The organism is Zobellia russellii (genome assembly GCF_044597075.1).
In the GTDB taxonomy this organism is placed as follows: Bacteria; Bacteroidota; Bacteroidia; order Flavobacteriales; family Flavobacteriaceae; genus Zobellia; species Zobellia russellii.
In genome coordinates, this window is sequence record NZ_CP139000.1 from 3,044,388 (window position 1) to 3,159,730 (window position 115,343).

At 39.9% G+C, this 115,343-nt stretch carries 98 protein-coding genes and 1 tRNA gene (2 of these 99 cut by a window edge); 43 read left to right on the plus strand and 56 right to left on the minus strand.

Features of this window, described 5'->3' with window-relative positions; all coding sequences use genetic code 11:
* Positions 1-458: the 5' portion of a CYTH domain-containing protein gene (locus SJY45_RS12355; RefSeq protein ID WP_215437163.1), read on the minus strand. Its footprint begins 22 nt before the window's first position; 458 of the gene's 480 nt are visible here — the first part of the coding sequence; it begins with the start codon at positions 456-458; its stop codon lies beyond the left edge, outside the window.
* A complete protein-coding gene (locus tag SJY45_RS12360; protein WP_400071052.1) occupies positions 451-1,125 on the minus strand; it encodes an NAD(P)H-binding protein in 675 nt (224 codons plus the stop codon). The genes SJY45_RS12355 and SJY45_RS12360 overlap by 8 nt, the downstream gene beginning before the upstream one ends.
* Positions 1,126-1,153: 28 nt before the next feature.
* Here SJY45_RS12360 and dinB point away from each other — a divergent pair, with 28 nt between their 5' ends.
* From dinB to SJY45_RS12375, 3 genes are all read left to right on the plus strand, one after another.
* A complete protein-coding gene (gene dinB / locus SJY45_RS12365) occupies positions 1,154-2,254 on the plus strand; it encodes a DNA polymerase IV (protein ID WP_215437157.1) in 1,101 nt (366 codons plus the stop codon).
* Between the two features lie 226 nt (positions 2,255-2,480).
* Positions 2,481-3,302 carry a helix-turn-helix domain-containing protein gene (locus tag SJY45_RS12370; protein ID WP_246560221.1) on the plus strand — a complete coding sequence of 274 codons (822 nt, stop codon included), beginning with the start codon at positions 2,481-2,483 and terminating at the stop codon, positions 3,300-3,302.
* A 75-nt stretch (positions 3,303-3,377) separates the two neighbouring features.
* Entirely contained in the window at positions 3,378-5,852 is a 2,475-nt protein-coding gene (locus SJY45_RS12375; protein ID WP_400071054.1) for a TonB-dependent receptor domain-containing protein, read from the plus strand.
* Between the two features lie 62 nt (positions 5,853-5,914).
* Here the strand turns inward: SJY45_RS12375 and arfB are convergent, their stop codons facing one another.
* From arfB to SJY45_RS12410, 7 genes are all read right to left on the minus strand, one after another.
* Positions 5,915-6,319, minus strand: a complete 405-nt coding sequence (arfB, locus tag SJY45_RS12380) for an alternative ribosome rescue aminoacyl-tRNA hydrolase ArfB (protein ID WP_400071056.1) — start codon at positions 6,317-6,319, stop codon at positions 5,915-5,917.
* A gap of 3 nt (positions 6,320-6,322) precedes the next feature.
* Complete coding sequence (locus SJY45_RS12385; protein ID WP_215437149.1) at positions 6,323-7,303, minus strand: ABC transporter ATP-binding protein; 981 nt, start codon at positions 7,301-7,303, stop codon at positions 6,323-6,325.
* A gap of 77 nt (positions 7,304-7,380) precedes the next feature.
* Complete coding sequence (locus SJY45_RS12390) at positions 7,381-9,513, minus strand: prolyl oligopeptidase family protein (RefSeq protein WP_400071058.1); 2,133 nt, start codon at positions 9,511-9,513, stop codon at positions 7,381-7,383.
* Positions 9,514-9,611: 98 nt separating this feature from the next.
* On the minus strand, positions 9,612-10,601 hold the full coding sequence (locus SJY45_RS12395) for an aspartate-semialdehyde dehydrogenase (protein ID WP_400071060.1): 990 nt from the start codon (positions 10,599-10,601) through the stop codon (positions 9,612-9,614).
* 206 nt (positions 10,602-10,807) lie between these two features.
* Positions 10,808-11,212 (minus strand): large conductance mechanosensitive channel protein MscL, encoded by a 405-nt coding sequence (gene mscL, locus SJY45_RS12400; RefSeq protein ID WP_215437142.1) that lies wholly within the window; start codon positions 11,210-11,212, stop codon positions 10,808-10,810.
* A 95-nt stretch (positions 11,213-11,307) separates the two neighbouring features.
* On the minus strand, positions 11,308-12,417 hold the full coding sequence (gene alr, locus SJY45_RS12405; protein WP_400071062.1) for an alanine racemase: 1,110 nt from the start codon (positions 12,415-12,417) through the stop codon (positions 11,308-11,310).
* Entirely contained in the window at positions 12,401-13,060 is a 660-nt protein-coding gene (locus SJY45_RS12410; protein WP_215437138.1) for a thymidine kinase, read from the minus strand. Before SJY45_RS12410 ends, alr begins: the two co-directional genes overlap by 17 nt.
* A 170-nt stretch (positions 13,061-13,230) precedes the next feature.
* Here SJY45_RS12410 and SJY45_RS12415 point away from each other — a divergent pair, with 170 nt between their 5' ends.
* From SJY45_RS12415 to SJY45_RS12435, 5 genes are all read left to right on the plus strand, one after another.
* Positions 13,231-13,941 (plus strand): hypothetical protein, encoded by a 711-nt coding sequence (locus tag SJY45_RS12415; protein ID WP_215437136.1) that lies wholly within the window; start codon positions 13,231-13,233, stop codon positions 13,939-13,941.
* Between the two features lie 118 nt (positions 13,942-14,059).
* On the plus strand, positions 14,060-14,416 hold the full coding sequence (locus SJY45_RS12420) for a DoxX family protein (protein WP_215437133.1): 357 nt from the start codon (positions 14,060-14,062) through the stop codon (positions 14,414-14,416).
* A gap of 5 nt (positions 14,417-14,421) precedes the next feature.
* Complete coding sequence (rsmI, locus tag SJY45_RS12425; RefSeq protein ID WP_400071065.1) at positions 14,422-15,093, plus strand: 16S rRNA (cytidine(1402)-2'-O)-methyltransferase; 672 nt, start codon at positions 14,422-14,424, stop codon at positions 15,091-15,093.
* 5 nt (positions 15,094-15,098) lie between these two features.
* Positions 15,099-15,443 carry a HopJ type III effector protein gene (locus SJY45_RS12430; RefSeq protein WP_400071067.1) on the plus strand — a complete coding sequence of 115 codons (345 nt, stop codon included), beginning with the start codon at positions 15,099-15,101 and terminating at the stop codon, positions 15,441-15,443.
* A 4-nt stretch (positions 15,444-15,447) separates the two neighbouring features.
* A complete protein-coding gene (locus SJY45_RS12435) occupies positions 15,448-16,023 on the plus strand; it encodes a uracil-DNA glycosylase family protein (RefSeq protein ID WP_215437128.1) in 576 nt (191 codons plus the stop codon).
* Here SJY45_RS12435 and SJY45_RS12440 read toward each other — a convergent pair.
* Positions 16,020-16,871, minus strand: a complete 852-nt coding sequence (locus tag SJY45_RS12440; protein ID WP_400071069.1) for a class I SAM-dependent methyltransferase — start codon at positions 16,869-16,871, stop codon at positions 16,020-16,022. The genes SJY45_RS12435 and SJY45_RS12440 overlap by 4 nt on opposite strands.
* A gap of 203 nt (positions 16,872-17,074) precedes the next feature.
* Between SJY45_RS12440 and SJY45_RS12445 the strand changes: the two genes are divergently transcribed.
* From SJY45_RS12445 to SJY45_RS12460, 4 genes are all read left to right on the plus strand, one after another.
* Positions 17,075-17,503 carry an OsmC family protein gene (locus SJY45_RS12445; protein ID WP_215437125.1) on the plus strand — a complete coding sequence of 143 codons (429 nt, stop codon included), beginning with the start codon at positions 17,075-17,077 and terminating at the stop codon, positions 17,501-17,503.
* A gap of 41 nt (positions 17,504-17,544) precedes the next feature.
* The gene (gene recJ, locus SJY45_RS12450) at positions 17,545-19,233 is read left to right on the plus strand and encodes a single-stranded-DNA-specific exonuclease RecJ (RefSeq protein WP_400071072.1); all 1,689 of its coding nucleotides are present in this window, start codon (positions 17,545-17,547) and stop codon (positions 19,231-19,233) included.
* On the plus strand, positions 19,230-19,616 hold the full coding sequence (locus SJY45_RS12455) for a VOC family protein (RefSeq protein WP_215913577.1): 387 nt from the start codon (positions 19,230-19,232) through the stop codon (positions 19,614-19,616). The genes recJ and SJY45_RS12455 overlap by 4 nt, the downstream gene beginning before the upstream one ends.
* Positions 19,617-19,946: 330 nt before the next feature.
* Entirely contained in the window at positions 19,947-21,206 is a 1,260-nt protein-coding gene (locus SJY45_RS12460) for an MFS transporter (RefSeq protein WP_400071074.1), read from the plus strand.
* On the opposite strand, the gene SJY45_RS12465 is transcribed toward SJY45_RS12460, so the two are convergent.
* Together SJY45_RS12465 and SJY45_RS12470 are read right to left on the minus strand one after the other, a co-directional pair.
* The gene (locus SJY45_RS12465; protein WP_400071076.1) at positions 21,196-21,969 is read right to left on the minus strand and encodes a UDP-2,3-diacylglucosamine diphosphatase; all 774 of its coding nucleotides are present in this window, start codon (positions 21,967-21,969) and stop codon (positions 21,196-21,198) included. The genes SJY45_RS12460 and SJY45_RS12465 overlap by 11 nt on opposite strands.
* A 39-nt stretch (positions 21,970-22,008) precedes the next feature.
* On the minus strand, positions 22,009-22,461 hold the full coding sequence (locus SJY45_RS12470; protein ID WP_215437113.1) for a 6-carboxytetrahydropterin synthase: 453 nt from the start codon (positions 22,459-22,461) through the stop codon (positions 22,009-22,011).
* 87 nt (positions 22,462-22,548) lie between these two features.
* Here SJY45_RS12470 and SJY45_RS12475 point away from each other — a divergent pair, with 87 nt between their 5' ends.
* On the plus strand, positions 22,549-23,190 hold the full coding sequence (locus SJY45_RS12475; RefSeq protein ID WP_400071078.1) for a 2OG-Fe(II) oxygenase: 642 nt from the start codon (positions 22,549-22,551) through the stop codon (positions 23,188-23,190).
* A gap of 181 nt (positions 23,191-23,371) precedes the next feature.
* On the opposite strand, the gene SJY45_RS12480 is transcribed toward SJY45_RS12475, so the two are convergent.
* The 3 genes from SJY45_RS12480 to SJY45_RS12490 are packed head-to-tail and all read right to left on the minus strand — an operon-like array spanning position 23,372 to position 26,024.
* Complete coding sequence (locus tag SJY45_RS12480) at positions 23,372-24,139, minus strand: enoyl-CoA hydratase/isomerase family protein (protein ID WP_400071080.1); 768 nt, start codon at positions 24,137-24,139, stop codon at positions 23,372-23,374.
* A 39-nt stretch (positions 24,140-24,178) separates the two neighbouring features.
* Positions 24,179-25,513, minus strand: a complete 1,335-nt coding sequence (locus SJY45_RS12485; protein ID WP_400071082.1) for an MATE family efflux transporter — start codon at positions 25,511-25,513, stop codon at positions 24,179-24,181.
* Positions 25,514-25,523: 10 nt separating this feature from the next.
* Positions 25,524-26,024 (minus strand): GNAT family N-acetyltransferase, encoded by a 501-nt coding sequence (locus SJY45_RS12490; RefSeq protein WP_400071084.1) that lies wholly within the window; start codon positions 26,022-26,024, stop codon positions 25,524-25,526.
* Positions 26,025-26,074: 50 nt separating this feature from the next.
* Here SJY45_RS12490 and SJY45_RS12495 point away from each other — a divergent pair, with 50 nt between their 5' ends.
* Both SJY45_RS12495 and SJY45_RS12500 read left to right on the plus strand, forming a co-directional pair.
* Positions 26,075-26,875 (plus strand): universal stress protein, encoded by an 801-nt coding sequence (locus SJY45_RS12495; RefSeq protein ID WP_400071086.1) that lies wholly within the window; start codon positions 26,075-26,077, stop codon positions 26,873-26,875.
* 74 nt (positions 26,876-26,949) lie between these two features.
* Positions 26,950-27,026, plus strand: a tRNA-Ala gene (locus SJY45_RS12500).
* A 22-nt stretch (positions 27,027-27,048) separates the two neighbouring features.
* On the opposite strand, the gene SJY45_RS12505 is transcribed toward SJY45_RS12500, so the two are convergent.
* Both SJY45_RS12505 and SJY45_RS12510 read right to left on the minus strand, forming a co-directional pair.
* Positions 27,049-28,284: an ATP-binding protein gene (locus SJY45_RS12505; RefSeq protein ID WP_400071088.1), complete on the minus strand. Its 1,236-nt coding sequence runs from the start codon at positions 28,282-28,284 to the stop codon at positions 27,049-27,051.
* A gap of 251 nt (positions 28,285-28,535) precedes the next feature.
* Positions 28,536-29,882 carry an exopolysaccharide biosynthesis polyprenyl glycosylphosphotransferase gene (locus tag SJY45_RS12510; protein WP_289037539.1) on the minus strand — a complete coding sequence of 449 codons (1,347 nt, stop codon included), beginning with the start codon at positions 29,880-29,882 and terminating at the stop codon, positions 28,536-28,538.
* A 624-nt stretch (positions 29,883-30,506) separates the two neighbouring features.
* On the opposite strand from SJY45_RS12510, the gene SJY45_RS12515 reads away from it, so the two are divergent.
* The 4 genes from SJY45_RS12515 to SJY45_RS12530 all read left to right on the plus strand — a co-directional run bounded on the left by SJY45_RS12515 (position 30,507) and on the right by SJY45_RS12530 (position 36,455).
* Positions 30,507-32,942, plus strand: a complete 2,436-nt coding sequence (locus tag SJY45_RS12515) for a TonB-dependent receptor domain-containing protein (RefSeq protein ID WP_400071091.1) — start codon at positions 30,507-30,509, stop codon at positions 32,940-32,942.
* Between the two features lie 387 nt (positions 32,943-33,329).
* Positions 33,330-34,619, plus strand: coding sequence for a DUF5690 family protein (locus tag SJY45_RS12520; protein ID WP_400071093.1), 1,290 nt, complete (start codon positions 33,330-33,332; stop codon positions 34,617-34,619).
* Positions 34,620-34,621: 2 nt separating this feature from the next.
* Positions 34,622-35,785 (plus strand): TIGR03364 family FAD-dependent oxidoreductase, encoded by a 1,164-nt coding sequence (locus tag SJY45_RS12525; protein WP_400071095.1) that lies wholly within the window; start codon positions 34,622-34,624, stop codon positions 35,783-35,785.
* Entirely contained in the window at positions 35,778-36,455 is a 678-nt protein-coding gene (locus SJY45_RS12530; RefSeq protein ID WP_400071097.1) for a phosphonatase-like hydrolase, read from the plus strand. The genes SJY45_RS12525 and SJY45_RS12530 overlap by 8 nt, the downstream gene beginning before the upstream one ends.
* Before the next feature lie 85 nt (positions 36,456-36,540).
* On the opposite strand, the gene SJY45_RS12535 is transcribed toward SJY45_RS12530, so the two are convergent.
* Positions 36,541-37,107 (minus strand): helix-turn-helix domain-containing protein, encoded by a 567-nt coding sequence (locus SJY45_RS12535; RefSeq protein ID WP_400071098.1) that lies wholly within the window; start codon positions 37,105-37,107, stop codon positions 36,541-36,543.
* 272 nt (positions 37,108-37,379) lie between these two features.
* On the opposite strand from SJY45_RS12535, the gene SJY45_RS12540 reads away from it, so the two are divergent.
* From SJY45_RS12540 to SJY45_RS12580, 9 genes are all read left to right on the plus strand, one after another.
* On the plus strand, positions 37,380-40,598 hold the full coding sequence (locus SJY45_RS12540) for a SusC/RagA family TonB-linked outer membrane protein (RefSeq protein WP_400071100.1): 3,219 nt from the start codon (positions 37,380-37,382) through the stop codon (positions 40,596-40,598).
* A gap of 31 nt (positions 40,599-40,629) precedes the next feature.
* Positions 40,630-42,075, plus strand: coding sequence for a SusD/RagB family nutrient-binding outer membrane lipoprotein (locus SJY45_RS12545; RefSeq protein WP_400071102.1), 1,446 nt, complete (start codon positions 40,630-40,632; stop codon positions 42,073-42,075).
* A gap of 77 nt (positions 42,076-42,152) precedes the next feature.
* The gene (locus SJY45_RS12550; RefSeq protein WP_400071104.1) at positions 42,153-43,799 is read left to right on the plus strand and encodes an alkaline phosphatase family protein; all 1,647 of its coding nucleotides are present in this window, start codon (positions 42,153-42,155) and stop codon (positions 43,797-43,799) included.
* Positions 43,800-43,902: 103 nt separating this feature from the next.
* Complete coding sequence (locus SJY45_RS12555; RefSeq protein ID WP_400071106.1) at positions 43,903-45,270, plus strand: aspartate aminotransferase family protein; 1,368 nt, start codon at positions 43,903-43,905, stop codon at positions 45,268-45,270.
* Positions 45,271-45,272: 2 nt separating this feature from the next.
* Complete coding sequence (locus SJY45_RS12560; RefSeq protein WP_400071108.1) at positions 45,273-46,868, plus strand: fibronectin type III domain-containing protein; 1,596 nt, start codon at positions 45,273-45,275, stop codon at positions 46,866-46,868.
* The gene (locus tag SJY45_RS12565; RefSeq protein WP_400071110.1) at positions 46,865-47,950 is read left to right on the plus strand and encodes a sulfatase-like hydrolase/transferase; all 1,086 of its coding nucleotides are present in this window, start codon (positions 46,865-46,867) and stop codon (positions 47,948-47,950) included. The genes SJY45_RS12560 and SJY45_RS12565 overlap by 4 nt, the downstream gene beginning before the upstream one ends.
* Before the next feature lie 380 nt (positions 47,951-48,330).
* Positions 48,331-49,194 carry a UDP-2,3-diacylglucosamine diphosphatase gene (locus tag SJY45_RS12570; protein ID WP_215437059.1) on the plus strand — a complete coding sequence of 288 codons (864 nt, stop codon included), beginning with the start codon at positions 48,331-48,333 and terminating at the stop codon, positions 49,192-49,194.
* Between the two features lie 23 nt (positions 49,195-49,217).
* Positions 49,218-50,225 (plus strand): glycosyltransferase family protein, encoded by a 1,008-nt coding sequence (locus SJY45_RS12575; RefSeq protein WP_400071113.1) that lies wholly within the window; start codon positions 49,218-49,220, stop codon positions 50,223-50,225.
* Between the two features lie 6 nt (positions 50,226-50,231).
* Entirely contained in the window at positions 50,232-51,647 is a 1,416-nt protein-coding gene (locus tag SJY45_RS12580; RefSeq protein ID WP_400071115.1) for a GH1 family beta-glucosidase, read from the plus strand.
* Between the two features lie 228 nt (positions 51,648-51,875).
* Here the strand turns inward: SJY45_RS12580 and SJY45_RS12585 are convergent, their stop codons facing one another.
* From SJY45_RS12585 to uxaC, 4 genes are read right to left on the minus strand one after another with little or no spacing between them, the layout of a single operon-like run.
* Positions 51,876-53,171 carry a TRAP transporter large permease gene (locus SJY45_RS12585; RefSeq protein WP_215437051.1) on the minus strand — a complete coding sequence of 432 codons (1,296 nt, stop codon included), beginning with the start codon at positions 53,169-53,171 and terminating at the stop codon, positions 51,876-51,878.
* Between the two features lie 5 nt (positions 53,172-53,176).
* Entirely contained in the window at positions 53,177-53,635 is a 459-nt protein-coding gene (locus SJY45_RS12590; RefSeq protein WP_289037568.1) for a TRAP transporter small permease, read from the minus strand.
* A 1-nt stretch (position 53,636) separates the two neighbouring features.
* Positions 53,637-54,617 carry a TRAP transporter substrate-binding protein gene (locus SJY45_RS12595; protein ID WP_400071117.1) on the minus strand — a complete coding sequence of 327 codons (981 nt, stop codon included), beginning with the start codon at positions 54,615-54,617 and terminating at the stop codon, positions 53,637-53,639.
* A gap of 12 nt (positions 54,618-54,629) precedes the next feature.
* Entirely contained in the window at positions 54,630-56,027 is a 1,398-nt protein-coding gene (gene uxaC / locus SJY45_RS12600) for a glucuronate isomerase (RefSeq protein ID WP_400071119.1), read from the minus strand.
* 312 nt (positions 56,028-56,339) lie between these two features.
* On the opposite strand from uxaC, the gene SJY45_RS12605 reads away from it, so the two are divergent.
* Positions 56,340-57,050: an SDR family oxidoreductase gene (locus tag SJY45_RS12605; protein ID WP_400071121.1), complete on the plus strand. Its 711-nt coding sequence runs from the start codon at positions 56,340-56,342 to the stop codon at positions 57,048-57,050.
* Between the two features lie 21 nt (positions 57,051-57,071).
* On the opposite strand, the gene SJY45_RS12610 is transcribed toward SJY45_RS12605, so the two are convergent.
* From SJY45_RS12610 to SJY45_RS12630, 4 genes are all read right to left on the minus strand, one after another.
* On the minus strand, positions 57,072-59,825 hold the full coding sequence (locus SJY45_RS12610; protein WP_400071123.1) for a PD-(D/E)XK nuclease family protein: 2,754 nt from the start codon (positions 59,823-59,825) through the stop codon (positions 57,072-57,074).
* A gap of 62 nt (positions 59,826-59,887) precedes the next feature.
* Positions 59,888-61,246, minus strand: a complete 1,359-nt coding sequence (locus SJY45_RS19155; protein ID WP_215437037.1) for an OmpA family protein — start codon at positions 61,244-61,246, stop codon at positions 59,888-59,890.
* Between the two features lie 113 nt (positions 61,247-61,359).
* A complete protein-coding gene (gene kbl, locus SJY45_RS12625; protein WP_400071129.1) occupies positions 61,360-62,553 on the minus strand; it encodes a glycine C-acetyltransferase in 1,194 nt (397 codons plus the stop codon).
* Between the two features lie 4 nt (positions 62,554-62,557).
* A complete protein-coding gene (locus SJY45_RS12630) occupies positions 62,558-65,665 on the minus strand; it encodes a UvrD-helicase domain-containing protein (RefSeq protein ID WP_400071131.1) in 3,108 nt (1,035 codons plus the stop codon).
* A 119-nt stretch (positions 65,666-65,784) separates the two neighbouring features.
* Here SJY45_RS12630 and SJY45_RS12635 point away from each other — a divergent pair, with 119 nt between their 5' ends.
* Positions 65,785-66,393: a superoxide dismutase gene (locus tag SJY45_RS12635; protein ID WP_215437030.1), complete on the plus strand. Its 609-nt coding sequence runs from the start codon at positions 65,785-65,787 to the stop codon at positions 66,391-66,393.
* A 959-nt stretch (positions 66,394-67,352) separates the two neighbouring features.
* Here SJY45_RS12635 and SJY45_RS12640 read toward each other — a convergent pair.
* The 4 genes from SJY45_RS12640 to SJY45_RS12655 form a co-directional block, all read right to left on the minus strand.
* Complete coding sequence (locus SJY45_RS12640) at positions 67,353-69,251, minus strand: amidophosphoribosyltransferase (RefSeq protein WP_215913537.1); 1,899 nt, start codon at positions 69,249-69,251, stop codon at positions 67,353-67,355.
* A 45-nt stretch (positions 69,252-69,296) separates the two neighbouring features.
* A complete protein-coding gene (locus SJY45_RS12645) occupies positions 69,297-70,223 on the minus strand; it encodes a PfkB family carbohydrate kinase (protein WP_400071133.1) in 927 nt (308 codons plus the stop codon).
* Between the two features lie 202 nt (positions 70,224-70,425).
* On the minus strand, positions 70,426-71,061 hold the full coding sequence (locus SJY45_RS12650; protein ID WP_215913536.1) for a viroplasmin family protein: 636 nt from the start codon (positions 71,059-71,061) through the stop codon (positions 70,426-70,428).
* Positions 71,061-71,630, minus strand: coding sequence for a phosphoribosylglycinamide formyltransferase (locus tag SJY45_RS12655; RefSeq protein WP_400071135.1), 570 nt, complete (start codon positions 71,628-71,630; stop codon positions 71,061-71,063). The genes SJY45_RS12650 and SJY45_RS12655 overlap by 1 nt, the downstream gene beginning before the upstream one ends.
* A gap of 159 nt (positions 71,631-71,789) precedes the next feature.
* Here SJY45_RS12655 and SJY45_RS12660 point away from each other — a divergent pair, with 159 nt between their 5' ends.
* The 5 genes from SJY45_RS12660 to pyk all read left to right on the plus strand — a co-directional run bounded on the left by SJY45_RS12660 (position 71,790) and on the right by pyk (position 76,148).
* Complete coding sequence (locus tag SJY45_RS12660; protein WP_008269813.1) at positions 71,790-72,023, plus strand: acyl carrier protein; 234 nt, start codon at positions 71,790-71,792, stop codon at positions 72,021-72,023.
* A gap of 112 nt (positions 72,024-72,135) precedes the next feature.
* Entirely contained in the window at positions 72,136-73,389 is a 1,254-nt protein-coding gene (fabF, locus tag SJY45_RS12665; RefSeq protein ID WP_400071137.1) for a beta-ketoacyl-ACP synthase II, read from the plus strand.
* Between the two features lie 6 nt (positions 73,390-73,395).
* Positions 73,396-74,133: a ribonuclease III gene (gene rnc / locus SJY45_RS12670; protein ID WP_400071139.1), complete on the plus strand. Its 738-nt coding sequence runs from the start codon at positions 73,396-73,398 to the stop codon at positions 74,131-74,133.
* A gap of 110 nt (positions 74,134-74,243) precedes the next feature.
* Positions 74,244-74,708: an IPExxxVDY family protein gene (locus SJY45_RS12675; protein ID WP_215437014.1), complete on the plus strand. Its 465-nt coding sequence runs from the start codon at positions 74,244-74,246 to the stop codon at positions 74,706-74,708.
* Between the two features lie 3 nt (positions 74,709-74,711).
* Entirely contained in the window at positions 74,712-76,148 is a 1,437-nt protein-coding gene (pyk, locus tag SJY45_RS12680) for a pyruvate kinase (protein ID WP_400071141.1), read from the plus strand.
* Between the two features lie 28 nt (positions 76,149-76,176).
* On the opposite strand, the gene SJY45_RS12685 is transcribed toward pyk, so the two are convergent.
* Complete coding sequence (locus tag SJY45_RS12685; RefSeq protein WP_400071143.1) at positions 76,177-76,686, minus strand: PAS domain-containing protein; 510 nt, start codon at positions 76,684-76,686, stop codon at positions 76,177-76,179.
* Between the two features lie 176 nt (positions 76,687-76,862).
* Between SJY45_RS12685 and SJY45_RS12690 the strand changes: the two genes are divergently transcribed.
* The 3 genes from SJY45_RS12690 to SJY45_RS12700 all read left to right on the plus strand — a co-directional run bounded on the left by SJY45_RS12690 (position 76,863) and on the right by SJY45_RS12700 (position 79,076).
* Positions 76,863-77,711, plus strand: a complete 849-nt coding sequence (locus SJY45_RS12690; RefSeq protein WP_400071145.1) for a helix-turn-helix domain-containing protein — start codon at positions 76,863-76,865, stop codon at positions 77,709-77,711.
* A gap of 324 nt (positions 77,712-78,035) precedes the next feature.
* The gene (locus tag SJY45_RS12695) at positions 78,036-78,584 is read left to right on the plus strand and encodes a carboxymuconolactone decarboxylase family protein (RefSeq protein WP_400071147.1); all 549 of its coding nucleotides are present in this window, start codon (positions 78,036-78,038) and stop codon (positions 78,582-78,584) included.
* A gap of 105 nt (positions 78,585-78,689) precedes the next feature.
* Entirely contained in the window at positions 78,690-79,076 is a 387-nt protein-coding gene (locus tag SJY45_RS12700; protein WP_215913528.1) for a cupredoxin domain-containing protein, read from the plus strand.
* An 87-nt stretch (positions 79,077-79,163) separates the two neighbouring features.
* On the opposite strand, the gene SJY45_RS12705 is transcribed toward SJY45_RS12700, so the two are convergent.
* Positions 79,164-79,325 (minus strand): hypothetical protein, encoded by a 162-nt coding sequence (locus SJY45_RS12705; protein WP_194529266.1) that lies wholly within the window; start codon positions 79,323-79,325, stop codon positions 79,164-79,166.
* A 198-nt stretch (positions 79,326-79,523) separates the two neighbouring features.
* On the opposite strand from SJY45_RS12705, the gene SJY45_RS12710 reads away from it, so the two are divergent.
* Positions 79,524-79,982: a small multi-drug export protein gene (locus SJY45_RS12710; RefSeq protein WP_215436996.1), complete on the plus strand. Its 459-nt coding sequence runs from the start codon at positions 79,524-79,526 to the stop codon at positions 79,980-79,982.
* A 20-nt stretch (positions 79,983-80,002) separates the two neighbouring features.
* Here SJY45_RS12710 and SJY45_RS12715 read toward each other — a convergent pair whose 3' ends face one another.
* From SJY45_RS12715 to pdxA, 9 genes are all read right to left on the minus strand, one after another.
* Positions 80,003-80,452, minus strand: coding sequence for a 3-oxoacyl-ACP synthase (locus tag SJY45_RS12715; RefSeq protein WP_400071149.1), 450 nt, complete (start codon positions 80,450-80,452; stop codon positions 80,003-80,005).
* A gap of 6 nt (positions 80,453-80,458) precedes the next feature.
* Entirely contained in the window at positions 80,459-82,180 is a 1,722-nt protein-coding gene (locus SJY45_RS12720; protein ID WP_400071151.1) for an IlvD/Edd family dehydratase, read from the minus strand.
* A 104-nt stretch (positions 82,181-82,284) separates the two neighbouring features.
* Positions 82,285-83,400: an NAD(P)/FAD-dependent oxidoreductase gene (locus SJY45_RS12725; protein WP_400071153.1), complete on the minus strand. Its 1,116-nt coding sequence runs from the start codon at positions 83,398-83,400 to the stop codon at positions 82,285-82,287.
* Positions 83,401-83,444: 44 nt separating this feature from the next.
* On the minus strand, positions 83,445-84,797 hold the full coding sequence (accC, locus tag SJY45_RS12730) for an acetyl-CoA carboxylase biotin carboxylase subunit (protein ID WP_215913523.1): 1,353 nt from the start codon (positions 84,795-84,797) through the stop codon (positions 83,445-83,447).
* Between the two features lie 84 nt (positions 84,798-84,881).
* Positions 84,882-85,373, minus strand: coding sequence for an acetyl-CoA carboxylase biotin carboxyl carrier protein (accB, locus tag SJY45_RS12735; RefSeq protein ID WP_215436982.1), 492 nt, complete (start codon positions 85,371-85,373; stop codon positions 84,882-84,884).
* 33 nt (positions 85,374-85,406) lie between these two features.
* The gene (locus tag SJY45_RS12740; protein ID WP_215436980.1) at positions 85,407-86,399 is read right to left on the minus strand and encodes a beta-ketoacyl-ACP synthase III; all 993 of its coding nucleotides are present in this window, start codon (positions 86,397-86,399) and stop codon (positions 85,407-85,409) included.
* A gap of 179 nt (positions 86,400-86,578) precedes the next feature.
* Positions 86,579-86,776 carry a 50S ribosomal protein L32 gene (gene rpmF, locus SJY45_RS12745; RefSeq protein ID WP_215436978.1) on the minus strand — a complete coding sequence of 66 codons (198 nt, stop codon included), beginning with the start codon at positions 86,774-86,776 and terminating at the stop codon, positions 86,579-86,581.
* Between the two features lie 7 nt (positions 86,777-86,783).
* The gene (locus SJY45_RS12750; protein ID WP_215438200.1) at positions 86,784-87,305 is read right to left on the minus strand and encodes a DUF177 domain-containing protein; all 522 of its coding nucleotides are present in this window, start codon (positions 87,303-87,305) and stop codon (positions 86,784-86,786) included.
* A gap of 163 nt (positions 87,306-87,468) precedes the next feature.
* Positions 87,469-88,515, minus strand: a complete 1,047-nt coding sequence (gene pdxA, locus SJY45_RS12755) for a 4-hydroxythreonine-4-phosphate dehydrogenase PdxA (protein ID WP_215436976.1) — start codon at positions 88,513-88,515, stop codon at positions 87,469-87,471.
* A gap of 59 nt (positions 88,516-88,574) precedes the next feature.
* Between pdxA and SJY45_RS12760 the strand changes: the two genes are divergently transcribed.
* Positions 88,575-89,171 (plus strand): riboflavin synthase, encoded by a 597-nt coding sequence (locus tag SJY45_RS12760; protein WP_400071156.1) that lies wholly within the window; start codon positions 88,575-88,577, stop codon positions 89,169-89,171.
* A gap of 1 nt (position 89,172) precedes the next feature.
* On the opposite strand, the gene SJY45_RS12765 is transcribed toward SJY45_RS12760, so the two are convergent.
* Complete coding sequence (locus tag SJY45_RS12765) at positions 89,173-92,973, minus strand: transglutaminase domain-containing protein (RefSeq protein WP_400071158.1); 3,801 nt, start codon at positions 92,971-92,973, stop codon at positions 89,173-89,175.
* A 239-nt stretch (positions 92,974-93,212) separates the two neighbouring features.
* Between SJY45_RS12765 and SJY45_RS12770 the strand changes: the two genes are divergently transcribed.
* Positions 93,213-93,629 (plus strand): hypothetical protein, encoded by a 417-nt coding sequence (locus tag SJY45_RS12770; protein ID WP_400071160.1) that lies wholly within the window; start codon positions 93,213-93,215, stop codon positions 93,627-93,629.
* 29 nt (positions 93,630-93,658) lie between these two features.
* On the opposite strand, the gene SJY45_RS12775 is transcribed toward SJY45_RS12770, so the two are convergent.
* A complete protein-coding gene (locus SJY45_RS12775) occupies positions 93,659-95,470 on the minus strand; it encodes a sodium:solute symporter family protein (RefSeq protein WP_303404638.1) in 1,812 nt (603 codons plus the stop codon).
* Positions 95,471-95,552: 82 nt separating this feature from the next.
* On the opposite strand from SJY45_RS12775, the gene SJY45_RS12780 reads away from it, so the two are divergent.
* Positions 95,553-96,308: a sulfite exporter TauE/SafE family protein gene (locus tag SJY45_RS12780; RefSeq protein ID WP_215436962.1), complete on the plus strand. Its 756-nt coding sequence runs from the start codon at positions 95,553-95,555 to the stop codon at positions 96,306-96,308.
* 329 nt (positions 96,309-96,637) lie between these two features.
* Positions 96,638-99,202, plus strand: a complete 2,565-nt coding sequence (locus SJY45_RS12785) for a zinc-dependent metalloprotease (RefSeq protein WP_215436961.1) — start codon at positions 96,638-96,640, stop codon at positions 99,200-99,202.
* A 4-nt stretch (positions 99,203-99,206) separates the two neighbouring features.
* Here the strand turns inward: SJY45_RS12785 and SJY45_RS12790 are convergent, their stop codons facing one another.
* From SJY45_RS12790 to SJY45_RS12850, 13 genes are all read right to left on the minus strand, one after another.
* Positions 99,207-100,268: a mandelate racemase/muconate lactonizing enzyme family protein gene (locus SJY45_RS12790; protein ID WP_400071163.1), complete on the minus strand. Its 1,062-nt coding sequence runs from the start codon at positions 100,266-100,268 to the stop codon at positions 99,207-99,209.
* Positions 100,265-101,338, minus strand: coding sequence for a DUF1611 domain-containing protein (locus SJY45_RS12795; RefSeq protein WP_400071165.1), 1,074 nt, complete (start codon positions 101,336-101,338; stop codon positions 100,265-100,267). The genes SJY45_RS12790 and SJY45_RS12795 overlap by 4 nt, the downstream gene beginning before the upstream one ends.
* Before the next feature lie 11 nt (positions 101,339-101,349).
* Positions 101,350-102,411, minus strand: coding sequence for a pyridoxal-phosphate dependent enzyme (locus SJY45_RS12800; RefSeq protein WP_215436951.1), 1,062 nt, complete (start codon positions 102,409-102,411; stop codon positions 101,350-101,352).
* 92 nt (positions 102,412-102,503) lie between these two features.
* Positions 102,504-103,544, minus strand: a complete 1,041-nt coding sequence (locus tag SJY45_RS12805; RefSeq protein ID WP_400071167.1) for a Kelch repeat-containing protein — start codon at positions 103,542-103,544, stop codon at positions 102,504-102,506.
* 38 nt (positions 103,545-103,582) lie between these two features.
* Entirely contained in the window at positions 103,583-105,022 is a 1,440-nt protein-coding gene (locus tag SJY45_RS12810; RefSeq protein ID WP_400071169.1) for a rubredoxin, read from the minus strand.
* A gap of 13 nt (positions 105,023-105,035) precedes the next feature.
* Entirely contained in the window at positions 105,036-108,566 is a 3,531-nt protein-coding gene (locus SJY45_RS12815; RefSeq protein WP_400071170.1) for a molybdopterin-dependent oxidoreductase, read from the minus strand.
* Positions 108,567-108,707: 141 nt separating this feature from the next.
* The gene (locus SJY45_RS12820) at positions 108,708-110,051 is read right to left on the minus strand and encodes an alpha-amylase family glycosyl hydrolase (protein ID WP_400071172.1); all 1,344 of its coding nucleotides are present in this window, start codon (positions 110,049-110,051) and stop codon (positions 108,708-108,710) included.
* A 39-nt stretch (positions 110,052-110,090) separates the two neighbouring features.
* On the minus strand, positions 110,091-110,762 hold the full coding sequence (locus SJY45_RS12825) for a response regulator (RefSeq protein ID WP_400071174.1): 672 nt from the start codon (positions 110,760-110,762) through the stop codon (positions 110,091-110,093).
* Positions 110,763-110,912: 150 nt separating this feature from the next.
* A complete protein-coding gene (locus tag SJY45_RS12830; RefSeq protein WP_215436934.1) occupies positions 110,913-112,214 on the minus strand; it encodes an alginate export family protein in 1,302 nt (433 codons plus the stop codon).
* A gap of 42 nt (positions 112,215-112,256) precedes the next feature.
* Positions 112,257-113,084, minus strand: coding sequence for an ABC transporter ATP-binding protein (locus tag SJY45_RS12835; protein ID WP_155601150.1), 828 nt, complete (start codon positions 113,082-113,084; stop codon positions 112,257-112,259).
* 10 nt (positions 113,085-113,094) lie between these two features.
* Entirely contained in the window at positions 113,095-113,934 is an 840-nt protein-coding gene (locus tag SJY45_RS12840; RefSeq protein WP_400071176.1) for an ABC transporter ATP-binding protein, read from the minus strand.
* Between the two features lie 18 nt (positions 113,935-113,952).
* Entirely contained in the window at positions 113,953-115,053 is a 1,101-nt protein-coding gene (locus tag SJY45_RS12845; RefSeq protein ID WP_400071178.1) for an ABC transporter permease, read from the minus strand.
* A gap of 38 nt (positions 115,054-115,091) precedes the next feature.
* Positions 115,092-115,343, minus strand: partial view of a CmpA/NrtA family ABC transporter substrate-binding protein gene (locus SJY45_RS12850; RefSeq protein WP_400071180.1) — the end only. It continues 1,131 nt past the right edge of the window; 252 of the gene's 1,383 nt are visible here — the last part of the coding sequence; the start codon falls outside the window, past its right edge; the stop codon is at positions 115,092-115,094.

Below are 115,343 nucleotides of genomic sequence, written 5' to 3' on the forward strand. Positions count from 1 at the left end.
TTAAAAGGGTGTTTACTCAACTGGGAATTATAATATTTGGTAACACCGGAGACTTCTTCACCCAACCATTCCGGGGTTTCAAAGTTTTCATTTTCGGAGGATAGTTCTACCTCAGCTACCGTAAGTCCTTCATTATCCCCGTAAAACTCATCTACTTCAAAAATATGTGTCCCAATTTTTACTTCATACCTAATTTTATCTATGCTACCGGGTTCGGCCAGTTTTAATAGGGCTTCGGCCTCAACAACCTCAATTTCTTTTTCCCATTCAAAGCGGGAAACACCTGTATCGTTGCCCTTTCCCTTTACGGTTATAAAACCTTCATCTCCCATAATCCGCACCCGTACGGTACGCTCGGGGTCCGTATTCAAAAACCCTTGAAAAATTCGTTTTTTAGATATAGCCTGACTTTGGTACGCCGTAGACGTAACCAAAAATTTACGCTCAATTTCAATCACTTTCTGTTGCTATTTTTTTAATCTTATCAGATTCTATTATACGCTCCTCATATCCTGAATTTGCCACAGTCAACATAGCTTCCGCAATGGCTTCCGGCTTAATGGAGCGGTATTTCTCCAATGGACCCGCCAACACAAGGTTCACTACCTTCATAAGCTGCTTAAACAAAAATTCTCCCATTCGCTTTTCTTCTCGTTTGCCACCAATTAAGGAAGGTCTAAAGATATAAGTGTTCATAATTTCCTCGGCCAAAACGGCATCTTCCATTTCACCCTTTACCCGATTATAAAAAATGCTACTTTTTGCATTCGCCCCCATTGCGGAAACTACTAGAAAAGTGGGGATTCCATTGGAACGGCAAAGTTTTACGGCGGTTGTAGGAATTCCGTAATCAATATCCTTATACACCGTTTTATTGGGTGTCTTGGATTTGGTAGTACCAATGCAACAGAAAACCTCATCTCCAGTAAAATGCGATTTAAACTGCTCCAGTTGCATTAAATCGCCCAAGTGCTCTTCCAATTTATCATGGGAAACGCCCACGGTGGAACGGGAAAACAGTTTTACCTTTTCGTAACGGTCATCTGCTAATAAAAGCTGAAGCAAAATGCCTCCGGTAAGACCGGTTGCCCCTAGTACTATTGCTGTTTTTCTTTGTGTTTCCATCCAACTAAATATAACTTAATTTTGCAGTATGCCAAACGATTTTCCATTGCGAAAAATTATTCATGTAGACATGGATGCCTTTTATGCCTCCGTGGAGCAATTGGACAATCCAGACCTGCGCGGAAAGCCCATTGCCGTTGGCGGCAGCTCTAAAAGGGGTGTGGTTGCAGCTGCTAGCTATGAAGCCAGAAAATTTGGGGTTCGTAGTGCCATGAGCAGTGTAGTGGCCCAGCGTAATTGCCCTGAACTTATATTTGTAAAGGCCCGTTTTGATAGGTACAAAGAAATATCAAAAATAATACGTGGCATTTTTCATGAGTATACAGATTTGGTAGAACCGCTTTCCTTGGATGAAGCCTATCTTGATGTTACAGTGAACAAAAAAGGGAATCCGTCGGCAACAATGATGGCCAAGGAAATCCGGCAACGAATTTTTGAGACTACCGGCCTCAATGCTTCCGCAGGAATTTCCATCAATAAATTCATTGCCAAGGTTGCCAGTGATATTAATAAACCCAACGGACAAAAAACGGTTAACCCAGAAGAAGTATTGGAGTTTTTGGAAGAACTAGAAATCCGAAAATTCTATGGTGTAGGAAAGGTTACGGCCGAAAAAATGTATAAACTCGGCATTTTTACCGGTAAAGACCTGAAACAAAAACCAATAGAATTTTTAGAAGACAATTTTGGAAAAAGCGGAAGTTACTACTACAACGTGGTGCGTGGTATTCATACAAGCGAGGTTAAACCCCACCGTATTCCAAAATCTGTTGGTGCGGAGCGTACTTTTAACGAAAACCTAAGTAGCGAAGTGTTCATGCTTGAACGTTTGGAGCATATTGCAGAAGAACTGGAAAAACGCTTAAAGAAGGCCAACATTGCGGGAAAGACCGTGACCTTAAAAATCAAATACAGCGATTTTACACTAAACACACGAAGCAAGACCCTGAGCTATTTTATCTCCGCCAAAAGCCTTATCCTAGAAACGGCAAAGGAACTTTTATATCAGGAGAAATTGCAAAATTCCGTACGACTGCTGGGTATTTCTCTAGCCAACCTCAACACAGAAAAAGAAAAAAAGAATTCTGAAAAGGAGTCCGTGTCCGTACAACTTAAATTTGAATTTTAAGAAACACATCTTTTAAGTCTAAATATTTTAACATCACATTAAATATTTACACCAAAGTGCTACAAATTAAACACTTTGTGTTAGAATTTACGATCATCCCAAGGCAGTGAATACCTGTTTTATCTATTATCTTTATACTTAGCTTGAACAACAAGACCTGTACTCCTGATCTTTGTGTAGGTTACACAGATCATGAGCAAAAACGTCTTGTTAAAAATCAGTCCATTTGATACGTACCAAAATTAAAACCTATACCAAAATCTCTGCTTTGGCAGATATTAAGATCGAGCCCTTTGATGTTAATAAGCGCTACACCAAACCGCACCGCCACAATAAGTATATGGAGTTGGTTTATTTTAGTGCAGGTAGTGGAATGCATTATATGGACGAGACCGGGTACGCCATAGAGCCGCCAGTAATATTTATCATTAAAAAGGATGAAGTACACCACTGGGAAATAGATACCGTTCCTGAAGGCTTTGTAATTATTATTAAGGAAGGGTTTTTAGAAAAGACATTGGACAAGCATATTAATCTACAACTAAAACAGCTGGGTAACAAAAGGGTAATCAACCCATCTTATGATGCCAGTATTCAATCACTTTTTGAAATCGCATCCAAAGAAATCAAGGAAAATTGTGCCAGCAGAGATATTCTGGTAGAAGGGGTTCTCAAAGCTCTATTCTCTAAAATATTGACGTATGTAGAACTAGATGAAACTGTATCTACCAACAATCTGGAAGAACGTTTTGATGAGTTGCTGCAAACCAAACTCAAAAACGATGTGGCCTACTATGCCCAGAAGCTGAACACCACGGCACAAAACCTAAATGCCCTCTGCAAAAGAAAGCATGAGAAGACCGCTTCTGCCGTAATTGCAGACCATATTTTAAAAGAAACCAAGCGCTTGTTGCTTTACACCGATCTCTCAGTTACTGAAATTGCCTATGCGTTTGACTTTACGGATGTTTCCCACTTTGTAAAATACTTTAAACGACATGATGGACAAACACCACTACAGTTTAAAAAAGTAGCGATCGTACCTTAACTTTTTCAAACAGACCATAATTCAATAGGGGTTAAGCGTAATTTCGACACCTAATTAATACCAAACCTATTGAACATGAAGTCTTTTCATCTATTTGTATTTCTAATCACTATAATTCCGCTTTCGGTATCGGCGCAAATAACCGGTAAAATTACGGACGGGGATAATGATTATCCGTTAGAATACGCCACCGCTGCCGTCTTTAACCAGGATAACGGAGAATTGGTTACCGGAGTCATTACGGACCTAAACGGTTTCTTTTCTATAGACAATATTAAAAACGGAACTTACTACCTAGAAGCTTCTTTTATTGGTTTTGAAACCAAGACCATAAAGGATATTTCCGTACAGAACCGAAAAGGTGTTGACCTAGGAACCATAACCTTAAGTATTGGTGGCACCCAACTAGAAGAAGTGGTCGTTAAAGGCGAACGAGCAACCGTTATCAACAAAATAGACCGACAGGTTTTTGACACCAAAAAGTTCCAGAACAGCCTTGGAGGAAGTGCCACGGATGTGGTTAGGAATATCCCCTCGGTAAGTGTGGACGGACAGGGTGAAATAAGTGTTCGTGGGAGTACCGGATTTGTAGTATTGCTCAACGGAAACCCCGTGCAAGGAAATGCTTCCAATTTATTGAACCAACTTCCGGCCAATGCCATTGAGCGGGTTGAAGTAATTACCGCCCCCTCGGCCAAATATGATCCTGAGGGTAAAGCGGGTATTATGAACATCATCACCAAAAAAGGTGCTGCAGACGGCACTTTTGCCCAGATCAATATTAAAGGTGGTCTCCCCTCTATTGAAACGTATGGCAATGATAAGGTACACCAACGTTACGGCGCAGATGCCACGTATAACATTCGTAAAGGCGATTGGAATATCTCTATGGGTGCCAGCTACCAACGTAATGATCTTGGCGGCAGACGTGAAGGTGATGTTTTTACCATCATAAATGACACCCTTACCCAATTTCCTTCTAACGGAGAGCGCAGTTTTGATGAAATTAATTACAGTGGAAGGTTTACCGTAGACTATTCGCCAGATGATAAAAACACCTATTCATTAGGTTTTTACGGGGGGAAAAGAAAAAAGAATCGTCTAGCCGATATCGTATATTTTGACAACCACGGGATTACGCCTGCTGCTGGGGGAAAACGTTTTTATACCTTTCAGTATTATAACCACAACCTTAGAACCCGAAAAAGTGATTTCGTGTTGGGAAGCTTTGACTATTCCCATATTTTTGAAAATACTTCAAAATTATCTACTTCCTTTTTATACGAATACACCCTGTTAGGAGGACCTACCGAAAGCGATAACTTGGGCCAACCCGATAGGAACATTGTATACCAACAGGAATACAACACCAATGACAACCCGCTTAACGGTATTCGTCTATCATTGGACTATGCCTGGAAACCATTTACCATTGGCCAACTAGAAACCGGTTACCAATACCGAAACTTGGACCATACAGGTGATTTCGTATACGAAAGAAAGGATGATACTACTGGTGGCGTTTTTGAGCTAGTTCCCGAATTTTCCAGCGAAGTTGACCTTCAAAGGAGCATCCATTCCGGTTATGCGCAATTAACAGGTACCAAGGATAAATGGGAGTATGCTGCAGGCGTACGTATCGAAGCCATGGATCGCGAACTTGATCTTCGCGACAAACAAGGTCTTATTGACACTACCTATACCTATGACTATGTAAAACCGTTTCCATCGGCATCGGTTCAATATACATTTGAGAACAATCTAAAATTGAAGGCCGCTTATAGCAAAAGGGTAGAACGCACCGCCACTTTTAAAATGAACCCTTTTCCGGAACGTGAGCACTCAGAAACCTTGGAACAGGGAGACCCCACCCTAAAACCGGAATTTATAGACCTATTGGAAGTGGGTATCAGCAAAAACTTTGAGGGCGGAAATTCGGTCTTCGCCACAGCCTATTACCGCGACACCAAAAATTTGGTAAACAGAGTAAATACCATCTATAACGATTCAATCCTAAACCGCATCTATTCAAACGTTGGAAAGGCAAAGTCTCTTGGACTTGAATTGGGCACGCAGCTAAAGCCTACCAAAAACTGGTCTAACTTTATTGGAGCCAACCTTTACAATTATACCATTGATGGCGAATATGATGGTAGAAATATAGACAGCAGTTCTTTTGTGTACTCCATAAACGCAAACAGCACCTATAACTTTACGGAAACCGCTTCGTTGCAATTCACCTTTAACTACCTCTCCGAACGGATTACGGCACAAGGCGAAGATTCCCGTTTTTATTCGCCTAACCTAACCTTTAAAAAGTCGTTCTTAAATGACCGATTGACGGCTACGCTACAATGGCAAAATATAGATTTAGGACTATTAGATACGAACGAACAACGTATTACCACTTATCGTGAAGGTGAGTTCTTTACCACCACAAACTATGTATATGAAGTAGATATGGTACTGCTTAACCTATCCTACAATTTCAATAAGAACAAGAATAAATCCAAATTCATTGACAGTGAATTTGGTAAGCAAGAGTTTTAATTATAGTTAATGTTTAGTTGAGTAGTGGGTTTTAAATTCCACAGAAAAAGCCCCAATGAGTTTTAATCCATTTGGGGCTTTCCTCTATTTGTTTTCTTTTGGGCGTTCTTCTTTTTATGCTTCAACCGTTTTTCAATGGAAGATCGTGATGGCTTTGTTTTCCGCCGTTTTTTCTTAACTTTTAAAGCGTCTTCAATGAGGCTTAAAAAACGGGTAATGGCCAATTCTTTGTTTCTATGCTGACTACGGGTTTCATCGCATTGCATTTGCAACACCCCTTCTTTAGTAAGCCTATGGCCTATTTTCTTATAAAGGCGTTCTTTCTCAATAGCGGTAAGACCGTTAGATTCCTCAACCGAAAAACTAAGGTCTATTTTAGTAGAAACCTTGTTTACATGCTGCCCTCCGGCACCACTGCTTCTTACTGCTTTGAAATTTAATTCTTGAATCAGTTGGGCCTTGTTCATAGTTTAAGAATCGGCCATGCGCTGGTTTATGGTTTCCAAAGAAATATTCAGAAAAATTACTTTTCCCACCTCTAAAGGCTTGTCATGGTTAAAATAGATATCCTCACCTTCATAAATCCCAACGATCATATAATGACCTCCCATGTAATAAGCTCCTTTTACCACACATTCTAAACCGGATTTACCGGAAACCTTAAATTCATGGGCATATACAATAATGCGCCTTTTGGTATCCGCATAGGATTTTACAATGTTTATGGGAATTTTATTGGCTTCGCCGAACAAGGAGGCTACATACAGGTCCTTAGGGTGCTCATATAGGTTTTTAGGACTGTCCTTAGCCACAATGAACCTATCTTTGAGCACAACCACCCTATCTGCAAACGGAAGCATATCCATATGGTCATGCGTAGCGGTAAGTACAGTTATTTTTTGACGTCTTAAATAGCCAAAAAGGTTACGCCTTAAACTGTTCTTCCTAAAATTATCAATATTACTAAACGGCTCGTCCAACAGTAGTACTTTAGGCTCTTGGGCCAAAACTCTAGCCAGTGCCACACGCTGCTGTTGACCACGACTTAATAGTTTTACCTTGGTTTGGGCAAACTTGGTCATTTCAATCATTTCCAAAAGCTCAAACGTACGCTCTTGAAGCTCCTCAGGTTCAAAAACAGATAAGAACTGACTAATATTTTCCTCTACCGTAGTGAAAGGCATCAAATCAAAATCCTGTGATAAATACTTCATATACGGTTCGCCCGGCACAAGATTATGCTGTGGGCCTAAAACTTGGGTTTCGTTCCAATACACCTCTCCCACTTCAATATGAAGCAATCCGTAAATGATTTTTAAGAGGGTACTTTTTCCGCAACCGCTCTCTCCTATAATGGAAACATGTTCGCCTTTGGCCACCTTTAGGTTAATATTTTCCAAAACGGAAGTACCATCATCATAACTAAAGGAAACATGATCTACTTGTAACATACATTCGTGTTCTGTATACCTAGGCACTCTTTTGTCAAGAAAAGTCCAAACGGTATTTAATTCTTGAAATAGGCAATTTATTTATACGGAAGTGCCTCAAAACCCATATTATACAGGGTAAATGCAAAAATATCGGCATATTGCTCAATAGTTTTGCTTACCGGCGTACCTGCTCCGTGACCGGCATTGGTCTCTATACGAATTAAGGTAGGGTTTTTTCCCGATTGTTTGGCTTGTAGTTCCGCAGCAAATTTAAAACTATGAGCCGGAACTACACGATCATCATGGTCTCCGGTAGTAACCAATGTGGCAGGATAATCTACTCCCTTTTTAATAGTATGAACGGGGGAATATCCTTTTAAGTATTCAAACATTTCCTTACTCTCCTCAGACGTGCCGTAATCATACGCCCAGCCAGCACCAGCAGTAAACGTATGGTACCTTAACATATCCAAAACCCCAACAGCAGGCAAAGCTACTTTCATAAGATCTGGTCTTTGGGTCATGGTAGCACCTACTAAAAGTCCGCCATTGCTTCCACCGCGAACGGCCAGATAGTCCGAAGAAGTATACTTATTTTCAATCAAATATTCCCCTGCAGCAATAAAGTCATCAAAAACATTCTGTTTGTTCATTTTCGTACCCGCGTCGTGCCATTTTTTTCCATATTCGCCACCACCCCTTAAGTTAGGTACCGCATATATGCCTCCCTGCTCCAACCAAACTGCATTGGCAATGCTAAAAGCAGGTGTTAGGCTGATGTTAAAACCACCGTAACCATATAAAATGGTTGGGTTCTTACCATTCAACTTCAATCCCTTTTTATAGGTAACGATCATAGGAACCTTGGTACCGTCCTTAGAGGTATAAAATACTTGGTTGGATTCGAAATTCTCCGAATTGAAATCGATGTCCGGCGTCCAATAAGAAGTATATTCACCCGTTTCTACATTGTACTTGAAGGATGAACCAGGAATAATATAGTTGGTAAAGGAAAAGTAAAACTCCTTGTTTTCTTTCTTACCACCAAATCCCGATGCACTACCAACCCCGGGTAACTTCACTTCACGGATCAATTTGCCATCGTAATCATATTGAAAAACTTTACTAATAGCATCTACCATATATTCCGCAAAGAAATAACCACCGCCTGTACCAGCAGTCAGTACATTCTCGGTTTCCGCGATAAAATCAACCCAATTCTCTTCTCCTGGATTTTCAGCATCTACCGTAACAATTCTCTTGTTGGGTGCATTTCTATTCGTAACGATATATAGTTTTGACCCTTCATTTTCAATAACATAATTATCCGAGTCCGTATCCTCAACTATGGGCACTAATGGACTATTTTCCTGTGAAAAGTCCTTAATGAACAACTTGTTACCCGACGTTGAAACGGCAGCGGAAATTAACAAATATCGCTCATCTTCGGATACTGAGGCCCCTATATACCTATGCTTCTCGGCTTCCGTTCCTCCATATACCAATTGGTCTTCTTTTTGAGAAGTCCCTAGTTTATGGTAATAAACTTTGTGCTGATCCGTCTTTGCAGAAAGTTCGCTTCCTTCCGGCTTATCATAACTAGAGTAATAGAACCCATCATTTCCTTTCCATGAAATTCCGCTGAACTTAATATCCGTAAGAGTATCTTCAACTACTTCCATGGTCTGGGCATTTATTACGATGGCCTTTCTCCAATCGCTCCCACCTTCCGAAATTAAATAGGCCGCAAGTGAACCGTCTTTTGTAAAGCTTAGACCAGCTAAAGATGTAGTCCCGTCTTCAGAAAAGGTATTCGGGTCCAAGAAAACTTCTTCCTTATCCTCCCCTTGTTTTCTGTAAAGGACGTACTGGTTCTGCAAACCATTATTTTTATAGAAGTACGTATAATTCCCTTCCTTAAAAGGAGAACCTAATTTCTCATAGTTCCAAAGCTTCTCCAACCGTTGTTTCAATGCTTCCCGAAACGGAATTTTTTCCAAATAATTAAAAGTAACCTCATTTTGGGCTTTTACCCAAGCACCGGTCTCATCACTCATATCGTCTTCCAACCAACGGTAAGGGTCGGCTACGGGAGTACCAAAATAAGTGTCTACAGTTTCCGATTTACGGGTCTTTGGATATTTCACCATATGATTCTCGTTTTTAGGCAATGTTTGGCCGGCCAAAGTAGCCGAAGCCAAAGAAAAAAGTACTACGAATTTCTGCATGATTTGACTATTGAAATTCGTTAAAAGTACCATAAAAAAACCTATGCCGGCATTTCACAGCATAGGTTTTAACTAAAAATTTAGAAAATATATATACTTTATACCAAACGGTTTTCTAACAAATACTCAGCAATTTGCACCGCATTTGTTGCAGCACCCTTACGCAAGTTATCAGCAACAATCCACATATTTAATGTATTGCGTTGCGATTCATCCCTACGGATACGGCCAACAAAAACTTCATCCTTATCATGCGCATAAATAGGCATAGGATAGGTGTTGGTATCCGGATTATCCTGTACGGTAACACCGGGAGTATCATTTAACAGTTTACGAACATCGTTCAAATCAAAATCATTTTCAAACTCAACGTTTACTGATTCCGAATGTCCTCCAGCAGTAGGAATACGAACGGCCGTAGCACTGATGGAGAAACTACGGTCATCCAATATTTTTTGTGGCTCACGGGCCAACTTCATTTCTTCTTTAGTATACCCGTTTTCCAAGAAAACATCACAATGAGGCAATGCATTTCTGTTGATAGGGTAAGGATAGGCCATTTCGCCTTGAACTCCCGTCATTTCGTTCTCTAACTGACGTACAGCTTTGACACCTGTTCCTGATACCGATTGGTATGTTGAAATGACCACACGCTTCATTTTGTATTTCTTGTGCAACGGAGACAAAGCCATAACCAACTGAATAGTAGAACAGTTAGGGTTAGCAATAATCTTGTCTTCTTTAGTCAATTCACCTGCATTAATTTCAGGAACCACTAACTTTTTGGTCGGGTCCATTCTCCAAGCCGAGGAATTATCCACAACTGTAGTGCCTGCCTCAGCAAATTTAGGAGCCCATTCCAAAGAGGTATCTCCTCCTGCTGAAAATATGGCAATGTCCGGCTTTGCCGCTACGGCATCCGCCAAACCAATTATGGTATATTCTTTATCTTTATAAGAGAGTTTTTTACCTACAGAGCGCTCAGAAGCGACCAATAGCAATTCCGTAATTGGAAAATTACGTTCGCTCAATACCTTGAGCATCACCTCGCCAACCATACCAGTGGCACCTACAACGGCTACTTTCATCTTTAATTAATTTTAGAGGCACAAATGTAGTGCAACCCTATTGACCTCACAAGCATTTTAAATCCCTATCAACATTATTTAACAAATTGTTTTAAATATAACAATTGTACAAAAAAGAACCGCCAGAGAAGTTGCGAGCTTCAATGACGGTTTTAATGTTAAACTGCAGTGCAGCGGTGGTCTACCCAAATGGGCAACCTATATTCTTATTGCTTTTTAAGCAAATCTCTGATTTCTCCTAATAAATCTTCTTGAGAAGGACCTGTTGGAGCTGGTTCTGGAGCAGGACCTTTTGCCTTGGCATACGCCTTAACAATCATAAACATTACAAAACCTACGATCAATAAGTTTACAATGGTATTGATCCAAGCACCGTAACGAATAGCGTTTTCAGCAACGTAACCCGCTTCTCCTTCTACACCTGATGCAGGGGTAAGTACATGCTTTAAGTTAGCGAAATCTACACCTCCGGTAAATTCACCAACAATTGGCATAACAATGTCATTTACAAATCCGTTTACTACTAGACCTACGGCTCCGGCCATTATAACTGCAACGGCAAATTCAATGACGTTGCCAGTCATAATAAAATTCTTAAAATCTTTTAACATGATTTAGTGTTTTAATGGTTAATTAATTTATAGCGCAATTCAATGCACTGCAAATTAACAAAAAAAGACTTACTCTAAAATAATGCTTGTAAATATTAATTATCCACAATGATTCGCGCAACACGCTGCGAAATGCCCGTAAGTATTTCGTATGAGATTGTTTTGGCACCACTTGCAAACTGTTCAGCAGTTGGGTTTGCACCAAAAACAACCACCTCATCACCCTCATTACAATCAATTCCGGTTACGTTTACCATTATCATATCCATACACACGTTACCAACAATGGGTGCTTTTTTTCCATTGATGGTTACATAAGCTTTTCCATTACCGTATTGTCTTCCTATACCGTCTGCATGACCTACTGGCAAGGTAGCAGTAATAACAGCTTCATCTGCTCTGTATGCCCGGTTGTAACCAATACTCTGTCCTTTTTCTATAGTATGAATTTGAGATATAACCGTTTTTAACGTGGCCACCGGTTTAAGTTGCTTGTCTATAGCCGCTTCGTTTCCAAATCCATAAAGGCCAATGCCACTACGCACCATATCAAATTGTGCACTAGCATAATTTATAATGCCCGAAGTATTCAACAAATGCAACATGGGTACTTTTCCTAGTTTAGGAATAAGCATATTGGTAATATTTCTGAAGGTTGTAATTTGATTTTCCGTAAACTCACGCTCGCTCAAATCCTCGGATGCCGCCAAATGTGAAAATACCGAGACCACCTCAACTTCATCTTGGTCGCTCAATACATCACATAACTCATTAATCTGATGCTCCGTAAAACCAAGTCTATTGAGTCCGGTATTAAACTTTAGGTGAATAGGATATTGCTTTAACCCCTTGCTTTTGGCAACCTCTAGAAAATTGGCCAATATTTTAGGAGAATATATATTGGGCTCCAAGTTATAAGCAATCAGGTTCTCAAAACTAACGGGTAATGGGTGCAATACCAATATAGGAATCTTTATTCCGGCTTCACGTAAAGCCACACCCTCGCTAACATAGGCCACAGCAAGATAATCTGCCCCAATGGCTTCTAGTTTTCGGGCAATGGCCACAGAATCGCTTCCGTACGCAAATGCCTTTACGACACCTAAAAACTTTGTGTTGGAATCTATTTTAGATTTTAAAAACCCGTAGTTGTGCTCTAAAGCAAAAAGGTCTATCTCCAGAACGGTCTCACCTGCTTTCGCCATCGGCTTTCTTATCGTTATCGTTGCTTTTTATCTCTTCGCTCTTCACCTCTAAATGCTTGACCTTCTCCTTTAATCTCGCCTTATAATAGGCCGCACGGCTCAAAGGTTCGTACTCTTCCGTTTCACCTAATAAAACCAAGTTGTCATTGCTGGATTTTCTATAGCTGTAGTTGGCCAGATTACCCGTACGCGTGCATATAGCGTGTACTTTGGTTACATATTCTGCGGTAGCCATTAACGCGGGCATTGGCCCAAAAGGATTGCCTTTAAAATCCATATCCAGACCGGCAACCACCACACGCACCCCTTTGTTTGCCAAATCATTACAGACCGTAACAATTTCATCATCAAAAAATTGGGCCTCGTCAATACCTATTACATCGCAGGTATCGCCTAGAATGCGAATATTAGCCGCTGCAGGCACAGGTGTGGAGCGAATTTCGTTCGCATCATGAGAAACAACCATGTTCTCGTCATAACGAACATCTACCATCGGCTTAAAAATTTCAACCTTTTGCTTGGCGAACTGAGCCCGTTTTAATCTTCGGATCAGCTCTTCGGTCTTACCCGAGAACATTGAACCGCAGATGACCTCTATCCACCCGAATTGTTCTTTGTGATTAACAGTATTTTCGAGAAACATTTTGTATTTTTAGACGAAAATATGGGGATTTTCGTTCATAATATTATAGAACTTTAGTTGAGCCGTTATTTTAACCAAAATAACATTTCCTTAGAGTTCAGAATTTAAAGTTAGCAAAGATAGAGATACCTTTTTTACCCAAACCCGGTAGAATTAGAAAAAATTGACCGATGAAGAACAAATTGAAGGAAGAACTGCGAAAATTATCTACTGATATTATCACTTCTCGTGATATGGAAATTAGCGACATGTACGATGCCGCCAAGAATCTGTATGAAAAATTGGCCGTTCTTAAATATATAGAGGAGAAATTAAACGACATAGAAATAGACGTATCAAAAAATGTTATTGCAGCCAAATTTGAGAAGATGGCCAATGCGGTCCTGAGAGAAAATGCCTCTGTACCGGAGAGCAATCCGCATGAAGAAGACATTATTACCCCGGGCATGGACACTATTAAAGGTTTTATTTCGGAAATGCCCAGCCATGAAGACCATGTAGATGAAGTTTTGAAGGAATTTTTGGCCAAGCCGGACTATATGAAAAACGATCAGGAACTTTTTGAACCGCAAAAGCCTGTGGCCCCTAAACCAAACGGTGTAGCCCCTAAGAAAGAGGTGCATACTAAATCTTTGAACGATAAAGTTTCTAACAAAGAGCTTAAAATAGACCTTAACAACAGATTGGCTTTTGTTAAGCATCTTTTTAATGACAGCATGGAAGACTACAATAGAGTCTTATCCCAATTGAATACTATAGATAGCGAGGAACGTTCTATCTCATTTATAGAAAATATGGTGAAACCGGACTATAACAACTGGTCGGGCAAGGAAGAATATGCGGAGCGCTTTATGCAGTTTATTGAGCGTAAATTCTCCTAGTTTTACTTTTTACCCCCATAAAAACACAGGCCCTTTGTTAAAACAAAGGGTTTTTTTTGACCAAAATTTGGCCTAGTGTTAATGCTAATCATTATTTTAGAGTAAAAATTGCCCGCCAATGAAAACTTTAAAACTCATTTACTGGTCGGCCCTAGGGGTTTTGACGGCGATTATGTTGTTCTCTATCTACAATTATTTTACCAACTATGAAATGATTGCAGGTTTCTTTGAGCACCTAGGTTACCCTACCTATCTAATTTACCCTTTGGCCATTGCTAAAATACTCGGTTTAATAGCCATTTGGGGTAATTTCTCTGTATGGCTTAGAGAATGGGCCTATGCAGGTTTCTTTTTTGATACACTTTTAGCGTTCTTTGCACATTATATAACCGATGGCCAGGACTACCTGATTGCCTTTATAGCGGCTATAGCAACGCTAGTTGCCTATTTTGTAGGGAACGAGCTACGACAATAATTTTTATGGGAAAATTGTATTTGGTACCAACACCTATTGGCAATCTTGAGGATATGACCTTGCGGGCCATTCGTGTATTAAAAGAAGTAGATTGTATACTTGCGGAAGATACCCGTACCAGCGGAAAACTACTTCAGCATTTTGAGATTACCACGCAGATGCAGAGTCACCATATGCATAATGAGCACAAAACGGTTGATGCTTTGGTAAAGCGTTTACAAGCCGGTGAAACCATTGCTTTAATTTCCGATGCAGGAACCCCGGCCATATCAGACCCCGGTTTTTTATTGACTCGCGCCTGCGTTGAAAAAAACTTAGAAGTAGATTGTCTTCCCGGAGCTACAGCATTTGTGCCTGCCCTAGTGAACAGCGGGCTTCCAAATGATAAATTTGTTTTTGAAGGGTTTCTTCCTCCAAAAAAAGGACGACAGACCCGACTAAAATTGTTAGCGGAAGAAACCCGCACTATAGTTTTCTACGAATCTCCTTATAAATTGATTAAGACCTTAGGCCGATTTGCCGAATATTTTGGCGCGGACAGGCAAGTTTCCGTTTCACGGGAGCTTACAAAGCTCTACGAAGAAACCATAAGGGGAACGGCAGAAGAGCTCGTAGACCACTTTACCCAAAAACCTCCTAAAGGCGAAATAGTAATAATTGTTGCCGGAAAAAAATAATACTAATGACCTTAGATACATTCCTAAAAAAACTAAAATCCACTCCTGAAACCATAGCATTTTCAGAAACCATGTCAGTAATTGACGCCAATTATGACTTTACTCCCACAGCCTTTACCAACGGTACCTTAGAAAATCCCGAAGGACAGAATTCCGGTTCTTGCAAACTTTTTGCTTTTGCCAAAGCACAAGAGCTTAGTAAAGATGAGACCCTGGCTTGTTTTGGCGATTTTTATTTTACCAATGTTCTCAAAGATGCACGAGGTAAAGGACACCAGAACATTCGTAATTTTATGAAAACCGGATTTGAAGGTCTAAATTTTGAAAAAGACCCATTGAAAAGAAAATAACCCTATGCAGAAACTGCTTTCCGAAATACGCGCATGCGAGGTTTGCAGCGAGCATTTGCCTTTAGGCCCAAGACCTATTGTGGCCGGCTCCCAGAAATCAAAAATTATTTTAGTCAGTCAGGCGCCGGGAAAAAAAGCTCATGACCATAACAAAGCATGGGATGATCCAAGTGGCAGAAAACTTAGGGAATGGTTAGGTGTTACCGATGAACAATTCTACAATCCGGATAATTTTGCGGTTTTACCCATGGGGTTTTGCTTTCCTGGAAAAGGAAAAACAGGTGATTTACCGCCACGTAAGGAATGTGCACCGCTATGGCATGACCATTTTTGGAAGGAGTTAGAAGAAGTGAAACTAATTCTGGTCATTGGAAAATATGCCCAAGACCGTTATTTGAAAAATCAATCTAAGCGCAACCTTACAGAGAACGTAGCTAACTACCATGAGTTTTTGCCTAAGTTTTTTCCGTTGCCGCACCCTTCTCCGGTAAATAGATTTTGGATGTCCAAAAACCCTTGGTTTGAGATAGATGTGGTTCCCACATTACAAACCCAAGTCGCCAAGATTCTTTCGGACTAATCTTTAATTTGTAAGGTGCATTTTTTACGGAACAAAGCCCAAAACAAATCTTCGGATGGATAAGGAAAATTTACTTTCTCAGGAATCATATTTAACATAAAATTCTTCCCTAGCTTATACTCAAGCAGCGATTTTATATGTCTTCCAGATATTTTTTTTGAGGGTCTTCCATGAGAAACCCGCTCAAATCCAAAGTTTTTCAGGAAAATTGTCAAACCTTCTAAGGAATACCAGTGTAAAACACTCGGAGGTGCATATTCATGCCAGCTTTTCCCAAAGACTCTAGCGGAAATACTTTGCCTATTCCATGATTCTATGAGCAAAAAACCATCATCCTTTAACACCTTGGAAGCATTCATAAATGCTTTTTGTTGTTCATAAATGTGAGGAACAACCTGTATCATAGAGACAAGGTCAAACCTTTCATGAGGCCTGAAGCTTTCAAAAGCACCTTGTTCAATTTGCAAGTTATATTGTTTACGACCGTATTGCGCCATTTGATGATTAGGTTCTATTCCAACACCGCTCCAACCTTCGTCTACATACCCCTTTAAAATACATCCTGCCGCTGCCCCTACATCTAAAACCCTTCCTTTTTTGCCAATAATCTGTTCCATTTTTTTCGCATACCTCTTACCGCGTTCGTATAGTAAATCAGATTCCAATAAATAATCCGAATAACCAGCACCTCCATCATTAAAATAAGAATCATCATATGTGTTATCTACATGCTTTTCATCAGTTTTTATATTGGCAAACCGATGATTACAAGACACACAGTCATGAATATCAAAACCATTGATTTTAAATGTAAATTTTGATTCCGAAGCACAAAGGGGACAATCCATAACCAATTTTTTATACTTACATCACTAATTATCTTAAGACCTAATCCGTGCTTTGTCTATGGCGCCATACTAGGACCACACGTTATTTTTGGGGGGAAATTACGACTTATTGGTTTTCCTTCTTTTCAAAAGACAAGGTGGAATACAAGCTTAAAATCTATCAATTAATCGTATTTTTGACTCTTACAAGAAACATAAAAATTATGGCTACTACAAATCATATTACCACCAAATGGCTGGGTAACATGCAGTTCGAAAGCACCAACCCATCTGGCCTAACGTTGAACATAGACGCCGGACCAGACGATGGTGGCGAAGGAAAAGGATTGCGCCCCAAAGCTTTAATGCTATCGGGTTTAGCGGGCTGCTCCGGTCTAGATGTAGCTTCGCTCATTAAAAAAATGAAGTTGGAAGTTGACGATTTTCACATTGAAACCATAGCCAACCTAACGGATGAACACCCTAAGTTTTATGATGCTGTTACTATCGAGTACCATTTCCATGGAAAAAATCTGGCAGAGAAAAAGCTGCAAAGAGCTGTAGACCTTTCTGTTGAGAAGTACTGTGGGGTAATGGAAATGTTCCGAAAATTCGCAACATTGGAAATCAAAACTATTTTTCATAAAGACTAAGTTTAAAGCATCAACTATTAAATTTTCACCCTTCACACCTTATGCGCTGGACCATTAAACCGAAACCTGAACAAAATGCTATTGACCAATTGGCCAGTACGCTTAAGGTAGACGATTTGGTGGCTCAATTGCTATTGCAACGAGGCATTACTACTTATGACGAGGCCAAAAGGTTTTTCCGTCCAGAGCTGTCCCATCTGCACGACCCTTTTTTAATGAGGGATATGCATTTGGCGGTTGAGCGCATAGAAAGGGCTATTTCCAATAACGAAAATATTTTGGTGTATGGCGATTATGATGTGGACGGCACTACGTCTGTCGCTTTGGTTTCTTCCTATTTGCTGAGTTTTTATCCCAATGTTGCCACTTATATTCCCGACAGATATACCGAAGGGTATGGTGTATCTTTCCAAGGAATAGATTTTGCGGAAGACAACGGTTTTTCATTGATAATTGCCTTGGACTGTGGAGTAAAGGCTATTGATAAAGTTGCCTATGCTAAGGAAAAAGGAATAGATTTTATTATCTGTGATCACCACCGGCCTGGCAATTCGCTTCCAGATGCGATAGCGGTTCTTGACCCTAAACGGGATGATTGCAACTATCCATATGATGAGCTTTGTGGCTGCGGTGTTGGCTTTAAACTAATTCAGGCCCTGGGTTCCAGAAAGGGAGAAACCGTCCACGACCTTGTTCCGTACCTTGACTTGGTGGCTACGGCCATTGGTGCAGATATTGTTCCCATGACAGGAGAAAATCGTGTGTTGGCGTATTTTGGTCTTCAGGTTATCAATACCGCTCCACGAACCGGATTTAAGGCCATAATCAATCAGATAAAAAAATCCGTTCTTACCATTACGGATGTGGTGTTCATTATCGCTCCGCGGATAAACGCAGCAGGACGTATGAAACACGGACAACACGCCGTAAACCTACTCACGGAAACTGATTTAACACAAGCCGAAGCCTTTGCCGCCCAAATTGAAAAATTCAACCAAGACCGTCGTGGGCTGGATAAGGAAATTACGATTGAAGCCCTAGACCAAATTCAGAAGAACAAGGAAGAAGAACGCTTTACCTCTGTGGTTTACAAAGACTCTTGGCATAAAGGTGTCATTGGCATCGTTGCCTCCCGACTTACCGAAACCTATTACCGTCCAACCCTTGTATTCACCAAAAGTGGCGATAAATTAGCTGCTTCGGCGCGTTCCGTAAAAGGTTTTGACGTCTATAATGCACTACAAGGTTGTTCCGATTGCATTGAGCAGTTTGGTGGGCACAAGTATGCAGCAGGACTCACTCTGCTGGAAGAACAGTTTGAGAACTTTAAATCGCAATTTGAAAAAGTAGTCTCTGAGACCATAGACCCTAACCTTCTAATTCCTGAAATTTCCGTTGATGCCCAAATCGACTTTAAGGATATTTCACCCAAACTCATGCGAATCATAAAACAGTTCGCCCCGTTTGGACCTGGGAATATGACCCCGGTATTTATGTCCGAAAATCTACAAGATACGGGTTACGCAAAAGGAGTAGGCGAAGATGCGGCCCACTTGAAACTTGCGGCTACCCAAAACGGAATTGGCCCCATTGGCGGCATTGGTTTTAATATGGGCGATAAATTACCCCTTGTCACCAACAAAAAACCGTTTAGCGCTGTATTTTCTTTGGACGAAAATGAATGGCAGGGAAATGTGAGTTTACAGATGAAACTAAAAGATATACAATGAAGATAGAGCACCTAGCCATATGGGTATCCGACCTAGAAGGTACGCGAAAGTTTTACGAACATTATTTTGGTGCAGTTTGCGGAGAACGCTATCATAACCCAAACAAAAACTTTACTTCTCACTTTCTAAGTTTTGATGAAGGCTCTCGACTAGAGCTCATGCACAAACCTGAAATTACTAAGGCATCAAATTCTACCGAAGAGCATTTAGGTTTCATTCATTTTGCACTCTCCGTAGGTTCAAAAGAAAAGGTAGACTCCTTAACGGAACAACTAAGAACTGACGGATTTCAGATTTCCGGCGAACCCCGAACTACAGGAGATGGCTATTACGAAAGTGTAATCCTAGACCCGGAAGGAAACCGAATAGAAATTACCATTTAACGGATTTCTTGCTGCAACTTAACTTGCGAATCGCACCAAGCAAATACACCTCTCAAGATTTTCGTTCGTTTGCTCTAAAGCAACCTACAAACCACTGAGTCGGTTTTGAATTTCTTTCATTTCTCAAGTTCTATTTTTTACTTTTCCCATGTAAAAAAGAGCCGTTTATCGACAAAACCCTTCCCTACAGTCAATTTAAGGCTTCAATAAACTGACTAGCTAGTCAGTTTTAGAAAATAGCACTTGAAAACAAATTTCGGCTCAGCAGTATCCCTTTCATCGGTTTATAGTAATATCTTTGCCGCTTATTTCTTTTGAAAAAGCGTTTCTATGGATCCATATGCTGCTTTACGTTTTAAAGAATTCAATATCTTTTTGCTGGTCCGTTTTGCCATGGTATTTGCATGGTCTATGCAGTTCATTGTTATAGAGTGGCAAGTATACTCCATGACAAAAGACCCACTTTCTTTGGGTATAATAGGTCTTATGGAAGTGATTCCGGCCGTATCAATGGCGCTCTTTGCCGGCCACATTGTAGACCAGAAAGAAAAGCGCAATCTTTTGGTAAAATGCATCTTCGGGTTTTCCGTAATCAGTTTTGGGCTGTTTATGCTCAGTTGGCCTTCCATGGAAGATAAACTGGAAACCAAGACCATTTTGTACTGCATCTATTTCTTGGTATTCCTAGGTGGCATTGTGCGTTCATTCTTAGGACCCACGATATTTTCTCTTATCGCTTTGATCGTTCCTAAAAAAATATATCCCAACGCTGCCACTTGGAGCAGTACCACATGGCAATTATCAGCTGTATTAGGTCCTGCCTTAGCAGGATTTTCCATTAGTTGGATCGGGGTACATTGGTCTATGTGCCTCATTTTTGGATTCTCCATAATGGCGCTGATCTCTCTGTTCCAAATCAAACGAAAACCGATACTCAATCCTAAAATTGGCGAACCCGTCTTTGAAAGTCTGCGCGAAGGACTCCGTTTTGTATTCAGTACAAAGGCCGTTTTTGGGGCTTTAACATTAGATATGATAGCGGTACTTTTTGGTGGGGCGGTAGCGCTGCTTCCTATTTTTGCCCAGGATATTCTTCATGTAGGCTCCGAAGGTTTTGGAGTTTTACGGGCTGCTCCTGCGGTTGGCGCAGCACTTACTATGTTGGGCTCTACTCGTTTTCCATTGCATAAAAACGCAGGTAAGAAGCTACTTTTTGCCGTATTCGGATTTGGTATCTGTATGATTGTTTTTGGACTTTCTACCTATTTCTGGCTTTCGGTAATTGCATTGTTCGTGAGCGGTGCCGTAGATGGTGTTTCCATGATTATCCGTCAAACCATATTACAATTAAAAACCCCGGACAATATGCGAGGTCGCGTAGCATCTGTAAATTCTATGTTCGTAGGCTCCTCTAACGAGCTGGGAGCTTTTGAGAGCGGATTGACTGCAAAACTAATGGGAACGGTCACCGCGGTGGTTTTTGGTGGCGCCATGACCTTATTGACGGTAGGGGCAACGGCTATTGTATCGCCTACGTTTAGAAAACTGGACCTTCAGAAAGATATTGATGAACACGAGGCTAATGAGTAGGCTCGTATTTCTCCAAACTTAATTTTTCCCCATCAAAAACGGCATAGGTGTAGTAATGGATCCAATCGCCTAGATTGGTGTATTTTGAGTTTTCAGCCACTTCTATTTCCATAGGAAGGTGTCGGTGACCAAAAATAAAATGGTCATAATGCTGTGTTTCCAACTTTCGCTTGGCATACTGCACCAACCACTCTTTGTCTTCGCCCAAGAACTTGGCATCGTCATCACCAGAAATCAGTTTGTTCTTCACTGATAAATGTTGCGCCAAACGCACGCCTATATCCGGATGCAGCCATCTAAACAACCATTTAGCCAAAGGATTGGTAAACACCTTTTTCATCCGCTTGTACCCAATATCATCGGGACCCAGACCATCGCCGTGACCAACAAAAAAAGAAACTCCGTTTATACTATACTGCTGCGGTTTATGAAATACGGGGATATTCAGCTCCTCCTCAAAATAGCCGTTCATCCACAAATCATGATTCCCTACAAAGAAATAAATAGGAATACCGGCATCGGATATTTCGGCCAATTTGCCCAGTGTACGGGTAAAACCTTTGGGTACAACGGTTTTGTACTCCATCCAAAAATCGAAAAGATCGCCCATCAGAAAAATAGCGGCAGCGTCTTCCTTAATTGAATCTAACCATGCCACGAATTTTTTTTCGCGAGGAAGGCTATCTACCATAGTAGGTGCTCCAAGATGGTTATCACTGGAAAAATATACTTTTTTGCCCTGAGGAACGGTAATGGTTTTCATCTGATGTCAAATATAACGAATACCCTTTTTAGAAAGGCGTTACTGATTATCGGATGCGTACCACTCTGCAAAAGAAGTATCGGTTTCCTGCAACCGTAAAGAATGTAAGCTGATGTTCTCCGGTAGTCTGGCCTTTATCTTTTTAGAAAAATCTATGACCATGTTCTCACTGGTAGGTTGGTAATCCGCAAGAATTACGTTATGCCCCCTATCCGTTAATTCTTTGGCCAGATCCACGTGTGGCGTATTTTTATTGAATACCGTGGCGTGATCAAACTGGTCTACGATTTCTTCTTTTACGATTTTCTTTAAATCACCAAAATCTATGACCATTCCTAATTTTACATGAGAGGTATCCGTAATAGGGCTACCGATTACCGTTACCGATAATTTATAGCTGTGGCCATGCACGTTTCTACACTTTCCGTCATAGCCGTATAACGCGTGACCGGTCTCAAAATTGAACTGTTTGGTGATTCTAATTTTACTCATGAAATAGGATTGTGGTGCAAAGGTATTCATTTTGTAAAACCAATTGCTTTATAGATTACATTTGCCGGCTTTTAAATTTTGACCTAAGTGGAAGAACTGTATGACCAACTAGACTTTGCGGTGAATTCGCAATTTGAAAAGATAATCTCCGATATCTTGGAAAACGGCTATAGCATTGTTGACGACCTTCTTTCCCAAGAGACGGTAAACGCCCTACGTACGGACCTTTTGGAAAAATATGAAGATGACCTATTTAAAAAAGCGGCCATTGGAAACCGATTAAACGAAGTTGTACAAACCGGAATACGTGGCGATTTTATTCTTTGGATGGATGAAAATATTATTAATGCCAGCCACAAACTTTTCTTTGACCGCATTAACGATTTGGCTTCATATCTTAATAAGACCTGTTTTCTGGGAATTATGAGAAAGGAATTTCATTACGCCGTTTATCCGGAAGGAAAGTTTTACGCAAGGCATTTGGATACCTTTCAAAATGACGATAGGCGAAAACTTTCTATAGTTTGTTACCTGAACGAAGACGATTGGCAACCCGAGCACGGTGGCGAACTGGTTCTGTACCTAAATGGCGAAAACGGGGAAGTACCAAAAACCATTTTCCCGTTTCCCGGTAGGGCGGTAATTTTTGAAAGCCGTGATTTAGAGCACGAAGTAAAGCCTGCAAAACGCGAACGGTTGAGCATTACCGGCTGGTTAAAGACCCGCTAACCTATTGTAAAAAGGGATAAAACTATCTTTTAAACTTTCTTTTTGTACGAACGCGGTTTACAAAGTAGACTACCACCACAAAAAGGGCTAGAATGGGAAAAATAAGGTCGCCATTCAGAAAATTTAAAATATTCATAACTGAGATTTAAAAAAGTAAAACGTCAACTACAGTCGGTTATTGTTATTTTTTGAATTTAGAAAGTGCGTTACGGGTAAATTCCGAAAGCACCAGTTTTCCGGTAATGGCAGCTCGTTCGCTCAAAAGATTGCTCCAGTGGTCCGTACCCTGCCAGAGCACTTTTTTCCAATCTTCAAGGGCTTCCGGATTATAAGTCGATAATTGATGTACGTGAAAATCGAGCGCCTTGTCCAATTCCTTTATATCATCAAAAACCCTAGAGAAGAGTCCCTTTTCCTGAGCCCAATACGCATTCTTCCAGTCTGTTGGAGCCAATGACAGTTCTGAAATAGCTGCCGTTCCCACTTTGCGTTCCACGGCCGGAGCAATGACCAATGGAGCAATACCTATGGTAAGTTCGGACAATCTAATGGATGCGGCTTCTGTTGCGTATACATAATCACAAGCGGCAGCAAGACCTACGCCCCCACCTACTGTCTTGCCCTGTACACGGCCCACAATAACCTTTTTACACTGGCGCATGGCATTGATAACATTGGCAAAACCGCTAAAAAACACCTTGCCTTCCTCCAAATTGGATACGGCCATAAGCTCGTCAAAAGAAGCACCCGCACAAAAAGCGCGGTCACCTTCAGACCTTAAAACAATTACAGATATGGCATCGTTATCAGAGAGTTTATTAAACTCCGCCGTTAACCTATCCAATAGCTCCGCTACAAATGAGTTACTGGCCGGGTGGCCAAACTCTATGGTTGCGACCTTTTTATCTATTTTGGTATAAAGACTTCCGTTTTCTCGGGTAGTTCCCATAACTATGGTTTATTTGTTCAACAAATGTAAGTATCAAAATTAATCGATTTGTAAAAGAGGCCTAAACTTTCTGACAAACTTAACGACCAAGGCCCCACCACGAATGGCCATCCATACGGTAAAAGCTATCCAAATTCCATAAAGCCCCCAATCGAGATACTTCCCCAGAAAAAGCATAGGAACAAAACCTAGAAATGTAGCTGCCAACAGGGTATTTCTAAGGTACTTCATTTCCCCCATACCCTTGAACATACCATCAAAAATAAAGGCAACCGTATTCATGGGCAGACCTAAGATTACGATAAAAAATACTGCATAAAAGGCATTCAGGACCACAGTTTCCTTAGAAAATAGCAAACCTATAGGTTTGTAGAACAAAAAGCCGGCAACTACTAGTATAACACTTACCAGCAGGCCGTATAACATAATTTTTTTGGCCAGCTTCCACAATCCGTTGTAATCTTTTGACCCCAAAAGCCTACCCCCCATGATATTTCCGGCTGCCGCATATCCATCAATAAAAAAAGCGGAGAACAGCCAAATATTGACCGCTATGGTATGCGCACCAATGAATTTAGGCCCCAGTTCCGTGGCCTCCCTAACGGCCAATATTAACGCCGTATTTAAAGCCAAGGCACGTACAAAAAGATTAAGGCTCATGACGACCAATCTACCCAGTTCTTGATGAACCGGTAGTTTCAACCGAAGGCTTATATCTGTTTTCATAACCAAAAGAACAAAGGCCATAATGGCCATAATAGCCTGTGCCAGAAGGCTTGCCCAGGCTGCCCCTTCTAGATACATAGGCTGCATGACTCCTTCTATTCCGTAAACAAAAACAAAATCTAACAACACGTTAAGAACCGCCCCAATAATGGCAATCAACATAGGGTAATATGTGTTTTGCAAACCACGAAAAATACCCATGATGGCAAATACGAAGAGCGTAAGCGGAAACCCCCATACCCGTATGGAATAATAAGACACACAATAATCTAGAATCTTGCCCGTGGCATTGAGCAATTGAAAAATATCCTTTACGATAAAAATGGTGGACAATAACACAAGGATGCTCAGCCCAATATTCAAGAATATAGCTTGTGCCGGTAACGTTTTTACCTCATCTATACGCCCCGCGCCCAAATACTGGGAAATTATGGCGGATATAGCACTTCGAGTCTGACCCAAAATCCATATTAACATAGAAAGGAAAGATCCTACAATACCTGCTGCGGCAAGTGACTCCAGACCATCTACAGGAATATTGCCCACAATGGCCGTGTCCGTAATAGATAATAACGGCTCTGCAATGCCTGCAATGGTTGCGGGTATTGCTAGTTTATTAATTGATTTAAAATTGATTTCGGCCTTCAAGCCGACGAAATTACAACACTAATTCATAACAATGAAAAGGATGTTCACTCTGTTTTGGAAAGAAAATATCACCCAATCGCTGAAATCCTCTTGCCTCATAAAACCTATGGTTTCTTTTATTCTGACTGAACGTATCCAAGCGAACCGAAGCAAAGGAATTTTCACGCGCATAATTTTCGGCAAAAGTCATTAACTTTTGAGCGTAGCCTTTACCCTGAAAGTCTGGATGTACGGATACACGGTGTATATAGATATTCTTTCCCGATGGCGTAAGCCATTCAATAGGTTCATATTCTTCATCCATTAAAGTAGAAATCACAATAGTTCCTATGATTTGATTATCTTTCTCCAAAACATAGAGTTCCCCACGTTCAACATCCAATTCAAAAGCTTGTTTTGAAGGGTAATTTTCATTCCACTGGTAGATCCCATTTTCTATCATTGCAGCAGCACAGGCTTTAGTTACCTCAAGAATTTGTGGAATATCCAATAATTTGGCAGGTGAAATCATTTTCATTAGTTTTATTAAATCGTAAATTTAAACGATAAATCCGAAAACATATGAAACATATACTGGTACCTATTGGTATTTCCCCCGATGCACACAAGACTTTGCAATATGCCGTTGACTTTGCCACACAATTCGATTCTGAAATTTACGTGATGGAAGTTTTCAATGCATCCGTAGGAGCCGGTAAAAGTTTAGCTAACGTTCCTCAAAAGCTTGCAGAGAGTGGCAAGGAACGGTTAAAGGAAGTCATAGAGAAAATAGACACAAAATCTATTGAAATAAAAATAGCCACTTACAACGGTGGTATTGTTGATGGACTGAAGGATATTGATAAAGAGTTGGGTATTGACTTGATAATCATGGCTCCCAGAAGTAACGATATTACCGAAGCGGTCTATCTTGGAAATACTTCCGGAAAAATCATAAAGCAAACGGATATACCAACATTGATTGTACCCAAGGGAAGTGTCTTTACGCCTCCGAAGGTGATTCTGACTGCGTTTAAATCAGGGATTTTAAAACGAAACCGTATTCTTAATCCGTTATTGGAAATCAAGAAAAAATTTGGCTCTACCGTAAACCTTCTCTTGGTAAAAACACCAGGGTATACAGACTCTGACCTAAGAATAAACACGGCACTTATGGACGTTAGCTCTCAAGTAACCATGACAGAAGCACCTACTACCTATTTGGGCGTGTTAGAGCGCTTTGAAGCACAACACCCAGACTTATTATGTGTATTTAGGCATAAAAGAGGGTTCTTCAAGAAACTTTGGGAAAAGAACACCATACTTAAATCCGAGTTCTCGTCACGTATTCCGGTACTTGTACTAAGTGTAAAGAAGGATTAAATAGGTTGTTGCAATTACTTTGCTAACTATTTTGATACTTAGTAGAAAAGTATTTCCTTTGCGCCAGCCAAAATGGGGGATTAGCTCAGCTGGCTAGAGCGCTTGCCTGGCAGGCAAGAGGTCACCGGTTCGACTCCGGTATTCTCCACCAATATTCAAAGCTTCAAGAGTAATTACTTTTGAAGCTTTTTTTGTTCTACCCCAGTTTCTTTTAGCAGTGATATCTGAAAATATACGCCCGAGCGTTTATCTGGGTGGTTTTTTAATTCGATTCTGCCACCCAATTTCTCAATAATAGCCCTAATAGTGGCCAAACCTATTCCCGTATCCGTAGGGTTTTCTTTCCGTAAGGTTTCAAACATGACAAAGACTTTTTCCCAATATTTTTCTGGAATACCGGGGCCGTTATCCTCATAAGTAAATGAATAACTATTTTCGCCCTCCGCAAATGATATTTTGATTTCTGTTAACTCTTGGCGGGAAAACTTTATGGAATTTAAAATCAATTCGGAAAAAATCTGATTGAAGCTTTTTAAGGAGTGAACAATGGTACGGTCACAACCTATGGGAGTCAGGCTAATATGAGATGTCTTGCCCAACTCCTGTGAAATATGGTGAAGCTCAGTTGCAATGTGAAACTCATTATACTCAACCTCACTGTTCATTATATTGGTATAGTTCATAATACCATTAATTAACGCTTCCATATAACTAACCCTATCCTCAATGGTATCTAGCCACTCCGGAACTTCTGTGTCCTTTAATAGATGTAGATAATCCATTTTAATAAAACTTACCAAAGCGCCAATTCCTTGCAACGGGGTTTTCATATCATGTGCCAAGCGATATGTAAAGTGCTTAAGCTGATTGTTCTTAACGGAAAGTTCATGATTTATAATCTGTTGAAGCCTATTTTGACGTCTAAGCTCTAACTGAGCCATAACCTGATTGGCCAATGACCTTAAACAAGCCTGCTGTTTAGGGGTGAAGTTGGTTCTTGGCAAAGTGTCTATAACACATAAAGTACCTATTGAAAACCCGTCTTTTGTGTTCAACGGTGCACCTGCATAAAATTGCACTTGTGGCCCTCCTGTAACCAGCGGATTATCTGCAAAACGTTCATCCTTGCTGGAATCTTTTACAATGAACAATTCCTCAGGATTATTTATGGCATGCGCACAGAAGGCTAGGTCACGAGGGGTTTCCGTAGCGTCTATACCATAGTGGGATTTAAACCACTGCCTATCTGAATCTACCAAAGACACAAGCGCCATTGGAGTATTGCATATTTCTGCCGCTATACGGGTAATGGCATCATATTCTTCTTCCTCCAAGGTATTTAGAATCTCGAAACTTTCAAGTGCTTTAATTCGGTCCTCTTCGTTTAGAGGTATCTTTGGTTTTAACATAAAGTCCTACGTATTACAAAATGTAAGATAAGGGATTTAATTTGTAGGGGATAACTTACCTTATAGTTAAACTGAACGTAATTTTGGACCCTGTTATTGTAGTAACCAATAGAATTATAACTGCATTACCAAGGGTTGATGATGTTATTAAGGGGAGAATGCCATATGAAGGCATAAAAAAACAAGCATCTTTTAAAAGTGACGCTTGTTTCTAGAATGATATTATTCACTTTTTACAGACTAAAAATTGGCTAGTATGCCTTCTCTTCACCTCTTACGGCATTTACTACAGTTGAATAAATGATACTCAGGTCTAACCCCAAAGACCAGCTTTCCGTATAAAAAATATCAAATCGGATTCGGTTTATGATATCCGCCTTTTTAATAATTTCTCCGCGGCATCCTTTAATTTGTGCCAAGCCCGTTATACCAGGTTTTACAAAATGCCTTACCAAATACTTATCAATTGAGGTTTCGTACATTTCCGTATGGGATTCCATATGTGGTCTTGGCCCCACTACGCTCATATCTCCAAGAAAAACATTTATGAACTGTGGCAACTCGTCAATACTGGTCTTACGCAATATCTTACCTATACGAGTAACCCTCATATCATTTTTAGTGGCCATTAAAGTATCAGATTCCGCATTTTGGGTCATTGATCTAAATTTATAACACCAGAATGCTTTTCTATTTACCCCATGCCTTTTTTGTTTAAAAAACAATGGCCCTTTTGACTCTAACTTCATAAGAACAAATAGGATGGGCGTAAGCCATGACAATACTGTGAGAATCACAAAGGAAGAAAACAAGAGATCAAAAGTTCTTTTGATTATTGGAGCATATTCCAATTCCAACGGAGATTTACGCATAGCCAGAACAGGTATATTATCATATAGTTCAATAGACATGGAACGCGTAAAAATTTCCTTGTTGTCCGGTATGATCTTTAACTTTTTCAAGTTGTTATCGGCAAAGGTAATCAGATATTCCAGCTCCTTTTTAGAAAGGTTAGAGGTAACGCAATAGATATAATCCACATCATTTTCCAGGACATACTTAAAACAGTCGTTCATTTTTCCTAAATATGTGGGACTCACAGAAGGGCGGTCATCAAAAAAACCTTTGTACCTATAACCTAATTCCGGTTGATCAAAAACCTTCCTGATTTTCTTAAGGTTTTTATCCCTCCCTACCACAACTACGTTTCTAAAGTTTCCTCCGTACAATCTATACTTTGTCCTAACCCAATAGAACAAAGACCTATAAATGGTTATAAACAAACAAATGACCAAATAGACCGAAGCACGATACTCAAAAGCATATATTCCATTAGATTTGAAGCCGTAAAGCGCAAAATAGGCAAGCCCAAAAATACCGAGCAATCTAAAATATTTACCCAGGTTGGTTTCAAACCTCTCACGTCTTTCCGTAGGGTAATAATTAAGGCTAAACGCCGCTATGAGCCAAGCCAAATTATAATAAAGCACATTGGTTCCTTCTAAATATGTAAGCGGGGTCATGAAGTAAAGTACCCCATTAACTATACACAAATGCATAAGAACTGAAAACGGAATGATTAACAACGATTTTTTCATAAGCCTAGTTTTTCAAATTGAAAAAATGGGGGTAGAAATAAAACCAAAGAACCGGGTGTAAGGCCGCTTTAGATTTACCACGTATTATAATCCGTAACAGAAGTAGGTGTATTTATCTACAATAAAGTAAATGCATCTTTTCTTGAGCTAAAAGAAAATAACCGAATTATTTTCATCAATAAACTAATTATGGTGATAATAATTCAAAACAAACCGCCGAAAACCAATAATAAACAAATAATGTAATCCATAATTTAAAAAGAAATAGTAAAGAGGTGCCAAAATCAAGAATATGAAAATTAACATTTCATTAAGAAATATGCCAAATGCCAAATACACATGGAGATGCCAACATAACAATCCATTATTAGTCTTTTAATGCCTTATAATTTTCCGATTTCTCCCTCTGGAAACAAAACACAAAATTTAACAATTAATTTTAGGGTCAAAAAAATTACAAGTAACGTCCATTTTTAATGCAAACTGTACACAAACCCGTACCATCTATACAATTAACTTACCATAAGGGTTAACATTCCATATTTTTATTTTTTGCGGCTTACCCTATTGACACCGTGGTGATTTCCCCCTATTTAGAATAACGAATTTTCAAATTCAGATAGGATGCGATATCTAAACCATCATTTTTCCTTCATTTTTCTATTGCTATCTATTATACCTTCCTACGGCCAGAGCGAGATAGCTGGAAAAGTGCAAACCGAAACAGACGAACCTGTAACTTATGCAAACGTGTTATTGCTAAGGGCAGGTGATACGGTTTTGGTTAAGGGCACCATCACCAATGAAAACGGTACATTCTTATTGCCCAATATAGCGCAAGGGCAGTACGTCGTATCCGCAAGTATGGTCGGGTTCAAAACCGCAGCTACAAAAGAATTCAATTTCAAAGTGGGTGAATCTCTGAAATTACCTCCTATTATACTTTCCAGAGGTGTGGAATTGGAAGAGGTAATCGTGTCCTCAAAGAAAAACCTTTATGTACAAAAAATTGACCGTATGGTCATTAACGTAGCAAGCAGTATTCTTTCCCAGGGTTCGTCTGCACTTGAAATCCTTGAACGTTCACCAGGCGTTCTCGTAGACAGGCAAAATAGTACCATCTCCTTGGTGGGCAAAAGCGGGGTTGTAGTAATGATTAACGGTAAACAAAGTTATATGCCGGCATCAAGCCTGGTACAGCTTTTACAAAGTATGAATTCCAGCAATATTGAAAGTATTGAACTGATTACTACCCCACCAGCTAATTATGATGCCGAGGGAAACGCCGGTTTTATCAATATTGTTGTAAAAGAACAACCAAATGTTGGGTTTAATGGCTCATATTCACTGTCATTTGGTATTGGCAACGGCACAACCACTTCGGACAATATTAGCATTAACTATAGGAAAAAGCGGATGAATCTTTTTGGCAATTATTCATTTCAAAGGGATGCTCAAGGTCAGCTATTTGATTATGATCGGAGTTTTATAAATAGTGAAGAAGCTCTTGCAAATATAACTACAACCTCAGACCGGGACCCCGTGCAGCGCAATCACAGTATTCGTACAGGTTTGGATTATGAGCTATCCGATAAAACGTTTATAGGCCTATTGCTTTGGGCCAATGACAACAAATGGACTATGGATGCCATTAACCAGAGTAGGGAAACCGTAAACGGCATGTCTCGCTCTTTTGTTGAATTATTGAACACGGAGCGAAACCAATTGCAACATTTTGGATCGAATCTAAATTTGAAACATAACTTTAAAGAAGACAGGTACATTAGTTTTGATTTGGACTATCTTAAATACCACCTTGAAAACCCCACCCTTTACACCAATAGTTTTTTTGATGGTAATAATAATTTCTTACGGGAAGAACTTACCCAGAGTGATAAAACGACACCTATAAACATAAAGGTTGGCAAATTGGATTACAGCGACCAGATAAGCGAAAAAATTAAACTGGGAACGGGAATAAAAGGGGCTTTTAGCAATTTTGAAAATGACGTACTTGTTGGAACTTTTGAAGGGCAAAATTTAGTTGAAGACCCAAGCCTTACGGAAATAAGCAACTTAAAAGAACGGATACTTGCCGGATACAGCAGTATGGACTACGCAATTAATGACAAAACCAACTTAAAAATTGGCCTTAGGTATGAACATACTACATCTGAACTCATTTCCGATAAGCAAGGCAAAGTAGTAGACCGAACGTTTGGTGAACTCTTTCCAACTGCTTACATCTCACATGCCATAAACGATACCTTAAGTTTCAATTTTTCTTATTCCAGACGTATTACAAGACCAACATTCAATGATATGGCGCCGTTTGTTATTTTCGTAGATCCAACCACTTTTTTTTCGGGAAACCCAGCAGTACAGCCTGCCATTTCCAATTCGGTAAAATTTGATATCAATTATAGGTCCGTCCTATTTTCAGCACAATACTCTGTTGAAGATGAAACTATTTCAAGATTTCAATCACGATTTGAAGAGGAAAGCGAGCGTTTGATTTTTGGGGCAACCAATTTAGATCAAACCAAAATTTTTTCGCTTACGTTGGGGCTTCCCATTACTCTTACAAATTGGTGGAAGATTCAAAATAACCTTATCTATTTTAATACGAAAATTGCAAATACTGTAGATGGGTCAATTTTCAATTTTAAACAGAGTTCCTTTAATATTAACCATACCCAGTCATTTACGATGGCAAAAAATCTTACTTCCGAAGTAAATTTTAATTATAACAGTCCATCGATAATTAGTTTTACGGGTACTGGCGTTTTAGAGGAATTTTATGGCCTAAATGTTGGAATCCAAAAAAAATTGGGTGAGCAAGGAGGCACATTATCTTTTAAAGTAAATGATGTGTTAGATTCAATGAAATGGACAGTAACGACCAATATACCGGAGCAAAACCTGAATACAGTAAGTAGTTTTGACTTATTTAACAGGACTTTTATATTGACGTATTCTAACAACTTTGGAAACCGTAAACTAAAATCTACCCGGCAAAGAGGTACTGGCTCAGACGAGGAAAGACAACGAGTAAATTGATACTTTTACATGGAAAGAATATAACCCATGATATGTGGACTCCTTGGTTAGATAACTTGTCTAAAAACTACAAGGTCATTACAGCAGATATGTGAATAGAAGACACGGTCAATCTAATAATTTAACCAATACATTTTTACACAAAGAATCTGTTATTGACTTTTATGGATTACTAGGTAAATGAGTAAATTAATGCTTCCGTATCTATCAATTTTAGCAGAGCCCAACACTAAACCTTCTTACTCAAAGCCAATAAAAGCCGGATTGCCCACTCCCCCTTCACAATTAAATAATTACTGCATAAGCTTTTCTTAACGCTCAAAAATTTACAAATAGTGAATAAACATTGAATTTTGTGTTTTAATATTTACTATTTGTAAACTTTTTGTGACTCTCAAAATACATCATAAGGACATTAGGTTTTTGGCCTACGGTACATTTGCATCTTTTGGCACCTATTTCTGTATGTATGCCTTTCGTAAACCGTTTACAGTAGCCACCTATGAGCAGCTATCCTTTATGGGAATCGATTATAAAATTATCCTCATAATCACCCAAGTACTAGGATATATGATTTCCAAATTCATTGGTATTAAGCTTATTTCCGAACTCAAGGCCAAGAATAGGCTCCGGTATCTTCTGGTCATGATTTCCTTAGCGGAGTTAAGCCTAATTCTTTTTGGACTTGTTCCTCCTCCATACAATATCATCTTCATGTTTTTCAACGGCCTCTCGCTGGGAATGATCTGGGGAATAGTATTTTCATATTTAGAAGGAAGAAAATTTACCGAAATATTAGGAGTAACCCTCTGTTCCAGCTTCATTGTTTCAAGTGGTGCCGTAAAATCATCGGGGCTACTCTTAATGCAGGCTACAGGTGTTTCCGAAATTTGGATGCCGGCCTTAACGGGAGCTGTATTTCTTATTCCTTTTCTAGGATTTTCGGTTTTACTGGATCGCATTCCCAAACCTACGGAAGAGGACAAAATATTAAGAAAAGAGCGCAAACCTATGAACCGGGCAGACCGTAAAAAAGTGCTGTCCAATTTCTTCTTCCCGATTATAGTACTTGTTTTTTTCTATATAAGCCTTACGGCGATACGTGACTTTCGGGATAATTTTTCGCGTGAAATATGGGATGCGGTGGGTTTTAAAGGCAATGCTTCTATCTACACCCTCACCGAACTGCCTGTAGCAATTATAGTTCTGCTTTCAATTGGTCTTTTTGCGTTCGTCAAGAATAACTATCGGGCCTTTATAACCTATCACTATCTCCTTATTTTTGGCGCCCTATTAATTGGTACAAGCACCTTTCTTTTTCAAAACCAGCTTATAGGCCCTGTACTCTGGATGATTTTAATCGGCCTGGGATTGTATATCTGCTACGTACCGTTTAATTGCATTTTTTTTGATAGGATGATAGCCACCTTTAAGATCGAAGGCAATGCCGGTTACCTCATCTATATTGCCGATGCCTTTGGGTATCTGGGAAGCATGGCCGTTTTGCTCTATAAAAATTTTGGCCAACGCTCCGTTTCATGGTTACAGTTCTTTAGCTATGGAACCTACGCCATTGCCTTTATTGGCCTTATTGCAGCTACTTGCTCTTTACTCTATTTCAAGAAAAAATACAGACGCGAACAACAGACTTTAAATAATGAACTACAGATTGTATGACCATGGAGAATAAATATGACCTAATTGTAGTTGGAGGAGGTGTTCTAGGCACTTTTCATGCCTATCACGCCGTGAACAAGGGACTAAAAGTAGCCTTGTTGGAAAAAGATGCGAAACCCCAAGGTGCCACGGTTCGGAATTTTGGACAAGTAGTACCTTCTGGCATGGACTCTAAATGGCAACTTTATGGGCGGGAAAGCTTGAATATATACAAACACATCCAATCTAAATTTGATATATCCGTTAGGCAAGAGGGAAGCATTTATATAGCCTCTAATGAAGAAGAAACGCAACTTTTACTAGAGCTGAACGCCATAAATCTGGCCAATTCCTATACATCCAAATTATTGACCAAAGAAGAATGCTTAGAGATGTACCCCGGCTTAAGGGCAGATTATGTTAAGATGGGACTTTTCTTTCCTGAAGAGGTAATGGTAGAACCGCGTTTAATGATCGGTAAATTACAAGCCTACCTAGAAGAAGTGGGCATGGATGTTTTCATGAACAAAACCGTGGTAGAATGTAATGCCCTTACCAATTGGGTACAGGTACACACTACGGATAACACAAGCTTGTCCGCCGCCAAGGTCATCATTTGTAACGGAAGTGATTTTAAAACGCTGTACCCCAGCTTGTTTGCGGAAAGCGATCTTATCGTATCTAAATTACAGATGATGCAAACCAAGCATCAGCCCAATTATAAATTACCCAGTTCTATACTCACCGGGCTTTCCATACGCCGCTATGAAGCTTTTTCGGAATGTCCTTCATACGCCTCCATTAAAGCCAAAGAAAACAGCGAAGCTTTCGAGAAAAAATGGGGTGTTCACATTCTTTTGAAACAGGCTGCGGACGGTTCCGTTATTATAGGTGACTCCCATGAATATGCTCCGGCAGCACGTATGGATTATTTGGGAATGGACTTAAATATGAACATAGATAACTTTATCCTTAAGGAAGCCAAAAAAATATTTGACTTACCCACCTACCAAATCCAGAACCGTTGGTACGGCCTTTATTCCCAATGCAAAGAGGCAGATATCTATCAACATACTATAGACCATAACATTCATATTGTTACCGGTATAGGTGGCAAAGGCATGACCGGAAGTGCGGGTTTTGCCAAAGAAAACATCAATTCAATTTTTAATTTACAAAATGCATAACATAGAATTAGCAGTATTTGACATGGCCGGAACGGTCGTTAATGAGAACAATGTGGTCTACAAAACGTTGCAAAAGGCCATTAACAAGACCGGTCATAAACTAGACCTGGATTTTGTTCTTGAGCATGGTGCCGGAAAAGAAAAACACCAGGCCATAAAAGATATTTTAAACGCCCTTAACAATCCAAAAGAACAGGCTTCCGAACCTATTTTTGAGGATTTTAAAAAACTATTGGATGATGCTTACCACGAGCTGAACGTAACCTCGTTTGAAGGTGTTGAGCAAATGCTAACGCAACTCAAATCCAAAAAAATAAAGATAGCACTGAACACGGGCTATAACAGGGCCATTGCCGAATTACTATTACAAAAAATGAACTGGAAACAAGGCGAGCAATATGACGCACTGGTTACAGCTAACGATGTAGCTGAAGGTCGCCCTCACCCAGCCATGATCTTTAAGGCCATGCAGCTACTGAAAATAACCAATTCCAATAACGTATTGAAAGCCGGAGACTCTATCATAGATATTGAAGAAGGAAAAAATGCCCAGTGTGGCGTTACCGTAGGTGTAACCACCGGTGCCCATACGGAAGATCAATTAAAATCCGCTCAACCTACCTATGTGTTAAGCTCCCTTACAGAACTCCCTAATTACCTGGCAGGTTAGTTATTACTAAAACGGTTTTGAACTACAAACAAACAATCCGTTTACCAGTTGGTAGACGGATTGTTTGTTTGTATATATCCAAGTCCTACACAAAAAAATACATAACCAACATCTTAGTTGGTCTGTCACTCCTGTTAACGGGCACATGGGGAATGCGACCATCGAAGAAAATGGAATCGCCTTCTTTCAAAAGAACTTCTTCTTCGTCAATAATGTAAGAACACTCGCCCGTAAGCATATACTTAAACTCGTAAGCGTCCGTAGTAACTTTATCTCGTTCCGAATTAGGTTGCACCTCTAATAAAACCGTCTCAAAACCTAAAGAAGAAAGCTGTTTTCCAAAAATATAGGTGTAATTAAAGCCAATGGCATTATCCTCTTTTTCAATACTGGTATTATCTTCCTTTCTTGAGACAATAAATTTGGCCCCATTTATTTTGGCCATACCATTAAAAAAGTCGGTTACCTCAACTTCCAATGAATTAATAATCTTTAAGAGAACGGGTAGCGAAGGTATGGTCCGGCCATTCTCTATTCTTGAAATTAGACCACCAGTAACTTCTGCACGTTGTGCAATATCGCTAATGGTCTTATTTCCCTCTTTTCTTATTTCCTTAATTCGTTTTCCTATACCAATAAGGTAGTCTTCCATATCTAAAACTTAATATACAAACTTACTATTAAATACATTTTAAGACGTTTAAACCTACAAAATAGATGTGGTTTTTAGTCCGTATAATTTTAATTAAACCGTCATAATTACAAAATCTATATTTGAGTATTTGTAAATAACGTTAAGATAACATTTTTATAACAACACCTCTCCAAACCTTGCAATAACTTAATATTTAATCACATTTTGCTTAACCTGTTCAACTGATATTTGTTGCATAATAATTAACCAAAGTTTACAAATACGAAAAAATGAAAAGAACAGTTCTTTTAGCCTTATTCACTTTGGTGGTCAGTTTGTCCGCCCGTGCACAGACCACTTTTACGGGAACGGTACTAGATGAAAACCAAGTGCCATTACCCGGTGCTTCTTTAGTTATTAAAGGAAGTGCAACCGGGGTAGCCACAGATTTTGACGGTAATTTTAGCATAGAATTACCACAAGGAAATGAAATTCTGGTAGTATCCTATTTGGGGTATATACCCTCGGAACTCAACACAACGGGAAAAACAACAGCAACCATCGTTTTGCAACCTAACTCAGAACAATTAGGCGAGGTTGTGGTAACTGCTTTGGGTATTAAAAGAGAAGCTAAGAAATTAGCGTATGCTGTTCAAAAAGTCTCGGGAGAAGACATTTCAAAAGCAAAAGAAACCAACGTTGTAAACTCCTTAGCGGGTAAACTAGCCGGTGTACAGGTAACCGGAGGTAATTCTGGAGTAGGTTCATCCTCACAAATCATTATTCGTGGGGAGAGTTCGTTAAACCCAAGTCCAAACGCGAATTCACCGCTTTTCGTAGTTGACGGTATTCCCATCAACAACAGTGTAAGTAGCCGGTCTAACGAAGGTAACATGGAAGTAGACTACGGAAACGGTGCGCAAGACATTAACCCGGACGATATAGAGACCATGAACGTGCTAAAAGGGCCAAGTGCCACCGCCCTTTACGGCTCAAGAGGTGCTAACGGGGTTATATTGATAACTACAAAATCAGGAAAGAACAACAAGGGCATAGGTGTTTCTTACACCAACAACACCACATTTGAGTCTATACTAACATTTCCAGAATATCAATATGAATACGGTCAAGGATCAAACGGTCAGTTCGCTTTTGCCGATGGTGGCCAAAACCGTTCCATAACAGGAGGTGTAAACGATCATGTTGACGAAAGTTGGGGTCCTGCTTTAAACGGCCAATTGATTGCACAGCATGACAGCCCAACAACCAGCGGTTTGCGTGCGGGTGATGTTCATGTACGACCAAGAAATGCAGACGGTACTTTTGCCGATGAAATTATTGCCACTCCGTTTTTATCGAGACCCGGAAACATTAAAAGTTTTTTTGAAACCGGACATACTATTAGTAACAACATTGCGCTAACCGGTGGAAACGATAAAGGAAACTTTAGACTCTCTTTTACCGATTTACAAAGCGAGGGCATCGTACCCAATTCGGATTACAATAGACGTTCATATGCACTTAACGGATCGTACCAACTTGCAGATTGGCTTAAAGTCTCCGGTTCTATGAACTATGTAAACAGTAACTCAGGCAACCGTCCAGTAAACTCGTATGGTACGGAAAACATTATGTACTTATGGATTTGGTTCGGACAACATGTTGATATGGACTCGCTACGCGATTACTGGCAACCAGGTTTAGAGGGCGTACAACAGTACAATTACAATTACAACTACCATGACAACCCTTTCTTTAATGTTTACGAAAACACGAACAGTCTTGATAAGGACCGTATTATTACCAATATGCGTGCAGACATTAAACTAGCCAAAGGTCTAGATTTCATGTTCAGAACTGGATTTGATTATGCCAACGAACTAAATATGCGTAAAAGAGCCTATTCTACGCAGCGGTTCCCAAAGGGCCAGTATAGAGAGGATAATATTTATGCTTTTGAGCAGAACACAGATTTTCTTCTCGGCTACAACACTACGTTCAATGATGACTTTGATTTTGGCCTTTCTTTTGGGGGCAATAGCCGTATTGTTAAAAACAGATACCAAAGAGTAAGTGCCAACTCACTTTCAATTCCCGGCATATACAATTTCGGGAATGCGGCAGAACCTCTAACGTCTAGCGATTATGATGACAAAAAGGAAATTAACAGTCTGTACGCTTTTGCAAATTTTGGTTTCAAGGACTATTTGTTCCTAGATGTTACCGGAAGAAACGATTGGTCTTCTACCCTTCCTTTAGAGAATAGCAGTTATTTTTATCCTTCGGCGGGACTTAGTTTAATTCTATCGGACATGTTCACGCTTCCTAAAACCATAACTTTTGCAAAATTAAGAGCAGGCTGGGCAAGTGTAGGTAACGATACTGACCCGTACAACTTATTATCTACTTACGGCTTTGGAACAACATTCAACGGTTTTTCAAGAGTTAATTCGCCTTCCGAATTAAAACTACCGGACTTAAAACCAGAAAGAACCAATTCTTTTGAGGTTGGTGCGGACTTAAGGTTGCTTAATAACCGTTTAGGGCTGGACGTGGCTTTATACAGATCGGAAACCAAGAACCAAATTATTTCGCTACCAGTTTCCAATACTTCTGGTTATAACCAAACGGTTATCAACGCTGGTAAAGTTAGAAATGAAGGTCTAGAAATTACTTTGAATGCAACACCTGTAAAGTCTGAGAATTTCACTTGGAATACCAATATCAACTTTACCACGAATAGAGGTGAAATCTTAGAGCTCGCAGAAGAACTCCCTTTTTATCGGATAAAGGAAAACTACCTTATTGTAGGTGCCGAGGTAGGTAAGAGAATGGGAGATTTATACGGCACGGGCTTCGTAGAAGTAACGGATCCCAACAGTCCTCATTTTGGAAAATGGATTATCAACCAAGATACCGGTCTACCTTCACGAGACAATGAACTTAGAAACTTGGGTAACTACAACCCTGATTTTATGGTGGGCCTTCAAAATAGTTTCCGTTACAAAAACCTAAACCTGGGCGTTCTTTTTGATTGGAGACAAGGTGGTGTTTACCATTCAAGAACAGTTTCCATTGGCGGTACCACAGGCCTTTTGGATTTTACTACGGAAGGGCGTGAAACGGGTATTGTTGCCGAAGGAGTAATAAATACCGGAACTGCAGAAAACCCAGTATATGAAGAGAACACCATAAATGTTCCTGCATCCGGGTACTACTCTACCGTGTACAACCGAAGCAATGAGGAAACTACAATGTACGATGCCAGTTATGTAAAACTTAGAGAAGTAAAATTCGGTTACAACTTCCCTAAAAAGATGTTCTCCCAAACCCCAATTGCTTCCGCCAGTATTTCTCTTGTTGGACGTAACCTGGCTTTATGGACAGAAAATCCCCATGTAGACCCTGAAACTATATCATTCTCAGGCGGAACGGTAGTTCCCGGTGTAGAGGATATGGCCCTGCCAAGCACAAGAAGCTATGGAGTTAATATAAACATAGAATTCTAAATAGAATTAATCAATACAATATATATTCAAGATGAAAACATCAAAAATATTTACCATAATTCTTCTAGCCGGCTTAAGCTTAACGGGCTGTACCGAAGATTTTGAAGAAACCAATACCAACCCTAATGCTCCGGAAATGGTAAGTGCCAATCTACTTACCGCAACGGCAACTTCTGAAATTGCCCGTACTTTAACATCGGAAGGATATTCGGACGGAAATACCCTTACCCAGCTAATGGCAAAGAACAATTTTCCTGGTTTTGGTCAATTTGAATGGGGAGATCAAGGACTTTGGAATTTTTTCTATGAAATTTTACCGGAAGTAACGGATATTCTAGAAATCTCTAGAGCAGAGGAAACAAAGAACAGCACTTATGAAGGCATTGCCCTAACCTTAAGAGCCCTTTGTTATGCCAATTTAACGGATCTTTATGCTAACGTTCCTTACACGGAAGCTATTACCGGAAAAACAAATGCGGTTTTTACCCCAAAATACGATGATCAAGAAACAGTTTACAATGGCGTTCTTCAAGATTTAGTTGATGCCGATGCCGCTTTGGCCTTAGGTGAAGCCATTACAGGCTCAACCGGAGATGCTATTTTTGATGGTGATGCTGCAAAATGGAGAAAACTAGCAAATTCCCTTCGCTTACGTTACTTGTTGCGAATCTCAAAACAAAGAGACGTATCGGCCCAAATGCAAGCTATTGTTAGTGCGGGTAACTATATCATGACCAATGATGACAATGCTACCTTAACTTTCAGCGGAACTTCAAATACGGATTCTTGGCCGGAAAGTACAGGCCGTATAGGTGGTTTTGACGAGAAAAGCTTGTGTACTACCGGACTTGAATACCTTACCCGTTTCAACGACCCTAGATTGGATATTTGGTTTGACCGCAATAGCGATGGAGCATATGTGGGCATCCCTATTGGCTTAAACCAAGATAACGCTAGAGCGTATGACGATGCCAACAGCCCTAGCCGTTTAGATGTTGAATTGTTCTATTTTTCCAGAACTGAGGCTGAGGCCTATATTATAAAAAGCTCTGAGGTGAACTTTATTTTGGCGGAAGCCGCAGAAAGAGGCTTTATTTCCGGTGATGCCGAAACTTTTTACAATGAAGGAATTCGCCAAAGCATGAAGTATTGGGGCGTAACGGACGATGCGGTTATTGATGCTTACTTAGCACAGCCATCCGTAGCTTACGACGGGAGCATTGAATTGCTAATGACCCAAAAAACACTAGCACTCTGGAATGTAGATTACCAAGGTTGGTTTGATTATAGGAGAACAGGCCTTCCTGCACTTGAAGCCGGACCGGACAACGAAAACCAAGGTCTTTACCCGGTTAGATTCCTATACCCTTCTTCTGAACAAACGTTGAACAAAATAAACTATAAAGCTGCAGTAGAAGCAATTGGTGGGGATAATATAAACTCTAAGGGATGGTGGGAGACCGGAACAAGGTACTAACCTTCTTATAAACAGCAATGCTTTTGCCCAACGTAACAACCAAGGCAAAAGCATTGTTATAATTAATTTTTCAAATTATGAAACCAATTAAGTTACTTATACCTATGCTGGCGCTCTGCGGAATATGGTCCAAAAGCATTAATGGTCAAGAAGTACCTACTTTAGACATTGAACACGTAGTGGTGATAGGTTTTGACGGACTAAGCCCGGATGGACTGCAAAATGCAGTTACCCCTACTTTTGACAAATTAATGCAAGAAGGTGCCTATTCCTTGCATGCAAGAGCGGTTCTCCCTACCAGTTCAAGTACTAATTGGGCTTCAATGATTATGGGAGCCGGACCCGAGCAACATGGTATAACGTCCAATGCTTGGGAACGCGATAATTTTACGCTTCCCGCGGTTACACAAAATGAGGAATTCATATTCCCCACTATTTTTCAATTGACCCATGATCAAATAGCCTCCTCCGAAATAGGTGCCATTTATCACTGGGGAGGTTTCGGAAGACTGTTCGAGAAAAGTGCAGTTGATTATGATACAAGTCCGGAAACGGAAGATGAAACCGCAGTTTTGGCCAGTTCTTACATTAAAACCAAAAAACCAAAACTCACTTTTATACATTTTGACCATGTAGATCACGCCGGTCACGAGTACGGCCATGGCACCCCACATTATTACGAATCTGTAGAGAAATCAGATAAACTTCTTAAAGAAGTTATGGACGCAATTAAAACAGCCGGTATTGCGGACAAAACACTGGTAATCGTTAGTGCCGATCATGGTGGTTTAGGCAAAGGGCATGGTGGCGAATCACTTCAAGAAATTGAAATTCCCTTTATCGTTTGGGGAAAGGGAGTCAAGAAAAACCATAAAATTATCCACCCTGTCTATCAGTATGACAACGCAGCTACGGTAGCTTTTGCTCTAGGTCTAAAAATCCCATATGCCTGGATCGGAAAACCTGTACTCTCGGCTTTTGAAGGTTATGAAATTGAAGATGACTATATACTTCTTGAGCAGTTGAAGGAGCCTGTTATTTTTCCCAAATCGGATGGTAATAAAAAGGCAGGTGGACTTTTCACCGAATCTACTTCCGTTGAAATCAAAAATATAAACGAAGAGGGTACCATCAGATATACCTTAGATGGTTCATTACCAACAAAAACTTCCAACGCTTATGAAAAGGTCATCTCACTAACCCAAAATACGGTGGTTAAAAGTGCAATGTTCACTAATGAAAAAATTAGTAGTCCGGTTGCAGAAGCCTATTTTAGAATTCGCCCAAAAGACCTTAAAAAACCAGTAAAATACGAGATTTTCTACGAAGACCAACTTTCTTTTCTTCCGGCCCTAGGTTCAAAAAAACCGAATCTAACCGGAAATGTTTTTGAAATTACTTCCGATGAAATAAAGGATAAGATAAAATCCAATACCGTGGTACGGTTCACTACCCAAATAAGGGTAGATCAAGAAAAAAGTTTTAGGTTCTATGTTCGCTCGGATGATGGTAGTCAACTCTTTATAGGTAACGAACTCGTAGTAGACAACGACGGCGACCATGGGGTAAGAACAAAAGATGGAGCAATAACTTTAAAACCCGGTCTTCACACCCTCAAAGTTCTTTGGTTCAACGGTGGGGGCGATGGTTGGCTAGATGTTTTCGTAAAGGAAGGGGAAATGGTCAAACAAATTTTAACCCATCCTTTATTGATAGCCGATTAGATGAATTTTCTCAATTTCTGTTTTATAACGCTGTTTTCGCTGGGCACTACAGTTTGTGCCCAGCAAAATAGTACCAAACCCTACTCTTGGGAACAAAGTCTTTATGCATCCGAATAAAAAAATAAAACCCAACAAAAGAACTGAGGGCGATATTAACTACACTCCCGCCAGACAAGCTTGGCTAGACCATGAGGTAGATGAAAGCACAAAAGCCCTTCTTGAAAAAGATGCCCGGTATTTTTTTCATCAGGCTCTATCCTCTCCCTGTCTAGACGTACTTAAAAACTGTGAAGGACCTTATATCGAAAACCTATCCGGTAAAAAGTATCTTGATTTTCATGGCAATAATGTGCATCAATTGGGTTTTTCGCATCCAATATTGGTACAGCGCCTTACCGAGCAATTACAATCGCTTACCTTTTCTACCCGGCGGTACACCAACGAAGCAGCCATTAATTTTGCCGAGAAACTGGCCTCTCTCTTACCATCAGATTTAAACCGAACACTTATGACCCCCAATGGTAGCGCCGCCATTGGCATCGCCCTTAAACTGGCACGGGCGGTCACTGGTAAATTCAAGGTAGTTTCATTTTGGGGTTCTTTTCACGGCGCCTCATTAGATGCTATAAGTGTAGGTGGTGAATCTGTTTTTAGAGAATACATGGGACCCATGATGCCGGGAGTAGAACGCATTCCGCCGCCTGTCACCTACCGCGGCATTTACGAAGGCAACGAATCTAAATGTCTGGAGTATTTAGAATATGTATTCGCAAAAGAAGGAGATATTGGCGCCTTTTTGGCAGAGACCGTAAGAAATACGGATGTACAACTTCCCTCAAAAACCTTTTGGAAAGAAGCCCGGAAACTTTGTGATACCTATGGCGTACTCTTGATTTTAGATGAAATTCCTATAGCCATGGGCCGTACCGGAAAAATGTTCGCTTTTGAACATTATGATATAGAACCGGATATCCTTTGTTTGGGAAAAGGATTGGGAGGTGGAATTTTTCCACAGGCAGCTATCGTTACACGTGATTCCTATAATAATTTCAGTGATATTTCCTTGGGTCACTACACCCATGAAAAGAGTCCGCTTGGAGCTATAGCCGCATTGACTACCCTAGAAATTATTGAAGAGGAACTTCGCCTGGATAAAATCAAAAATCTTGAGCGAATCATGCACCAAGAAATGAATCGCCTAAAACAAAAGCATTCAATTATAGGTGATATTAGAGGTCTAGGGCTTTTATGGGGAATTGAACTGGTAAAAGACCAAAAAACTAAAGAAAAAGCAATTGACGAAGCCGAAAAAGTAATGTACGAGTGCTTAAAAAACGGACTTAGCTTTAAGGTCTCCGCTGGCAATGTTCTCCAACTTGCACCGGCACTCACCATTTCTGAGGATTCGTTAAAAGAAGCGGTGAAAATTCTAGATAATTCCCTTACTTCGTTAAACCTTGAAACCAACTGAAAATGAAAAACAAACACCTTTTACTCCTGCTTAACCTTATGCTTTTTTCACTAGTGAACGGACAAAAAGACCAACCTTCTCTATTGGTACACCCATACTTACAGGATGCCACCCCTAATTCCATTAAAGTACTATGGCAAACCTCTAGCGGCGAAGAAAGCATTGTTGAGTGGGGCACGACCCAGAAACTGGGCAAAAAGACAAAAGGCATCGCTTACGATATCAATTTTACCCATTCTAGAATTCACGAAGTCCAGATAGAAAACCTGAAAAGGTTTACCACCTATTTTTATCGCGTACGTACAGGTAATGTGATCTCTGATATTTTTCAGTTTAAGACACCTCCTTTTTCGAGCGATAATCGATCGTTTAATATGCTCGCCATGAGCGATATGCAAAAAGACCATCAAAATCCGGATAAATTTTCTGAGATTGTAAATGAAGGTATCATTCCCTACCTCAAAACCGAATACGGTGAAGCGCTTCCGGAGAATTTAGCCTTAGTAATGGTTCCTGGAGACCTAGTAGAAAACGGCACTAAATACGACCAGTGGAAAGATGATTTTTTTGACCCCGCACAAAATCTGTTTGCGGAGGTTCCCGTCTATCCAGTGCTAGGTAACCATGAAAAGAATTCGGCCTATTATTTTAAATACTTCAGTCTGCCCAAAAACGGAACTCCCGCTTATGCGGAGCATTGGTGGTACAAAGACTATGGAAATACGCGGATTATAGGTCTCAATTCTAATGAGGGTTACCGAGACATAGAACAACAATATACTTGGTTGAAAGAAGTCCTGGCAGAAACGGCCAACAATCCGGATATAGACTTTGTGTTCGCACAATTGCACCATCCGCATAAATCGGAATTGTGGATACCCGGAGAGGAAGAATCTACAGGAAAAGTTGTTAAACTCCTTGAAAATTTTACCACGGAAACCGGCAAACCCAGTCTTCATTTTTTTGGTCATACGCATGGCTATTCCAGGGGGCAATCCAAAGACCATAAACACCTATGGGTCAATGTAGCTTCGGCCGGTGGAGCTATTGATAATTGGGGCGAGTTTGAAGGTCGTGATTATGACGAATTTACCGTAACCCAAGATGAATACGGATTTGTGATGGTAGAGGTAGACGCCACCGAAGGCAATCCTAAATTCACTTTAAAACGAATAAGCAGGGGCAACGAGAACCAGTTTAAATCCAATGAAAAGACAGACGAAATCACCATTTACGCAAAGAGTCACAAACCCGATGCGCCACAAGCCATTTCCCCAAAAGGAGAAAACATCCCCTTTACGGGAACTACATTAAATGCGGGAAAGTTTAGCAGTTCCTTGAACGGGGCATACCATGCGGCCGCACATTGGCAAATAGCTACGCAACCTGATTTCTCAAAACTAGTCCTAGACCGTTGGAAACAATCGGAAAATTGGTACTATCTTGAAAACAGACAGGAAGGAGATGACTTAACGGATGAGCCTTCCAAGAGACTGGAACCGAACACCACGTACTATTGGCGCGTTCGCTACCGCGATCAGCACCTGAATTGGAGCAACTGGTCCAACACTCAAACTTTTAAAACCAAAAACCCATGAAAAAGTTGACACTCTGTATTCTTGTACTTCTTTTTTTTGTAAAAACCAACGCCCAAGAGAACGATACTAAAGTGGTTCTGATAACTTTGGACGGGTTGCGATGGCAAGAGCTCTTTTCAGGAGCGGACCCGCTTTTGGTATCCAACCCTACCTATGTTCATGATACCACGGCATTGAAAAATCTATTTTGGAAACCCTCGCCACAGGAAAGAAGAAAAGCCTTAATGCCCTTTGTTTGGAATTCCATATCGGAGATGGGACAAATTCACGGTAACCGAGAATTGGGGAGCAAGGTAGACCTCACCAATAAAATGTGGTTCTCATACCCCGGTTATAATGAAATATTGACGGGTAAAGCAGATGATTCCCGTATAGATAGTAACGATAAAATACCCAACCCCAACACTACCGTTCTTGAAATGGCCAATTCTGATGTGCGGTATAAAAACAAGGTCGCAGCTTTTGGTAGCTGGGATGTTTTTCCTTTTATCGTAAATGAAATACGCTCGGGCGTACCCGTAAATGGCGGATTTGAAATTGCCAAAGGGAAAGACCTTAGCGAACGAGAAAGATTCCTGAACGAGCTACAACCAAGAGTACCCAGCCCTTGGGGAACGGTTCGTCTGGATGCCTTTACACACCACTATGCTATTGAGCATATGAAGAAAAACCATCCTGAATTAACTTACATTGCCTACGGTGAAACCGACGATTTTGCACATGATGGCAACTATCAGGCCTATTTAAAATCTGCCCATAACACAGATGCCTTACTAAAGGATTTGTACGATTTTACACAGCAAGACCCCTTTTACAAAGATAGAACCCTCTTTATAATTACTACCGATCATGGCCGTGGAACCCAACCTTTGGAAACTTGGAAAAGTCATGGTGAAGACATAAAAGGTGCCGGACAGGTATGGATGATTCTATTTGGAAAAGGTATTGATGCCCAAGGCGAAGTTTCAACACCGAAACAACTATATAGCAACCAAATTGCCCCAACTATTTTAAAGGTCTTGAGTTTAAAAAATGAACCTAATAGCATGCCGGGAAAACCACTATCCTTGGGAAAAAAATGAATCTATAGTTTATATAATGATAGCTTGATATTAAGTTAACTCTACAACAGCCACTTTAAACGAATTTTGCGCTGTGATTATTTGAGTTAATCTAGTTTGAGTTAGTTTAGTAAAACCGGTGCACGTCTCAGCATCGGTTTTTTTTATGCTCAAAAAAGTGCTGCTCTAAATGTAAAGATTAGCTAACAAATTGTTAATCTATAGTTTACGAACGAGTAAACTAAAAGACCAATCTTTATCCAAACTTGTTTTCTCTATATGAAAATAGTTCTAGTATACTTGTCCACTCTTGTGGTAAACCTTCTAATCTCACAACTTAGAAGCTACTTTTCGCCCTTAAAATTCAAGAAAATAAGAAAGCGTAGCTACCCCTCCATACAATGAAAAAAAGACCCGTAGATATTGTTGTCATTTCGGACATACACCTTGGAACTTATGGATGTCAAGCCAAGGAATTGATCAAGTATCTAAAATCCATAAACCCTAAGCAAGTAGTATTGAACGGTGATATTGTTGATATATGGCAGTTTAATAAACGATACTGGCCAAAATCGCACATGAAAGTGGTGAAACTGCTAATGGAATGGATTACCAAAGGCGTAAAAGTGCATTACATTACCGGTAACCATGATGAAATGATGCGTAAATTTTCCGGCTTTAAACTAGGTTCTTTTAGTATAGTAAACAAGTTGGTACTAAACGTTCATGGCAGAAAAGCTTGGATTTTTCATGGGGATGTTTTTGATGTTACCATGCAACATTCCAAATGGTTGGCCAAACTAGGGGCCATTGGTTATGACACCCTTATTCTTATTAACAGTGCGGTAAACTTTTGCTACAAAAAATTGGGAAAGGGACCTGTTTCCATGTCCAAGAAAATAAAGAACAGTGTAAAATCGGCCGTAAAGTTCATTAACAACTTTGAGCAGACCGCTGCGGATATTGCCATAGAGAATGAATTTGATTATGTAATATGCGGACACATCCATCAACCTGAGATTAAATCTATAGAAACGGATAACGGCAAGGTAATGTACCTGAATTCCGGTGATTGGATAGAAAACCTTACCGCGCTTGAATATTCCCATGGAGAGTGGAAGCTCTATAAATATGAAGACGATTTGTACATACAGGCGTACAACTCGGATAGCAATGACCATGTTGAAATGCTGGAGAAAAAAGAACTTTTTCAAAGCCTAATGTCCGAGTTTAATGACATGGTAGCCTCAAAAGTAAAAAAATGACCAACCCCAAAAAAGAACAGTAGATGAAAGTACTCTATGCGATACAAGGTACTGGAAACGGGCATTTAAGTAGAGCCCGGGATATTATACCATCCCTACAAAAAAACAACATTGAGCTAGATTTACTGGTAAGTGGTACCCAAGCGGATATTAAACTACCCTACCCCGTTAAATACCAATTGAGCGGCTGGAGTTTTATTTTTGGAAAAAAAGGGGGTGTAGATATGTGGCGTACCTATGCCAAAACCAACTCGGCTAGAATAAAAAAAGAAATTAAAAGCGTTCCGGTTGCGGCGTATGATTTGGTCATTAATGATTTTGAACCCATTTCCGCATGGGCGTGTAAAGCAAAAAACCTGCCCTGTATAGCCCTTAGCCATCAAGCGGCGGTCTTATCGCGTCACGCACCAAAACCAAAACAAAAAGATCACTTAGGAAAGCTCATTCTTGAGAAATATGCACCCTCTACTACACAGTACGGCTTTCACTTTAAAGCCTATGATGATAGAATCTTTACTCCCATTATTAGACAGGACATAAGGTCTACCACAAGAACTTTGGGCGAACATTATACAGTGTACCTGCCCTCCTATAGCGATGAAAAATTGCTTAAAATGCTATCGCAAATAAAGGATGTTAAATGGCAAGTGTTCTCTAAGCACAACCAGAAAGAGATATTTTCCAATAATATTACCATTAGCCCAATAACCAATGAAGCTTTTGTAAACAGCATGGCAAATAGCAAAGGAGTCCTTTGCGGCGCCGGTTTTGAAACGCCGGCAGAAGCTTTGCACATGCAAAAAAAATTATTGGTAATTCCTATGAAAGGCCAATATGAACAGCAGTGTAATGCAGCGGCATTAAAGGAAATGGGAGTTCCTGTTGTTAAATCTTTAAAACTGAAGCATCTGGATAAAATTAAATCTTGGATAGATACCAATACCAAGCTAGATGTGCACTACCCAGATACTACAGATGAGATAATTGAATCCGTTTTGGAAGAATCATTATCTACTTACACCGGCAAATAATTTTAAATGGCGAATACGAGTGCGCAATCAACTTTTGACTTGCAACCTGATGATTTTGGAGAAGATTTTGTTTGGGGCGTATCCACAGCAGCTTACCAAATTGAGGGAGCCCATACAGCAGATGGAAAAGGAAAGTCTATTTGGGACGAATTTGTCACTAAAAAAGGTGCCATTTATAAAAATCAACATGCAGAAATAACCTGCGATTTCTACCATAGATATGAAGATGATATCCTTTTAATGAAATCCATGAATATTGAACACTACAGGTTTTCAATATCATGGACAAGAATTCTTCCGGACGGTACCGGTGAAGTAAACCAAAAAGGAATAGCATTTTATAATGATGTAATCAGTTTTTGCCTTAAATGCGGCATTACGCCTTGGGTAACTCTATACCATTGGGATCTGCCCCAAAATTTAGAACAATTGGGAGGTTGGGCTAATAGAAAAATCTTGGACTGGTTTGAACATTATGTGACTATTTGTGCCAACGCGTTTGGTGATCGGGTAAAAAATTGGATGGTTCTAAACGAGCCAATGGTATTTACCGGAGCAGGCTACTTTTTAGGCGTACATGCACCTGGTAAAAAGGGACTCAAAAACTTTCTGCCTGCCATTCACCATGCCGTACTATGCCAAGCTCTGGGCGGGCGGCTACTTCGTAAGATGGTACCCAACGCCTTCATAGGAACCACTTTTTCCTGCTCACAGATTTCTCCCCGGTCCCATAGTAGAAAGGACGTAAAAGCAGCGGACAAGGCCGATGCTCTTCTGAACCGCCTTTTTATCGAGCCCAGTTTGGGCTTGGGTTATCCGGATGAAAGTATTCCCGTTCTCAAAAAAATAAAAAAATACCAAAGACCGGAAGACGCTCAGAACAGTGTTTTTGAGTTTGATTTTATCGGCATTCAAAATTATACCAGAGAAGTTGTTAGGCACAGTTATACCGTACCTTATTTAAGGGCGAAAATTTTAAAGGCACCGGAAAGAAATGTTCAGACCACATTAATGGACTGGGAAGTTTATCCCCCAAGTATTTATGAGATGCTGAAAAAATTCAACGATTATAAAGGAGTTAAAAAGGTATTTATTACCGAAAACGGGGCCGCTTTTGAAGACACTTTAGAAGGTGAACGTATAAATGATAAAGAACGAACTTCATATTTACAAAACTACCTGAAACAGGTTCATAGGGCACAGACCGAAGGACTAAAAACATCTGGGTATTTTGTATGGACCTTTACCGATAACTTTGAATGGGCAGAGGGCTATTATCCCAGGTTTGGTTTGGTGCATATTGATTTTACAACTCTAAAACGCACCATTAAAGCTTCAGGCATGTGGTACAGTAATTTTTTGAAGGACAAGAAAAAATCAGTACCGTCCGAAGCCAAAAAAACCGATGTCCCCATCGGTTAAATTCTATTCAAGCTAATTCAAATAAGAACGTATGCCGGATATCGCGGGGCAAAGATGCCCTTTAATCACTTATCTGTCATGACCTTAACTTTAGGCGTTTATTACCGTTGTGTTAAGCCGTTATAATTCTGTTGTTCTTGAATAAATCCCATAAAAAAACTAACAATTGCCAAGCTGATTTTCTAAAAACCCTCTTCGCAATTGCCAGATTTGGAACCTTTCTAGTTTCTATAAATCAAACAAACTTGGCAACCATAAACTAAGTTGCGGAATGTAAGTCACAAGAAACAGTGCAATTATCATGGCTATAAAAAGTGGAAACAGCGGTTTTATCACTTTTTCTATAGTGGTGTTGGCAATACCTACCCCCACAAAGAGAACCGAGCCCACTGGCGGCGTACAAAGCCCTATACAAAGGTTAAGTACCATAATGATTCCAAAATGTACCGGGTCTAGGCCCAATTTGGTTACTACCGGTAAAAATATAGGCGTAAAAATCAGTACGGCAGGCGTCATATCCATAAAAATACCTACAAACAATAATAGTAGGTTTATGATAAGTAGTATAACAATTTTGTTATCGCTAATCCCCAAAAGCCCAGAGCTGATTTCTTGTGGAATATTCTCGTAAGATAAAGCCCAAGACATACTCATGGAAGCACCGATCAATAGCATTACAATAGCCGTTGTTGAAGCGGAATCCAAAAGAATTTTAGGGAGCCTGTCAAATGATATTTCCTTGTAGAAAAAGCCCAACAGCAAACTATATAGTACGGCTATGGCCGAAGCTTCCGTTGCAGTAAAAACCCCAATTACAATACCACCTATGACCACTACAAGCATGAACAAACTTGGCAAAGCATCAACAAGGGTTCTAAAAATCTCTTTAAAAGAACTACGTTTTCCTACTTTATAGCCTTTTTTCTTTGCCCAAAATGAAGCCACTATCATAAGAAAGAGTCCCGTTAAAATACCGGGGATATATCCAGCTAAGAACAATGCGGCAATAGAGGCCCCACCACTTGCTAAAGAATAGACAATAAGTACATTACTTGGTGGAATAACGAGACCTGTAGTAGCCGCAGTTATATTTACGGCCGCACCAAACTCCCTAGAGTATCCTTCTCGCTCCATTTCAGGCCCCAAAATACTTCCCATAGCAGAGGCTGCCGCCATAGATGAACCAGCAATGGCGCCCATAAGCATGGCAGAAACAATATTGATCAATGCCAGCCCACCGGGCAAAGCGCCTACCAAGGTTTTTGCAAAAGCAATTAACCTATGTGCAATACCCCCTTTATTCATAAGTTCTCCCGAAAGTATAAACAATGGTATGGCCAATAGTGCAAAACTATCCAGACCGGTACCTATACGCTGAGAGACCGTAGTAAAGGCCGGTAACACGGGAATGCTAACTAACATAGTAAGAACGGAAGATATGGCGATACTCCATGCAACAGGGGTTCCTATGGCCAACAGAACCACAAAACTTAGCACCAAAACTAAAATTGGTAAATACTCCATAATACTTAGTCTTTAAGAAGGTCAGATATTTTATAATAGATGATAAGCACACCGCTTATTGGGATAACAAGGTAAACCAAGGAAAGTGGTACTTGCAGTGCTGGTGAATGCTGATCTAACACATGTGTGATATAAACCAAACGGGAACCACCAATAACCAAAGCCCCAAGACTAAATAAGATTACCAGCCAATGCACCACTAACTGTAATTTCTTTTGGGTTGCCAAGCTAAAACGTTTTGGTAATACGTCTATGGCCACATGAAGGTTCTTGCCCGATACGTATGCCGCACCCAAAATACCGATCCAAATCATTAAATATCTGGCAAGCTCATCCGTAAACGAACTAGGTGAACCCAACAAAAACCTGCTGAACACCTGCCATAATACATTTAAGACCATAACTCCCATTATCGTAACGAGAAAATAGGCCAAGGCTTTGTCTATGCTTTTCCTTAATTCCATATTATTTGGTTGCTTGTATTTCTTGAATCAATTTATAAATGACCTCGTCATCTTTGTATTTGTTGAACGAGTCTTTTATTTTTTCCGAAAAGAGAGTTTTGTCCGGTCTTATGATTTCCACACCTGCTTTTTCAACTTCGGCCAGTGCTTCATCTTCGGATTCTGCCCATAATTTACGCTGGTAACCAATAGAGCCATCAACCGCTTTCTTTAGCCAACTTTGCTCTTCTTCTGATAGGCTATCCCACAAATGTGTGCCTGCCAAGAGTACATCCGGCAATACGGTGTGTTCGTCCAAGGTGTAAAATTTGCAAACTTCATAATGTCTGGACAAGTAGAAACTAGGTGGGTTGTTCTCTGCCCCATCTACAACTCCCTGTTGTAATGCCGTGTACAGTTCTCCCCAAGAAATAGGAGTAGGCGAACCTCCAAGGTCCTTAACCATATCCATGGCCGTGACACTCTCCATTACCCTAATCTTTAATCCCTCTAGGTCATCCGGATTGTTAACAGGTCTATCTTTAGTGTAAAAACTACGGCTTCCCGCATCATAATACCCTAGCCCTTTAAGCCAATATTTTTCGCCATCGTTCAACAATTCCTGACCAATGGGCCCATCAAGTACATCAAAGGAATGTTGTCTATCCCTGAAAAGGAAGGGCAGACCTAGCACTTTCATTTTAGGCGCAAAGTTTTCCAAAGTTCCAACAGACACCTTGGTCATATCCAGACTTCCTATTTGCAACAGTTCCAAACATTGACGTTCGGTACCCAATTGTTGGTTGGGGTAGATTTCCAACAACATCTTACCTCCAGAAATTTCTTTTAGGTCTTCACCCATTTTAACCATGGCCTTATGTACGGAGTGGTTCACATCCAAGCCATGTGCCAAGCGAATGGTACGATTACCCCCAAGGTCCCCACAACCACTGACCATGAGTACTCCAAGACAGAAAAAAACAAATTTTAGATTTACTTTCATAGGATAACCAAATTAGAGATCAAAGTACTCTTTAGCGTTATTGTAGCAGATATTTTGCACCATTTTACCTATCCATTCCATATCATTAGGCAATTCTCCTTTTGCCATTTCGTTACCGAAAAGATTGCAAAGTATACGACGGAAATACTCATGTCTAGGAAAAGAAAGGAAACTTCTTGAATCTGTTAGCATGCCTACAAAACAGCTTATGAGCCCCATGTTGGAAAGGGTATTGATCTGATCGATCATACCGTCTTTTTGGTCTAAAAACCACCATCCGGAACCCCATTGGACTTTTCCTTTTACACTACCGTCATTAAAATTACCTGTCATAGTTGCCATTAAGGCATTATCGCGCGGATTGAGATTATACAATATGGTTTTGGTAAGTTTATCTTTACTGTCTAGCGTATCAAGAAATTTAGATAAGCTTTCGGCCTGTGTATAGTCGCCAATGGAATCCCAACCCGTATCCGGGCCAAGTTCAGATAACATTCTTGTATTGTTATTACGCAATGCACCCAAATGAAACTGTTGTACCCAACCAAATTCATGATAGGTTTCCGATAGGTATAATAAGATGGCACTCTGAAATTTTACGGCCTCTTTAGGGCTTATTTCCGCACCTTCCCTTCTTTTCTTGAATATTATTTTTACTTCGGCCTCCGTAAAGTCCTCTGCATGTAGGTGCGATAATCCGTGGTCGCACACGAAACAGCCGTTAGAATTAAAAAATTCGATACGTTTCCGCAATGCATCACATAACTCATCATACGTAGTAATATCACAGTCGGAAGCCTTCTCTAAACTATCTATGTATTCGTTATAGGTTTCGCTTTCAATTAAAATAGCTTTATCAGGTCTAAATGCGGTACTTACCTTAGTAGTAAAGTTGCTTTTTGCCAATTGTTGGTGATACTCCAAAGTATCGGTAGGATCCTCTGTGGTACACAGTGTAGTTACATTCATCTTACTGATCAATCCCCTAGAAGTAAATTCTGAAGATTGTAGCATTTCTGTGGTAGCATCATAAACTGCAGAAGCATTTTTTCCGCTCAATGTTTCCGTAATACCAAAATATCTTGAAAGTTCAAGATGTGTCCAATGGTATAAAGGGTTTCTCATGGTATGCGGAACAGCTTCGGCCCATTTCATGAACTTTTCCTTATCGGAAGCATTTCCGGTAATATATTTTTCACTTATACCAAGAGTTCTCATCGCCCTCCATTTATAATGGTCGCCGTTGATCCAGGCACTGGTTATATTCCCAAAAACCCGGTTTTCCGCTAAATCTTTTGGCGGGAGGTGGTTATGGTAATCTATGATAGGCATTTGAGCCGCATACTCATGATAGAGCGACTGTGCCTGCTTACTTTCCAGTAAGAAATTATCATCTAAAAATTTGCTCACTTTATATCGTTTTTTCTGGCTTATACTAATTCCTATAGACAAGAACCTATTTTCCGTTGTTGGTAAAAACAACCTTAAACCCCTAAAATAGGTTTCTATTCTGGCATAGACAAGAAAAATTATAGAATCAACACTCAAGCGCTAAAGTCAATGCAAATATTAACAATTTAGCTTGTTAAAATTGCATAAATAGTATCATCTGAATGATTTTACCCCCATTTTAGAACGGATAACTTCTTATTTAAGAAAAGAATAACGCTCCCAAATTTTTTTGATCTTTTAAGAGAATTATTTTTATAAAAAAATAACAAAATGGACCTAAAGAATAAAGTAGTTTATATAACAGGAGGCTCAAAAGGGATAGGTTACGGTGTTGCCGTAAAACTATTAGAGGCAGGAGCTAAAGTAGCCATAAGCGGGCGAACATTAAGCACTGTACAAGAAGCCGCAAAACAGCTTAATGCCCAAGACCGGGTGCTGGCTTTGGCCTCAGATGTTTCTAAAATAAGTGACGAGAAAGCGGCCGTTAAAAAGATATTGGGCCAATGGGGGCAGTTAGATGTAGTTTTGGCCAATGCGGGAGTAGGATATTTTGCGCCTGTAGACGAACTTGAGGACGATGCTTGGCACAAAATGATAGACACTAACCTAAGTGGTGTTTTTCATACGCTAAAAGCTTCGGTTGAGGCTTTAAAGAAATCAAAAGGGTATTATATAACCTTGGCCAGTTTAGCGGGCACCAATTTCTTTGCATCGGGTACGGGTTATAATGCCACTAAGTTTGGTGTAGTTGGATTTACCCAAGCGGCCATGTTGGATTTACGAAAGTATGATATAAAAGTGTCTACCATTATGCCCGGTTCTGTGGCCACGGAATTTGCCGGTAACGAACCCGACGAAAAAGATGCCTGGAAAATACAGCCCGAAGATATTGGAGAACTTGTTCTGGATTTATTAAAAATGAACCCTCGTACCTTACCAAGCAAAATTGAGGTAAGACCTACTAGGCCGGACAAAAAATAAGATTCCCCATGAATTAGGAGGTTATACTTCCTTCTCCGTAAAGGGGACTTGAATGTTACAAATTTCAGTGATTAGGGCGGTTAGCTCTGTATAAAATAGGGAAAGGGTTTCTTTCCCTATTTTTGTTTCTTTTTTTGCGCCGTTGCCCGCTTTATCCTTTGTAGCAAACTTTAACACACCGGAACTTAGTTTTTTAAACGATATGATTCCTGCTTCCATAAGCACCTTAGGGTGTTCCGAAGCGTACATTGTAGCGTAACAAAGCAGTTGAAAAGCTTTACTGAATTTATAGTCTGAAGTTATGGATACACCGTCTACAATTTCCAATTGACCTCGATCAACACTTCCCGTTTTATAATCAATGATTCTTAAAACTCCATCCACCTCATCTATTCTATCTAACTTCCCTTTTAAATTTACCGGAAAACTCACTTCAGGAATATCCAATGAAATTTTTAGATTGGCCTCTAACCCTACTATTTTTATTTGATGCTTTTTGACATCCGCAATTTCTAGGTTGATGAAATTTTCTATGTACCGTAATACCACATTAAAAGCAATCAAGTTTTTCCCTCTTGAAATATCGCCGTCCAAATAGGTCTTGGCAAAATGCTTTTTTACCAATTCCGCAACTCTGGTTTTTGCTTGGACCAACACTTCCTCGCTTAGTATTTTTCCAATAAAAGGGGTATAAAGCTCTTCTAGGGTATCATGTACTATAGTCCCAAAGGTATTGGCAGCAATAGTTTCCTCAACCTCAAGTACATCATCTATTCCTAATAAATTTCTTTTATAAAAATCGATAGGGTTACGAACATAGTTACTTAAAGATGTTGGAGAAAACCCTTTTAGCGCATGGGCCTTGATAAGTTTAATTAAACCATTGTCCTTTTCAATAGATTCTAAAGTGTGGTGTTTAGGTGAAATAGAGGGCGATGCTACACTTTCATTAATCGTAGCGCTTCTGTTCTCATCCGTTAGCAGCTGGTTTATAAGCCTACTACGCTCACCACCTTCCAAAACATCCGGCTCTGTATTATAAAGTATGTAGATATTTTTTGCGCGTTGCAATAGCCTATAAAAGTGATAAGTATAAACCGCATCTTTCTCCTTAAATGTAGGCAACCCCAACTGCACTTTTAAATCGAACGGAATAAAAGAATTATTAGATTTTCCGGAAGGAAGAATACCTTCATTAACCGATGTAATAATTACTGTCTCAAAATCTAGATTGCGGCTTTCCAACATCCCCATAACCTGAAGCCCCTCCAACGGTTCACCTTGAAAATCCAAGGTCTCGGAAGACAATAATTCGCGATATAGGCCCAACAAAGATTTTAGGTCTGTAATAAAATCATACTTCCCTACCAGCTCTGATAACTGGTTGAACAAATTAAAGTATCTATATAAATATTCTAAGGATAACGCATCTTTAGAATCATGTAATTTGTCCTTAAGCCCAGCTATTATCTGTAAGCAATGTTCTAGAATTTCCTTTGGTGTAGGGGTATGTTCATGAAAAAGTAACTTGGAGGCAACGGCAACACTACCCTCTGCCTGTTTAATATGCTCCGTAGTAACATAGACCCAATTCTTATTTTTTATGACCTCCTCAAGAGATTGTTCATTTCCCCGATTATCGCCTCCTAAAAGTACGTGTACGTACGGGTGCGCCAAAAACGCTAGTATATTCTGATAGAACCATCCTTGATCATTTCTGTTTATATATAGATTCAAAAATTGATCGAACAAACTGGCCAAAGGAATCTTGTTCAAAGGATACCCCATGGTAACGTTCACATTCTCGATACACTCGGGTATGGAGTTCAGAATGGGGTTCAACAATGATTCATCTCCCAATACTACTGCGGTTCGTTTTAAATCTACAGCCTTTTCCGCATGAATACGCTCAAGTAAATACGCGGTATATTTGGCCTGTGAAACGTTTTTTGGTACACCTACTACATTAATCTGCTTATCCCCTAAATAGTGGGAACTAACTCCTTTAAGGGCATTTTCTTTAAGGTAAGGCCAAGTTTTTAGATGTTGTCTTAGAAAGAATCCCGCATCATGAACAGGGTCATTTAGAAAGTACGAATCAATATCCCAATATATATCGGATGGGGCGTGATCAAGAATATGTTGAATAATTTTGGTCTCCGCAGTGTTCAACGCATTGAACCCGATGAAAACGAAAAATTTCTCTTGATTATCCTTTAAATATGTATCCAGTTCCGAATGGGCCTTACGGTATACCAAACCCTGATGCCCTAAACCTATGCTGAGTAATGCATTGTTGAAGCTGTCGTACAGAGATTCTAGATTATTCCAAAAACGGAGGTAATCCTCCATCATCTTAGTTTTCTCCTTTTGAAGCGACCAATGGGTTACTTCTTGTATAGCCGCTAGATTGGAAAATAGCTTTTTGGCATCAACCAAATACCGGTCTATCTCATTAAAATCCTGTAAAAGAGTTTGTGCCCAGTTAGAAAAACTATAGAAACTATCCTTCTCTTGTGAAGTTTCCATTAGGTACGTATTGTATAAAATGAACAGCTGTTGCGTGTTGCTTGCATAGGAAAGACCCGAAATCTTTTCGATAAAAGTTTCAATACTATAAATCTCAGGTGCAAAAAAAGTGCTGTTAGCAGATTTTGCTATGGCATTTTTAAGGAAAGTACCGGCACGCTTGCTTGGAAGCACAAAAATAATATGCTCGTGCGAACTGTGTTTTTCCCAAACCTCTTTGACTACTTCTTCTAGAAAACTCTGCATAGTCAAAAATAAAAAAAGCCCTGACAAATGTCAGGGCTTTTAAACTTATTTAGTGAGGAGAATTACTTTACTAAGTTAATCTCAACTCTTCTGTTTTCTTTTCTACCACTTCTTGTGTTGTTAGAAGCGATTGGCTTGTCTTCACCGTAACCGATAGCAGACAATCTGAACTCTTCAATACCCTTATCTACTAAGAACTCTTTTACAGAAAGTGCTCTTGACTCAGAAAGGCTTTGGTTCAATTTCTGGCTACCAACGCTATCTGTGTGACCTTCTACTGTAAATTTAGCAGTTGGGTACTCTTTTAAGATAGTGATGATGTCAACCATTACAGAAGTAGACTCAGCTTTGATAGAAGACTTACCTGTATCGAACAAGATAGTTCTAGCGTAGTCATTCAATTGCTTCTGTACTTCTTCAGTAACTTCAGGACAACCAGCGTTAGCTACAGTACCTGCAACATCTGGACATTTATCATCTTTATCCAATACACCGTCACCGTCAGTATCAGGCCATGGGCAACCTTTGTTCTCAGCAGGACCTGCTTCGTTAGGACACTCATCGTCACCATCGGCAACACCGTCACCGTCAGCATCAGGACAACCAGCTAAGTTAGCCAATCCTGCTTCGTTAGGACATTTATCATCTTTATCAGCAACACCGTCACCGTCAGCATCAGGACAACCGTTCATTTCTTTAGAACCAGCTTCGTTAGGACAAGCATCTTTGCTGTCTTCGATTCCGTCACCGTCAGCATCAGGACAACCATTGAAAGCTTCTAAACCAGCAACTTCTGGACAAGCATCATCTTTGTCATATACACCGTCACCGTCAGTATCAGTACCACCAAACTTAACAGAGATACCTGCTAAATGTTGCCAGTGCTTACGACCGTAATCTTCAAAAGCGTGCTTGTAAGTAGTCTGTACAGTAAGACCGATGTTTTCAGTAAACCAGAAGTTTACACCAACACCACCGTTAACAGTACCAGCACCAATTTCATCAACCCAAGTGTAACCACCACCTATTTCTACGAACGGGTCAACAACTTTTTGATCAAGGAAGTTATATTTGATAGTACCATCTAAAGCGTAGTGCGAAAGATCGTCAACTCCTATATCTCCTAATTTACTGATTTTGTTCAAAGATCCTCTAACGCCTACAGAAAGACCGTCACCTACAGATCTAGACACACCAACATAAGAAATAGAAGGAAGAATATTCCAGTGATCAGAAGCGTTGAAAAGCTCATTACCGAAAGAACTAGTCTGAGTCGGGAAATTGTCATCGCTTGTCGGATACACATCTATGGCATTTACTCCGAACTGTACTTGCCATGGATTATTCTCGTCTTGCGCTTGTATGTTATTGATGCCTACAATAAGGACAGCAACAACCAATAATTTGCTAAGATGTTTCATGTTAAAATTTTTAAGTTTAAGTGTTTATTAGCTGCAAATGTAAGTTGTTAAATATTATTAACAAAATCAATTTCTTATTTTTTTTAACGCATTTAATACCGTAAATAATGCATTTAAACGATTTTTAAGTCCTTCCCAACCTCTATAAAAGCCCCTATTGCGCGGTCTAAATGCCTGATTTCATGGGCAGCAGATAATTGAACACGTATTCTTGCCTTACCTTTAGGAACTACAGGGTAGAAAAACCCTATGACATAAATTCCTTTTTCCAACAAACGGCTCGCCATTTCCTGCGCTAATTTAGCGTCATACAACATTACGGGTACAATGGCAGATTCTCCGTCTATTATATCAAATCCAGCATCTATCATTCCCTTTTTAAAGTAGGCGGCGTTTGCCTGTACCTTATCACGCAAAGAGGTATCGTTTTCCAAAAGTTCAAATACCTTAATAGATGCCCCAACTATAGCTGGCGCCAAGGAATTGGAGAATAGGTAAGGCCTTGAGCGTTGGCGCAAAATTTCAATAATTTCCTTTTTACCTGTGGTATACCCTCCCATGGCACCTCCAAGAGCTTTGCCCAAAGTACCTGTAATGATATCTATCCGGCCCATTACATCCTTTTCCTCTAACGTACCTTTTCCAGTAGGACCTATAAATCCGGTGGCATGACACTCATCTATCATGACCATGGCATCATACTTTTCGGCCAAATCACAAATCTTATCCAAAGGTGCAACAAGCCCATCCATAGAAAAGACACCATCCGTAACAATGATTTTAAAACGGGCATCATCTTCATTGGCCTGTTTTAGTTGTTTTTCCAAATCCTGCATATCACTATTCATATAGCGGTAGCGCTTCGCCTTACATAATCTAACCCCATCAATAATAGAGGCATGATTAAGCGAATCAGATATTATGGCATCTTCGGCAGTTAACAAAGGTTCAAAAACTCCACCATTGGCATCAAAGGCAGCGGCATATAATATGGTATCTTCCGTACCGTAGAAATCGGCTATTTTCTTTTCAAGCTCTTTATGGATGTCTTGGGTGCCACAGATAAAACGTACGGATGACATCCCAAATCCATGACTGTCCAAAGTATCCTTTGCCGCTTGTATTACTTCCGGGTGAGATGATAGCCCCAAATAATTATTGGCACAGAAGTTAATGACTTCTTCTCCTGTTGAAATTTTAATTTCCGCCCCTTGCGGCGATGTAATTATCCTTTCGCTTTTATAAAGGCCTTCTTCCTTTATACTTGCAAGTTCTTTTTCTAAATGTTGCTTTATTTTTCCGTACATATAGTTATATGAATTCTGGTGTTACTTCTTCGTTAATGTAAACAATGATTTTATTCTCCACAACATAGCCCATATCGGTTAGGGCATCGGCATAGGAATAGAGCTGTTCTTTGTATTTGGGATTTGTCTTTCCCGTTTTATAATCTATAAGTGTTGCTTTCTTATCTTTTAACACTACTCTATCCGGACGCAAAATCTGACCTTTGGCGGTTATAATATCCTTTTCATTTTTAAAAGTGTAGCCATCCTTATAATAAGAGTTAAGTTTAGGGTGCTTAACCACATGTTGCAGTCTCCCTCTGACCTCATCTAATTCCTGGTTTTCTATTTCCCCTTGTTGGACCGCTTTCTGCAGTGCAGGTTCAATATCGTCTTCCGTATTTATAAAACCTAATATATAATGTATAAGGTTTCCTTTTGAAAGGGCCGCCTCCCTTTCCGTATCCCACAGGAGTCCCGAACGGGTCAATATTTTAAAACTAGACCGGTCCTTATGCGTATAACTATAATCTATTTTCTGTTGCTCCTTTGTTTGGTGAACAGTAGGGGCATCCTCCAAAACTCCAAAATTATATACCAGTTCATCATCAGACCATACCCCCTTACCTTTTAGATACTCAATGAACAGGCCGGAATAATAATCGGTTTTATGCTGTCCTTTTGAAAGGTCTTTTTCCGTTATTACATAAAGTGCTTTCTCTGCCCGTGTTAATGCCACATATAATAGGTTAAGGGCATCCAATTCCATTTTATGTTCTTCTTCTGAATAAATCTGCGCAGCCTCGGCCCCATAATTCTCAACTTCTTTTTTTTCAGTGACTAGAATTTCTTCAAATCCATTAAAAGCATCTGCATTAAGCGGAAGCCATATTTTTTTATCCATCCGTTTGTAAATATGCTCATTGGCAAACGGAAAAATAACAATAGGGAATTCCAGTCCTTTGGATTTATGCACGGTCATTATACGCACGGCATCAATATTGTCGGGTGCCGAAATACTAAGCTTGCCCTTCTTCTTTTCCCAGAGATTCAAAAAGGCCTGAATTCCTGTACCTTCCTTCTGCTCGGTATCAAGAACAAAATCCATAAAAAACGTAATATAAGCATCAGAACCCTCCACCAAGTGGCATTGGCGAATTACCCTCTCCAAACCATCATAGACCGACAGTTGTTTGAGCTCATTAACATCAAGATTGTATTCGTTTAAAAAAAGTTGGTCTACCCTTTTAAGATTTTCATATATATATTGATGTCTGTTATTTTTACTTTCGGATAGAAAAGACAACAGGTCATAAGCTATTTGCAAATTTCCCGGATTACCTATATAGGCAATAAGATTGGCCAAAAAACGTACTTTATCACTACTGCTCAACAAAAGACTCTCCGAAGATATAGTAGGGATATTCTGCTGTGTGAGGAAATCTGCCAACATTACACCTTGCCGGTTCCCTCGCACCAAAATACAGATGTCTTCGTAACCGTATTTTTTATCGATCACCTCCGCTATCGTGTTCAGAACCTCCTCGCAATACTGATCGTCCTTGCTCTTGTCATCTACCTTTTCAATAAAAGCAAGCTGTACGGTGCCGCCTTTTTTGGAGTTATATCCTTGTTGATTACCGTCTACGAACATGGCGTTGTACATAGCATCGTTTAAAAACGGACTGGTGGCCGTAAAAAAGTCGTTATTGAACTTAATTACCTCATCATAGCTACGCCAGTTGGTTGGCAGGGATTCTGTTTGGGCGGGAATTGCAAACGGACTCACCTTCTCGTTCACCAAATCCAAGAACTGCTCTGCCCTACCGCCACGCCAACGATATATTGCCTGTTTGGCATCGCCCACCAAGAATAAAGACCCTTTATTACCCTGAAGGTCCTCTCCCTCTAAGGCATGACCAATAAGAGGTATAAGATTGTTCCATTGTAATGTAGAGGTATCCTGAAATTCATCTACAAAATAGTGTTGGTACTTTTCACCCAAACGCTCATAAATAAAGGGCGCAGGTTGATTTTTTATTTCTTTGGATATAATGGTGTTGAATTCCGCTATTGAAAGTTGGTCCCGCTCGTTCTGTAAGCTTTTGACCTCTCTCTGTATAGCGTTCAAAACTGTTAGGGGAACTAGATTTGAATATGCATTTTTCAAAAACGCTAGTTCGTAAAAAGTGTGCTTTATCTTATTAAAAATCTCGGAAAATTGGGGATGTAGCTCATCTAGGGTAGCCTTGGTAGCGTCAGCGGTAGATTTGTTATAAAGTACCGTATCATCAAAATTTTGCTTCCATCCGGCGTTAAAGTCGATTGCCAAATCTCCCGTTGAAATTTTTTCCATGAATTTTGGAAAGTACCCTCTAGTAAAATCAGAAAACTCAAGTCCGTTTTGTTCTATCAATTGCAAGGCCAAGGCTGCAAAACCAACAAGACTTTCTTGAGTAGCCTTGATTCTGGCCCTTAAGGTTGTTTTCAAGCTAACAAAATCCTCTATGTTCTTGTCCCTCAAGTTTTGGAGATGCTCGGCATGGTTCTCCCTAAAAAGAAGCTTACCAATATTACCTAGGTCATACGCTATATCCCAACTTTTATCATCATCTATTTTTTCTAGGGCAAATTCCAGCAAAACCTGAGTTAGCTGTTTATCCGTTCCCGCCTTATGAACCAATTTTGCTACGGCCTCGTCCAATAATAGGTCCGTATCTAAAACAACCTCAAAATTCTGTGGTAGTTTTAGATCCTTGGCAAAGGTTCGTATTAACCTATGGGTAAACTTATCAATGGTAGAAATATCAAAAAAAGCATAGTTGTGTAGGATTTCCTTTAAGGTGCGTTGGGCTCGTTTTCTAAGTGTATCTGCATCTATGCCCAACTCGCGCATTAAATCAATAAAAAGAGGAGGCGCCCCAACCTCATCAGTTACCTGCCCAAATTTGAACAAACTCTCCAAAATACGCTGCTTCATTTCATTTACCGCCTTATTGGTAAATGTGATAGCTAGAATTTTACCAAAACGATTGCCAGAGGAAAGGACAATTTTAAGGTATTCTTTGGTTAACGTATGCGTCTTTCCAGAGCCTGCCGAGGCATTATATATTTTGAAAGTGCTGTGTTGCAAGTGCTTTTTTATGCAAATTACTAATTCTAAAAAGGTTCTTAACAAATTATTTAGTGAATTTCTATGTTAAAAACTGTAAATTTGATTTCACTAAATTTTAATCTAAAAACACATATAAAATGGCTTTTGAACTACCAAAATTACCTTATGCATATGATGCATTAGAACCACATATTGACGCTAGAACAATGGAAATTCACCATACAAAACACCACAATGGTTATACTACCAAATTAAATGGTGCTATTGAAGGAACTGCATTGGAAGGCAAGTCTATTGAAGATATCTTAGAAAACCTAGACATGTCTAACGGTGCCGTTAGAAATAATGGCGGCGGTTTCTACAACCACTCTCTTTTCTGGGAAATTATGTCTCCTAACGGTGGCGGAAAACCTTCAGGAGAACTTGCAGACGCTATTGACAGTGCTTTTGGTTCTTTTGACGCTTTTAAAGAGAAGTTTAGCGGAGCTGCAGGAACCCGTTTTGGTTCTGGCTGGGCTTGGCTTTGTGTACAAAAAGGCGGAAAAGTAGAAGTATGTTCTACTCCAAACCAAGATAACCCTTTAATGCCGGATACCGGTTGTAGTGGTTTTCCTATTTTAGGTCTAGATGTTTGGGAGCATGCATACTACCTAAACTACCAAAACAAAAGACCTGATTATATTAACGCTTTTTTCAACGTTATTAATTGGGACAAAGTAGCTGAACTATATGCTGCCAACAAATAAGAAACACAGCATACTCTAATAGAATTTATATTTACAAAAAACCCATCCTGATTTGTTTCAGGATGGGTTTTTTCTTGTGGTTTAAAAATAGAAAAGGGCGGAGAAGTCTCCACCCTTTTCGTCCCAAATCTTACCATAAACTTAACCTACTTATGCTATGGCGATACTAAAATACTGGTATTGTGGGAAATAAAAAAGAAATATTTAGGGTTTTTTTTTACCTCAATTGCTTATAAAAACGCCTGAACACACCATAAAGGCTAGTGTTTACAAGGGTTTAGACAATAAAAAAGGCGGAGCGAAGCTCCACCTTTTTTCCCCAAATCTTACCATGAACTTAACCTACTTATGCTATGGTTCTCCAAATGTAGTGCTACATAGCTCCTAAAAAAAAGGTTTTGGACTAACGATCAAAACTCTAGTTGAAATGCAAAATCAACACAAATACTACCTTTTAAAACTTTTAGCGGAATTGGAAAACTTACAACCTCATTTTGAAGAAATCCTGTATGATGAAAAGAGGAAAGTGTAGAAAATAAAAAGGCGGAGTTAGACTCCGCCTTTTTCCCCAAATCTTACCATGAACTTAACCTACTTATGCTATGGTCCTCCAAAGATACAACCGCATTAAGCCCTACAAAAACATCTTTGTCCAAGCGTATAAAAATCGGTTAAAGGGATGAAACTTTAAAAAGGGAGCCCATTAAGGTCTAAACACATTAAAAATTGATATTGCATTGGAGTGTACAACTGAAGAAAAGTAGCCCCGTAAACTTGTAGAAAATAAAAAGGTGGAGTAAACTCCACCTTTTTGCCCCAAATCTTACCATGAACTTAACCTACTTATGCTATGGCAAGTTCAAATGTAATCTGACCTCCGTCCAAGCGGTTAAAAAAACGCCAAGTAGCGGATATTATCGATGAAATACATTATTTGTGCATTTCACCGATAAAGCCAATTAGTATGCACGTTCGTTCTTGCCTTCGTAAAAATTGATAAAGGCTTTATTTACTACTCGGTTACCACCCGGGGTGGGATAGTCTCCAGTAAAATACCAGTCACCTAAATTCTTAGGACACGCTTCGTGAAGCGCCTCCACACTTTGATAAATAATCTCTACCTCGGCCTTAATCTCTTCCGGACTAAGTAGCTCCCCAATTTTTGCGGATATTTCCTCTGGAGTAAAAGGTGCGTAAAATTCTTTAACGTAATTCACTACATCTTTATCCTTGCTACTTACCTGCTCTAAACATTTATCATAAATATCATCAACAACGTTCATTGTTAAACGTTCTTCATGTAAGGCCAATGCCGCCCTAAAAGCAATAAAATCTTCTAATTTGGCCATATCAATACCATAGCAATCCGGATACCTAATTTGTGGCGCAGATGATACAACTATTATCTTTTTAGGCGATAAACGGTCCAATATCCTAAGGATACTCTTTTTTAATGTTGTTCCCCTAACGATACTGTCATCAATAATTACCAGATTATCTCCCTTCTTTACAGAACCATAGGATATGTCGTAAACATGTGTAACCAAATCATCGCGGCTACTGTCTTGCGTAATAAAGGTACGCAGCTTTGCATCTTTAATGGCTACTTTTTCAATTCTTGGACGTACCTCTAAAATTTCATGAAGCTCCTCACTAGTAATCTTTGAGCCAATAGAAAGTATTTGCTCCTCTTTTCTCTTATTCAAATAGTTTTGCGCCTCCCTAACCATTCCAAAAAAGGAAGTTTCAGCGGTGTTAGGTATGTATGAGAAAACCGTGTTCTTAATATCATAATCTATTGACTCGAGAATTTGCGGAAAAACCAATCTTCCCAACATCTTTCGTTCTTGATAGATTTCTTTATCACTTCCCCTTGAAAAATAAATACGTTCAAATGAACATGCCTTTCTTTCCGTAGGCTCTAAAATTTGATTGATTGACGATGAGCCATCCTTTTTAATGATAATTGCACTACCAGGATCAAGTTCTTTGACCTCTTCGTAAGGCACATTAAATACCGTTTGTATAGCAGGCCGCTCAGAAGCAACTACCACAACCTCATCATCTTGATAATAATACGTAGGTCTAATACCTGCTGGATCCCTAAGAACAAAGGCATCTCCATGCCCCAAAAGACCGGCCATGGCATAACCACCATCCCAGTTTTTGGCAGCTCTTTTTAGTATCTTATGAACCTTAAGACGTTCCGCTATAATAGGTGAAGCTTCCTGCTTGGTATATCCTTCCTTTTTTATTTGCTTGTAGAGTTTGGCAACGGCATCATCTAAAAAATGACCAATTTTCTCCATTACGGTTACCGTATCCGCCATTTCCTTTGGGTGCTGTCCGATCTGAATTAAATTATCGAACAGCTCATGTACATTGGTCATATTAAAGTTACCCGCAACAATAATATTACGGTGCATCCAGTTGTTCTGCCTCAAGAAAGGATGTACACTTTCTATACTGTTTTTCCCAAAAGTACCGTAGCGCACGTGACCCAATAGCACTTCTCCTATATAAGGTATGTTCTTTTTCTGAGCCACAACATCATCTACATATTCCGGGTGCTCTTGTAACGTGGTATTAATACGATCGTTTATTTGCGCAAAAATATCCTGTATAGGTTGTTGAGCAATAGACCGCACCCTGCTCATGTAACGTTCCCCTGGAGCTGTATCTAACTTGATACTTGCAAAGCCCGCACCATCTTGACCACGGTTGTGCTGCTTTTCCATCATTAGATACATCTTGTTTACCCCGTAAAAGGCCGTACCGTACTTCTCTTTGTAATACTCCAACGGTTTAAGCAACCGTATTACCGAAATACCACATTCATGTTTAATCGCGTCACTCATTATAAATCTACGTATTAAAAAAGCCCCTAATATAGGGGCGTGTCATTATTTTAATTCTATGTCAAACTGTGTCAAGGCCTTAAATTGATGCAGCCTTTTAGTAACCTCTTCCCTTTTTAAATCTTGCATACGCTCCGTCCCAAATCGTTCTACACAAAACGATGCTAAATTAGAGCCATGGATAACGGCATTTTTCATGTTGTTGAACGAAAGGTCGTTAGTGGCTGCCAAATATCCTGAAAAACCTCCTGCAAAGGTATCTCCAGCACCTGTTGGATCAAACACCTCTTCCAGAGGTAAAGCCGGAGCAAAGAAAATTTTCTCCTCATGAAACAAGAGCGCTCCATGTTCTCCCTTTTTGATCACCAAGTACTTTGGCCCCATTTGCTGAATAGCTTTTGCAGCCTTTACCAAAGAGTATTCATTGGTCAACTGCCTTGCTTCTTCATCATTTATAGTAAGTACATCTATATGTTTAATGACCTCCATTAACTCTGGCAACGCATTGTCCATCCAAAAATTCATAGTATCCAATACTATCAACTTTGGTCGTTTTTCCATTTGGTTGATTACGCTTAGCTGAACACTAGGATGCAGATTACCCAACATAACTACGTCAGCATCTTTAAACCCTTCGGATACTACAGGGTTAAAATCGGCCAAGGTGTTCAATTCCGTTACTAAAGTATCTCTAGAGTTAAGGTCGTTGTGGTACTTTCCTTTCCAATAAAAGGTTTTTCCGCCTTTTACAATTTCCAAAGCACTAAGATCTATCTGCTTATTGGTTAGAATATCTAAATATTCTTGCGGAAGGTCTTCTCCCACAATAGATACGATTCCTGATTCTACATTATACTGGGAAGCCGCCAAACCAATGAAAGTTGCTGCACCACCCAAAATCTTATCGGTTTTCCCGAAAGGAGTTTCAATTTCGTCAAAGGCAACAGTGCCCACGATTAGAAGTTTGCCCATGCAATTTTAAGTTTAAGCTGCAAATATACGCTTTTGTAACGCTATTACGTGCAAATATACCCTTACAAAAAAAGCTTACGAATATTACCTTTCCAATTTTTGCACACCTCATTATAAGCCAGTTTTCTGAGATGCACTGCATTGTCTATAAAGAAATAGATATAATTTTTTGTCCAAATATTTTGTAGCCCTGTTCTTAACGCTACTTGCGGCCAAAATCCGCAGGAATCTCTCCCCACACCTTAGTTTCCCATTTAACGATCGGGGTGCTGTACGAATTGTTTTTTAACCACTCTAAAGCTCTCCTAATCAAATCAAAAACTTCTTTGTTCTTGGGTGTTTCCTGTAGTTTAGTATTGCACGTTTTTTTTCGCACCCAACTCATAGCCGTACGGGAATCTGTATAAATAATCCTATTACTCTTATTGTTCTTTAAAAAAGCCAACCCGTGTACTATGGCCAAAAACTCTCCTATATTATTAGTGCCTTGTTGAAAGGGCCCTTGCCTAAAAAGTTTTTTGCCCGTTTTTGTATCTACTCCTTGGTACTCCATAATTCCTGGATTACCGCTGGAGGCCGCATCTACGGAAATGGAATTGTAGTTAGGCGTTCCATACCTTTGTATAAGTTCCGGCGTTAAAACTGGCTTCCCCTTTTTCTTTCCCTTAAAATCCTCATAATTACCGTTAAAGGCTTTTTTGGCCTTATCAAACGTTTCAAAAGATTTGTACTGAGCTCCTTTAAATCCTGTAATTGCAGCTTTACAAGCTGCCCAAGAATCATAAATTCCAGGTTTTTTCCCTTTCCAGACCGTATAGAATTTTCCTTTTTTAGCCATTATTCTACTTCTAATAGTTGCGCTATAACCTTTGGGAAATATTCGTATTCGAGCTCGTGTACTTTTCCGGCTATACTCTCCGCAGTATCATCTGCAGAAACTGACGTTTTTGCCTGCTTAATTACAGCTCCCTCATCATAATTTTCATTTACATAATGAATAGTGATACCGGTTTCCGTCTCATTATTGGCCCTAACGGCTTCATGTACATGATTACCGTACATACCTTTGCCACCGTATTTTGGCAATAACGCTGGGTGAATATTTACAATTTTATCAGGAAAATTCTCAACCAAGTTCTGGGGTACTTTCCAAAGAAAACCCGCTAACACAATAAGATCCGGTTTAAACGATTTTATAATATTCAGTACGCATTCCGTTTCATAAAAAGCAGTCCTGTTAAAATATAACCCGTTAATTTTAAGCTTATTACACCTGTCTAAAACTTTTGCCTCAGTTTTATTGGTCAATACGGCACTAATGTTCACTTCAGTATTATCTTGAAAATACTTAACAATGTTTTCAACATTAGATCCAGAGCCGGAAGCGAATAATACAAGGTTTTTCATGCAGCAGATAAGGTTACAAGTAGCAAAATATTTAGGTCAAAAATACCGCTCTTATCCTGAAATTTTATAAATTACAAGACATTTTAACGACAAATAGTGGATTTAGTCCAAAGTTTTTTATTTTTGCAACCAATTTAATTTTTTAAAAACAATATTATTATGTCAGACATTGCATCAAGAGTAAAAGCTATCATCGTTGATAAATTAGGTGTGGATGAGAACGAAGTAGTAACGGAAGCTAGCTTTACTAACGACCTAGGGGCCGATTCTTTGGATACCGTGGAGTTGATCATGGAATTCGAGAAAGAATTTGATATTCAGATTCCCGACGATCAAGCTGAGAACATCGCAACAGTTGGCCAAGCCATTAGCTATATAGAAGAAGCGAAGTAATCTTTATGATTTCTTGAACGAGATTCAAAATTATCCATGTGGTAACCATTATCGCATGGATAATTTTTTTAATTTACGCTTGACTTACTAAGTAAACCAAAAATCAGGTTCAATGCAATTAAAGCGAGTTGTAGTTACTGGGTTGGGTGCGTTGACTCCCATAGGTAACAATATTGAGGAATATTGGGAAGGTCTTAAAAACGGAAAGAGCGGTTCTGCTCCCGTTACCTATTACGATACCGAAAAATTTAAGGTAAAATTTGCCTGCGAGCTTAAGAATTTTGACCCTCTAGAGCATTTTGACCGCAAAGAGGCCAGAAAACTAGATAGGTTTGCACAATATGCCTTGGTCTCTTCGGATGAGGCCATTATAGATTCCGGTCTTGACCTTAACGAAGTAGACAAGTTTCGTGTTGGGGTTATCTGGGGTGCCGGTATTGGTGGTCTGGAGACTTTTCAAAACGAAGTAATGAACTTTGCGAAAGGTGACGGTACACCTAGGTTCAATCCATTTTTTATACCCAAAATGATTGCGGATATTGCTCCCGGGCATATTTCTATCAAGCACGGTTTTATGGGGCCTAACTATACCACCGTTTCTGCATGTGCATCTTCGGCCAACGCCATGATCGATGCCCTAAACTATATTCGTTTAGGCCATTGTGATGTTGTTGTTACCGGAGGTAGTGAAGCCGCAGTAACCATAGCAGGTATGGGTGGTTTTGGAGCTATGCACGCTTTATCTACTAGAAATGATAGCCCTGAAACGGCCTCTAGACCGTTTGATGCTACCCGAGACGGATTTGTTTTGGGTGAAGGTGCAGGTGCATTAATTTTAGAAGAGTACGAACACGCCAAAGCGCGTGGCGCAAAAATATATGCAGAAGTTGCCGGTGGAGGGCTTTCTAGTGATGCCTACCACATGACCGCACCGCACCCGGACGGGATAGGAGTGGTACAGGTAATGAAAAACTGTTTAAGGGATGCTGGTCTAAAACCGGAAGATGTAGATACCATTAATACACATGGTACGTCTACTCCCCTTGGAGATGTGGCAGAACTTAAGGCTATTAGTGAAGTCTTTGGCGACCATGCCCCTAACATCAATATTAATTCTACAAAATCAATGACCGGCCACTTACTGGGTGCTGCCGGGGCTATTGAGGCCATTGCTTCAATTTTAGCTATGCAACATAGTTTGGTTCCTCCAACTATAAACCATACTACCGTAGATGAGAATATAGATCCCAAACTAAACCTAACCCTTAACAAAGCCCAGAAGCGAGACGTAAACGTTGCCCTGAGCAACACCTTTGGGTTTGGTGGTCACAATGCCTGCGTAATTTTCAAAAAATTTAGCGAGTAATACAGTATGGGATTTCCTTCCAATATATTTAATTCCCATCCTAAAGAGGATGGGGATTTTTTTGGGGGAATGACTTCTATTTTGGGTTTTAAACCTAGAAAGCTGGCCATTTACAAAAAAGCTTTCATACACCGCTCCGCAAATGAAAAGGACAAGGACGGGAATCCTCTAAACTATGAACGCCTAGAGTTTTTAGGCGATTCCATGCTGGGAACAATAATTTCCAAGCACTTGTATGATCAAGTACCGGAAGGAGACGAAGGCTATCTTACCAAGATGCGCTCAAAAATTGTAAGCCGCAAACATCTAAACGAACTTGGTAAGGATTTAGGACTCATAGACTATGTAAAAAGTCGTATTCCCAAATCCCATTTTGGAGAAAACATACATGGCAATGTTTTTGAAGCGTTGGTAGGCGCCATCTATCTAGATCGTGGCTACAAGTTTTGCGAAAAGTTCATTAACCAAAAGGTTATAGAGCCTTATGTAGACATAGAACAACTAGAAGGTAAGGTCATAAGCTACAAGAGTCTTGTAATTGAATGGTGCCAAAAACAGAAAAAAACGTTTGACTATGACGTTTACGATGATACTGGTAATGACGCGTTAAAGCATTTTGCGGTAAAACTTACTATTGCAGATACGGTAGTGGCAAAAGCAAGGGCCACTTCTAAAAAAAAGGCAGAGGAACGTGCTTCAAAACGGGCCTATTACGCATTACAGGATAAGATGGACAAGTCTTAAATTGTAATTTTATGTAACCAAAATGTTATAGTTTGTTCAAAAATAGTTTTAGCCTTATCTAATCTAGGCGTTGTACGGTATTAATATTATCTTTACCACTTTGTGCCCCTATGGTAGCAGTACATAAAATTACGAACGACTTTTACGAAGATACATTCGATTTAGTTGCGTTGCATAGTAGCCTTGAAGATTATGCCATAGCCTACGCTCTCAATCTTCATTTAAAATCGAGCTTTAAAAGGTCACCTAAAGACCTTGACCTCACCGGTCATATTACAGTTCCCATTTTTGAATGGAAAGATGATATTAACGATAGGTACTGGACCTTATTCACAAATAACGGTCTAGCAGAGGACACAAATAGTAGAAAAGGGCTGTTTAAGGACGAACCCTCTTTCACAACATTTCACATGGTGCCCGAACACCGAGATGTAGACTATTTTTTAAAAATAGAACAAGATGGGTTTATTAATATGGAAAACCTTGTGAGAACACTGCAAAACATACCCAAAATTATAACGGCTTACGCCATAGAAACTGACAAACTCAAATCTAAGAACAATTTAATTTTTTGATCAATGCCAAGTAATAAAAAAACAAAAATTGTAGCCACCCTAGGGCCGGCCACAAGCAAAAAAGAAGTGCTGAAAGATATGATGGAGGCTGGTGTAGATGTCTTTCGCATCAACTTCTCACATGCAGATTACTCAGATGTTACAGAACGTGTAAAAATGATACGGGAACTCAATGAAGAAACCGGTCGTAATACCTCTATTCTTGCAGATTTGCAAGGCCCTAAGCTAAGGGTAGGCGTTATGGCTAGTGAAGTTGTAGTTGCCCCAGGTGATGAAATTACTTTTGTTACCGGCCAGCCTTTTGAAGGTACTGCCGAAAGGGTATATATGAACTATGCCGCTTTTCCTCAGGATGTTAAGCCAGGTGAGCGTATCTTGCTTGACGATGGTAAATTAATGTTTGAAGTAGTTGCTACGGATAAAAAATCCGAAGTAAAGACCAAAGTGATACAAGGTGGTCCGTTACGCTCCAAAAAAGGGGTTAACCTGCCTAACACCAACATCTCTTTACCTGCCCTAACGGAAAAGGACGTTAAGGATGCCATTTTTGCTATTTCTTTAAAAGTAGACTGGATCGCACTTTCTTTCGTTCGTTTTAGCCAAGATCTTATTGATTTACAAGCAATCATTAAGGAGCATGCCGATGAGAAAATTCCGATTATAGCTAAAATTGAAAAGCCTGAAGCCGTTGAAAACATAGATAAGATTGTTGCTTATTGTGATGGGTTAATGGTTGCTCGTGGCGATTTAGGTGTTGAAGTGCCTGCACAAGAGGTTCCGTTAATTCAAAAACAATTGGTGCTAAGGGCCAAAAGAGCTCGTATTCCAGTAATTATCGCCACACAAATGATGGAAACGATGATCACAAGCCTTACGCCTACACGAGCCGAGGTTAACGATGTGGCCAACTCCGTTATGGATGGGGCAGATGCCGTTATGCTTTCCGGTGAGACTTCCGTAGGTAACTACCCGGTTCAGGTTATTGAAAAAATGGCAAGTATTCTTCAAAGTGTAGAAGGCTCGGAGCTTATTCAAGTACCTCATGATCCGCCGCATATCCGCACAAAAAGATATATTACCAAGTCCATTTGTTATCATGCCGCCATTATGGCCAACGAAATTAAGGCAAAAGCCATTTCTACGTTGACCAATAGTGGATATACTGCATTCCAGATTTCTGCATGGAGACCAAGTTCCCATATTTTAGTATTCACCTCTAACAAGCGTATTCTTACGCAGTTAAACCTTCTTTGGGGTGTTCGCGCTTTTTATTACGACAAATATGTCTCTACGGATGAAACTATTGAAGACGTAAATAAAATGGCATGTGATAAAGGCCTTTTGGAAACAGGCGATATGCTAATTAGTTTAGCCGCAATGCCCATGAAGGAAAAAGGTATGGTAAACACGCTACGTGTTACCGAAATAGAAAGTAAATAAATAGTAATGTATATTGAAAGAAGTGGTCTTAGGCCACTTCTTTTTCAAATGCAATAAAGTTGACGAGTTGACCTCTGTTGTTGAATATAGGCTCTGCTTTTATTTCACAATGGTACGTACTTCCGTCCTTTTTATAATTTAGAACAACGGCCTCAAAAGGAACCTTTCTTTCGATGGCCGTTTTTATTTTGGCCAAAGCTTCTCTGCTAGTTTCCTTGCCTTGAAACAGTTTAGGTGTTTTTCCAATAACCTCTTCCGGTTTATAGCCCGTCATTAAAACTAGATTTTCCGTGGCATGTACTATAGTCAATTGGCTATTGGTTACAACCACAACCTCTTCGCCCAATGAGGACAACAAATCGGTTTTATCATATGCCCATCTATTCCGTTGGGCCAAAGCCTCTAAGTATCTCAGGTCTTTTCCGCTTATACAAAGTTTCTGAAAATTAAGACTGTGCAGGTCCCAAGAAACCAATGGCACAGGACTAACATTTGTCTTGCTAAAAAATTTATCTGCCGCTTCATCGTACGCCTTCATACTCTTAATAGTTAAATTGACCACTATTTTGATTTCCTTTGGTAATAGTACAAAAAGACTTTTTGCCTAACAAACAGTTAGACTCGTTTAACAACAGAGATTAACTTTCCAAGTACCATTTGGGTAAGGTTATCATTACAAGAGAGACTAATTTTAAAACAATCAATCTGCTGCAGATGAAATTTGAATTCAATGATACAAAACTAGGCTCTCACTTAGGGTTTACGAATGATATTAAAAAATACCAGAATCAATTTTCAATACAATACGGAAACATTTGTATGCTCTGGAACCGCAATAACTTGCCTCTAGAACTACACATAGATGGCATGCCCATTGAGCTATTACCGGATCAGCTAGTTACTACTACCTACCTGCAGCATGTTTCCTATGAAAAAACGGAATTGCCATTAACCGCTTTTCATTTCAACAGAGAATTCTATTGTATTAATGATCACGACCATGAAGTATCTTGTAACGGCATTCTATTTTTTGGAACCCAAGACCTCCCGATCATAACTATTCCTGTAGAACAAAAACGCAAGTTCGAGACTTTGTACGAGGTTTTTCAAGATGAATTTTCTACACCCGACGGTATACAGGGAGACATGCTTCAAATGCTGTTAAAACGACTTATAATTATCTGTACACGTCTGGCCAAGGAACAACTTATCGTAAAAAAGTTAAATAATGACCAGGTTGAAATTATAAGAAAGTTTAACGTATTGGTAGACACGCATTACAAAACCAAAAGAAAGGTTAGCGATTATGCAGAGCTTCTTTATAAGAGCCCAAAAACGCTTTCTAACCTGTTTTCCATTTATAACCAAAAATCGCCACAACAGATTATTTTAGATCGTTTGGCACTTGAAGCAAAACGATTGATAAATTTTACGGACAAGCAAAACCAAGAAATTGCATACAATCTTGGCTTTAATGACCCAGCACATTTCAGTAGGTTTTTTAAAAAAATGACCGGTATATCTCCCTCTCAATATAGAGAAATAGCCCCAATTTCTTCGTAAAGGGAAATTTCTACAAGCGGTCGGGCAATCGCTCCTAACAAACAGCCTCACTTACTTCGCATCTTTGCCTTGTATTTAAAAAACAACGCAAGATGAATGTAAAACATATATCCCTTTTTAACCTTATAGAGATTTTTTCTCATCCCAGAAAACAATTGCAAACTATAAATGCAAATGTGCATTGTGAGCAAAAACATCATCATGATTTTTATTGTGATGCCGAAAAACCGCATGTAGAACATTAGAACAAAAACAAATTAATAATCGTCATAGAAACGGAGCACTAGACATATGCTTCATTAAACTGACAAAATATCTAAAATTATGAGCAAATTTAATGTACCCAAAAGAGAAGAAGTAAGCACAGGCAATCAAGCCATTTTTGATAATTTGGAAAAAGCTGTTGGCTTTGTACCCAACCTTTACGCTACGTATGCCTATTCTGAAAATGCGCTAGCTAATTATTTAGCCTTAAGCAACGCAAAAACATCTTTGAGCGCCAAACAAAAAGAGGTAGTGAACTTAGCAGTGAGCGAAGTTAACCAATGTACCTATTGCCTTTCTGCGCATACGGCTATTGGAAAAATGAATGGATTTAGCGATGCTGAAATTCTTGAGCTTAGAGCCGGGAAAGCATCTTTTGATACTAAATTGGATGCCCTTGCCGGGTTTGCAAAAAACGTTACTGAAAACCGTGGAGCAGCCGATGAAGCTATAGTTGAGAAATTCCTTAACGCAGGATGGTCTAAAGAGAACTTGGTAGATACTATTGTATTGGTAGGAGACAAAACCATTTCTAACTACTTACACAAGACCACAGATGTTCCTGTAGATTTTCCGGTTGCAGCACCATTACAATCTGTTGAAGCTTAACATAAACCTAGCGCAACCTTTATAGCGCTGAGCAATTAAAGTCCTTTTAAATTTAAATAAATATTAAAAACCCGTCTTTTTAAAAAAGACAAAATTCAAAAAATTATGAAAAATATTATCGCAGCATTAGCATTAGTTTTCACCGTGGCATTTTCAGCAAATGCACAGGACAAAATGAGCAAAAAAGTTAAAACAATTGCCTTGGAACAAACTCCGGGCGAGTTTACTAAAAAGCAACTTACCGTAACACCGGGTACGTATGTTTTTGAAATTGCCAACAATGGAGTTGGTCATGATGTTGGTTTTGTTCTAGTAAAAAAAGGAGAGGATATTAGCAAGCCTGAAAACCACATTCAGACTGCCTATGTAACAGAGGTGGTTGCTACTGGAAAAACACAGTCATCTAAACCTACGGTATTGGAAAAAGGGGAATATGTATATTTTTGCCCAATGAACCCAACTGCTACTGACAATACTATTCTTGTTCAGTAACAACGGTAGACTATCTTTTAGAAACATGAGACCATAAAAAAAGGGAACCTATTAAGGTTCCCTTTTTTTTATTTGTAGTGCTCAGAACTATTTATTGTCCTCAAGTTTGATGACTTCAGTTCTAGCATCGTTGTTGTTCTCTTCCTCTAGCTCATCTGCAATATCTTCCAATTCAGATTTTACACTGCACGAAAAGGCAGTCATTGAAACAAAGGCCAGTAAAAATAATTTTGCAAATAAAGGTTTCATAGGTTTAAGTTTTGGTTAATACTATCTGCATTCTAAAACTCAGATAGATAGATAATATTGTACCTCTTATCGAAAAGTTAAAATCTGTTAAAAAGAACCTTCTATTTTTGAGCGGCACAATTTTTGGAATTATTTATGAGTTCCAATGGTGCTCAAACCCCATGGATTAGTAGTTTAGCGCTTCCAAAAAAAAATGTTGTGATTATAGATTTCATTATTGCCATGTTATGGAGCCTTTCTCCTTTTGGGGAAGCAAAGGTAGGTATCCCCTATGGGTTACTCAATGGCCTTAATATCTATCTGGTATTCTTGCTTTGTTTTGCCGCCAACGTACTTGTTTTTCCACTAATGCTCTTCTTTCTGGAGAAAGTAAACCGCTATTTTTTACGCTGGGGATTTTATAAGAAGTCGGCTATTTTCGTGGCACGGCGTGCTAAAACCGGTTCAGGCGATAAAATAAAACGTTATGGATTCTGGGGACTTATCTTTTTTGTAATGCTTCCGGTGCCCGGTACAGGGGTGTACGCTGGTAGTATCGCATCTTATCTTTTTAAAATTGAAAAAACCAAAGCCTTTTGGGCCAATACTATAGGAATATTCTTTTCCTCGGTTATTGTTTGGTCTGCCACTTTGGCATCAATGAAAGGTATTGGGTAACACTTTCTTTTTCTTGACAATTATCTAATTTCAATAATTTTAATTTCTTGACCGTTAAAGGTGGTGCTGGCGCCCTGTTCTTTTCCAAAGAGTAGTTGGGCTATTGGGGTTGCAGCAGATATACAATAAACACTTTCCCCTTCGGATTTGAATTCGCCTGCAGAAATTGCCAAATAATAATCCGCTTTTGAAGTAACCACCCAACTCCCAAGACCCACAATGGTCTTTGAGGCTTCCTTAGGTACTTTAGATAGTGTTTGCTTCATTTTTTCGGCCTCCGCTAACTGTTGCCCCAGTTTCTCGCGTTCAAGCTGTAACATTGCCCGACCGGTTTCATGCTTGTCTCCCGCACTACTTTTTGTTTCTGATGACAATGAGGTTTGTATGTCCTCTATATTTTTCTGAATCCTGGCTACACGTTCAATAACGAACGTGGTACAGAACTGATTTAGCTGCTCTTTCTTTATCATGTACCTTTAATGTAAATCCCTATCTACCTTAGCTCCGGAACCTCCTACCAAAAAATCCAGATCGGCACCCTTATGCGCCTGTTCTACATGGTCTATATACATTTTTACATATCCTCTATCCGCCAAAGGTTTAGGCGCTTTCCATACCGTCTTACGTTGTTCCAGTTCACTTTCGGCAACCAATAGATCAAGACTTCTGTTCTCCACATCTAACTGGATTAAATCTCCATTTTGTACCAAGGCCAATGTTCCGCCCACCGTTGATTCCGGGGAAACGTGTAAAATTACGGTTCCAGCAGCGGTGCCACTCATACGACCGTCCGATATTCGAACCATATCCGTAATTCCTTGCATCAAAAGTTTTTTAGGAAGATCTACGTTGCCCACTTCCGGCATACCTGGGTAACCTTTGGGGCCCACTCCCTTTAAAACAATTACACTGTTCTTATCTATATCTAAATTAGGATCATCAATTCTAGCATGATAGTCTTCCATGCTTTCAAAAACAACCGCTTTTCCGGTATGCTTCATTAATTCCTTTGATGCGGCCGAAGGCTTTATAACTGCACCGTTTTCACACAAATTACCTTTAAGCACCGCAATGCCCGCATTTTGTTGGACGGGTTTTTCCACTGATGCTATAACATCAGTATCATAACAAACCGCCTCATTATAGTTCTCCGTAATGTGTTTTCCGTTTACGGTAAGGGCCGTATCATGTAGCTTGGACCTTAACTCTTTCATGACCACGGAAATTCCGCCAGCATAAAAGAAATCTTCCATTAAATGCTTTCCGGAAGGCTTCAAGTTTACCAATAGAGGCACCTTGCTCCCCAAGACATCAAAATCTTCCAAATTTAAATCTACACCTATTCTACCCGCAATTGCCGTAAGATGAATAATGAGGTTGGTAGACCCCCCAACCGCAGCGTTAGTAACTATAGCGTTCTCAAAAGCTTCCCTAGTCAATATTTTTGACAATTTTAAATCCTCCTTAACCATTTCTACAATACGCCTTCCCGAGAGCTGCGCGAACAATTTCTTACGGGAATCCGCCGCGGGAATTGATGAAAAACCAGGTAAAGTAAGTCCTAACGCTTCTACCATTGTTGCCATAGTTGAAGCTGTTCCCATAGTATTGCAATGCCCAATACTCCGGGCAACACAAACTTCGGCCTCGGTAAAATCGGCATCACTAAAACCATCTACGCTTCGTTTTTCCTTGATCATCCAATTCATAGAACCGGAACCCATTTTTTCTCCCCTAAACCTACCGCTTAACATTGGGCCGCCAGGAACTACAATAGTGGGCAAATCTACGCTACAAGCGCCCATTACGGTGCTGGGCGTAGTCTTATCGCAGCCCGTCAACAAAACAATTCCGTCAAGAGGATTAGCCCGTATGGATTCTTCCGTATCCATACTCGCCAAATTCCTAAAAAGCATAGATGTTGGCCTCATAATAGTCTCCCCTAAAGACATTACCGGAAACTCCATAGGAAAACCACCAGCTTCAAGAATTCCTCTTTTAACCACTTCCGCAAAATCTCGTAAATGCCCATTACAAGGTGTAAGTTCTGACCATGTGTTGCAGATTCCAATAACGGGTTTACCCGTAAAATAATCATCTGGATACCCTTGGTTTCGGAGCCAAGAACGGTGTACGAAGCCCATTTTATCCTTTCCGCCAAACCATTCACTACTACGCAGGTGCTTCTTATCTTTCATATAAATTAGGAGAGGTTAGTTCAAAGTAGTTAAAGTAATGAATCTAGGCCAGCCTGCAAAACTATAGTACTATCAAGATTACCGCTTAGAGGAAACCTAATAAACTATTCCAGTAAATCCGCTAAGTTATTACCTATTGTACTCCCAATAGCTATGCCCATGCCTCCCAACCTAACACCACAATACACGTTTTCCGAAAGCTGCTTGACTATAGGTTTCTTTTGCATACCCGTTCCCATAATTCCGCTCCATGTGTAATCAATAGTAAATGGAGTCTCGGGCAGAATTACTTCCTTAAGTAATTTGTCTAGATGAGTCTGAATCACTTGTGAATTACCAAACCGATCTGTTTCCTCTCCTTTAAAATCAAGATTTCTACCACCCCCAAACAAAACCCGATTATCTATATTCCTAAAATAATAATAGCCCTCATCAAAATGAAAGGTTCCCTTTAGAGGCAAATTTTCAATGGGTTTGGTGATTAATACTTGCGCCCTTGCAGGCTTAACATCCTCACCAATTAATTGCGGAGCGAAACCATTGGTAGCAATGAGCATTTTTTTAGATGAAAATTCAAACCTATTTGTTTTTATTTTGACGCTGGAAAGGTCTGCGGAAAAATGCTCTACGGTAATGGAATTAAGTATAGTAATTCCGGCCTGCTGTACCAATTTTAACAGTCCGTTCATCATTTTTCCAGTATCCAACTGCCCTTCAAACCTATGGGTAATATAATTTTCCTTTATCCCTTTAAAACCAAAGGTATTAGGTGACCCATAAAATGCATCTGCTTTAAAGATCGGGTGCAACAGTGCGTTAATTTCAGATTGGTTTTGCACACACTTCTGATATAGCTCCTGCGCCGCATCAAGAAACAATTCATGGCCACCGTTTACCTGAAAATCCATTGCTTTATCACCAAGGTTTTTACGGAGTTTTTGTATTCCTTTCCAGCGCTGTGCGACCAGTTCGATCACTTCTTGTTCGCTATGTAAATCCAAGTCCGCCAAAATTTCGGAAATACTCCCAAAGCATGCAAATCCAGCATTTTTGGTGCTCGCTCCTTGAGGCAAAAAACCCTTTTCCAAAATAAGGATTTTCGCTTTTGGAAATCGCTCACGAAGACGCAAAGCACAGTTAAGCCCCACGATACCACTACCCACAATAGTGAAATCAACATTCGTTAACCACGTTTTATACTCCCAATAACTTAGCTCCATTTTACTGTATAAAAAAACCCCGATAAATATCGGGGTTTTAAATCTTATTCCGCTGGTGGCGGATCCATTTTGAAATCTTCCATAAATGCGGTAGTATAATTACCTGCTAAATAATCCGGGTGATCCATTAATTGCCTGTGGAACGGTATAGTTGTTTTAATGCCTTCAATTACGAACTCATCTAAAGCCCTTTTCATTTTATTGATAGCCTCTTCACGTGTTTGCGCAGTGGTTATCAATTTTGCAATCATAGAATCGTAATTTGGTGGTATGCTATAGCCACTGTAAACGTGCGTATCCATACGAACACCATGACCTCCTGGAGTATGTAAGGTAGTAATCCTACCCGGTGAAGGCCTAAAGTTATTGTAAGGATCTTCAGCGTTGATTCTACATTCAATAGAATGAAGTTTAGGTAAATAATTTTTACCAGAAATAGGCACGCCTCCAGCTACAAGTATCTGCTCACGAATTAAATCGTAATCAATAACCTGTTCCGTAATAGGGTGCTCTACCTGAATACGGGTATTCATTTCCATGAAATAGAAATTTCTGTGCTTATCTACCAAAAATTCTATGGTTCCCGCTCCTTCGTATTTTATGTACTCCGCAGCTTTAACGGCTGCCGCTCCCATCTCTTCACGAAGTTTATCCGTCATAAAGGGTGATGGGGTTTCTTCTGTAAGCTTTTGGTGTCTTCGCTGTACTGAGCAATCTCTTTCTGATAAATGACATGCCTTACCGTATTGGTCTCCAACAATCTGGATTTCAATATGCCTTGGCTCCTCTATCAGCTTTTCCATGTACATACCACCGTTGCCGAATGCTGCGGTAGCTTCCTGTACGGCACTCTCAAAAAGGTCTTCCATTTCCTCTTCCTTCCAAACGGCGCGCATACCCTTACCACCACCACCGGCGGTAGCTTTGATCATCACCGGGTAGCCCATTTTTTTTGCTTCCTTTTTAGCGTGCGCAACATCTTTTAACAAACCGTCCGAACCAGGAACTGTAGGAACACCGGCCTCTTTCATGGTTTTCTTGGCAGAAGCCTTATCTCCCATACGATCTATGTGCTCACCGGAAGCTCCAATAAACTTAATATCGTGCTCTGCACATATCTTGGAGAATTTAGAATTTTCCGAAAGAAACCCATAACCTGGGTGAATGGCATCGGCATTTGTAATTTCCGCTGCCGCGATAATATTTGGTATTTTCAGGTACGATTCGCTACTTGGAGCAGGACCAATACAGACGGCCTCATCAGCAAAACGAACATGCAAACTCTCTTCATCTGCCTTAGAATAGACGGCTACGGTCTTTATACCCATTTCCTTACAGGTACGTATAACACGTAACGCAATCTCTCCCCTATTTGCAATTAATATTTTTTTGAACATACTTTTTTAATTTAAATTCCAAAATCTAAGTACCAACAATCCATTCCCCTAAAGGGAACCTTATTTGGGATTCAGAATTTATAATTATGACGGATCTACCAAGAACAATGGTTGATCAAATTCTACAGGAGAAGAATCCTCAACTAAAATCTTAACGATTTTACCAGAAACCTCAGATTCAATATCGTTAAAAAGTTTCATTGCCTCAATAACACAAAGCACATCTCCTTTTCCGATAGAAGTACCCACTTCTACAAACGCACTCTTATCCGGTGATGGCTTTCTGTAAAAAGTACCGATTATTGGCGATTTAATAGTGATATACTTAGACTCGTCATCTTTTTTCTCTGTTTTGGCCGTATCGGCCGCAGCAACCTCAACAGTTTGTGCCGGAGCTTGCGCAGACATCATCTGGGCTTGTGGCATAGGAATCTGTTGCACATAGGTTGTTTCGTTTCCAGAATCCGAAGTACCCGTTTTAATGGTGATTTTTAAATCCTCCATTTCCAACTTTACTTCACTGGCCCCTGATTTTGCTACAAACTTGATCAGGCTTTGAATTTCTTTAATATCCATGGATGTTATTTATTTAAATGATCGGTATTTAATTTAATAAGCCCATTTTAGGTAAATGGAACCCCAGGTGAAACCTCCGCCAAAAGCGGCAAAAACAAGGTTATCGCCTTTTTTCAACTGGCCTTCAAAATCAGCCAACAGTAACGGTAAGGTTGCCGATGTGGTGTTACCGTATCTTTCTATATTCATAAGAACTTTAGAACTGTCCAGACCCATTCTATTGGCCGTGGCATCTATAATTCTCTTATTAGCTTGGTGTGGCACCAACCAAGAAACATCTGTATGTTCCAAGTTGTTGCGTTTCATAATTCTCTCCGCTACATCTGCCATATTGGAAACCGCAAATTTGAACACCGTTCTACCATCTTGGTAGATAAAGTGCTTTCTATTCTTAACCGTTTCTATGGTAGCGGGCATTAAAGAGCCTCCTGCATCCATTCCCAAAAATTGTCTTCCGGAACCGTCTGCCCTTAAATATTCATCTTGCAATCCTAGACCTTCTTCGTTAGGTTCGAACAATGCTGCACCCGCACCATCACCAAAAATAATACATGTGGTACGATCTGTATAATCTATTATTGAAGACATTTTATCTGCCCCAATCAGCAATACCTTTTTGTACCTGCCGGACTCTATGTAACTGGCCGCGGTTGACATGCCGAACAAAAAACTGGAACAAGCCGCCAAGAGATCATAGGCAAAGGCGTTTACAGCCCCAATTTCGGAAGCTACAAAAGCCGCTGTAGATGCCACCATACTATCTGGTGTAGCAGTGGCTATCATTATTAGATCAATTTCTTTTGGATCAATATTTTTTCTTTGGATCAGGTCTTGCGCAGCTTTGATTGCCAAATACGAAGTACCTTCTCCCTCTTCGGGTTTTAACACCCGTCTTTCTTTTATTCCCGTTCTGGAGACAATCCATTCATCATTTGTCTCTACCATATCTTCCAGCATGTTGTTGGTAAGAACAAATTCTGGAACATACCCTCCTACAGCTGTAATTGCTGCTGTTATTTTACTCATCTTAAAGTTGATTTGATATCAGAAACCTTCAAAAATGCCTCAAAATTGGTGAAAATTAATCAATTTTTATCAATTCGTCCTGTAAAACTATGCGTTTTTGAGATTTCAGTAGTAGAAATAAAAAACTCCCGTCATTAAATACGGGAGTCGTGAATTCATTATTAAGATAACCGATACATTTATGCTTCAGCCTCTTCAGTCTTATCGATCAAAACTTGACCTTTGTAGTATAATTTACCTTCATGCCAATGCGCTCTGTGGAACAAGTGCATTTCGCCAGTAGTTGGATCAGTAGCCAAAGTTGGTGCTACTGCTTTATAATGGGTTCTTCTTTTGTCCCTTCTGGTTCTCGATATTTTTCTCTTAGGATGTGCCATTTAAAACTTATTTATCCGTTAACAGTTTCTTTAATTCGTCCCATCTGGGATCACTCTCTTTTTTCTCTTTCTTTGGCTGCAGTTCCTCAAGCTTTTTTAAGGCTTCCGATTGCAACGTACCATCTAATACCCCTGGGTGAATTCTTTTTTGCGGTACGGCCAACACTAACATTTCGTATACGTATTGTGCAATATTGACCTGATGTTCTCCGTGGGGAATGATTAGAATTTCATCATCTTCATCATTATATTCTTCCCCAAATTTGACTACGAGTTCCAAATCTGCCTCTATAGGCTGATCAAAAGGTTCGTTGGTCAGGTCGCAATTTACATTAACCGTGCCCTGGGCTTTCATCTCTAACTCAAGCATTGTGCTCATCTTGTTCAAAACAACATCCAACTTAATGTCTGCCGCGTTGAACTCTTCATACCCAAAAGATTCAAAGAACGGGTTATTAATCGTATACTCAAATTCGTGTTTTCCTTGTCCTAATCCAGAGAAAGGAATGTTAAACTCCTTTTGCTTCATCATTTCAACACTGATTTTTATACACCGCCAGATTAAAGGCGGGTGCAAAGATACTATTATTTAATAAACTTACAACCCTTTTTTAATTGGAATTCAATACGTTCGCCTATCTTTTAGACCATTTCTTGAAATTAAAGCGAAACATTGGCCCAAAAACAAGCTTTTATCTCCTTATACGCTGCTTTTGCAAAGGGTTTTCAGTAAGTTCTTGATATTCTTTTCTATTCTTAAAAATATGTAGAGCAGTAAAGACCGCTTCCTTAAACGAGCTATGATCCGCCTTGCCTTTACCTGCAATCTCATACGCCGTACCGTGGTCCGGAGAGGTTCTTACCTTAGAAAGGCCTGCTGTATAATTAACCCCTTTACCAAATGAAAGCGTCTTAAAAGGAATAAGCCCTTGATCGTGATAGGCCGCTAAAATGGCATCAAAACTTTTGTAACCGTCCGACCCAAAAAAACTGTCCGCAGAATATGGTCCAAAAACCAAATGGCCCGATTCTGACATTTCTTTTATGACCGGTTTCATGACCTCATCGTCTTCTTTACCTATTATACCGTTGTCTCCGCTATGCGGATTAATGCCCAACATGGCTACCTTGGGAGCGCGAATTCCAAAATCCATTTGCAAAGATTTCTCTATGGTGCGCACCTTATTTCTTATTAATATAGGATTTATGGCTGCCGGAGCGTCCTTTACGGCAACATGATCGGTAAGCAAACCAACTTTAAGGTCATCCGTAACCATGAACATTAAGCTCTCCCCTTCCAATTCTTGGGCCAAGAAATCAGTATGGCCGGGAAATTTAAAATCGTCTGCCTGAATGTTATTTTTATTGATCGGGGCCGTAACCAGAGCATCTATAGCATCATTTTTTAAAGCATCAACTGCCGCCCGTAAAGACTTAATAGCATATTTACCTCCTTCTTCGGTAGCTTCTCCAAACTTAATTTTAGGAACTTCTTTCCATACATTAACTACATTTATCTTACCGTCTACCGCTTTAGAAGCATCAGTAATGCCATGATAGTTAATATTCAGGCCCAATTCTTTTTTCTGAAAAGAAATGGTTTTGTTGGATGCAAATATGACGGGTGTACAAAAATCCAGCATGCGTGCATCTTCAAAGGTCTTGAGTACTACCTCACAACCTATTCCGTTTAAATCGCCTATAGAAATACCCAGTTTAATTTTTCCTTCTTCCTGCATCTTATTCTTTACCTTTGCCTAATAATCTAGGGTACAAAACTACTTAAATTTAACGGAACATGTTTACGGGCATTATCGAAACTTTGGGCGAAATACAGCAATTGGAACAAGAAGGGAGCAACCTTCATATTACGGTTAAATCTTCATTAACGCCAGAACTTAAAATAGACCAAAGCGTATCTCATAACGGGGTTTGTTTAACGGTAGTTTCTTTGGACGAAAACAGCTATACCGTAACAGCTATTGATGAAACTTTACAGAAAACCAATTTAGACGACCTAAAGGTAGGTGATAAAGTAAACCTTGAGCGCGCCATGATTCTTGGTTCTCGCCTAGACGGCCATATTGTTCAAGGCCATGTAGACCAGACGGGCAAGTGTACCGCCATTGCAGAAAAAGACGGTAGTTGGTTCTTTACTTTTGAATATGATGCCGCTACGGGAAACCCTACTATAGAAAAGGGTTCTATAACCATAGATGGTACCAGCCTTACAGTGATAAATTCCGAAAAGAACAGCTTCAGTGTGGCCATTATTCCCTATACCTATGAGCACACCCGTTTTAAATCATATCAAATAGGTACAACGGTAAACTTAGAGTTTGACGTTATTGGCAAATATGTAGCCAAGCTGATGTCTTACCAGAACAACGGGTAAACTATTTTTTACCTGAAAAGCTTACTTTAGTTTCCTTCTTGCTCTTCTTAAACCCTATTAGTTGCTGCTTGGCATCTAAGGACGCTTTTACGTAGACCTTGAAGTCTTTGTAATCACTTGCCGGAATACGTTCTTTTGAAGTTTTAGCCTCTATGGAAACATGTAGTTCATTCTCTTTAGCCAAGTCATAGTTTATTTTAAACTGATGCTTTTTAAAACTATAATCCGCACTTTCCGGAATTTCAACAAAACGCTCGTCTTCGTTCAGTTTAATAACATAACTAGACTTGTAAACATTTGCATTTTCATACAACAGATAATCAATTGGAAAAATACGCTCATCATCTTGGATTATGGACGTGTTATAAGCATTGTTCACGGCTGGAATACGAAACACCCTCATACTGCCAATTTCATCCAATTTTTCGTTAACCGTCAGGTCTGACGTGTACTTTAAAACAGGCGAACGTAGTTCATAATGTATATCATGAATACTATCCATGGAAAAATCTTCTGAAATCCTACTTTTAAAATCGTCCGTAATACTCTTCTTTACTACCTCATAATTGTTCTCCTTAAAAATAGCGGCATAATGAGCGTTGATGCTCCCCTTTAAAACAGATTCTATTCTTAATTTATGAGAACCTTCTCCAATTACATACTCCATGTTACTTTCTAGCACCGTGGTAGTATGGTCAACATTTCTTAACTTGTAAATACCCTTCTTTACATCTTCCATCCATTTATTGGGGATATCCAAAGCAGTAGCACTTTCTAAACTGGTAGGTATAGACTTATAGGGCATATTGTTGTCCGTAAGTTCCAAATACTGGGGTTTACCATCTATAAATACCTTGGCTATACAGTGATTAAAATCTTGACTTGGCAATACCATGGTGCTTTCGCCATAATCTGAGGTAAGCACCAAAACTAAATGCGACTTTAGACCGGCCATTTGGGCCAAGGTGACATACAGCGTTGAAAAGTCCTTACAATCGCCTAGCTTAGATTTTATAGTTTTTGAGGGCCGCTGCGGAACATATCCACTTTGTCTAAAACCTACATGGCTATAGCTAAAGTTCTCCATAATATAATAGTAGATCTTAGAAGCCTTTTCGTCTTCCGAAAAAGAATCGCTTCCGGATGGAAAAATTGTTTTATAGGCTTCTTTAACATCTGAGTTGATAACGATTTGCGGGCGTACCAAATCTGAATACCAATTGGCTATCTCATCCCAAGAACCTATTGTGCTTACGTGTACATAGCTAGCTACATCACTAAGGCTAGGCATAAAGTTCTCCTCTGGCGAAAGTTCTTTCTGATCAATGGTCTCCCACTCATGGTATACATAATCATCTATTGTTCGCTTTTTATAACTGACATCCCCATTAAGTGTTTTAGTAGTGAAATCCTTGCCCTTAGGCACCAATATTTTTAAGGTGTTTTTATGAATAGGGTGAAAAGAATCAAACTGAAAATAGTCTACATGGTCTTTATAAAACCTACCGCTATTGGCATAACTACTTTCATAATCTACGTAGATGATATCGCCAATTTCAAGATTGTTAAAAACAATACTGGAACCGCTTCTAGACGCGGGAACAATTTTTTTATTAGGTTTTACTATTTCGGATTTTGTAATGTGATAATTGCCACTTAAACCAAGATTTACCTCTTTTAAAGATTCTATGCCACTATCGCTGGAAATCTCAACCACATAACGCGTCTGAGACTTACCGCCACCTTCCGGATACAGTTGCAACAGACTTTCATCCAACAAATAATTATACCCATAGTTGCCCTTAACCCCCTTATTCCGGGTCTGGGCCATAAATTCATATATATTGGGTGTAGCTAGTTCTTCTAGATAATCCTTGGCGTTGGACAAATCGTCTATTTTATTGCGTAAGGAGGTATTTGCGCCATTATGTCCAAGTGATTTTTTATACCAAACCAGAGCTTCCTTTTTACGCCCAGATTGCTCTAAGGCAGTACCTTTTAATTCCATGGCAACAAATGAATATGGGAAATTCTCCAGCATTTGGGCTATGTACGGTAAAGACGCTTCATACTTCTTATATTCATGTTGGTAGGCAATATAATCGGACAGGTAGATATTATCGTGATCCACCAAATTATATCGCTTTTCAAAAAGGGCCAAGGCCTCTTCCTTTCGGTCTTGCTTGTTATAAAAAGCAACGAGAGATTTTAATGCGCTGTAATCAAAATAGGTGTCATCTATATCTTCTAAAATCTGTATGGCCTTATCGTCTTCATTCAAATATGCGGAATATATATTGAGGTAGACTTTTAGGATACTCAACTGGTCCTTATAATTATCGGTAATGGTCCGTAACGTTTCCTTTACGGCAGATTTATTTTCTTGCCTAATATTCAATAACAATTTAGCCGATTGTTTTAAAATATCCATATCCGTAGAAGCCGAAAAGTCCGCTACAAATTCCTCAAACTCCTGTAAGGGCAGTTTAAAAAGTTCCCGAGATTCCTCAAAACGATAGATGTACGACAGATAGTAGTTTTCATCATCGCTTTGGATATTTTTTTGCAACTCCTTTGCAGAAGCATAATCCTTTTCCTTTGTATAACACTCAATAAGATATTTTCTAAGAAACGAACTTTCCGGATAGGCTTCTATCCATGGTTGTAAAGTTGCCTTGGCCTCATTGAATTTTGAATTTCTCAAATACGCACTTACCAAGCATATCGTGTTGAAAAAATTGTTTGGGTCTTTCTTTAATTTATTTTGAAAAAAGGCTTCTACATCATGTGTCAATACTTTAGGAGCAATACGCTCCAATGAACTTTTTTGATAGGCAACTGGGGTTGCACTGTATTCCAAATCGGTAAAAGCGTGTCCTTCTTCATCTGTAATTCTAACAATAAAATAGGCTATTCCGCTTTGGTCCGCGCTCTTTACTAATAATCGGTTGTTTCCAGCAGGAAGGTTTACGAGCACATTATAGGCATCCAAATCGGTAATGCCATCATTGGTGTTTTCGTAGATGAGTACATCATTTAGCCAAACTTTTGCAAAAGATGAACTACCTAAACGTACTACTGCTTTTTTTACTGTTGGATTGTTTATAAAACTTTGTGCATAATTTACGCCACCACCATATTCTGCGTGGTTAGAGTAATATTGATACGCATCTTTCTCACGCCCCCTTTGTGTATACCAATTGATAAATCCGTTGCTATTGGCGTTAAAATCCGTTTTGGAAGTAGTATTCTTTTCCGGAGCATATTCCGTAGCCAAACCACTACCGTTCAAATTCTCAAAACTACCACAAAACTGCCAAGCCTTAATAGCTGGTATTTCATAATTCAATTGGTCGTACGCTGCCCAATCATCGGAATGTTGGGCTACGGCAGATTTGAGGTACCTAAGCGACTCCTTAACAGTTGTATTTTTAATTCTTTCTAATGGTACGCCATTTATGTTAGCCACATTTTTTCTGTTGAATCCTGTTGTTAAATAGGAATCGAAAAAGAAATTATGGTTCCACAATGCGTAGAGGTAATATTCAAAATCCGGCTGGGCAACTACGTTTGTAATAAAGCCATCGGCAGAAGCAAATGTACCATTCTCATTGGCTATAAGTTCATTAGTCAACAAATCTGGCAAACTACCCTTGTTCTTTTTCTGAAACTTAACTTTAGCCTCCTCTCTCTGATTCTTTAAAAGAAGCTGCCAATAAGCATCTATTTTTTTGGTTTCTTGAGCTTGGGAACAAGTTGCAGAAAAGACAAAAGCCACTAGAAGAAGACGATAAAATCTCATGCGTAGGTAGGTTTGGTTAAAGTTTGGATAAATTATAACGCAAGTTTTCTTTAAATGGTATGCTTAGCTACAATCCTGAAAAAACCAACATGGAATTCAGAACTACCCATTTCTACAATTAAAGACCGAACAACGATTTTATACAATAAGCTCACCTAACAGGCGTTGATTCTAAAGGTGTTAGCCAATAGCACCTAAGCAAACCTGGAGGCTCCCAATCCTCCTTTAAAAACCTACTTATGAAAAAGCGCATTGTATACCTACTTTGCAGTGTTGTACTGGTGTTGACCGCAAGCTGTTCTAAAGATGAAGAAGAACCAAGTCTAGTAAGCGGAGAGGCCAAAATCTCAAACGACACTGGGATTTCTTTCACCAACTCAACCGGATTTTCCGCAGATTACGTGACTTTCAAACTCAGAAAAGGTACTGGGGCAGAAAAGGAATATGGACAAAGTTTGAGCAGCTATAGCCTAACATCACTAGAGCAAGGGTCTATTACTATTTACCAAATGCAAGTGTTTGACAATGAGGAAGAGGTTTCCTTTAAATCCTACACCTACGATGAAGATGGTAATAGAAGAGAGATAAAATCTACTTCAATAATAGAAATAAACCAGGATGAGGTACTACAAATTATTTTGGAGAGTGTAGAGTAACAACCGTACCACCTCATCTTTTTATCTCATTACAGTATATTTTCTTTCATTTTGTTCCAAGCCCGTATGAGCAGGAAGCCCGAGACTACGGCAATTCCCGTAAGCAATAATGCGGCTTCGGTTCTACCGTAAATCCAATATCCGGTTGCGAACATAATTGTGTAGATAAGAACACACCCAAGAACCATTGCGGTAATACCTTGGGGCACGCTCCATTTTTCGTTATTGTTCTTAATTTTTTCTCCATCGGCCTTGGCATCATCAACCACTTTAGACCAACCTGGTCCTCCCGGTTGAATACGCTTATAAAAAGACCGAAGCGTTTCTTTAGATTCAGGTTGTGTCATAAACGTTGCCGTTAACCAAATAGCAGAAGTAACCACCACTACAAAAGGATACTCGGCCCAATCCGGAAAAACTCCTGTTGTTTCAGCAAAAAGAACCGCCCCCAAAGAAGTAGTTTTCAATACAATTGAAATTACCCCTGAGGCGAACATAGCCGTAATTTCACTCCATGCATTAATACGCCACCAAAACCATCTTAAGATAAAAATGAGTCCGGTACCCGCACCAAAGGTTAATAGAATGTCAAAAATCTGAAGCGCATTCTCAAGTGCCAAGGCCAAACCTGCACTCAGGATCATAAGTACAACGGTAGAAATTCTACCCACGGCCACCATTTGCTTTTCAGTAGCATTAGGGTTTATCTGTTGCTTGTAAAAATCAAATACAATATAAGATGAACCCCAGTTTAACTGTGTAGAAATAGTACTCATATAAGCTGCAATCAAAGAAGCCAGAACTACACCTAAAAGTCCGCTTGGGAGCTTGGTCAACATGGCGGAGTAGGCCAAATCCTGTCCTAGTTTGTCTTCCGCAATATTAGGAAAAGCCTCATGAATACTTGCAATATCCGGGTAAACCACCAATGATGCCAATGCCACCAATATCCATGGCCAAGGCCTTAAAGCATAGTGCATGATATTGAAAAAGAATGTGGCGCCAATAGCATGATTTTCGTCTTTTGCGGCCAACATACGTTGCGCAATATAACCTCCCCCACCTGGTTCAGCACCCGGGTACCAAGAACTCCACCACTGTACGGCCAATGGAATAATAAAAAGGGTAATCAGTGCCTTTTTATTACTGAAATCAGGAACAATATCAAGTTTCCCCATTACATTTTCATGCGCTATTAGCGCCTCAATACCACCAACCTCGGGTATATTTACCAAATAATATGCGGCACCTATAGCTCCGGACATGGCTACAAAGAACAAAAGAAAATCAGTATAGACCACTCCTTTAAAACCTCCCAAAGCACTAAAGGTAACGGTGATTAATCCCGCACCAACTACGGTTTCCCATGGTTCTAGACCTAACATAATACCACCGATCTTAATAGCGGCCAAGGTTACGGATGCCATTGTAATAATATTGAAAAGCGCACCTAAATATACGGCCCTGAACTTTCTTAAAAAGCTTGCCGGAGCACCGCCGTAACGCATTTCATAAAATTCTAAATCTGTGTTTACATTGGACTTACGCCAAAGTTTGGCATACACAAAAACAGTTAAAAGACCGGTAATCAAAAAAGCCCACCAAACCCAGTTCCCAGAAACCCCATTGGTCCTAACAATGTCCGTTACCAAATTAGGTGTGTCGGTAGAAAAGGTAGTAGCCACCATTGAAAGACCCAATAACCACCAGGGCATAGTCCTGCCGGACAGAAAAAACTCAGATGAGTTCTTACCCGATTTTTTAGAAACGTAAAATCCAATACCTAGGACAATTGAGAAAAAAACAATGATAAAACTATAATCTAGAGTGGATAGTTCCATTAAAGAGGGTTGGTTTTGGGATTAGTCTTTAAAGATATTATTTTTTAGGATACTTTTGCCTTTTTCATACAAACCTCTTCCTGTGCTTTTAACTACTTCATTCAACATTACACTTACCGCTTGGGCCCTTGCATTTACAGCTGCAACCGTTATTGGACTCTCAAAGGCTGGCATTAAAGGAATTGCAATTGTAAATGTTACGTTAATGGCACTTGCCTTTACTGCAAAAGCATCTACCGGCATAGTAGTTCCCCTCTTGGTGGTGGGCGATATTTTTGCCGTTATCTATTACAACAGACACGCCAATTGGGCACATATCATAAAATTCCTGCCGTGGATTCTCGTTGGGATAGCTTGTGGAGTATTGATCGGAAACGATCTGGATGAAGGGTTGTTCAAAATTGCTATGGCAATCATCATTTTGGTAAGCGTGCTTATGATGTACTGGTGGGATAGGCGAAAGTCCAAATCCGTTCCCACACATTGGTTATTTGCAGGCCTCGTAGGAACCATTGCCGGTATTACTACAATGATAGGCAATTTAGGTGGTGCGTTCAGTAATATTTACTTTTTGGCCATGCGCGTTCCCAAGAACGAATTCATTGGTACCGCAGCCTGGTTGTTTCTTATCATCAACGTTTTAAAACTACCGCTGCACATTTTCGTTTGGGAAACTATAACCATAGAGACCCTTCTGTTTGACCTAAAACTGGTTCCTGGAATTATCTTAGGTGTTTTCTTGGGTATACGTCTGGTAAAAATCATAAAAGAGGATTTCTACAGAAAAATGATTTTGGTCTTGACCGCACTAGGAGCCATCATGATCTTGATTAGGTAGTAAATGCTGTTGCTTGGTGTTCGTGGCTTCTTACAAAACACCTTCTATTTCCTATTTTTTTCTTAATAGATTGACATACAACTTTCAGAATTGTATATTCAACTCAACTATTTAATGCGGGTTGCCGTATATATTAGGGCTACAGGCGTACGCTATTAATAACCGATACAATTTCTGTTAAAAGCGAGTAAGACTCGGCCAGCGCCATACTAAAGTAAGAACTGACACGTTCGCTACTTATACGAAGACCCATCACGGGCATATTTAAGGGGCGAACACCGACTATCACCTACAATCCCAAATTGTAGGAGCGGTTAATATTTATATCAATGAAACAATTTTTTATATACATAACGTTGCTCTTTGTGGCTGCATCCTGCAGTACCATAGGCATAGCCAATAAAGGCAATAAAAAAGGCAAAACAGAAAGCGTAGCATCAACCAGTGCCAAGGCTTACGATCGTTTAATCTCCAGTGAAGCTATTACCAGCAACGGTCTTTTTGATGTTCACAAAGTAGGGGACAAATACTATTTTGAAATTCCTGATAGCCTTTTTAACCGAGAGATGCTTGTAGTAACCCGGTTTATAAAAACTCCTTCGGGTGCCGGTAATTACGGTGGTGAGAAAATTTCCGAAAACACCATCACTTTTGAAAAAGGACCTTCAAACAACATTTTTCTTCGTATTTCTACTTTGGTAAGCTCTGCTAGTGAAGATGATGCTATTTCCAAAGCGGTAAATAATTCTAACATAACCCCCATTCTTGAAGCTTTTGCCATAAAAGCTACCAATGAAGACAAGCAATCCCATGTTATTGAAGTAACCGATTTTATAAATGGCGAAAACCCGCTCTTGGCACTTAGTGGCGATCAAAAGGACGATTACAAACTCACCTCTCTTGAAAAGGATAAATCCTATATAAAGGAAATAAATTCGTTTCCCGTTAATACGGAAATCAAAACGGTCAAAACCTATAAGGCAAGGTCTAGTGTTGATAAGAGAAAAGAGCTTCCCGCAGCAATTCTTGCCGGAGTGGTTACATTGGAAATCAACAACTCTTTTATCCTGCTTCCAAAAGTTCCCATGAAAAAAAGACTGTACGATGCCCGTGTGGGTTATTTTGCAAGTTCGTATTTGGAATATGGAGACGACCAGCAACAAGTAGATCGGAACACTTACATACACAGATGGCGATTAGAGCCCAAACCTGAGGATTCCTTAAAATGGCAACGAGGTGAGTTGGTAGAGCCCAAGAAACCTATTGTTTACTATATAGACCCTGCCACTCCTAAAAAGTGGAGGCCCTTTCTTATTCAAGGAATTAATGATTGGCAAGTTGCCTTTGAGCAAGCCGGGTTTAAAAACGCAATTGTTGGTAAACCATGGCCGGAGAACGACAAAAGTATGAGCCTAGAAGATTCCCGTTTTTCGGTACTTCGTTATTTTGCCTCACCCTCCAAAAATGCATACGGCCCTAATATTGTAGACCCTAGAAGTGGCGAAATATTGGAGAGCCACATTGGCTGGTACCACAACCTCATGAGCCTGCTGCACAGTTGGTACATGGTTCAAGCCGGTGCTGTTGACGAGCGTGCAAGAAAAATGGAATATGACACGGAACTTATGGGCAATCTCATCCGTTTTGTGGCTTCGCACGAGGTAGGTCATACGTTAGGGCTTAGACATAATATGGGCGCCAGCTATGCTACTCCCGTTGAAAAATTGCGGGATGCTGAGTTTTTAAGAAAAAATGGCCATACCAGTTCAATTATGGATTATGCCCGTTTTAACTATGTTGCACAACCGGAAGATAGTATTCCTACGGAAGATTTAATGCCACGAATAGGCGATTATGATAAATGGGCCATACAATGGGGTTACTCCCGGTTTGCCGATGATTTATCCGCAAGGGACGAAAAAGAACTCTTGAGCCAAATGGTGGTAGATAGTGTATCTGCCAACCCAAGATTATGGTTTGGTGGGGAAGGGCGCGATTTTGACCCTAGATCACAGACCGAAGACTTGGGTGACGACGCCATGCAAGCCAGTATGTACGGTATTCTGAACTTACAGCGTATTGCTCCCTACCTTAAAAAATGGACGCAAGAAAAAAGCAGCGACGATTATGCCAATTTAGACCAAATCTATAAGGATTTGGTCGGGCAGTACAGTGACTATATTTTTCACGTTACCAAGAACATTGGTGGAATTTACGTAACACCAAAAACCATGGGTGAAGAAGGTGAAGTATACCGCCCCGTGGATAAGCAAAAGCAAAAGCAGGCATTGGTATTTTTAAACAATTATATTTTTAAAGAACCCAAGTGGTTGTTGCGAAACGAAATTTTGAACGCCATACAATCGCCGCAATCAAAAGAATCCGTAACCAAGACCATGGAGAGCGTTATGCTCAATCTTTTAGGTGGCAGTAGGCTAAGTAGAATGACTTTTATTGCAGAGCGATACGAAGATGAAGACCCCTACCTTCCCCAAGATTATATGGATGATTTGAACCAATTGGTTTGGGGCGATATGAATGTTTTCTACCAAACGAATGCCTATCGTAGAAAATTACAGAAATCTTATGTTGCCAACCTGATTACGCTTTACAAACCGGACGAAGCAGAAGGTTTGGTAGAAGGTATCTTGGCTAAGCTTTCCGAAGGTTACACCTCTAATACGGATGTGCGCTCATTGGCCCTTGACAACCTTTTGAATTTACAGGGAAAAATTAAGCGGACCATTCCCGTGATGACCGATAGACTGACCATTGCCCATTTAAATTATCTTAAAAGGGAAATTGAATCGGTTATTGGTGAGACCAAAGATGTAGATCCGCTATTTATTCCTTTCCGTAGAGATATTTCTATTCAGGAAAGTGAGGAGAATTAATTGGCTATAGATGTATTATTCCTAAACCTGGAGCGTCCGATGGGTATAACACCCCTTTTTCTAGTTTAAACAAGCCTTTAAAAGGATCGTCTACCACATCTAAATGCCCATCTAGATCGGCATAACAAATGTTGGGTCTGGAAAGTGCAAAATGAAGTCCCGCAGAAATACCCAACGCACACTCATCATTACAACCCACCATAGTTTCAATACCTGCCGATTTAGCTACGGAATTAATATGCATTCCTTCAAAAATACCTCCCACCTTCATCAACTTAATGTTTACCATATCCACCCTTTCGTTCTGGGCAAGCCGGAATACATCGGTTAAGGTTTTTAAACTTTCATCGGCCATTAAAGGAATATCTATCTGGTCCATAACTTCACCCAAGCGTTCTTCCCGCTCCTGTTTGGTAGGCTGTTCAAAAATTTCAATACCTATTTGGCTGGTGGCTTTTACAAATGCTACGGAATCTACTACGGAATATCCTTGGTTTCCATCAAAGCGGAAAGTAACTTCTGGAAATTTCTCGTGCAGCAAGGTCATTTTTTCAATATCCTCGGCAAGGCTGTGCCCGCCCTTTACCTTTAGAATTGAAAACCCCTGCCTAACGAATTCCTTGGCCTGAGCCATGGTTTCCTCCAAAGATAAAATACCAATCGTTATACTTGTTGGAATGCTTTGTCTGTAACCGCCTAGAAACTTATACAATGGCACATCTGCTTTTTTTGAAATGATATCAAAAAGCGCCATGTCTACCATAGCCAAAGAAGACGATTTCCGGCCCAACAACTTCTTTAATTCCTTTAAAACATAAGCGTACATAAAAGGATCCTTGCCTTTTAAAAAAGGAATGATAACCTCTTTTAGAGCTGTTTCTACTTCCTTAGGATGTTCTCCCGTAACTATTTTATCCGGAGCGGAACATCCATAACCAACTATAGCACTATCCGTTTCAATTTTAAGAATGAAATTTACCGTATCATCTATCGTTTCGTAAGCAATAGTATAGGGTTCGGACAGTTTAAGGTCAAGTCGCTCATAAGACACGTTGGTTATTCTCATTTAATCTTTTCCTTTAGTAATGCTACCAGTTCTTTAGCTCCATACTTTAACACATCAAAAGCAGGCAACTTTGTTTCAAGAGTAATCTGCTTGCATGCCTCCAGAATCTCATCCTCCTCCATTTCTTCATGGTTTACGGTAATGGCAATTACCTTTTTGCCCGAAATAACTTCAATAGCATTGATCTGTTCTGTTAACGAATGCATTTTATAGCCTGGGAATCCATCATATTCCAGTCGTTTTGGAGCATGCTGCAGTATTACGTAATCAGGTCTGCCTGCTGCTAAAATTTCAAAACCACCTGGGTAAGCAGGGTTCATTAAACTGCCTTGCCCTTCAATAACAATAACATCAGGCTTTTCATTTTTATAGGCACTTACGACGGCATGTTCAATCTCCCCCGACACAAAATCGTTAATACAACTGTCCATTACCATACTGTACTTTGCACCTTGCATCCAAGCGGTTTGTCCAGTACCAATCATTTGGGCCTTTTGACCGGCATCTCTAAACCCGTGAACCAATAACCAAGCAGTGGTACGCTTTCCCAATGCGGAATCCGTTCCCAAAACAGCCAATTTTAAACAATCTACTTTTTCTATCTCTCCTGTAAAAAAATGAAGTTTGTCCCGATCCGGTGTTTTACGAACATCGCGTACCCGACAGTTATTTTTAGTGGCAATTTCCATTAACCAAGCATCATTCGTCAAAAAGTCGTGCAAACCACTATCTACGTTCCAACCCATTTCCAGAGCTTTTGAAATGGTAGCCTTTGCTTCTTTTGGTAACCGCCCCCCATCGGGTGCCAAACCAATAACAAGAGATTCCGGCGTATTGCCAGAAGCACCCAAAGTTTCTACTGCATCTTCTATGGTTGCAAAAACCGGGATTCCGCTGGGTTTCCCATCAAGTACCTCACCAGCGTCCCTAGAAGCATAATTTGTATCCAATACGCCAACTACCTCATAACGTTCGGTAAAACGAACCAAACCATGCGCAGTTTTTCCGTTAGGAGTATTAAAAGCCCCTTCGCAATAGATAAGGGCCTTTCCATCAATTGATTTCTTCATTTTCTTAAATATTAATTTTTTGCCGTCAGAACCGCTACAAAACGGTCTGGTTCAAAATTCATTTTTTCGTCAAGTTCCAGTAGGGCTATTAGTCCAGCTGTGGAGGCAGGCAAAATGCGAAAGCCTTCCTTTTTGGCCAGTAGGGCCGTCATATCCTTTAATTTTTTATCGCTGATATTATACGCCTCACCATCGGATTCCCTCAAGGCATACAACGCTTCTTCTCCGTCAAAACTATGCCAGTTAATAAGCGGCTCATTGTACTTGGTCTCCTTAATAGCTTTGGGATCCAAATCCTTGCAATAGTCCAGTCCCAGTAAAAACGATTGAATAATCGGATTTTTTCTTGATGATGAAGCCGCTACCATTTTGGGTACCCTAGAAGTCTTGCCCCTTTTATAAAGGCTAACGAACCCCCGATAAATTCCAGCGAAAAGTGTACCGTTGGAAACAGGTACCGCACAGTACTTTGGTGCATCTCCCAAATCTTCAAAAATTTCTAGGGCAATCTGCGAATAAGCACTGATCTGCAAAGGGGTATTGGCTCCTCCCGGATTAGCATCATACCAACCGTTATTTTTTGCGAGTTCGCTACTCTCTTTTACGACATCTTCATAGCTCCCCGGCCTACGAACAATTTCTGCACCCAGCAATTGCATTTCTACAACACGATCGGTATGAAAAGTTTCCGGAATATAAATTCTACAAGCAATACCGGCCAAGTTGGCGGCTAACGCCACAGCAACACCATAGTTACCACAAGTAGCCAAAGACACCACTTCAAATTCCCTACGGAGGGCATCATAGATTTGTGCAAAGGCAATACGGTCTTTTTGTGTTCCCGTGGGGTTATCACCTTCGTACTTAATGTACAGCTGACGAATATCAAATTCCCGCTCCAGGGTTTTTGCGCGGTGCAAGCCTGTGTCTCCTACTTCAAGATTTATGATATCTTCATATGACTCTAAACGATCTACCAAGGACTTACTTTTGTCCCTAACAAATTCGCTTAGTTTTTTGGTCTCGGAAGACACCTTGTTCTCTGCGGTTTTCACACCGTCTCGTAAATCCATTTTTATATTTTGATATTGGGGAATTCCCTATCAAATGTAATATGTTTTTAGTCACGATGTAAAAAATAATTTTAAAATTATTCAGCTGAGAATCAATCTTCTACGCTAAATTTTTCCATAGTGGTAAGTTCTGGAGAACCGCCTCTATTCCCACATCCTGAAGCAATATATACACCATCTTCAAAAAGTACAAGACCACTACCGTGCCTCCCTTCTACCATGCTGGGCAGGGTGTGCCATTTATGAGTGTTTAAATCCAAAACCTCAACATCAGCATGTGCTTTTTCCTGTGTTGTAGATTCACCCCCAACAACTATCAATTCATCATGAAATAGTGCAGCGGCATTACCTGCTCTTGGCGTTGGAATATTTTCTGGCAACGTCTCCCAAGTATCACTTTTTATATCATACACATCAACCTCGGCTATGGTTCCCCCAAAAACGGATTCAGGATCAATCCCGGAATTTCTACCTGCCGGGGCGTAAATCTTTCCATCTGCTAAAACCGCCTGAAAATGGTCTCTTGCGCGAGGTGCATCCGCCAGAACCTCCCACTCGCCAGTACTTGGGTCGTAACTGTCCATCCAATTTTTATAATCACCTATATGACCGTTCTTTATTCCGCAGGCAATATAAATCTTGCCTTCATATAGCACATTTCCTGTAGAACCACGTCTTCTTTCCTCTGGAATTTCATCTCCCTTAGACCATTCATCCGTAGCAGGGTCATAGATATAAATATGCTCTGTTGGAGTTTCTGCCGGATATTTACCCGTTAATGCCGAAATAAGATATATTTTATGCTGATAGACCACAGGCTGAAAGTGGTGCATTTCAATAGGGGGTTTACTGCCTTCTGACCAGCTTTGGGTGTTGGTGTCATAGATACTTACAGGGCGAATGCCTCTTCCCCCTAACAAATAGAATTTATCATCTACGCGAACAAAGGCCGCTTCATGACGGGCTACGGGTTTACTACCATCTGCGGAAGCTACCAGTTTCCAAGCCATCGTAGGTTTTTGAACGGTTATCTCATCTACCTGTTTTTCAACATCCGCCTTTTTGTCCGGGTTGTCCTTACATGCCGTGAATAGTAGAATACCGCTTAATAGGCCAAGAAATTTTTTGTTCATTTGGAAGGTGTTTTAGGTACTATCCAAATGTAACAAAATCAGCTCGAAAAATTCAGTTCCGTTTTTTCAAATTGGGATTTTGGTGCTTCACATACCGAACAGGTATAGCTATCGGGCAACTCTTTAAATGTGGTTCCTTTTCGAATATTGTTCGTAACATCTCCATACAGCGGGTCATAGACCGTAAAACAGGATTGACATTGGTGAATGGTCTTGGTTTCCTGTTCCTCAACTTTTTTAGGCGTTTTATTTACTTCAACCTCCCTGCCCAGTTGATTAAAGTATTTTTTACTGAGTTCCATTAATAGACCGGGAAGTTCAATCTTATCTACATCTTGGGCGTAGGCCAGATATTTTTGGGTATTGGGGTCAAAATTTACAAAATGAAGCACATTATAGGTCGGCCTCACATCAAAATCCTTAACAATGGTAGGCGAACTATTTTTTTCGATAATTACCGAAGCAAAATGGGACCGCTTGCCCACATCATTGCTTATACCAAATGTAAGCCCGTAGGTACTAATATCATTCTGGTCAAAGCTACGGACCAAGAATTTTTTTAGTTCCAACGCTTGGTTATCATCTACCGGCAAATGCCAGTTCATTTCTAGCTGTGAGTGTCTTACATTAATACCCCATTGCCCTAAAAAGCGTTCCAAGGCTGGTCTACTTTGCTTTTGAATACCTTTTACCACGAAGGATTTCCATGGGGTAATACAGATTTTACCTATGCTATTGTCTAAACAAAAACCGCAGAATTCCTTAAGAAACGATAGATCATACCGGTTGTTTCGCCAATACAGGCCCAGCCAATATTGATCTAGCCCCATACGGTTCATTCCCTCATAATACGGGAAGGTAAGATAGGGTACTTTTAGTTCCTTTTCTATGGTCTTGTTATTCGTATCCAGATTCTTGTTCAAGACAAAAAACAGTTCCTCTACATCTTGAATGTCTTCATAAATATCCTCAATGGCCTTGCATATGGTGGTAATATCCCAACTGTAAATCAAAACAGGGTAATACGCCGCTTTTTCCCATTGCGGTAGCTTTACGTTTAAATACCAATAATCTTCATTTTCCGAAGCTATAAAATTAAGGTTACCACTAAAAAGTGGCACCAATCTTTGTTTGGGGTCTGTGATGTTAATTTTTAATTTTGGCAAAAAATCAAAGCCCTCCAAAATATAGAGATAAGTAGAACCTTTAAGCCAATGGGTCATATCAAAAATATCTGCAGAAACGTATGAACTTACAATATTCTGATACGCTCTATCAGTAATAATATTGGTGTTGAACTTTGATATACGCTCAAGTTGACCTTCTTCTACGCCTTTTAACGGGAAGAGTAAATCCTGCCGGGAACCAAAATAGACTTCATTTAGGCCTGCAGCTTCCAGAAGACCTATAATATCCTTGAGTTCCCCCGGTGAGGTAACTCCTCCTTTTATTAATATGCGGTGCAGATCATCGTTCATAATCCCGTTTTTTTTAATTTGCTAATTGTAGTTGTTTGTCCAATATGGCCTTCACTTCCGGTTTGCAACTGCCACATCCTAAACCTGCTCCCGTTTCCGAGCATAACGTGTTAAACTCTGAGCAACCACCGGCAATGGCGTCAATAACATTGCCCTCTCCGACCTGACTGCAAGAACATACCAATTTTCCCTTTAGAGGAACGGAAGTAGTTGCCCCTCTAAGCAATTCGTTTCGTTTTTCTGACAGTTCTATTTCTTCTTCTATCAGGCGTTTAAACTCGGCAAACTCATTTTTATCGCCCATTAAAATCGCGCCTTTCAACGTATCGTCCTTTACAATGCACTTTTTGTAGAAGCGCTTGCTCACATCCATCAAAATAATCTCTTCGTAACTACTGTCGTCCGAAGGTGCATTTACCATACCAATACTACACAGGTCAAGATTTTCGAACTTCAGGATATTCATAAGAACTGAGCCATTGTAGATACTGCTATAATCGCCTAAAATATAGTTAGCGGCAATATCTGCCTGTTGCTCTGCGGCCGATGTTATTCCAAAAAGCGAATTATTGAACTCCGCTATTTCGCCCAAGGCAAAAATAGATGGGTTATTGGTCTGCAAATACGAATTTACCAGAACACCCCTTCTTGTTATTAAATCGGCCTTTTTTGCCAATTCAATATTCGGTCTTGTTCCTATAGCGTAAACAATGGCATTACACTGAATAGTACGACCTGTTTTAAGGTTTACCAACAACCTAAACGGATTCTCTTTTTCCTCAAACACCGTACTGACTTCATTATCAAAATAAAGGTTGATATTCCTTTCGGTGACATCTTCCGCTAAAAGTCTACTTGCCACCCGATCCAGCTGACGCTCCATTAAACGTGGTGCCCTTTGTACAATACTTATATTGATGTCTATCTTTTTAAGTGCTGCGGCCAATTCCAACCCTAACAGACCTCCACCAACAATTACCACATGTTGTTCTGTTGCCGGTAATCCCGTTTTTTGGAGGTATTGTTTCAGTTTGTCCGCATCTCCCCTTTCGCGCATGGTAAACCGCCCCGGGAGGTCTATTTGTACCTCACTTGGTACAAAAGCACGGCTACCTGTGGCCATAACCAGCAAATCGTACGAATGAATCAATCCATCACTATCGGTAACCTGCTTCATCGTTGCATTTACGTCACTAATCCCAATTCCCGAGTGCAAGTTGACGTTCAGCTTTTGTAATTCTCCAGATTTTAACTTCTCCAATGCTTCCCAAGAAAGCTCATCGCTTACATATTCCGGCAATAGTACCCTGTTATAAAAGGGGTCCTTTTCTTTGGAAAATACATGCAATTCGTCTTTTTTATTTTTCTCCCGATAGGATTGAATAAACCTATATGCAGCCGCACCTGCCCCGATAACAATTATTTTTTGAACCGGTTTTACGAACTTCTCTACCTGAACCGCACAGTATTTAAAATCGGGCTCTTTGGAAACTGGGTCAACAATATCATTGGTAAGGTTATTGGCCCTGCCAAAATCATTATTCAGGACTTTCCCCCAGTGCATAGGAAGAAAAACAACACGTTCGCGAATATCAAAATTGATCTTCACTTTTACCTGTACTTCGCCCCTTCTACTTTTAATAACCGCAATATCTCCCTCTTTTAACTTGCGCAGATAGGCGTCTACCTTGTTCATTTCTAAATAGGGCTGCGGAATATGGGTCAATAAACGTTTTACTTTTCCGGTTTTGGTTCGGGTGTGCCACTGATCCCTTACCCTTCCCGTATTCAATACCAAAGGAAAATCAATATCTGTTTCCTCAGATTTATTATAGAGAGTCTTTGGCGCATTAAAATGTGCCTTTTTATCATTTGTATGGAAGTTAAAATCAGTAAACAAACGCGGTGTTCCCGGATGGGTCTTGTGGGGAACCGGCCATTGAAAGCTACCTTCGTTTTTTAATCTTTCATAAGACAGACCTGTAATATCAATATTGGTGCCTTTGGTCAAAAGGCAGTGCTCATCATAAACTTCGCTTGCATTGGCGTAATCAAAACCTTCATAACCCATGGCCTGGGCAAAACGCCAAAGAATTTCGGCATCTGGCAATGCTTCTCCCGGTGCATCAATAACCTTTGGTAAATAACTGATCCGTCTTTCCGAATTGGTCATCGTACCTTCTTTCTCCAACCAGCCGGCCGCAGGCAATAAAAGATCGGCAAATTTTGTGGTTTCGGAATTATGGCTAATATCCTGAACTACTACAAAAGCCGCATTTTTAAGAGCCTTTTCAACCTTCTTTACGTTGGGCATACTCACAGCGGGATTCGTACAAATAATCCAAATTGCCTTTAGTTTTCCACTTTCTAGCGCATCAAACATTTCTGTTGCAGTATACCCCGGTTCCGAATTAATTTCCTTTCCTCCCCAAAAATCCGAAACCTCTTTCCGGTGCTGCGGATTGCCCAAGTCTTTATGCACGGCCAAAAGACTGGCCATACCACCCACTTCACGGCCACCCATAGCGTTGGGCTGCCCCGTTAATGAAAATGGCCCACAACCCGGTTTTCCTATTTGCCCTGTTAACAAAGAAAGATTCAACAGAGACACATTTTTAGAAACCCCTATTACACTTTGGTTAAGCCCCATGGTCCACATACTAATGAACTTATTGGCGTCTCCAATATATTGTGCCGCCTTCCGGATATCCGAAACGGGAACGCCACATTTTTCGGATGCCTGCCTAAGGGTAAGGGTAAAAGCACTTTCCTTGCAAGCCTCAAAATTTGAGGTGTGTTTTTTAATAAAATTTTTATCTATTTTTTTCTTTTCGATGAGCCATCTTGCCATGGCATTGAAAAGGATAACATCTGTTCCCGGAAGGATTTGTAAATGTATATCTGCCGAAGCACATGTCTGCGTTTTTCGCGGGTCTACAACAATTATTTTAACGTTGGGATTTTCTTCTTTGTGCTGTTCCAAACGTCTATAGAGAATGGGGTGGCACCAAGCAGGATTAGCTCCAGCAATCAAAAAACAGTCTGCCAGTTCTATATCTTCATACGAAATAGGCACAGAATCTTCACCCAAAGTTTTTTTATAGCCTACCACGGCAGAGCTCATACAAAGCCTACTGTTGGTGTCTACATTATTGGTTCCGATAAAGCCTTTGGTAATCTTGTTCACCAGATAATATTCCTCGGTAAGACATTGTCCGGATACGTAGAAACCGACACTATCCGGCCCATGTTTGGCAATAATGCTCTTAAAAACGGCTGCGGCACGCTCAAAAGCGGTGTCCCAAGCTACTTTTTGCAACGGGTGATTCCTACTCCATCGCATTTGCGGATGCATAATCCGGTCGCTGGTATCTTGGGCAACATAATTCAGGTTTCTTCCTTTAGAGCATAACATACCCTTGTTGGAAGGGTAATCAGGGTCTCCGTCTACCTCAATTTTCCCTTTATTATCAACATCTACCAATATACCGCAACCTACACCACAGTAAGAACAAACGGTTTTATGTGTTTTCTTTTTTAACATTGCTTTTCCTTTTTGATGTAAACACCAAAATTAGATACAGCAAGTTATAAAATTACGTATATATACGTAGTGTTTTTTTCGTAATAGTTTGATGTTTTTATCACACATCAATAAAAAAAGTGCCCTCTAGCTACTTTTCAATCAATGATACAGGATACGGCCCCAACATGGTGGAACCTCCACAGAAAGACCTGTTTTGTTGGGTATTAGACAATAATCTGGGTTAAGAAAATCCGTAAAACCCTTGGCAGGCAGACCTTTTACGGGAATGTTTACCTTAACAGGTTGGTTAGACATATTTACAATAACGACCACCGTTCCATCCTTTTCTTTTCTAGAAAAGGCATACTGCTCTTTTTTAACCAGCAAAGTTTCATACTTACCCGTAGACAGAGCCTTACATTTTTTACGTGCGCCAATAAAATGCTTTATAGCATCTAATAACTTTGGGTGTTTTGCTTGTTTTTTTAGGTTTTTCAGCTCTACACTTGGGCGCAGCAAATCATCACTATGTGCGGACTTTTTCCCTTCAAAACCCCATTCACTCCCGTAGTAAATGGCAGGTATTCCCGGAAGCGTAAATAGTAATAAGTATAGAGGGAATAAGTGTTCGGGTTTCTTTAAAGTACTGGCGGCACGGTTAACGTCATGGTTATCTACAAAAGAATAGAGCGCCAAATCTTTATAAATTCCCTTAGGACCAAAATCCCGTTCAACAGTTTCGGAAATTTTACTGAAATCCTTTAAATTAAAGCTTTCGTAAATAGGCGTGTGGTAATCGTAATTGGTAACGGAATCTAACATTCTATCATTTGCCCAACGGTTATAATTGCCATGAACCACCTCACCCATTAACCAAAAATGAGGATTTCGTTTTTTACAAAAGAGTGCAAGTTCTTTCATAAAGTCAAAATCCAACACATCTGCGGTATCTAAGCGCAGGCCATCAATTTTATAGATGTCCATCCATTTGGCAACGGCACCCAAAAGATAATCTCGAACCTCCTTATTTTTAAGATTGAGTTTTACCAATTGATAATAGCCGGCCCAAGTGTCATAGGTAAACGGGTCTTCTAACGGGCTACGCTTCCCAAAATCCACATTAGAAAACCAATTGATATATGTTGAATTCTTCCCAAACTTCTTAAGGTCTTTAAATGCAAAGAAGTCCCTTCCTACGTGGTTGAAAACACCATCTAAAACTACACTGATACCCAGCTCATGGGCATTTTTTACCAAAGCAATCAAGGCAGCGTCATTACCTAACCTTCGGTCCACTTTATAATAATCCACTGTATCATACCCATGGCTAGATGATTCAAAAACAGGACCAATATAAAGCGCGTTGCAACCCAGCTCCTTTATATGCGACAACCAAACGTTGAGCACCGAAAGTCTATTAATGCTGACCGAAACCAAATCATTGGTTTTATCCGCGCCCAGAAGACCCAAGGGATAGATATGATAAAAAATGGCGTGGTCCATATGTGCAAATGGGTACCGAATAAATTTAGAACAGCAGTGCTACACCAAATTAAATTGTTGCGCTTTTTTTGAAAGGTCGATTAGATTTTTGACTTCCATCTTACGCATAAGGTTAAACCTATGTGTCTCCACTGTACGTTTACTGTTCTGCAATTTTTCGGAAATCTGCTTATTGGTCAAGCCGGATAAAACCAATTTTAATACCTGGAGTTCTTTATTGGTCAAATCAAAAGGAATATTTGTAGGTGTTGCTTTTTTAGGACCTTCAACAGTATTGGTCGTGGAGCTCAATAAACTATTGACCAAAACATTTGAAATATCGCCACTATAGTATTTGCCCCCTTCCCGCACGGCATGAATGGCTTTAAGAAATTCCGTTTTTCCTGTGTCTTTCAACAAATAGCCTAGTGCACCGGCCTTAACAGACTTAAGAATATACTCCTCTGAATCGTGCATAGAAAGGATGATACATTTTACAGGCGAGTTTTGAGCACTCAGTTTTTCAACAGCCTCTATTCCTGTCATGCGTGGCATTCTAATATCTATAATCAATAGATCGGGCGAGTTCTTATTCACCATTTCAATGGCCTCGATACCGTCGGAAGCTTCGGCAATAACTTTTAAATCAGATTCACTCTCCAATAAAGACCTGATGCCATCACGAACCAAAGAATGGTCATCCGCTAAAATAATACTTGTTATTTGATCCAAAATATGCGTAATTATACGTACAAATATAATCGATTTTTATAAAGGGAGTTACACAAGCTACTATACCGATTTAAAATCTGTTTAAAACAAAAGAACCGCCACAACAAAAAGGTTGTAACGGCCCTATCGAAGCATCTTAAAATAATTTTATTACTTGGCCGTATTTAAAAATTTAGGCTTCATAGTTAACTGCACCCAAGCCCAATTTTGTGCGCTAGAGGCGTCTGCTTCTGTTACTCCTTTTAATTCATACATGCCATCACTAGCAAACATTTGGGAATAGCCTATGGCTAACCCGTATCCTTTAAAGGTCTTTGCAAAAACCAAATCAACTTCCGTACCTAGGGACTTCTCGCCACTTGGCAACTCCTGCTCGCCACTAAAGTTCAAAACCTTTACCATTAAACTAGAGGTCTCGCCCAAAGCGAACTTGGCACTGGCATGAATATCCGTTAGCCCAACGGAATTAGCATGGTTGCCTACGTAGAAGTAATCCATAAACCCATTAAATTTATGGTTGGTTCCGTAAAGCGGAAAGAAAGCTTCGGTCTTGTCCGTAGTACTAGTATCGTTTCCACTAATGATTTCGGCCCCTAACCCCAAGGAAACCCCTTTAGACACCTTGTAGGTCAAGTCCAATCCCAAAAGATATGCTCCGCTCACATCTACACTATTTTGACGTTCACCAGTCTGCAGATAGGCGTTAAGCGCTGCTCCAAAACTTCCTTTTTTATAGTTTAAATGTGTACCCAGCGTAACCAAATTGCTTACACCATCTGCAACTTGAGCATCTGCATCTCCTGTAAAATTTTGAAAACCATTGTTCATTATCAATCCGCTTGCGGAAAATGCTTCTCCTTTATGTCTCAGATAGAGGTATTGCATGCTTTTGTACGAGAAAAACCCAGTAGTATTATAGGCCGTACCAACTGATTGAAACCCTCCCGGATTTCCAGTAGTTGCCGTAAAGTCCTGATTAAAGGCAAGACCCAGGTCCATCATAAATTTACCTTTTTTGTATTGTAACAAAGCTGCATCGTGGTTACGTGCCTGCATGGCCCAATCAACCCCGCCAAGAATTCTTTGATCATCGTAGACAAGCATTTGGCGGCCTATTTTAGTTGAGAAGCCTTCTCCAAGTTTAATGTCGGCCCATGCTTGAAAGACAGAAAACGAATTGTTGCTATCCTCAGGTTTTAGTTGCCTGTTCTCTCCCCAGACCATAACATCTTGCAAGCTCATGTAAAATTTAAAAGCTTCGGTTTGATAACCGGCGTTTAGTCGTAAACGTGTTGCAATAGCAAAGCCAGGGTCTAGGGCATCGGGGATAATGCTACCAAAACCATTACGGTATTCTGTACGGGGTTTAAATTCGCCATCGAGAACAAATTGCGCAGATGCAAATTGAATCGTAAGCATCAATACAAATAATAGGGTGTACTGTTTTTTCATAATATAGGTCTTAATGTGATTGTATTAGTGTTTAGTTATGGTTTAATGTTCTAAGAAGTCTATTAAGTGTTTTCGGTATGTATAGTAATCATCATGTTCCAATACGGATTTTCTGGTTCTAGGCCTTTCAAATTCAATATCTAGAATGTCTCCTATTTTAGCCCTTGGTCCGCTGGTCATCATTACCACACGGTCTGCCAAGAAAATCGCCTCATCCACATCATGGGTAATCATTACCGCGGTAATTTTTTCTTTGTTCCAGATTTCAATCAAAATATCCTGCAATTCACCACGGGTAAGCGAGTCTAGCATACCAAATGGTTCATCTAGAAGTAATACCTTAGGTTTAATGGCAAACGCTCTGGCGATACCAACCCTTTGTTGCATACCTTGGGAAAGTTCAGAAGCTTTCTTGCCAAAAGCACCGTCCAGACCCACTTTATGAAGGTAGTATTTAGCTATATCTTGACGCTGTGCCTTTGTTGCATGAGGAAAAACCTGATTCACGCCTAGCAGCACATTTTCAAGCGCTGTCATCCACGGCATAAGGCTCGGTGATTGAAAGATAACGCCCCTATCCGGACCAGGTCCTTTAACCGGATTTCCCAAAACGGATATATTTCCACCTGAAATAGGGTTAAGGCCAGCTATCATAGAGAGCATTGTAGTTTTACCACATCCGGAATGGCCGATTATGGTAACAAATTCCTCTTTCATTATTTGAAGGTTCAAATGTTCCAGTACCACATAATCTCCTTTTGGTGTGGGGTATACTTTCTTAAGATCGTTCAGATCCAACATTACCTGAGAAGGATAAAAAATACCGTTCTCCGTGGTTCCCAACTCTGTTTTTTCTATTGTTTCGGACATAGTTCTAGGTTTAGGCTACAAAACTTTTAGGTGCTATTTCTGGAAGGAAGTATTCCTGTTGTGAAACCGATTTTCTTTGGTCTCCGATATCCATCAAATACTCGATAATGGCATTTCTTGTTTTCTTGTAATTTGGATTATCGTTCATGGCCGTCTTATCCCTAGGCCGTTCAATATCTATTTTAAACTCTGGTCCTAGCGTAGCATTTGGACCCGGTTTTAAAGGAATAATCCTATCTGCCATGTAAATACCCTCATCTACATCATTGGTTATCAACAATGCCGTACGTTTATCCTTGCTCCAGATATTTAGTATTTCATCTTGAAGGTTGCCACGCGTTAAAGCATCCAGAGCACCTAAAGGCTCATCCATGATTATCATTTCAGGATTCATTGCCAATGCCCTGGCAACCGATACACGTTGCCTCATTCCTCCTGATAGTTCTTTAGGTCTTTTGTTTATAGCAGGGCTTAGACTTACCATTTCCACATAATCGCTAACGCGTTTCTTCAACTCTGCTTTGCTCAACTTTGGAAAAGCTTCTTTGACCGCCATATACACATTTTGCCCAACGGTTAGCCACGGTAGCAAAGAATAGTTTTGGAAAATTACGCCCCTTTCATGACTGGTATCTACAACCGGACTTCTTTTAAAGAGAACTTCTCCACTTGTAGGTTTTAATAATCCGTTGATAAGGTTTACCAATGTAGTTTTTCCACTTCCGGTAAAGCCTACGATGGCAACAAATTCCCCTTCTTCTATCGTTAGGTTGATGTCGGATAATACGTTTGTAACGTTCTCATCCGTACCATAACTCTTGTATACATTGTTTAATTCTAAATATGCCATTAGTTATGATTTTAAGGGTTATGCCATTTCATTTTTGTTGAAAGAAACCAAGTTCTGCACGGAGAGCATAATCCTGTCCAAAAGGAATCCGATGATACCGATTACGAACATCGCAACGATGATTTTTGCGTTGGAGTCATTGGCCCCGTTCTGAAACTCTTCCCAAACGAAAAGTCCCAACCCTTGACTTTGTGCCAATAGCTCAATTGCTATAAGTACCATCCACGCTACGGAAAGCGTAATACGCAGACCGGTAAATATTAATGGGAGGGAAGAAGGTAAAATCACCTTAAAGACTTTTTGAAAAGTGCCCAATTTTAAAACTTTGGCAACGTTGATGTAATCTTTGTCTACCGAGGATACACCCATAGCTGTATTTACCAAGGTGGCCCACATGGCACAGAGACCTACACTTATAAATGATATTACAAATGCGTTATCCGAACTGTCTCCTATGTAAAGTGTCTTTACGATCATAAAGACCAACAAATACCAAACCACGGGGGATACTGGCTTAAAGATTTGAATGAACCAGTTGAATGCACTGCGCAAAGATGGGCTCAACCCTATGATAATACCGATTGGTACAGCAATTAAAAGTGCTAATAAGAATCCCGCAAAAACTGTTTTTATACTTGTAAGAACGATATCCACAAAAGAAGCTCGGCCTGTGTAAACAATAGCATCCTTGCCTTGTGCTACCAACTTAGCATTCATGGTGGACATCTTTTCTTCAAACGCTGCCTTATCCGCAGTTATAACTTTGTGATCTGCAATTAGGGATTGAAGCGAACTCCATACTTGAGAAGGAGAAGGCAGCGTATTGGGTTGGCAACTACTGTCTCCGGATGCGATACATGCACGCTCTGCGTCCGCAGCTTCCTGGCCACGCTCCGTTAGTGCCTTTTCAATTTTATAGGCTGCTTCCTTATTGTAAAGTGCTTTAGACCCTAAATGCCATAATCCTAAGAACAATAGAACGGACAATACGGTAATACCTGTTTTCTTCAAGGACGAAAAAATATCACCCTTTTGAAATTTAGGGGTAAGCTTAGCTACCATCGGCTTTAAGAATGCAAGTCCTTGACCTTCCTTTTTAAGTGTTATATCTTGTTCCATAATACATTAATTTTGCTTCGATTTACTTACTCTGTATCTTAATCCTTGTTTCCTATGGAGAAACTATTGATATATCCTATCGGATCTTTTGCATCAAATGATGTCCCGTCTATAAAGTCTGTAGTTGCTGGTTTGTATCCGTCCGTATCAGGAACATCACTTGAAGGAATTTGACCTTCCGCCACTAAAAGTTCCGCAGCTTTTTTCCAGATGTCAGGACGATAGATATCCTTGATCGTTTCACCATACCACTCAGCTGATTTTGTTTCAGGAATCTGTCCCCATCTGCG

Bases quoted from the DNA above. Each gene is read 5' to 3' on its own strand.
- SJY45_RS12595 (WP_400071117.1), bottom strand. From the start codon at position 54,617: ATGAAAGTAAATCTAAAATTTGTTTTTTTCTGTCTTGGAGTACTCATG.
- fabF (WP_400071137.1), top strand. From the start codon at position 72,136: ATGCAATTAAAGCGAGTTGTAGTTACTGGGTTGGGTGCGTTGACTCCC.
- SJY45_RS12530 (WP_400071097.1), top strand. From the start codon at position 35,778: ATGCATAACATAGAATTAGCAGTATTTGACATGGCCGGAACGGTCGTT.
- dinB (WP_215437157.1), top strand. From the start codon at position 1,154: ATGCCAAACGATTTTCCATTGCGAAAAATTATTCATGTAGACATGGAT.
- SJY45_RS12385 (WP_215437149.1), bottom strand. From the start codon at position 7,303: ATGTTACAAGTAGATCATGTTTCCTTTAGTTATGATGATGGTACTTCC.
- SJY45_RS12445 (WP_215437125.1), top strand. From the start codon at position 17,075: ATGGCTACTACAAATCATATTACCACCAAATGGCTGGGTAACATGCAG.
- SJY45_RS12375 (WP_400071054.1), top strand. From the start codon at position 3,378: ATGAAGTCTTTTCATCTATTTGTATTTCTAATCACTATAATTCCGCTT.
- recJ (WP_400071072.1), top strand. From the start codon at position 17,545: ATGCGCTGGACCATTAAACCGAAACCTGAACAAAATGCTATTGACCAA.
- rnc (WP_400071139.1), top strand. From the start codon at position 73,396: ATGGGATTTCCTTCCAATATATTTAATTCCCATCCTAAAGAGGATGGG.
- SJY45_RS12495 (WP_400071086.1), top strand. From the start codon at position 26,075: ATGAAACATATACTGGTACCTATTGGTATTTCCCCCGATGCACACAAG.
- SJY45_RS12785 (WP_215436961.1), top strand. From the start codon at position 96,638: ATGAAACAATTTTTTATATACATAACGTTGCTCTTTGTGGCTGCATCC.
- SJY45_RS12685 (WP_400071143.1), bottom strand. From the start codon at position 76,686: ATGAAGGCGTACGATGAAGCGGCAGATAAATTTTTTAGCAAGACAAAT.
- SJY45_RS12640 (WP_215913537.1), bottom strand. From the start codon at position 69,251: ATGAGTGACGCGATTAAACATGAATGTGGTATTTCGGTAATACGGTTG.
- SJY45_RS12590 (WP_289037568.1), bottom strand. From the start codon at position 53,635: ATGGAATTAAGGAAAAGCATAGACAAAGCCTTGGCCTATTTTCTCGTT.
- SJY45_RS12605 (WP_400071121.1), top strand. From the start codon at position 56,340: ATGGACCTAAAGAATAAAGTAGTTTATATAACAGGAGGCTCAAAAGGG.
- SJY45_RS12470 (WP_215437113.1), bottom strand. From the start codon at position 22,461: ATGAGTAAAATTAGAATCACCAAACAGTTCAATTTTGAGACCGGTCAC.
- SJY45_RS12720 (WP_400071151.1), bottom strand. From the start codon at position 82,180: ATGAAAGATAAGAAGCACCTGCGTAGTAGTGAATGGTTTGGCGGAAAG.
- SJY45_RS12410 (WP_215437138.1), bottom strand. From the start codon at position 13,060: ATGTTTCTCGAAAATACTGTTAATCACAAAGAACAATTCGGGTGGATA.
- SJY45_RS12760 (WP_400071156.1), top strand. From the start codon at position 88,575: ATGTTTACGGGCATTATCGAAACTTTGGGCGAAATACAGCAATTGGAA.
- SJY45_RS12550 (WP_400071104.1), top strand. From the start codon at position 42,153: ATGAAACCAATTAAGTTACTTATACCTATGCTGGCGCTCTGCGGAATA.
- SJY45_RS12580 (WP_400071115.1), top strand. From the start codon at position 50,232: ATGGCGAATACGAGTGCGCAATCAACTTTTGACTTGCAACCTGATGAT.
- SJY45_RS12690 (WP_400071145.1), top strand. From the start codon at position 76,863: ATGAAATTTGAATTCAATGATACAAAACTAGGCTCTCACTTAGGGTTT.
- SJY45_RS12800 (WP_215436951.1), bottom strand. From the start codon at position 102,411: ATGGATTTACGAGACGGTGTGAAAACCGCAGAGAACAAGGTGTCTTCC.
- SJY45_RS12695 (WP_400071147.1), top strand. From the start codon at position 78,036: ATGAGCAAATTTAATGTACCCAAAAGAGAAGAAGTAAGCACAGGCAAT.
- SJY45_RS12510 (WP_289037539.1), bottom strand. From the start codon at position 29,882: ATGAAAAAATCGTTGTTAATCATTCCGTTTTCAGTTCTTATGCATTTG.
- SJY45_RS12815 (WP_400071170.1), bottom strand. From the start codon at position 108,566: ATGTTAAAAAAGAAAACACATAAAACCGTTTGTTCTTACTGTGGTGTA.
- SJY45_RS12770 (WP_400071160.1), top strand. From the start codon at position 93,213: ATGAAAAAGCGCATTGTATACCTACTTTGCAGTGTTGTACTGGTGTTG.
- SJY45_RS12515 (WP_400071091.1), top strand. From the start codon at position 30,507: ATGCGATATCTAAACCATCATTTTTCCTTCATTTTTCTATTGCTATCT.
- SJY45_RS12360 (WP_400071052.1), bottom strand. From the start codon at position 1,125: ATGGAAACACAAAGAAAAACAGCAATAGTACTAGGGGCAACCGGTCTT.
- SJY45_RS12395 (WP_400071060.1), bottom strand. From the start codon at position 10,601: ATGAAAGTAGCCGTTGTAGGTGCCACTGGTATGGTTGGCGAGGTGATG.
- SJY45_RS12525 (WP_400071095.1), top strand. From the start codon at position 34,622: ATGGAGAATAAATATGACCTAATTGTAGTTGGAGGAGGTGTTCTAGGC.
- SJY45_RS12765 (WP_400071158.1), bottom strand. From the start codon at position 92,973: ATGAGATTTTATCGTCTTCTTCTAGTGGCTTTTGTCTTTTCTGCAACT.
- SJY45_RS12635 (WP_215437030.1), top strand. From the start codon at position 65,785: ATGGCTTTTGAACTACCAAAATTACCTTATGCATATGATGCATTAGAA.
- SJY45_RS12610 (WP_400071123.1), bottom strand. From the start codon at position 59,825: ATGCAGAGTTTTCTAGAAGAAGTAGTCAAAGAGGTTTGGGAAAAACAC.
- SJY45_RS12565 (WP_400071110.1), top strand. From the start codon at position 46,865: ATGAAAAAGTTGACACTCTGTATTCTTGTACTTCTTTTTTTTGTAAAA.
- SJY45_RS12440 (WP_400071069.1), bottom strand. From the start codon at position 16,871: ATGGATTGTCCCCTTTGTGCTTCGGAATCAAAATTTACATTTAAAATC.
- SJY45_RS12465 (WP_400071076.1), bottom strand. From the start codon at position 21,969: ATGAAAACCATTACCGTTCCTCAGGGCAAAAAAGTATATTTTTCCAGT.
- SJY45_RS12835 (WP_155601150.1), bottom strand. From the start codon at position 113,084: ATGTCCGAAACAATAGAAAAAACAGAGTTGGGAACCACGGAGAACGGT.
- SJY45_RS12415 (WP_215437136.1), top strand. From the start codon at position 13,231: ATGAAGAACAAATTGAAGGAAGAACTGCGAAAATTATCTACTGATATT.
- SJY45_RS12830 (WP_215436934.1), bottom strand. From the start codon at position 112,214: ATGAAAAAACAGTACACCCTATTATTTGTATTGATGCTTACGATTCAA.
- SJY45_RS12545 (WP_400071102.1), top strand. From the start codon at position 40,630: ATGAAAACATCAAAAATATTTACCATAATTCTTCTAGCCGGCTTAAGC.
- SJY45_RS12455 (WP_215913577.1), top strand. From the start codon at position 19,230: ATGAAGATAGAGCACCTAGCCATATGGGTATCCGACCTAGAAGGTACG.
- kbl (WP_400071129.1), bottom strand. From the start codon at position 62,553: ATGTACGGAAAAATAAAGCAACATTTAGAAAAAGAACTTGCAAGTATA.
- SJY45_RS19155 (WP_215437037.1), bottom strand. From the start codon at position 61,246: ATGAAACATCTTAGCAAATTATTGGTTGTTGCTGTCCTTATTGTAGGC.
- pdxA (WP_215436976.1), bottom strand. From the start codon at position 88,515: ATGCAGGAAGAAGGAAAAATTAAACTGGGTATTTCTATAGGCGATTTA.
- SJY45_RS12480 (WP_400071080.1), bottom strand. From the start codon at position 24,139: ATGGGAACTACCCGAGAAAACGGAAGTCTTTATACCAAAATAGATAAA.
- rpmF (WP_215436978.1), bottom strand. From the start codon at position 86,776: ATGGCACATCCTAAGAGAAAAATATCGAGAACCAGAAGGGACAAAAGA.
- accB (WP_215436982.1), bottom strand. From the start codon at position 85,373: ATGGATATTAAAGAAATTCAAAGCCTGATCAAGTTTGTAGCAAAATCA.
- SJY45_RS12820 (WP_400071172.1), bottom strand. From the start codon at position 110,051: ATGGACCACGCCATTTTTTATCATATCTATCCCTTGGGTCTTCTGGGC.
- SJY45_RS12715 (WP_400071149.1), bottom strand. From the start codon at position 80,452: ATGATAAAGAAAGAGCAGCTAAATCAGTTCTGTACCACGTTCGTTATT.
- SJY45_RS12810 (WP_400071169.1), bottom strand. From the start codon at position 105,022: ATGAACGATGATCTGCACCGCATATTAATAAAAGGAGGAGTTACCTCA.
- SJY45_RS12570 (WP_215437059.1), top strand. From the start codon at position 48,331: ATGAAAAAAAGACCCGTAGATATTGTTGTCATTTCGGACATACACCTT.
- SJY45_RS12555 (WP_400071106.1), top strand. From the start codon at position 43,903: ATGCATCCGAATAAAAAAATAAAACCCAACAAAAGAACTGAGGGCGAT.
- SJY45_RS12650 (WP_215913536.1), bottom strand. From the start codon at position 71,061: ATGGCTAAAAAAGGAAAATTCTATACGGTCTGGAAAGGGAAAAAACCT.
- SJY45_RS12655 (WP_400071135.1), bottom strand. From the start codon at position 71,630: ATGAAAAACCTTGTATTATTCGCTTCCGGCTCTGGATCTAATGTTGAA.
- SJY45_RS12740 (WP_215436980.1), bottom strand. From the start codon at position 86,399: ATGAGTAAAATAACAGCAGCAATTACAGCTGTAGGAGGGTATGTTCCA.
- rsmI (WP_400071065.1), top strand. From the start codon at position 14,422: ATGGGAAAATTGTATTTGGTACCAACACCTATTGGCAATCTTGAGGAT.
- SJY45_RS12775 (WP_303404638.1), bottom strand. From the start codon at position 95,470: ATGGAACTATCCACTCTAGATTATAGTTTTATCATTGTTTTTTTCTCA.
- SJY45_RS12805 (WP_400071167.1), bottom strand. From the start codon at position 103,544: ATGAACAAAAAATTTCTTGGCCTATTAAGCGGTATTCTACTATTCACG.
- SJY45_RS12750 (WP_215438200.1), bottom strand. From the start codon at position 87,305: ATGAAGCAAAAGGAGTTTAACATTCCTTTCTCTGGATTAGGACAAGGA.
- SJY45_RS12790 (WP_400071163.1), bottom strand. From the start codon at position 100,268: ATGAGAATAACCAACGTGTCTTATGAGCGACTTGACCTTAAACTGTCC.
- SJY45_RS12390 (WP_400071058.1), bottom strand. From the start codon at position 9,513: ATGCAGAAATTCGTAGTACTTTTTTCTTTGGCTTCGGCTACTTTGGCC.
- accC (WP_215913523.1), bottom strand. From the start codon at position 84,797: ATGTTCAAAAAAATATTAATTGCAAATAGGGGAGAGATTGCGTTACGT.
- SJY45_RS12840 (WP_400071176.1), bottom strand. From the start codon at position 113,934: ATGGCATATTTAGAATTAAACAATGTATACAAGAGTTATGGTACGGAT.
- SJY45_RS12575 (WP_400071113.1), top strand. From the start codon at position 49,218: ATGAAAGTACTCTATGCGATACAAGGTACTGGAAACGGGCATTTAAGT.
- SJY45_RS12435 (WP_215437128.1), top strand. From the start codon at position 15,448: ATGCAGAAACTGCTTTCCGAAATACGCGCATGCGAGGTTTGCAGCGAG.
- SJY45_RS12705 (WP_194529266.1), bottom strand. From the start codon at position 79,325: ATGAAACCTTTATTTGCAAAATTATTTTTACTGGCCTTTGTTTCAATG.
- SJY45_RS12795 (WP_400071165.1), bottom strand. From the start codon at position 101,338: ATGAAGAAATCAATTGATGGAAAGGCCCTTATCTATTGCGAAGGGGCT.
- arfB (WP_400071056.1), bottom strand. From the start codon at position 6,319: ATGAACAAGGCCCAACTGATTCAAGAATTAAATTTCAAAGCAGTAAGA.
- SJY45_RS12430 (WP_400071067.1), top strand. From the start codon at position 15,099: ATGACCTTAGATACATTCCTAAAAAAACTAAAATCCACTCCTGAAACC.
- alr (WP_400071062.1), bottom strand. From the start codon at position 12,417: ATGGCGAAAGCAGGTGAGACCGTTCTGGAGATAGACCTTTTTGCTTTA.
- mscL (WP_215437142.1), bottom strand. From the start codon at position 11,212: ATGTTAAAAGATTTTAAGAATTTTATTATGACTGGCAACGTCATTGAA.
- SJY45_RS12845 (WP_400071178.1), bottom strand. From the start codon at position 115,053: ATGGAACAAGATATAACACTTAAAAAGGAAGGTCAAGGACTTGCATTC.
- pyk (WP_400071141.1), top strand. From the start codon at position 74,712: ATGCCAAGTAATAAAAAAACAAAAATTGTAGCCACCCTAGGGCCGGCC.
- SJY45_RS12660 (WP_008269813.1), top strand. From the start codon at position 71,790: ATGTCAGACATTGCATCAAGAGTAAAAGCTATCATCGTTGATAAATTA.
- SJY45_RS12535 (WP_400071098.1), bottom strand. From the start codon at position 37,107: ATGGAAGACTACCTTATTGGTATAGGAAAACGAATTAAGGAAATAAGA.
- SJY45_RS12700 (WP_215913528.1), top strand. From the start codon at position 78,690: ATGAAAAATATTATCGCAGCATTAGCATTAGTTTTCACCGTGGCATTT.
- SJY45_RS12560 (WP_400071108.1), top strand. From the start codon at position 45,273: ATGAAAAACAAACACCTTTTACTCCTGCTTAACCTTATGCTTTTTTCA.
- SJY45_RS12675 (WP_215437014.1), top strand. From the start codon at position 74,244: ATGGTAGCAGTACATAAAATTACGAACGACTTTTACGAAGATACATTC.
- SJY45_RS12540 (WP_400071100.1), top strand. From the start codon at position 37,380: ATGAAAAGAACAGTTCTTTTAGCCTTATTCACTTTGGTGGTCAGTTTG.
- SJY45_RS12505 (WP_400071088.1), bottom strand. From the start codon at position 28,284: ATGTTAAAACCAAAGATACCTCTAAACGAAGAGGACCGAATTAAAGCA.
- SJY45_RS12585 (WP_215437051.1), bottom strand. From the start codon at position 53,171: ATGGAGTATTTACCAATTTTAGTTTTGGTGCTAAGTTTTGTGGTTCTG.
- SJY45_RS12490 (WP_400071084.1), bottom strand. From the start codon at position 26,024: ATGATTTCACCTGCCAAATTATTGGATATTCCACAAATTCTTGAGGTA.
- SJY45_RS12645 (WP_400071133.1), bottom strand. From the start codon at position 70,223: ATGGGCAAACTTCTAATCGTGGGCACTGTTGCCTTTGACGAAATTGAA.
- SJY45_RS12725 (WP_400071153.1), bottom strand. From the start codon at position 83,400: ATGGAGCTAAGTTATTGGGAGTATAAAACGTGGTTAACGAATGTTGAT.
- SJY45_RS12420 (WP_215437133.1), top strand. From the start codon at position 14,060: ATGAAAACTTTAAAACTCATTTACTGGTCGGCCCTAGGGGTTTTGACG.
- SJY45_RS12460 (WP_400071074.1), top strand. From the start codon at position 19,947: ATGGATCCATATGCTGCTTTACGTTTTAAAGAATTCAATATCTTTTTG.